97 protein-coding genes (2 of these 97 only partly in view) are annotated in these 115,343 nt (G+C 43.8%); 55 read left to right on the forward strand and 42 right to left on the reverse strand.

What is annotated here, in order from left to right:
* A protein-coding gene (locus tag AC57BQ_RS16130) for a SusC/RagA family TonB-linked outer membrane protein (RefSeq protein ID WP_496407265.1) crosses the window boundary here: on the reverse strand, positions 1-463 show its 5' end (the start). It extends 2,864 nt beyond the left edge of the window; only the first 463 of its 3,327 coding nucleotides appear in the window; it begins with the start codon at positions 461-463; the stop codon falls past the left edge of the window.
* A gap of 870 nt (positions 464-1,333) precedes the next feature.
* On the reverse strand, positions 1,334-3,646 hold the full coding sequence (gene bglX / locus AC57BQ_RS16135; protein WP_496407266.1) for a beta-glucosidase BglX: 2,313 nt from the start codon (positions 3,644-3,646) through the stop codon (positions 1,334-1,336).
* Between the two features lie 199 nt (positions 3,647-3,845).
* Between bglX and AC57BQ_RS16140 the strand changes: the two genes are divergently transcribed.
* The gene (locus AC57BQ_RS16140; RefSeq protein WP_496407267.1) at positions 3,846-4,607 is read left to right on the forward strand and encodes an NUDIX hydrolase; all 762 of its coding nucleotides are present in this window, start codon (positions 3,846-3,848) and stop codon (positions 4,605-4,607) included.
* Between the two features lie 95 nt (positions 4,608-4,702).
* Here the strand turns inward: AC57BQ_RS16140 and AC57BQ_RS16145 are convergent, their stop codons facing one another.
* Positions 4,703-4,939, reverse strand: coding sequence for a hypothetical protein (locus AC57BQ_RS16145; RefSeq protein ID WP_496407268.1), 237 nt, complete (start codon positions 4,937-4,939; stop codon positions 4,703-4,705).
* Positions 4,940-5,081: 142 nt separating this feature from the next.
* Between AC57BQ_RS16145 and AC57BQ_RS16150 the strand changes: the two genes are divergently transcribed.
* From AC57BQ_RS16150 to AC57BQ_RS16175, 6 genes are all read left to right on the forward strand, one after another.
* On the forward strand, positions 5,082-6,947 hold the full coding sequence (locus tag AC57BQ_RS16150) for a M1 family metallopeptidase (RefSeq protein ID WP_496407269.1): 1,866 nt from the start codon (positions 5,082-5,084) through the stop codon (positions 6,945-6,947).
* Positions 6,948-7,562: 615 nt separating this feature from the next.
* The gene (locus AC57BQ_RS16155) at positions 7,563-8,618 is read left to right on the forward strand and encodes a sterol desaturase family protein (RefSeq protein ID WP_496407270.1); all 1,056 of its coding nucleotides are present in this window, start codon (positions 7,563-7,565) and stop codon (positions 8,616-8,618) included.
* A gap of 53 nt (positions 8,619-8,671) precedes the next feature.
* A complete protein-coding gene (locus tag AC57BQ_RS16160; protein ID WP_496407271.1) occupies positions 8,672-9,016 on the forward strand; it encodes a winged helix-turn-helix domain-containing protein in 345 nt (114 codons plus the stop codon).
* Between the two features lie 106 nt (positions 9,017-9,122).
* On the forward strand, positions 9,123-11,126 hold the full coding sequence (locus AC57BQ_RS16165) for a TonB-dependent receptor plug domain-containing protein (RefSeq protein WP_496407272.1): 2,004 nt from the start codon (positions 9,123-9,125) through the stop codon (positions 11,124-11,126).
* Between the two features lie 127 nt (positions 11,127-11,253).
* Positions 11,254-12,393 (forward strand): cytochrome-c peroxidase, encoded by a 1,140-nt coding sequence (locus tag AC57BQ_RS16170; protein ID WP_496407273.1) that lies wholly within the window; start codon positions 11,254-11,256, stop codon positions 12,391-12,393.
* Between the two features lie 10 nt (positions 12,394-12,403).
* Positions 12,404-12,895, forward strand: a complete 492-nt coding sequence (locus AC57BQ_RS16175; protein WP_496407274.1) for a molybdopterin-dependent oxidoreductase — start codon at positions 12,404-12,406, stop codon at positions 12,893-12,895.
* A 451-nt stretch (positions 12,896-13,346) separates the two neighbouring features.
* Here AC57BQ_RS16175 and AC57BQ_RS16180 read toward each other — a convergent pair whose 3' ends face one another.
* A complete protein-coding gene (locus AC57BQ_RS16180; protein ID WP_496407275.1) occupies positions 13,347-13,994 on the reverse strand; it encodes an ankyrin repeat domain-containing protein in 648 nt (215 codons plus the stop codon).
* Positions 13,995-14,255: 261 nt separating this feature from the next.
* On the opposite strand from AC57BQ_RS16180, the gene AC57BQ_RS16185 reads away from it, so the two are divergent.
* The gene (locus AC57BQ_RS16185; protein WP_496409480.1) at positions 14,256-16,814 is read left to right on the forward strand and encodes an FtsK/SpoIIIE family DNA translocase; all 2,559 of its coding nucleotides are present in this window, start codon (positions 14,256-14,258) and stop codon (positions 16,812-16,814) included.
* 70 nt (positions 16,815-16,884) lie between these two features.
* Entirely contained in the window at positions 16,885-17,562 is a 678-nt protein-coding gene (gene lolA1 / locus AC57BQ_RS16190; RefSeq protein WP_496407276.1) for an outer membrane lipoprotein periplasmic chaperone LolA1, read from the forward strand.
* A 293-nt stretch (positions 17,563-17,855) separates the two neighbouring features.
* On the opposite strand, the gene AC57BQ_RS16195 is transcribed toward lolA1, so the two are convergent.
* From AC57BQ_RS16195 to AC57BQ_RS16210, 4 genes are all read right to left on the reverse strand, one after another.
* The gene (locus AC57BQ_RS16195; protein WP_496407277.1) at positions 17,856-18,107 is read right to left on the reverse strand and encodes a DUF1456 family protein; all 252 of its coding nucleotides are present in this window, start codon (positions 18,105-18,107) and stop codon (positions 17,856-17,858) included.
* A gap of 16 nt (positions 18,108-18,123) precedes the next feature.
* The gene (locus AC57BQ_RS16200) at positions 18,124-19,425 is read right to left on the reverse strand and encodes a DEAD/DEAH box helicase (RefSeq protein ID WP_496407278.1); all 1,302 of its coding nucleotides are present in this window, start codon (positions 19,423-19,425) and stop codon (positions 18,124-18,126) included.
* A 236-nt stretch (positions 19,426-19,661) separates the two neighbouring features.
* Entirely contained in the window at positions 19,662-19,943 is a 282-nt protein-coding gene (locus tag AC57BQ_RS16205) for a hypothetical protein (protein WP_496407279.1), read from the reverse strand.
* Between the two features lie 72 nt (positions 19,944-20,015).
* Positions 20,016-20,693: a pseudouridine synthase gene (locus tag AC57BQ_RS16210; RefSeq protein WP_496407280.1), complete on the reverse strand. Its 678-nt coding sequence runs from the start codon at positions 20,691-20,693 to the stop codon at positions 20,016-20,018.
* A 132-nt stretch (positions 20,694-20,825) separates the two neighbouring features.
* On the opposite strand from AC57BQ_RS16210, the gene AC57BQ_RS16215 reads away from it, so the two are divergent.
* Positions 20,826-21,977, forward strand: coding sequence for an acyltransferase family protein (locus tag AC57BQ_RS16215; protein WP_496407281.1), 1,152 nt, complete (start codon positions 20,826-20,828; stop codon positions 21,975-21,977).
* Positions 21,978-22,083: 106 nt separating this feature from the next.
* On the opposite strand, the gene rlmF is transcribed toward AC57BQ_RS16215, so the two are convergent.
* Together rlmF and AC57BQ_RS16225 are read right to left on the reverse strand one after the other, a co-directional pair.
* A complete protein-coding gene (rlmF, locus tag AC57BQ_RS16220; protein WP_496407282.1) occupies positions 22,084-23,049 on the reverse strand; it encodes a 23S rRNA (adenine(1618)-N(6))-methyltransferase RlmF in 966 nt (321 codons plus the stop codon).
* Positions 23,050-23,070: 21 nt separating this feature from the next.
* On the reverse strand, positions 23,071-23,541 hold the full coding sequence (locus AC57BQ_RS16225) for a pyrophosphohydrolase domain-containing protein (protein WP_496407283.1): 471 nt from the start codon (positions 23,539-23,541) through the stop codon (positions 23,071-23,073).
* A 338-nt stretch (positions 23,542-23,879) separates the two neighbouring features.
* Between AC57BQ_RS16225 and AC57BQ_RS16230 the strand changes: the two genes are divergently transcribed.
* The 3 genes from AC57BQ_RS16230 (at position 23,880) to AC57BQ_RS16240 (ending at position 27,034) form a co-directional block, all read left to right on the forward strand.
* Positions 23,880-24,287: a hypothetical protein gene (locus AC57BQ_RS16230; RefSeq protein WP_496407284.1), complete on the forward strand. Its 408-nt coding sequence runs from the start codon at positions 23,880-23,882 to the stop codon at positions 24,285-24,287.
* A gap of 375 nt (positions 24,288-24,662) precedes the next feature.
* On the forward strand, positions 24,663-25,835 hold the full coding sequence (locus AC57BQ_RS16235) for a DUF5009 domain-containing protein (protein ID WP_496407285.1): 1,173 nt from the start codon (positions 24,663-24,665) through the stop codon (positions 25,833-25,835).
* A gap of 35 nt (positions 25,836-25,870) precedes the next feature.
* Positions 25,871-27,034, forward strand: coding sequence for a glycoside hydrolase family 18 protein (locus AC57BQ_RS16240; RefSeq protein WP_496407286.1), 1,164 nt, complete (start codon positions 25,871-25,873; stop codon positions 27,032-27,034).
* 188 nt (positions 27,035-27,222) lie between these two features.
* Here AC57BQ_RS16240 and AC57BQ_RS16245 read toward each other — a convergent pair whose 3' ends face one another.
* The 3 genes from AC57BQ_RS16245 to AC57BQ_RS16255 are packed head-to-tail and all read right to left on the reverse strand — an operon-like array spanning position 27,223 to position 29,309.
* Positions 27,223-28,020 carry a ThuA domain-containing protein gene (locus AC57BQ_RS16245; RefSeq protein ID WP_496407287.1) on the reverse strand — a complete coding sequence of 266 codons (798 nt, stop codon included), beginning with the start codon at positions 28,018-28,020 and terminating at the stop codon, positions 27,223-27,225.
* Complete coding sequence (locus tag AC57BQ_RS16250) at positions 27,992-28,747, reverse strand: ThuA domain-containing protein (RefSeq protein ID WP_496407288.1); 756 nt, start codon at positions 28,745-28,747, stop codon at positions 27,992-27,994. The genes AC57BQ_RS16245 and AC57BQ_RS16250 overlap by 29 nt, the downstream gene beginning before the upstream one ends.
* 19 nt (positions 28,748-28,766) lie before the next feature.
* Positions 28,767-29,309, reverse strand: coding sequence for a DUF4468 domain-containing protein (locus AC57BQ_RS16255; RefSeq protein WP_496407289.1), 543 nt, complete (start codon positions 29,307-29,309; stop codon positions 28,767-28,769).
* A gap of 175 nt (positions 29,310-29,484) precedes the next feature.
* On the opposite strand from AC57BQ_RS16255, the gene AC57BQ_RS16260 reads away from it, so the two are divergent.
* Positions 29,485-30,255, forward strand: coding sequence for a ThuA domain-containing protein (locus AC57BQ_RS16260; RefSeq protein ID WP_496407290.1), 771 nt, complete (start codon positions 29,485-29,487; stop codon positions 30,253-30,255).
* A 732-nt stretch (positions 30,256-30,987) separates the two neighbouring features.
* Here AC57BQ_RS16260 and AC57BQ_RS16265 read toward each other — a convergent pair.
* Positions 30,988-31,752, reverse strand: coding sequence for a ThuA domain-containing protein (locus AC57BQ_RS16265; RefSeq protein WP_496407291.1), 765 nt, complete (start codon positions 31,750-31,752; stop codon positions 30,988-30,990).
* 283 nt (positions 31,753-32,035) lie between these two features.
* Between AC57BQ_RS16265 and AC57BQ_RS16270 the strand changes: the two genes are divergently transcribed.
* Positions 32,036-34,954, forward strand: coding sequence for a two-component regulator propeller domain-containing protein (locus tag AC57BQ_RS16270; protein WP_496407292.1), 2,919 nt, complete (start codon positions 32,036-32,038; stop codon positions 34,952-34,954).
* Positions 34,955-35,068: 114 nt separating this feature from the next.
* Here AC57BQ_RS16270 and AC57BQ_RS16275 read toward each other — a convergent pair whose 3' ends face one another.
* From AC57BQ_RS16275 to AC57BQ_RS16285, 3 genes are read right to left on the reverse strand one after another with little or no spacing between them, the layout of a single operon-like run.
* A complete protein-coding gene (locus AC57BQ_RS16275) occupies positions 35,069-36,193 on the reverse strand; it encodes a redoxin family protein (protein WP_496407293.1) in 1,125 nt (374 codons plus the stop codon).
* Between the two features lie 16 nt (positions 36,194-36,209).
* A complete protein-coding gene (locus AC57BQ_RS16280; RefSeq protein WP_496407294.1) occupies positions 36,210-38,039 on the reverse strand; it encodes a glycoside hydrolase family 9 protein in 1,830 nt (609 codons plus the stop codon).
* Positions 38,040-38,070: 31 nt separating this feature from the next.
* Entirely contained in the window at positions 38,071-41,046 is a 2,976-nt protein-coding gene (locus AC57BQ_RS16285) for a glycosyl hydrolase family 28-related protein (RefSeq protein WP_496407295.1), read from the reverse strand.
* A gap of 484 nt (positions 41,047-41,530) precedes the next feature.
* Between AC57BQ_RS16285 and AC57BQ_RS16290 the strand changes: the two genes are divergently transcribed.
* From AC57BQ_RS16290 to AC57BQ_RS16315, 6 genes are read left to right on the forward strand one after another with little or no spacing between them, the layout of a single operon-like run.
* Entirely contained in the window at positions 41,531-41,935 is a 405-nt protein-coding gene (locus AC57BQ_RS16290; RefSeq protein ID WP_496407296.1) for a PTS sugar transporter subunit IIA, read from the forward strand.
* Positions 41,928-42,398 (forward strand): PTS sugar transporter subunit IIB, encoded by a 471-nt coding sequence (locus tag AC57BQ_RS16295; RefSeq protein ID WP_496407297.1) that lies wholly within the window; start codon positions 41,928-41,930, stop codon positions 42,396-42,398. Before AC57BQ_RS16290 ends, AC57BQ_RS16295 begins: the two co-directional genes overlap by 8 nt.
* 1 nt (position 42,399) lies before the next feature.
* A complete protein-coding gene (locus AC57BQ_RS16300) occupies positions 42,400-43,995 on the forward strand; it encodes a PTS system mannose/fructose/sorbose family transporter subunit IID (RefSeq protein WP_496407298.1) in 1,596 nt (531 codons plus the stop codon).
* Positions 43,992-45,710 carry a phosphoenolpyruvate--protein phosphotransferase gene (gene ptsP / locus AC57BQ_RS16305; protein ID WP_496407299.1) on the forward strand — a complete coding sequence of 573 codons (1,719 nt, stop codon included), beginning with the start codon at positions 43,992-43,994 and terminating at the stop codon, positions 45,708-45,710. The genes AC57BQ_RS16300 and ptsP overlap by 4 nt, the downstream gene beginning before the upstream one ends.
* A complete protein-coding gene (locus AC57BQ_RS16310; RefSeq protein ID WP_090467278.1) occupies positions 45,707-45,973 on the forward strand; it encodes an HPr family phosphocarrier protein in 267 nt (88 codons plus the stop codon). The genes ptsP and AC57BQ_RS16310 overlap by 4 nt, the downstream gene beginning before the upstream one ends.
* Positions 45,974-45,989: 16 nt before the next feature.
* Positions 45,990-46,748 carry a 6-phosphogluconolactonase gene (locus AC57BQ_RS16315; RefSeq protein WP_496407300.1) on the forward strand — a complete coding sequence of 253 codons (759 nt, stop codon included), beginning with the start codon at positions 45,990-45,992 and terminating at the stop codon, positions 46,746-46,748.
* A gap of 95 nt (positions 46,749-46,843) precedes the next feature.
* Here the strand turns inward: AC57BQ_RS16315 and AC57BQ_RS16320 are convergent, their stop codons facing one another.
* Positions 46,844-47,776 (reverse strand): alpha/beta fold hydrolase, encoded by a 933-nt coding sequence (locus tag AC57BQ_RS16320; protein ID WP_496407301.1) that lies wholly within the window; start codon positions 47,774-47,776, stop codon positions 46,844-46,846.
* 266 nt (positions 47,777-48,042) lie between these two features.
* On the opposite strand from AC57BQ_RS16320, the gene AC57BQ_RS16325 reads away from it, so the two are divergent.
* Positions 48,043-48,684 carry an RDD family protein gene (locus tag AC57BQ_RS16325; RefSeq protein ID WP_496407302.1) on the forward strand — a complete coding sequence of 214 codons (642 nt, stop codon included), beginning with the start codon at positions 48,043-48,045 and terminating at the stop codon, positions 48,682-48,684.
* 4 nt (positions 48,685-48,688) lie between these two features.
* Here AC57BQ_RS16325 and AC57BQ_RS16330 read toward each other — a convergent pair whose 3' ends face one another.
* Positions 48,689-49,258 carry a DUF1572 family protein gene (locus AC57BQ_RS16330; protein ID WP_496407303.1) on the reverse strand — a complete coding sequence of 190 codons (570 nt, stop codon included), beginning with the start codon at positions 49,256-49,258 and terminating at the stop codon, positions 48,689-48,691.
* A 186-nt stretch (positions 49,259-49,444) separates the two neighbouring features.
* On the opposite strand from AC57BQ_RS16330, the gene AC57BQ_RS16335 reads away from it, so the two are divergent.
* The gene (locus tag AC57BQ_RS16335) at positions 49,445-52,375 is read left to right on the forward strand and encodes a PAS domain-containing protein (protein ID WP_496407304.1); all 2,931 of its coding nucleotides are present in this window, start codon (positions 49,445-49,447) and stop codon (positions 52,373-52,375) included.
* Positions 52,376-52,408: 33 nt separating this feature from the next.
* Here AC57BQ_RS16335 and AC57BQ_RS16340 read toward each other — a convergent pair whose 3' ends face one another.
* Complete coding sequence (locus AC57BQ_RS16340) at positions 52,409-53,203, reverse strand: alpha/beta fold hydrolase (RefSeq protein ID WP_496407305.1); 795 nt, start codon at positions 53,201-53,203, stop codon at positions 52,409-52,411.
* A gap of 86 nt (positions 53,204-53,289) precedes the next feature.
* On the opposite strand from AC57BQ_RS16340, the gene AC57BQ_RS16345 reads away from it, so the two are divergent.
* Positions 53,290-53,886, forward strand: coding sequence for a TetR/AcrR family transcriptional regulator (locus tag AC57BQ_RS16345; protein ID WP_496407306.1), 597 nt, complete (start codon positions 53,290-53,292; stop codon positions 53,884-53,886).
* Positions 53,887-53,892: 6 nt separating this feature from the next.
* On the opposite strand, the gene AC57BQ_RS16350 is transcribed toward AC57BQ_RS16345, so the two are convergent.
* The 3 genes from AC57BQ_RS16350 to holA form a co-directional block, all read right to left on the reverse strand.
* Positions 53,893-54,723, reverse strand: coding sequence for a sulfotransferase (locus tag AC57BQ_RS16350; RefSeq protein ID WP_496407307.1), 831 nt, complete (start codon positions 54,721-54,723; stop codon positions 53,893-53,895).
* 49 nt (positions 54,724-54,772) lie between these two features.
* Positions 54,773-55,336: an adenylyl-sulfate kinase gene (gene cysC, locus AC57BQ_RS16355; protein ID WP_496407308.1), complete on the reverse strand. Its 564-nt coding sequence runs from the start codon at positions 55,334-55,336 to the stop codon at positions 54,773-54,775.
* Between the two features lie 290 nt (positions 55,337-55,626).
* Entirely contained in the window at positions 55,627-56,649 is a 1,023-nt protein-coding gene (holA, locus tag AC57BQ_RS16360) for a DNA polymerase III subunit delta (RefSeq protein WP_496407309.1), read from the reverse strand.
* A 168-nt stretch (positions 56,650-56,817) separates the two neighbouring features.
* On the opposite strand from holA, the gene AC57BQ_RS16365 reads away from it, so the two are divergent.
* Positions 56,818-57,279: a type I restriction enzyme HsdR N-terminal domain-containing protein gene (locus AC57BQ_RS16365; protein WP_496407310.1), complete on the forward strand. Its 462-nt coding sequence runs from the start codon at positions 56,818-56,820 to the stop codon at positions 57,277-57,279.
* Here AC57BQ_RS16365 and AC57BQ_RS16370 read toward each other — a convergent pair.
* The 6 genes from AC57BQ_RS16370 to AC57BQ_RS16395 all read right to left on the reverse strand — a co-directional run bounded on the left by AC57BQ_RS16370 (position 57,244) and on the right by AC57BQ_RS16395 (position 65,555).
* A complete protein-coding gene (locus AC57BQ_RS16370; protein ID WP_496407311.1) occupies positions 57,244-59,076 on the reverse strand; it encodes an ATP-binding protein in 1,833 nt (610 codons plus the stop codon). The genes AC57BQ_RS16365 and AC57BQ_RS16370 overlap by 36 nt on opposite strands.
* 88 nt (positions 59,077-59,164) lie before the next feature.
* On the reverse strand, positions 59,165-61,825 hold the full coding sequence (locus AC57BQ_RS16375; protein ID WP_496407312.1) for a valine--tRNA ligase: 2,661 nt from the start codon (positions 61,823-61,825) through the stop codon (positions 59,165-59,167).
* A gap of 669 nt (positions 61,826-62,494) precedes the next feature.
* Positions 62,495-63,067: a cysteine hydrolase family protein gene (locus AC57BQ_RS16380; protein ID WP_496407313.1), complete on the reverse strand. Its 573-nt coding sequence runs from the start codon at positions 63,065-63,067 to the stop codon at positions 62,495-62,497.
* Between the two features lie 242 nt (positions 63,068-63,309).
* On the reverse strand, positions 63,310-63,618 hold the full coding sequence (locus tag AC57BQ_RS16385) for a hypothetical protein (protein WP_496407314.1): 309 nt from the start codon (positions 63,616-63,618) through the stop codon (positions 63,310-63,312).
* Between the two features lie 16 nt (positions 63,619-63,634).
* Positions 63,635-64,912, reverse strand: coding sequence for an MFS transporter (locus tag AC57BQ_RS16390; protein WP_496407315.1), 1,278 nt, complete (start codon positions 64,910-64,912; stop codon positions 63,635-63,637).
* A gap of 25 nt (positions 64,913-64,937) precedes the next feature.
* Positions 64,938-65,555 (reverse strand): TetR/AcrR family transcriptional regulator, encoded by a 618-nt coding sequence (locus AC57BQ_RS16395; RefSeq protein WP_496407316.1) that lies wholly within the window; start codon positions 65,553-65,555, stop codon positions 64,938-64,940.
* 304 nt (positions 65,556-65,859) lie between these two features.
* Between AC57BQ_RS16395 and AC57BQ_RS16400 the strand changes: the two genes are divergently transcribed.
* The 9 genes from AC57BQ_RS16400 to AC57BQ_RS16440 all read left to right on the forward strand — a co-directional run bounded on the left by AC57BQ_RS16400 (position 65,860) and on the right by AC57BQ_RS16440 (position 76,180).
* Complete coding sequence (locus tag AC57BQ_RS16400) at positions 65,860-66,240, forward strand: VOC family protein (RefSeq protein WP_496407317.1); 381 nt, start codon at positions 65,860-65,862, stop codon at positions 66,238-66,240.
* Between the two features lie 288 nt (positions 66,241-66,528).
* Entirely contained in the window at positions 66,529-68,601 is a 2,073-nt protein-coding gene (locus AC57BQ_RS16405) for a M13 family metallopeptidase (protein ID WP_496407318.1), read from the forward strand.
* A gap of 576 nt (positions 68,602-69,177) precedes the next feature.
* Complete coding sequence (locus AC57BQ_RS16410) at positions 69,178-69,528, forward strand: DUF2200 domain-containing protein (protein WP_496407319.1); 351 nt, start codon at positions 69,178-69,180, stop codon at positions 69,526-69,528.
* Positions 69,529-70,201: 673 nt separating this feature from the next.
* On the forward strand, positions 70,202-71,536 hold the full coding sequence (locus tag AC57BQ_RS16415) for a rhodanese-like domain-containing protein (protein WP_496407320.1): 1,335 nt from the start codon (positions 70,202-70,204) through the stop codon (positions 71,534-71,536).
* 61 nt (positions 71,537-71,597) lie between these two features.
* On the forward strand, positions 71,598-72,308 hold the full coding sequence (gene mnmC2 / locus AC57BQ_RS16420; RefSeq protein WP_496407321.1) for a tRNA (5-methylaminomethyl-2-thiouridine)(34)-methyltransferase MnmC2: 711 nt from the start codon (positions 71,598-71,600) through the stop codon (positions 72,306-72,308).
* Positions 72,309-72,550: 242 nt separating this feature from the next.
* Entirely contained in the window at positions 72,551-73,354 is an 804-nt protein-coding gene (gene mazG / locus AC57BQ_RS16425) for a nucleoside triphosphate pyrophosphohydrolase (RefSeq protein WP_090467321.1), read from the forward strand.
* A 65-nt stretch (positions 73,355-73,419) separates the two neighbouring features.
* Positions 73,420-73,887, forward strand: coding sequence for a hypothetical protein (locus tag AC57BQ_RS16430; RefSeq protein ID WP_496407322.1), 468 nt, complete (start codon positions 73,420-73,422; stop codon positions 73,885-73,887).
* Between the two features lie 240 nt (positions 73,888-74,127).
* Entirely contained in the window at positions 74,128-74,682 is a 555-nt protein-coding gene (locus AC57BQ_RS16435; protein WP_496407323.1) for an RNA polymerase sigma factor, read from the forward strand.
* Entirely contained in the window at positions 74,675-76,180 is a 1,506-nt protein-coding gene (locus AC57BQ_RS16440; RefSeq protein WP_496407324.1) for a hypothetical protein, read from the forward strand. Before AC57BQ_RS16435 ends, AC57BQ_RS16440 begins: the two co-directional genes overlap by 8 nt.
* 97 nt (positions 76,181-76,277) lie before the next feature.
* On the opposite strand, the gene AC57BQ_RS16445 is transcribed toward AC57BQ_RS16440, so the two are convergent.
* Positions 76,278-77,498 carry an ABC transporter permease gene (locus AC57BQ_RS16445; RefSeq protein WP_496407325.1) on the reverse strand — a complete coding sequence of 407 codons (1,221 nt, stop codon included), beginning with the start codon at positions 77,496-77,498 and terminating at the stop codon, positions 76,278-76,280.
* A gap of 85 nt (positions 77,499-77,583) precedes the next feature.
* On the opposite strand from AC57BQ_RS16445, the gene AC57BQ_RS16450 reads away from it, so the two are divergent.
* From AC57BQ_RS16450 to AC57BQ_RS16470, 5 genes are all read left to right on the forward strand, one after another.
* Positions 77,584-78,834 (forward strand): exo-beta-N-acetylmuramidase NamZ family protein, encoded by a 1,251-nt coding sequence (locus AC57BQ_RS16450; protein WP_496407326.1) that lies wholly within the window; start codon positions 77,584-77,586, stop codon positions 78,832-78,834.
* 158 nt (positions 78,835-78,992) lie between these two features.
* Positions 78,993-79,910 carry a methionyl-tRNA formyltransferase gene (gene fmt / locus AC57BQ_RS16455; protein WP_496407327.1) on the forward strand — a complete coding sequence of 306 codons (918 nt, stop codon included), beginning with the start codon at positions 78,993-78,995 and terminating at the stop codon, positions 79,908-79,910.
* 50 nt (positions 79,911-79,960) lie between these two features.
* Entirely contained in the window at positions 79,961-80,206 is a 246-nt protein-coding gene (locus tag AC57BQ_RS16460; RefSeq protein WP_496407328.1) for a hypothetical protein, read from the forward strand.
* A complete protein-coding gene (locus AC57BQ_RS16465) occupies positions 80,191-80,487 on the forward strand; it encodes a type II toxin-antitoxin system RelE/ParE family toxin (RefSeq protein WP_496407329.1) in 297 nt (98 codons plus the stop codon). The genes AC57BQ_RS16460 and AC57BQ_RS16465 overlap by 16 nt, the downstream gene beginning before the upstream one ends.
* Positions 80,488-80,579: 92 nt before the next feature.
* Positions 80,580-81,377 carry a DUF3050 domain-containing protein gene (locus AC57BQ_RS16470; protein ID WP_496407330.1) on the forward strand — a complete coding sequence of 266 codons (798 nt, stop codon included), beginning with the start codon at positions 80,580-80,582 and terminating at the stop codon, positions 81,375-81,377.
* A gap of 121 nt (positions 81,378-81,498) precedes the next feature.
* Here AC57BQ_RS16470 and AC57BQ_RS16475 read toward each other — a convergent pair whose 3' ends face one another.
* Together AC57BQ_RS16475 and AC57BQ_RS16480 are read right to left on the reverse strand one after the other, a co-directional pair.
* The gene (locus AC57BQ_RS16475; RefSeq protein WP_496407331.1) at positions 81,499-82,335 is read right to left on the reverse strand and encodes an aminotransferase class IV; all 837 of its coding nucleotides are present in this window, start codon (positions 82,333-82,335) and stop codon (positions 81,499-81,501) included.
* Between the two features lie 134 nt (positions 82,336-82,469).
* Positions 82,470-83,528 carry an RluA family pseudouridine synthase gene (locus AC57BQ_RS16480; RefSeq protein ID WP_496407332.1) on the reverse strand — a complete coding sequence of 353 codons (1,059 nt, stop codon included), beginning with the start codon at positions 83,526-83,528 and terminating at the stop codon, positions 82,470-82,472.
* 325 nt (positions 83,529-83,853) lie between these two features.
* Between AC57BQ_RS16480 and AC57BQ_RS16485 the strand changes: the two genes are divergently transcribed.
* Positions 83,854-84,741, forward strand: a complete 888-nt coding sequence (locus AC57BQ_RS16485) for a 1-aminocyclopropane-1-carboxylate deaminase/D-cysteine desulfhydrase (RefSeq protein ID WP_496407333.1) — start codon at positions 83,854-83,856, stop codon at positions 84,739-84,741.
* 62 nt (positions 84,742-84,803) lie between these two features.
* On the opposite strand, the gene AC57BQ_RS16490 is transcribed toward AC57BQ_RS16485, so the two are convergent.
* The 4 genes from AC57BQ_RS16490 to AC57BQ_RS16505 all read right to left on the reverse strand — a co-directional run bounded on the left by AC57BQ_RS16490 (position 84,804) and on the right by AC57BQ_RS16505 (position 91,024).
* Positions 84,804-86,195, reverse strand: a complete 1,392-nt coding sequence (locus tag AC57BQ_RS16490) for a glycosyl hydrolase family 18 protein (RefSeq protein ID WP_496407334.1) — start codon at positions 86,193-86,195, stop codon at positions 84,804-84,806.
* A gap of 81 nt (positions 86,196-86,276) precedes the next feature.
* Complete coding sequence (locus AC57BQ_RS16495; protein WP_496407335.1) at positions 86,277-87,692, reverse strand: glycosyl hydrolase family 18 protein; 1,416 nt, start codon at positions 87,690-87,692, stop codon at positions 86,277-86,279.
* 761 nt (positions 87,693-88,453) lie between these two features.
* Positions 88,454-89,782, reverse strand: a complete 1,329-nt coding sequence (locus AC57BQ_RS16500; RefSeq protein WP_496407336.1) for an SGNH/GDSL hydrolase family protein — start codon at positions 89,780-89,782, stop codon at positions 88,454-88,456.
* An 18-nt stretch (positions 89,783-89,800) separates the two neighbouring features.
* Positions 89,801-91,024, reverse strand: coding sequence for an OmpP1/FadL family transporter (locus tag AC57BQ_RS16505; RefSeq protein WP_496407337.1), 1,224 nt, complete (start codon positions 91,022-91,024; stop codon positions 89,801-89,803).
* A 245-nt stretch (positions 91,025-91,269) separates the two neighbouring features.
* On the opposite strand from AC57BQ_RS16505, the gene AC57BQ_RS16510 reads away from it, so the two are divergent.
* The 12 genes from AC57BQ_RS16510 (at position 91,270) to AC57BQ_RS16565 (ending at position 105,759) form a co-directional block, all read left to right on the forward strand.
* Positions 91,270-92,178 (forward strand): helix-turn-helix domain-containing protein, encoded by a 909-nt coding sequence (locus AC57BQ_RS16510; RefSeq protein WP_090467352.1) that lies wholly within the window; start codon positions 91,270-91,272, stop codon positions 92,176-92,178.
* A 376-nt stretch (positions 92,179-92,554) separates the two neighbouring features.
* Positions 92,555-94,351: an acyl-CoA dehydrogenase FadE gene (locus AC57BQ_RS16515; RefSeq protein ID WP_496407338.1), complete on the forward strand. Its 1,797-nt coding sequence runs from the start codon at positions 92,555-92,557 to the stop codon at positions 94,349-94,351.
* A gap of 232 nt (positions 94,352-94,583) precedes the next feature.
* Positions 94,584-95,327, forward strand: coding sequence for an electron transfer flavoprotein subunit beta/FixA family protein (locus AC57BQ_RS16520; protein ID WP_496407339.1), 744 nt, complete (start codon positions 94,584-94,586; stop codon positions 95,325-95,327).
* Between the two features lie 113 nt (positions 95,328-95,440).
* The gene (locus AC57BQ_RS16525) at positions 95,441-96,418 is read left to right on the forward strand and encodes an electron transfer flavoprotein subunit alpha/FixB family protein (RefSeq protein ID WP_496407340.1); all 978 of its coding nucleotides are present in this window, start codon (positions 95,441-95,443) and stop codon (positions 96,416-96,418) included.
* Positions 96,419-96,518: 100 nt separating this feature from the next.
* Positions 96,519-96,977 carry an acyl-CoA thioesterase gene (locus tag AC57BQ_RS16530; protein ID WP_496407341.1) on the forward strand — a complete coding sequence of 153 codons (459 nt, stop codon included), beginning with the start codon at positions 96,519-96,521 and terminating at the stop codon, positions 96,975-96,977.
* A 2-nt stretch (positions 96,978-96,979) separates the two neighbouring features.
* The gene (locus AC57BQ_RS16535; RefSeq protein ID WP_496407342.1) at positions 96,980-97,240 is read left to right on the forward strand and encodes an acyl-CoA-binding protein; all 261 of its coding nucleotides are present in this window, start codon (positions 96,980-96,982) and stop codon (positions 97,238-97,240) included.
* A gap of 393 nt (positions 97,241-97,633) precedes the next feature.
* Positions 97,634-98,086, forward strand: coding sequence for a DUF2147 domain-containing protein (locus AC57BQ_RS16540; RefSeq protein ID WP_090467729.1), 453 nt, complete (start codon positions 97,634-97,636; stop codon positions 98,084-98,086).
* 118 nt (positions 98,087-98,204) lie between these two features.
* Positions 98,205-100,583: a 3-hydroxyacyl-CoA dehydrogenase/enoyl-CoA hydratase family protein gene (locus AC57BQ_RS16545; RefSeq protein ID WP_496407343.1), complete on the forward strand. Its 2,379-nt coding sequence runs from the start codon at positions 98,205-98,207 to the stop codon at positions 100,581-100,583.
* A gap of 117 nt (positions 100,584-100,700) precedes the next feature.
* Entirely contained in the window at positions 100,701-101,876 is a 1,176-nt protein-coding gene (locus tag AC57BQ_RS16550) for an acetyl-CoA C-acyltransferase (RefSeq protein WP_496407344.1), read from the forward strand.
* A gap of 151 nt (positions 101,877-102,027) precedes the next feature.
* Positions 102,028-103,842, forward strand: coding sequence for an AMP-dependent synthetase/ligase (locus AC57BQ_RS16555; protein WP_496407345.1), 1,815 nt, complete (start codon positions 102,028-102,030; stop codon positions 103,840-103,842).
* Positions 103,843-103,940: 98 nt separating this feature from the next.
* Positions 103,941-104,711, forward strand: coding sequence for an enoyl-CoA hydratase/isomerase family protein (locus AC57BQ_RS16560; RefSeq protein ID WP_496407346.1), 771 nt, complete (start codon positions 103,941-103,943; stop codon positions 104,709-104,711).
* A 163-nt stretch (positions 104,712-104,874) separates the two neighbouring features.
* Entirely contained in the window at positions 104,875-105,759 is an 885-nt protein-coding gene (locus AC57BQ_RS16565; RefSeq protein WP_496407347.1) for an SDR family oxidoreductase, read from the forward strand.
* Between the two features lie 208 nt (positions 105,760-105,967).
* Here AC57BQ_RS16565 and AC57BQ_RS16570 read toward each other — a convergent pair whose 3' ends face one another.
* The 3 genes from AC57BQ_RS16570 to AC57BQ_RS16580 form a co-directional block, all read right to left on the reverse strand.
* Positions 105,968-106,795 (reverse strand): hypothetical protein, encoded by an 828-nt coding sequence (locus AC57BQ_RS16570; RefSeq protein WP_496407348.1) that lies wholly within the window; start codon positions 106,793-106,795, stop codon positions 105,968-105,970.
* A complete protein-coding gene (locus AC57BQ_RS16575; RefSeq protein WP_496407349.1) occupies positions 106,792-107,796 on the reverse strand; it encodes a polymorphic toxin type 23 domain-containing protein in 1,005 nt (334 codons plus the stop codon). The genes AC57BQ_RS16570 and AC57BQ_RS16575 overlap by 4 nt, the downstream gene beginning before the upstream one ends.
* A 103-nt stretch (positions 107,797-107,899) precedes the next feature.
* The gene (locus AC57BQ_RS16580) at positions 107,900-108,514 is read right to left on the reverse strand and encodes a hypothetical protein (protein WP_496407350.1); all 615 of its coding nucleotides are present in this window, start codon (positions 108,512-108,514) and stop codon (positions 107,900-107,902) included.
* A gap of 812 nt (positions 108,515-109,326) precedes the next feature.
* On the opposite strand from AC57BQ_RS16580, the gene lat reads away from it, so the two are divergent.
* Positions 109,327-110,658, forward strand: coding sequence for an L-lysine 6-transaminase (lat, locus tag AC57BQ_RS16585; protein WP_496407351.1), 1,332 nt, complete (start codon positions 109,327-109,329; stop codon positions 110,656-110,658).
* A gap of 237 nt (positions 110,659-110,895) precedes the next feature.
* A complete protein-coding gene (locus AC57BQ_RS16590) occupies positions 110,896-111,333 on the forward strand; it encodes a hypothetical protein (RefSeq protein WP_090467385.1) in 438 nt (145 codons plus the stop codon).
* A gap of 79 nt (positions 111,334-111,412) precedes the next feature.
* Here the strand turns inward: AC57BQ_RS16590 and bshB1 are convergent, their stop codons facing one another.
* From bshB1 to AC57BQ_RS16605, 3 genes are read right to left on the reverse strand one after another with little or no spacing between them, the layout of a single operon-like run.
* Positions 111,413-112,135: a bacillithiol biosynthesis deacetylase BshB1 gene (bshB1, locus tag AC57BQ_RS16595; protein WP_496407352.1), complete on the reverse strand. Its 723-nt coding sequence runs from the start codon at positions 112,133-112,135 to the stop codon at positions 111,413-111,415.
* Positions 112,136-112,149: 14 nt separating this feature from the next.
* On the reverse strand, positions 112,150-112,650 hold the full coding sequence (locus tag AC57BQ_RS16600; protein WP_496407353.1) for a glutathione peroxidase: 501 nt from the start codon (positions 112,648-112,650) through the stop codon (positions 112,150-112,152).
* Positions 112,651-112,652: 2 nt separating this feature from the next.
* Positions 112,653-113,270: a DUF4294 domain-containing protein gene (locus AC57BQ_RS16605; protein WP_496407354.1), complete on the reverse strand. Its 618-nt coding sequence runs from the start codon at positions 113,268-113,270 to the stop codon at positions 112,653-112,655.
* A 108-nt stretch (positions 113,271-113,378) separates the two neighbouring features.
* Here AC57BQ_RS16605 and AC57BQ_RS16610 point away from each other — a divergent pair, with 108 nt between their 5' ends.
* Positions 113,379-115,343, forward strand: partial view of a RelA/SpoT family protein gene (locus AC57BQ_RS16610; RefSeq protein WP_496407355.1) — the 5' portion only. 258 nt of this gene lie beyond the right edge of the window; the window shows 1,965 of its 2,223 coding nt (coding positions 1-1,965); it begins with the start codon at positions 113,379-113,381; its stop codon lies beyond the right edge, outside the window.

The following is a 115,343-nucleotide window of genomic DNA, read 5'->3' on the forward strand; positions in this document are numbered from 1 at the left end:
TTACACCTGATGCCTGTCCTTGCAACAGTGATGAAGTGTTACCCGCAGGCACCGATTTCATCGTGGTTACATTTACAATAGCCACCGAACCGGTGATGTCCTTTTTACGTTGAGAGCCGTAACCAGTAACAACAACTTCATTCAGTGAATTATTGCCCGCTTGCAATGTGATCCTGATATTGGCATCGGTACCTACTTTTACCTCGGTGGTTTGATAGCCTATGTATGAAATCACCAACGTATTGCCTGGGCTTAGGCTCAGCGTAAATTCGCCGTTAACGTCTGTTACAGAACCAGTAGTAGTACCCTTAATGCGTACTGACGCACCTACTACGGGTAATTTATCGTCGCTACCGATAACCTTACCCTTGTACTTTGTTTGTGCTGTAACTACCAATGAAGAAACCAGGCAGCATAACAGCACACCAAGGAATCTTCCTTTTAGGAGTAAACTTTTAAACATGAGATTGAGATTTAGTTGATTAATATATTTGATTTAAGATTGTAAGTCGATAACCGGAGTTTTAAGTTTGTAATTGGACCATAAAATATGCAGGGATGAATTGCTTGCCGGGTACGGAAAACTTAACAGCATAGCTTTTAAAATAGCCACACTTAAATTCTGAAGATTTGAAAAATAAAGAGTGTAAAAGTTTTATCATATGATCTTCCCGTAATAAATTATAAACTTATTCCCCGCTATCATCCGTTTTTGCTTCTCCTTTTGGGTTAAGCACATTTAAAACTAAAATGTTATAATAATATTAGATTCAGTGTAATTTCTGTTGATGCAGAAATTTATATTGGCTATTCATCTAATGTAACGAGAGTGTACTGTTTACACAAGTGAAAAATACAGATTTACAAATTAATTATTAGTAAATCATTATAGCAACAAAACATAACAATTTGTGACATCTTTATTGACAAATCATTAATAAAAAGATTATTTCTATAAAAATATAGCAATGTAAAATTCTTGCTACTAACCATACTGTACTCCAAAAAGTTGAGCGCAAACAATAATAATTAATAGAAAACAACAAAAACTATAATTTTTTCTAATACCGGGCTCGTGGCATATCACGCAATCGATTTCATTCTAAGTGTTAAAATATCATTATAGTTAGCAAATAATGTCATCATAACATTTATACCAGGATATATATAACTGTTATACAAACATTTACACATTTCATTATTCATACATAATTGTCTATATAACAATTATTACCCTTCAACATATTCTCCTCTTTTCGGTCATAAAAGTAAAAAGAGCGGAAATATTATAATATCTCCGCTCTTTCGAGTTAGTTAAAAGACTCTTACTTTGTTACTTACCCCATTGTACCGAGGCCGAGTGGGTATCACTGGAGTTTGTGCCAATCTGAATAATGAATTTGCCCGGCTCCCAATCGTACTTGAGCTGACTGTTATAAAACTTAAGCTCATCAGGGGTAATGGTAAATGATACCTCTTTTTGCTCTCCTGGTTGTAAGCTTATTTTCTTAAAATCCTTCAGTTCTTTTACCGACCGGCTAATGCTGGCTACCGGATCGCTGATATAAAGCTGAACTACTTCTTCACCCGCATACTTGCCGGTATTGGTAATGGTAACAGTTGCTGTAAGGCTCTCATTACCCTTTAGCGTGGTTTTACTAAGCTTAACATCGCTGTATCCAAAAGTGGTATAGCTTAACCCGTAACCAAACGGATAAAGCGGGTCATTTGAAATATCCAGATAGTTTGATTTAAACTTTGACGGCCCGTTGGTATATGGCCTGCCTGTGTTTTTGTGGTTATAATAAATAGGTATCTGCCCTACACTGAGTGGAAAAGTTGCAGTGATTTTCCCGGCAGGGTTGTAATCGCCAAATAACACATCGGCTACCGCATTACCTGCCTCGGTTCCAGGCGCCCAAACATCCAGTATAGCGCTGGCATGTTTATCTTCCCAGGTTAAAGTCAAGGGCCGGCCGTTAAATAACACGATGACCAATGGTTTACCCAACTTGGCCAACTCTTTCAGCATATTTTTCTGAGTTTCAGGAATGTCAATATCCGAGCGACTTGATGATTCGCCTGACATACTTTGTGATTCACCAACCACCGCTACAATCACATCTGATTTTTTAGCAGCATCAACAGCTTCTTTCAGCAATTCATCGGCCGGTTTGGGGTCAACAGTTACCATTTGCTGACCAAAAAAGTTCAGCCTTTGTATAAATAAACTATCTTCCGTAATGTTTGCACCTTTTGCGTAGTTAATAGTAACCCCATCACCTACTACGTTTTTAATGCCCTGCATTACACTGATTGATTTTTGCCAGTCGCCAGCAACTACCCAGGTACCCAGCATATCACGCTGGTTATTGGCCAACGGGCCAACCAATGCAATTGAACCTGTTTTTTTAAGTGGCAATGTCTGAGCGCTATTTTTTAACAGTACAAATGAGTGTTTGGTGATATTGCGTGCTTCTGTACGGTTTTCAGCGGTTAATACATCTTTAGCTTCGCGTGTTGCATCAATTGATTTATAAGGGTTGTTAAACAGTCCTAATTTATACTTAGCTTCCAGCACACGACGGCAGGCAAGGTCAATTTCCTGCTGGGTTACCTTACCCGCAGTCAATGACTTTTTCAGTGTAGTTAAAAAGCCTTCGCCTACCATATCCATATCCAAACCAGCTTTAAGGGCCAGTGCCGATACGGTTTGCAGATCACCCAATCCGTGCGCGGTCATTTCATTAACTGCTGTATAATCAGATACTACAAAACCTTTAAAACCCCATTGTTTACGCAATACATCGGTTAACAACCATTGGTTACCCGTGGCTGGTACGCCATCAACGGTATTAAAAGAGCTCATAAAACTACCTGCACCGGCATCAACTGCTGCCTTATATGGTGGCAGATAATCTTGGTACATTTTAATACGGCTCATATCCACGGTGTTGTATTCGCGACCAGCTTCGGCACCGCCGTATAAGGCAAAGTGTTTTACACAAGCCATCACCGCATCAGCATTTTTCATGCTATTGCCCTGGTAGCCCTGCACCATGGCTTTAGCAACCTGCGAACCATACCATGGATCTTCGCCCGAGCCTTCCGAGATACGGCCCCAGCGCGGATCACGCGCAATATCAACCATGGGCGAGTACACCCAGTTTAAGCCTTCGGCAGTGGCTTCTTTAGCCGCGATCTGAGCCGATCTTTTGATCAAACTCATATCCCAGGTAGCCGAAAGCCCCAACGGAATAGGGAAAATAGTACGGTGCCCATGAATCACATCCAATCCAAAAATAAGCGGGATATGGAGCCTTGTGCTTTTTACCGCCAGGTCCTGGATCTGTTTTACCTGATCGGCACCCCATATACCAAACACACCGCCAATAGCGCCGGTTTTTATTTTTTCTTCAACGCCCTTATTTACTACAGAACCCGTAGTTGCCGCGCCTATGGTTACCAGGTTAAGCTGCCCGATTTTTTCATCAAGGGTCATCTTACTCAGCAAACCATTAACATAAGTATTCATTTTGGCATCCTCGGTTTTGGTTTGGGCGGATGCTTTATAAAAAGGAAGCAATGCCACAAAACAAAGCGGAATAGCCTTATTGGCGATTCGGGTTGAAAAACACTTTTTCATTTTTTTAATTTAGATATAACAGAATTGGATAAACAAATATGAACAAAATAAAAGCCATGTAACTGAATAGTAATTACTTATTTTAATAAAGAGTTACAGGATTAAATTGGTTGCAATAAAACAAAAACAATGGTGTATAAAGTACACAATTGTAATTATTATAATTAAATAATCAAACTTTATTTGTACAATAGCGCAAATGTTAACTAAAGAACAACTTATTGAATACAGCGAAGACGCGCGTAAAAATTATCTCGATCACATTTCTATCGATTGCGTAGTTTTTGGCTTTCATGAGGGACAAATGAAGGTTTTGCTATTAAAACCCCAGGATGAAGAGAAATGGTTGCTACCCGGTGGCTTTGTAATGAAGTTGGAACCCATTGAAATGGCCGCCAATCGTATACTAAAAGAACGTACCGGCCTCGATAAAATATTCTTGCAGCAATTCCACATTTTTGGGGACCCTGATCGTGCAAAATTTCATCACGACCTTTATAAAGATACCGTATCTGACCAGCAAAACTGGTTTGCCAAGCGTTTTTTATCGATAGGTTACTATGCTCTGGTTGATTTTTTTGGCGTGGTGCCACAAGCCGACCAGTTTTCTGAACTTTGTACCTGGCGCGATCTGGATGACATGCCAGGCTTGCTGCTTGATCACGAACTGATATTTAAAACCGCATTGGACACCTTGCGCCTCCAGCTCAATTATCAGCCTATAGGCTATAACCTGATGCCCAGGGAATTCACCATGCCCGAACTGCAAAAACTATATGAAACCATACTGGACAAAAAGCTTGACCGGCGCAACTTTCAGCGCCGCATACTGGGTTTTGGTATCCTGAACCGGGCCGAGCAACCCCGTAAAGGCGGTGCCCACAAAGCCCCATACCTCTACTCTTTTGATCTGGAAAAATATCAAAATGCCTTAACTGAAGGCTTTAAAGGGGGTTGGTAGTTCTATATCCGAAGTCTTAAGCTCCAAATCTTAAGTCAAAAATCAACTTTGAGCATATGATTTAAAATTAAATACTCGGGACTCAGAACTTCTATCTACTCTGTTATATATTCCAGTTTTACCTGTATGTGCAAATCTTCATGCATCTTGGCAAACTGCCGGGGGTTACGTGTAAAATCCGGATCAGTATCCATATACATGTTAATAATTTTCACCTCTTCCGGGTGTTTATCCGTACCTATATTATAGGTAAGGCCATCACCACTTTCCAGCTTTTGCTTTAATTCCAGGTATTGCTTACCTGTTATCATGATCATTTTTTCTGCGGTCATTAGTTTATTTATATGGGGGTATAATGATGGTGTTTATCCGTTAAATCTAAATGTGTTAAAATCACTTATTTGTCCAGCATGCATTGCTGCCTGTTCTGTTTATTATATTTACCTTCAAATATAACTGATATAATTTCGCTTAATGCTTAACCTCAAAAAATTACTCGCCATAGCATTGTTATCCGGCAGTACCATCTCTTACGCGCAGGTTACCCTGCCCATAGCCGTAAATCTGCAAAACACCTATACCAAAGGCACGCGTACCAAAGCTGGCGCCCCTGGTAAAAACTATTGGCAAAATACTGCCGACTACCACATTAAAGTTAGCTTTAATCCAGAAAATCGAAATCTTGCCGGCACAGTGTCCATTGACTATATCAACAACAGCCCGGATACATTGCACACGGTTCTGTTTAAGCTTTACCCTAATTTATATAAAAAAGGGGCAATACGCGATATGCCTGTATCTGCTCATGACCTCACCGATGGCGTGCATATCAAATCAATCAGCGTTAATAACCAAGTACAAGACAGCACCAAACGCCGTATTGAAGGTACCAACATGATGCTGAACGTGCCTTTATCACCGGGGCAAAAGGTTCATTTTGATATCGAATACGATTATACCCTCAACAAAACATCACACATACGTACCGGACAAATTGACACAGGCGCTTTTTTTGTGGCCTATTTTTTCCCGCGGATAGCCGTTTATGACGACATTGATGGCTGGAACGAATTACCTTACCTGGGATCGCAGGAATTTTACAACGATTTTTGCCATTTCAACGCCGAGATCACCGTACCAGGGAATTACCAGGTTTGGGCCACTGGAAATCTCAAAAACCCAGAACAGGTATATAACCCCAAGTATGTAAAACTGATAAACCAGGCAGGTATTAGCGATAAGGTAACCGATATTATTACCCAAGCCGATGTACAAGCGGCCGATATCACCAGGAACAACCCTACCAATACCTGGAAATTTGAGGCCGACAGTGTCACCGACCTTGTTTTTGCCACCAGCAACCACTATATCTGGAAAGCATCAAGTTTGGTGGTTGATCCCAAAACCAATCGTCGTACCCGGGTCGATGCTGTTTTTAACCCTGCGCATAAGGACTACTTTGAAGTGGTGAACTACGCTCGTAAAACGGTAGAGACCATGAGTTACCAGTTCCCGAAATGGCCATATCCCTACCCGCATGAAACCGTATTTGACGGGCTCGACCAGATGGAATACCCCATGATGGTGAATGATAACCCGCTCGAAAACACCGCCGACGCTATTGAACTGACCGACCATGAAATATTTCACACCATGTTCCCCTTTTACATGGGTACCAACGAAACCAAGTATGGCTGGATGGACGAAGGCTGGGCCACCATTGGCGAATGGCTTATCAGTCCGGTTATTGACCATAGCATTGTGGATACTTATGGTGTTGCTCCAACAGAAAATAGCGCCGGTATTGAGCAGGATGTACCTATCATGACCCTAACCCCGCAGCTTACCGGTATTTCTAAATTTACCGACAGTTACCCTAAACCGGGCCTGGGTTATTTATACGTAAAAGATATGCTGGGCGATGAACTGTTTACCAAAGCACTCCATTATTATATCAGTCAATGGCATGGCAAACACCCTATGCCTTATGACTTTTTTAACTGTATCAATACCGGCTCGGGCATCAACCTAAACTGGTTTTGGAAAAGCTGGTTCTTTGATAACGGGCAACCTAACCTGGCTATTAGCAAGGTAAGCCATCAGTTGCAAAAATATAATGTGACTATTACAAGCATCGGCACTAAACCCGTACCCGTGAATCTCACCGTATATTATAATGATGGCAGTATACAACTGGTACATCAAAGTATTGTCTGCTGGGCCAAAGGCAACAAAACTACCAGTGTTACCTTCGTGGCTAAAAAACCGGTTAAACAATTGGTGTTAGGTACAACCTATGATCCGGATACCGATAAAAAAGACAACACTTGGAAACCCTGATCAAAAACTTTTTAAACCTTAAATTTTAACACTTTTTCGGCCAAAAAGAGTGTAAAAAGGGTCAAAAACTGCTCGAAAAACCTTCATTTTAACACTTTTTAACAAATTTTAACACGGTTTTGAGTAGTTTTTAAAACTTTAAAAAGTATTAAATTATTGATTATCAAATAACTAACTACAAAACGGTCGATTTTTGACCTTGCTTTGGTATTAACAAAACAGCCCGGTATGTCTGTAAAAAGACAACCGGGCTGTTTTATTTGATATAAATATACAAAAAATTATAGGAAGATTTGGTGACGTGGTTGCTATCCTTTTAAGGTGTTGAATGTTGGCGAAAACTCATTCCGCCAGGCTTTGCCGGACAACTCTCTTTCTCCACGCGTCATTGCGAGGTACGAAGCAATCCCGATAAGCAGAGCCATTCTGTATAGCATAGAGATTGCTTCGTACCTCGCAATGACGCGTTTTTTTTATACCATGCCTTCTCTATAATTTAGATTTTAACTTGCAGGGTAAATAAATTTTGCTGACTTTTATAAAAATTTCTATGTACATACATAATTACATATTAATTCCGTTATAGATCAATAAACCAATATAAAAATTTACCGGATGGACTTCTTAAATGCCGTATTAAAACAATTCACTGGCTTTTTTGGCTTTAATCATTTACTGCAGATCCTCAAATCGGGCGATTATGATAAATTGCTTACTTACGAAGGATTTACCGCCCTGCTGGTACCTATTATGCCCTTTTTACTGGTGATCGAAATTATCCGCGCGGCGTTTTATAAGCGTTTTAAGGTGATCAGTTATAAGCTAACTTTTTTTTCTTACGTGTTCAACGCTTTTATCGGTCGGGTAATATCTATTGCCATGGTGGGTATTTGCATAGGCCTGTTCGAAAAGTACGCCATCTTTAAACTTTCGTTCACCTGGTACTGGTTTATTTATGGTTACATTGTATGGGAATTTGGCCATTTTTTATATCATTATTTCGGGCACAAAGTAAGGCTGTTCTGGTGCCTGCACTCCACCCATCACGCGCCCGAAAGCATGAACCTTTCGGTAAGTTACGCTCACTTCTTTTTAGAAGGTCCTTATGCCGATTTTATCCGCACCACCACCTGTATCTTACTGGGTGTACCACCGGCCATGTTGTTTGTGATCATGTTTATTGACGGCTTTTGGGGAGGTATGATCCACATTGGCGAAAATTTGGTACATGATGGTCGCCTTGGTTTCCTGAATAATATCATCCTTACCCCATCGCATCACCGCGTGCATCATGCCCGCAACCCGCTTTACATGGATACTAATTTTTGCAATCTGTTGAACATTTGGGATAAGGTTTTTGGCACTTACCAGGTGGAAGACCGCAACATACCTATCGAATACGGGATCAGTCGCCCGATGATTAAGAACAGTTTTCTGGATGCTTATTTTGGTGAGATAGTGGCCCTGGCCAAGGATGTGTACCGGGCGCCGGGGATTAAAAACAAATTCCTGTACCTGGTGATGCCCCCGGGATGGAGCCATACCGGCGACCATAAAATGACCACCGTGGTAAAAAAGAAATATTTTGAAGAATTGCAGCAGCAACAGAGTAACCCTGTAAATGATGCAGACAAAGCCGGCACACAAAGCAATGAGCCTGTGCTGTCATAAAGGGCGAATAGGTTTGGCTTTTTATCAAAATAGCCTTACTTTCATGACCAGTAATGAGCAATCCTATATTTAAATTGAACGGACGGATCTGGATAGCGGCCGGGGATGAAAAAATTCTCGGTCACGGGCGTGTGGAACTCCTGGAACGTATTCAGGCTTCTGGCTCCATCAGGCAGGCGGCTTTGCAAATGAAAATGTCATACAAACAAGCCTGGGACCTGGTGAACCACATGAACGAACACTTTGGTCAACCGCTGGTGATATCGCATCGCGGCGGTAAAGGCGGCGGCAATGCAGTGGTAACGGAGCATGGCTTAAAAGTGATCGGGAAGTTTCATTTATTGCATCAAAAATTTCAGGAGTTTTTGACCGCAAACTCAACAAATCTACTCCTATAGTTACTTAAAACATTATTTAGGCAATAAAACCCTTGATTTCATTTTCAAAAATCAGCTAAAATTGCCATTTTGCGATATATTTTATATTATATAACGCAAAATATTCATGAAAAAAACCCTACCACTCTTTATCACTATTTTAATCTCCATTATTTCGTTTCATTTTACCGCAAATGCCCAGGACAGGGACACCTCCAAGCATATTTTCCAGCTGGGGCAGGTCAATATCATCGGCACAAAAGATAGTTTACGATCTGATAAGCTAAGCTCGGGCACCATTAACCGGTATAACCGCTTAACTGTATCCAGCGCCTTAAACCTGTTACCCGGCGTTACCTTGACAGCCGTGGGCCCCAGGAATGAATCGGCGGTGAGCATCCGCGGGTTTGATGTACGTTCGGTTCCTATTTACCTGGATGGTGTGCCCCTTTATGTGCCTTATGATGGTTATGTAGACCTGGCCCGGTTCAATACCTTCAATTTATCAGAAATACAGGTTGCCAAAGGATATTCATCTGTTTTGTACGGCCCCAATGCCGAAGGTGGAGCTATCAACCTCATCAGCCGTAAACCCGTAAAACCCTTTGAACTGAGCGCTATTGCCGGCTGGTTAAGCGGCGGCTACCGGTTAAATACCAATATAGGCTCCAATTTGGGTAAGGTTTATTACGAGGTTTCGGCCTCACAGTTAAAACGCAACTGGTACCCGCTGTCGCATGATTTTGTACCTACTAAAAACGAGGATGGCGGCCATCGCGATAACTCCTATAATAATGACATTGCTGTAAGTGGTAAAGTTGGCTTTACGCCTACTGCTAACCAGGAATATGCGGTTGGTTACAGCTATCAGCATGGCACCAAAGGCACTCCAGTTTATACCGGCGACGATGCGGCCAACGCGCTTTTTAAAAGTCCGCGGTTTTGGAAATGGCCAAACTGGGACACGCAGAGCCTTTACCTGATCAGCAATAACCGCATCAACAGTACCAACATAATTAAAACCCGCTGGTATTATGATCAGTTTAAAAACAACCTGCAAAGTTTTGACAATGCCACCTACAGCACCCAAACCAAACCATATGCCTTCACTAGTATTTACAATGATTACACGCTGGGCAGCAGTATCATGTTCGAAAACACGAGCTTAAAAGACAACAGCTTTAGCATAGCCGGTCATTTTAAACAGGATGTGCACCGCGAGCACAATGTAGGCGAACCCACCAGGCGCGACGCCGATAACAACTTCACCATTGGCGCCGAAGATACCTATCATTTAACATCGGCCTTAAAAGCCAACGCCGGTGTAAGCTATATGAACAGGCACAGCATTGATGCCCAGCAATACACCAACAACGTGGTGAGCCAGCTGCCTGCCAACAGCAACAGTGCCTGGAACTTACAAGGCTTGTTACAATACGATATCGACAGTACAAACGCCATCACCTTATCGGTAGCCCGCAAAACGCGTTTTGCTACTATTAAGGACAGGTACTCCTACAAATTCGGCACATTCATCCCTAACCCTGATCTGAAAGCTGAGAACGCCTTAAATTACGATCTGAGCTATCATACTCTGTTCGCAGGTAAACTTTCGGTACAGGCATCCTTATTTTACAGCAAGATCGGCAACCTGATCCAAACGGTGAACAACGTACAGGTTGACCCTAAAACGGGCACAAACCTGTCGCAGGTGCAAAATGTGGGTCGTGCCGAGTATTATGGCGCCGAGCTGGCCATTGGCTACCCTATTGCCGACCAGGTGCGGATAGATGCCAATTACACTTACCTGAAACGCAAGAACCTCTCGAGCCCATCTATTTATCTGACCGATGTACCACAAAACAAGGTATTTGGTTCGATACAATATACGCCGATCAAAAAACTGTACGTGATGGCATCGGAAGAGTATAATTCTAAAAGATACAGCACCAGCTATGGCACAGTATCGGGCGAGTTTGCCCTTACCAATGTAAAAGCGCATTTAACCCTGGTTAAAGGATTTTCGATCGAAGGCGGTGTAAACAACCTGTTTGATAAGAACTATACCCTTGTAGAAGGTTTCCCCGAAGCAGGGCGTAATTATTTTGCTAATGTGATATTTAGTTATTGATCAAGATAGGATGTCATGCTGAGCTTGTCGAAGCATGGTGGGCAGGGCCTCTACGCACGTCCTTCGACAGGCTCAGGATGACACCCCTTTTAATATCGCACAAGGTCATTATTTATTAAATTTGTACATGAACCAACCCAAACATAACCCGCTTTTAAATCGACTAAAAAAAAGCCGGGTTATGTTCCTGTTGTTGATCTTTATTATTATATCTGGCTGGTGTTATATAGATGGCGGCATCGAAACCGGCCCATACAACCTGGTTTATCCATCAAACTTTGGCAACCGTATCCAGATCCCGGCAGATAATCCCACCACCAAACAGGGCGTTTATCTGGGTCGAATGCTTTTTTACGAAACCAGGCTTTCGGCCAATAATACCATATCATGTGGCAGTTGTCATCAGCAAGATAAAGCATTTACGGATGGGCGGGCATTTAGTCCGGGTGTAGATGCTGTATTGACACCGCGTAATTCCATGTCGCTGGTCAACTTGCTTTGGGCACGTAAGTTTTTTTGGGATGGCCGGGCCAATGGTTTGGAAGAACAAGCGGTTACGCCGCTTACCAGTGTGCATGAAATGGGGCAGGCATTAACTGTTTCAGCACAAAAATTGGCACAAACTTCCAGTTATCCTGCCTTGTTTAAACTGGTTTATGGCGATGATCAGATCACCGGCGACAGGATAGTAAAGGCCATATCGCAATTTGAGCGTACGCTGATCTCGGCCAATTCGCGGTATGATCAATACTTACGTGGCGTTTACCAACCCACACCTGATGAACTGAAAGGCATGGAGCTGTTTAATACGGGGCCACAGCCAGAAAAAGGTATCCGCGGTACCAATTGTACTCATTGCCACGGTGGCCCAAAAACATATATGGAACTGTTTCATAACAACGGGTTGGACAGCCTGCCCAAAGATCCAGGAATAGAAGCGCTGACCCACTTACCTGCCGACCGCGGTCGTTTTAAAGTACCAACCCTGCGTAATATCGCTCTCACCGCACCTTATATGCATGACGGAAGATTTAAAACGCTGAATGAGGTAGTTGATCATTACAGCGAACACTTACAACAATCAGCCTCATTAAGTTCCTTTCTGCGTGGCGAATCCAACGAAGCCGAAGGTAAAAGTTTGAGGCTGCGGCCACAAGAGAAAAAACAGCTTATCGCTTTTTTGAACATGCTTACCGATTCGGCATTTATCACTAACCCAGCCTTTTCCGATCCGCATTTACTCAGCAATAAAAATAAAAAGCATTAAATTTATACCCATGAAGAAACAATTCCTGATAGCCTGTTTGGCTTTATTAAGCTTTACTGCTATCCCTTTTATATCGCAGGCGCAAACCATTAAAATAAGCGGTGAGGTTAGTACGCCTTTAACTGTTGACGCCGCATATCTGCAAAAATTCACCCAAACCACTGTAACGCGGAAAGACAGGGACGGGAAAGACCATACCTATAGCGGGGTTATCCTGTCGGAAATCCTGAAAGGCGCCGGTGTTACCCTGGGTCTCGAACTGAAGGGCGAAAACCTGACCAAATACCTGCTGGTAGAGGCCAGCGATGGTTACCAGGTGATCTTCGCGCTTGCTGAACTGGATAAAAGTTTTACGGACAGAACCATCATCCTGGCAGATAAGGTAGATGGCGCCCCACTTGCCCCCGCCGATGGCCCCTATCGCATCATTGTACAGGACGAAAAGAAACCCGCCCGTTGTATTAAACAGGTAACAGCAATGCAGGTACATTTTGTGAAGTAGCAAGTTGTCTGAATGATGTTTGTCTGAACCATGATTTTTAGGATTTAAGGATTACCTCGATTTCTTTTCCCGTCAGCAGAACAGCTTCGGGCGAAAGCTGACGGAACAATGGTGGCCTGTGTGGTTGCAGGGGCATTAGCAAACCTTACCCTAAGCGTGGGATAGCGCGAACGAAGTGGAGGTAAGGTTTAGCAGCCCGTGGTTCTGTCGGATTTGCAGGGCAAAGGCCTTGTGCGGCAAAGAAGCATTTCTGCTGACAGCCTTTTTGGTTACTTTTGTGGCGACAAAAGTGACTGGCCCTCCCGCGGCCAAGAGCGGGTAAACGCCAAGCAAGGCGACTCTGACTCTGTAAAGCTTAGAGATTATTAATATTTGTAATTGTTTTTTATCGGTATTAATGAGCTCCCTTCGGTCGGTTGTCTTCGTACCTCGCAATGACGTTCTAAAAAAATTAACCTAATATCTCCGCAATCTCATCAAAACCTTTTTCCCGGGCCAGATCTGCGGGGAGCTTGCCACCTTCCATGCGGATATTGGTCATTGCACCATGTTCCAGCAGTAGCACCAATAAATCGATATTACCATTTTGAGCGGCGGTATGCAGCGGTGTCGCGCCTGCCTGTTGCTTTACATTTACCTGGGCGCCATTTTCAACCAATACGCGGGCAATAGCTGTATAATTACCGGCACAAGCCGAGTGTATAGGATAAACCTGGAAACCATTATTAGATGGCCGGTTCACATCAGCGCCATTGCTTACCAGATAACGGGCAACCGCCTCATGACCAAAATAACAGGCCAAACCCAGCGGTGTAAAACCATCGGATGCATGATCATCAACAGTATTGGGGGCGGTTTCTACAAAATGGCTTACTACTTCTAACTTCCCGGCTGCGGCAGCTTCAAACAGCGTGATCTGGTTAACGTATCTTAATAATACATCGGTAACCTCCGGCTTTTTATAATAACACGACAACATTAAAGGTGAAACCTGGTGACTGGTTATGGTAGTAGCCAGCGCGGGGCTTTGCATCAGTAAGGCTTCCAACTTACCCAGGTCGGCGGTGGTGATGTATTGTTCCAGCTTTTCTATACTCATGACGTACATTAGCGCAAGCTGCAGTTACGCAGGCTATGCTTTTAATAAGGTTCTTTTACGAGGATCGTACCAGATGGTTTTCAATAATACTAAAAAATAAAAATACGATTAAATAATTGTTTAATCTGCTAACTTTATATGCATCAACTTATGATTTTTTTGAGGTTGATCTGTGTGTGTAAAAATTTATATGTTGTTTTTGCAAAGTTTACATAGGTGAAATTTTATGTAAGTTTGCACTTAAAGGATGTTACATCAGCGATGCCGGTAAAAGGAAATCAGTTTAAATCAAATAGTTTTAAGGACGATAATCAGCCCCGTCAAACGGGAAAAGCTGAAAAGGAACGTGTGACGAAGCGCCGGATGCCCAGCATGCCGCGATTCGATATGGAGAATGGCAAGGCAGTCAAGATAGCAGGTTTGCTATCGCTTTTGATGTCTATCTTTTTCCTCATAGCCTTCACCTCCTACCTGTTCACCTGGCAGGAAGATCAGAGTTATATATCAACCACCAACGGCGGCTGGCACAACCTGGCTACCGGCAAAACCGTACAGGAAATTGCCGATACCGGCAACCCGCAGATAGCGCAGAACTGGCTGGGTAAATTTGGGGCACTACTTAGTAACCAGTTTATTTACGAATGGTTTGGCGTGGCCTCGTTCCTGTTTGTGTTTATCTTTTTTGTAGTTGGCTACCGCCTGTTGTTCAAGGTAAGGTTGTTCTCCATGATCAAAACATTGGGTTATACCCTGTTTGGTATCGTGTTTATATCAACCACCATTGCCTATTTCCACGCTTTTATTATTGACTATCCGCATTACCTGGAGGGTGGCTTTGGCTACTGGACCAACCGCTTACTTGATGCGCAGATCGGTCCGGCGGGTACGGGTGGCTTCCTGGTATTTGCCGCGCTTACTGTACTGGTAATTGCCTATAATATTGATTTTAAACTGCCGCAGCGTAAAAACAGACCGGTAGCACCGATGACTGTTAGTGAGGTATCGCCCGAGCCGGTTGAAATGACGGACGAAGAACCATCTATCCCGCTGGAATGGCCACGGGGTAATAACCGCATCAAGGAAACGCATGTGAACTCCATTATGCCAGAGCCGATGCAGCAGCATCCTTTGACACAAACACCTGTTTATCATGAGCCTGTGGTACTTACACCTTCTTCCACGCATGAACCTGAAGAGGAAACGGAGATACCGCTTACTATTGATACCAACCGCCCAATGCCGGAGCTAAACGTTGAAAAGACCGACGATGATAAGGCCAAGGACCTGGTAAGCCAGTTTGGTATCTATGACCATAAGCTCGACCTCGCATCGTACAAAATGCCGCATCTTGATCTGTTGGAGAACCATGGATCGAACAAAATATCGGTTAATGCCGAGGAACTTGAAGCCAACAAGAACAAGATTGTTGAAACGCTGAACCATTATAATATCGAGATCGATAAGATCAAGGCTACCATAGGGCCAACGGTTACATTATACGAGATCATCCCGGCACCGGGTGTACGTATCTCCAAGATTAAGAACCTGGAGGATGATATCGCCCTGAGTTTGGCCGCTTTGGGTATCCGTATCATCGCGCCTATGCCGGGTAAGGGTACTATCGGTATCGAGGTGCCTAACCAGAACCCCGAGATGGTATCGATGCGCTCTATCCTGGCGACAGAGAAATTCCAGAATACCACCATGGATCTGCCCATCGCCCTAGGTAAAACCATCTCCAACGAGGTATTTATTGCCGATCTGGCCAAGATGCCGCACTTACTGGTGGCTGGAGCTACCGGTCAGGGTAAATCGGTTGGTATCAATGCTATATTAGTTTCGTTGCTGTACAAAAAGCACCCATCCGAACTGAAGTTTGTACTGGTGGATCCTAAAAAGGTGGAGCTCACGCTTTTCCGCAAAATTGAAAGACACTTTTTGGCTAAGCTGCCCGACGAAGGCGATGCCATTATTACCGATACCAAAAAGGTGGTGAACACGCTCAACTCGCTTTGTATCGAGATGGATCAGCGGTATGACCTGCTGAAAGACGCCCAGGTACGTAACCTGAAAGAGTATAACGCCAAATTTGTAAACCGCAAGATCAGCGATCCGGAAAAACACCGCTACCTGCCATTCATTGTACTGGTAATTGATGAGTTTGCCGATTTGATGATGACCGCCGGTAAAGAGGTAGAAATGCCGATTGCCCGTATTGCCCAACTGGCCCGTGCCGTGGGTATACACCTGGTTATCGCTACACAAAGACCGTCTGTTAATATCATTACGGGTACTATTAAAGCCAACTTCCCATCAAGGTTGGCGTTCAGGGTATTATCCAAGATCGATTCACGTACCATCCTGGATGCCGGCGGCGCTGATCAACTGATCGGCCGCGGCGATATGTTGTTCTCAACCGGTAGCGACCTGATCCGTTTGCAATGTGCCTTTGTGGATACACCTGAGGTAGAAGCCATATCCAACTTTATCGGCGAGCAGCGTGGTTACCCAACCGCCATGTTCCTGCCCGAATATGTGGGCGAAGGTGAGGCTAGCAGCGCTAAAGAATATGATCCGGATGATCGCGACCCGATGTTTGAAGAGGCAGCCCGCCTTATCGTGATGCACCAACAGGGATCAACCTCGCTCATCCAGCGTAAAATGAAACTGGGCTATAACCGTGCCGGCAGGATCATTGACCAGTTGGAGGCCGCAGGCATTGTTGGCGCCTTTGAAGGCAGCAAGGCCCGCGACGTATTATACCCTGATGAATACAGCCTGGAACGTTATCTGGAAACTCTTCAAAAACCAAAAGATTAAACCTATTCAAATTTATTTGCTCTAAACCAGTAACTATTAACCGTAATAGTTGTTGATGTAAAAAACACTGATGAAAACGATATTCCTTTATTCCATTTTAGCTATAAGCACCTGCAGCACCGCTTTTGCGCAAAAAGATACGCAAGCCAAAGCCATATTGAACCAGGTAAGTCAGAAATACAAATCGTACGACGCTATAAAAACAGATTTTAGTTTTACATTGGATAACCCACAAGCCGGTGTTAAAGAAACCCAGAGCGGTACTTTAATTTCAAGGGCCAAATCAGGCAAATACAGGGTAACGCTTTATGCTTCGGCAGGGGCCAAAGATGTGGACAAAGAGATCATTAACGATGGCAAAACTCAGTGGACCTATCTCAAAAAAGATAAAGAAGTACAGGTAGGCGACGCTCCCAAAGGCGCGGATGGTATTAACAACCCTTCACAAATTTTCACCATTTATGAGCACGGCTACAAATACCTGTATACCGGCGAACAAAAAATAGCCGGCAAAGTATATCAGGCTATTGACCTGACCCCAGAAAACGAAAAACAAAATATTTTCAAGGTTCGCCTGCTGATAGACAAGGTAAAAAAACAGATCTACAGCGCGCAACTGTTTGATAAAAACGGCAACAGGTACAACTATACCGTACGCAGCTTTACCCCTAATGCGCAAGTTGCCGATGCCACATTTGCCTGGGACGCGAAAGGCCATCCAGGCGTAGAGTTGGTTGACCTGCGATAAGATTAGGTTTTACGTAGGACGTGATACGTTTTACATTTGATATAAAACAAGAAGAGCGATGGTAAAACCATCGCTCTTCTTGTTTTAGTAAATTCTACCATGTCATTGCGAGCGATAGCGTGGCAATCTCCTTATGCTAATCAACCCTGCAAAGTTTAACACTTGTCTGAATGAGATTGCTTCGTCGTTCCTCCTCGCAATGACATGTTTTTTTATTTTGGATGACAACATCAGTATCCAACATGCACCCGTTTGTGACGAGTGTATGTTTTATGAAACGTCCAACGTAAAACCTAATTCCCTTCTACCTTAGGTGCCCTTTTATCAGGCATGGGGCCGCGTTGATGAATGATCAGTCCGTTCAGGAAATTGCGCAGGATCTGGTCGCCGCAGGGTTTAAAATTGGGATGATCATCGGCGCGAAAAATGGCGCCCAGTTCCGTTTTGGTAATACGGAAGTTAACCAGTTCCAAAACTTTTATAATATCATCGTCGGTAAATTTCATCGCTACACGTAGCTTTTTCATGATATCATTATTGCTCATGCTTTTCTCAGTTTTATTATCTTGAAATATCTATTTTAACTTTTTTGTTTTTGATCTTTTCGCCTTTCACAGCTTGCACCGCACGCTCAATACGATTGCGTTTTACTGCGGCGTATGACGCGTAATCATGTACTTCAATCAGGCCTACATCTTCCTTATCCAGTCCGCCTTTTTTGAGCAGCAGGCCCACAATATCAATCTTGTTTACCTTATCTTTTTTACCAGCGGCAATATACAATGTGGCCCATGGCGATAGTGGTGGTATTACCGGATTCTCGGGCAGTACCTCTATCTCCGGCATTTCTTTTAAATACGATGGTCTTTCATCGGGCGCCAGGATCAGGTACGATGTGCCTTTCGCATGCATACGGGCGGTACGACCGTTACGATGGGTGTATGCTTCTTCATTATGTGGTAGCTGGTAATGTACTACATGGTCAATCTCGGGGATATCCAGCCCACGTGAGGCCAAATCGGTAGTGATGAGTAGGCGGTGACTGCCGTTTCTGAATTTTAACAGCGCCCGTTCACGGTCTTCCTGCTCCATACCACCGTGAAATATGTCATGCGGCAGGCCACGGTCAAACAGCAGATCACTGATCCGCTCAACGGCGTCGCGGTGATTACAGAAAACCAGTGTGGCATTATCGCCTATTTTACAAATAAGGGCAAACAGGGCGTCCAGCTTATCCGCAGCTTCGGCTATCACAGCTTTTTGTTTGATATCAGGCACTGAAGCAGCGTTCGTGAGGTAATCCAGCGTCGTTGGCCTTATCATGCCTGTAAAAGCGGGGATTTCGTCCATTTTGGTAGCCGATGTCAGGATACGCTTTTTAATGGCCGGCATCTGTTTAATGATATAGGTCATATCTTCCTGGAAACCAAATTCCAGGGCTTTATCAAACTCGTCCAGTATCAGAGTGTGGATGGTATCGGTACTAAAACTTTCCCGGCGCAGGTGATGTGCGATACGGCCCGGCGTGCCGATCAATACCGCAGGCGGCTGCGAGAGGTTATTACGCTCAACTTTTACCGCGTGACCACCATAGCAACAATTCACCTTAAAACCGCTGCCTATGGCCTTAAAAACCTGCTCTATCTGTAAAGCCAACTCGCGCGATGGCACCATGATAAGGGCCTGCACAGTAGGTATTTTAGCATCCAGCAAACTCAACAATGGCAATAAAAAGCCCAATGTTTTACCCGAGCCGGTAGGCGACAGCAGTATCACATCGCTTTTTTTGGCGGCGCTGATAGCGGCCTCCTGCATAGGGTTTAACGCGTTTATCTTAAGATTCAGAAGGGCTTGTTTGATCATTATTTGTGCTGGAGTATGCGCAAAGATAAGCTAAATAAGCGGGGCTTTAAATTTTGTCATGCTGAACGGAGTGAAGCATCTATTGAGCGACATGCCTATTGAAGAAGATCCTTCGCTATGCTCAGGATGACAAGAAAAGAAGTAGGGGGTCATGCTGAGCCCGTCGAAGCATGATGGGTGGGCCTCTGCACTCGCCCTTCGACAAGCTCAGGGTGAAAGGTGAAAGGCCATCTTATCTAATCCATCTTCTCGTCTTTCAGTTCCTGATTGGTTTTATCTTGAATGTATTTGGCTATTTCTGCCGCTTGTTCATGGGTCAGGTCGCCAAAGCCGGTGTATTCCCATTCGCGCAGATCGTCGTCGAAAACAATATCGCCCAACCCTACTTCTCCCTCACTCAGTTTAAATACACCGGTTACGTATAAAGTCCCACCCGATATGGTTTGATTTACAGGCTTTATAGTGATATCGCGTTCGCCATCCGCTGTGTATAACTTATATTCTGCCGGTTTGATCATCTTTTTATGTATTTACGTACAAGACAATCACCAAGCGATTTTGTTTATTTTATCAACCTAAAAATGAAGCTTTTACCAGCCCATAATTTGCATTACCCGGCTAAATTCCGGCTGCAGGTCGGCATCAATTTGCACCGTTTCGCCGGTAATAGGATGGGTAAACTCCAGGCGCGAGGCGTGCAACAGCATGGTTTCCATATCCCAGGTTTCTTTAAACAGTTTGTTCTGCTTATTGCAGCCATGGGTACGGTCGCCTATAATGGGATGAAAAATATGACTAAAGTGCTTGCGTAACTGATGCATGCGCCCGGTAGCCGGCACAGCCTCCACCAGCGAATAACGTGAAGTGGGATGTTTGCCCAAGGGTACGTCCAGCTCAGCCCGTTTTAAAGTAGAGTATTGCGTAAAAGCATCCTGCAGGGTGCCGTTCTCTTTGCGCAGGGGATAATCAATATCCTCCTGGTCGGGTGTATGTCCGCGAACAATGGCCAGATATTTTTTGTGCACCTGGTTTTCCATAAATTGTTGCTGCATGGCTATTTCAGCTGGTTTGTTTAGTGCAAACAACAGTATTCCTCCCGTTTTGCGGTCGATGCGGTGAGCCGGGTTTACCTTCTGGCCTATTTGATCACGCAGTAATTGCAGGGCAAATTCCGACGCGTCCGCAGCTATGGGCGACCGGTGTACCAGCAGTCCGTGTGGTTTATTGATGGCGATAAGATGCTCATCGCGATATATGATCTCTAACATGCAGCACTATTTCAAATCGCGAAGGTACAACGCTATGTAACAATTTCATTTTATAAAGTATGGCTAACTAAAAAAAATATTTTAAATAGTTTGCTTTTTATATCTTTAGTACCAACTAAAATCTTTTTGCAAATGGTCAATACCGCAACCGCATCAGCAGGCAGTGCCCCTGCTGATGATATCAACAAAGCATCAACCCGCCTATTTTCATTAGATGCCCTGCGGGGTTTTGATATGTTTTGGATAATGGGTGGCGGAGAGATTTTTCATACCCTGGCTAAAAGCACCAAATCGCCGTTTTGGGAAACTATAGCCTTGCAATTTACCCATCCCGACTGGAACGGCTTTCACCTGTACGACCTGATATTCCCGCTGTTTTTGTTCATGGCCGGTGTATCCACCCCATTTTCAGTGGGCCGCGAACTGGAAAAAGGAAAAAGCCGTGGCCAATTAACCTTACGTGTTATCAAAAGAGCGGCTATATTGGTATTGCTGGGCCTGGTAGTCAACAACGGACTGAACATTATGCCCATATCGCAAATTCGCTTTGCCAGTGTGCTTGGCCGTATTGGTATCGCTTATATGTTTGCCAACATCATTTACCTGTACAGCAGGGAGCGCATGCAAATGGTATGGTTCTGGGTATTTATTATCGGTTATTGGCTGCTGCTTAAGTTTACTTCGGCACCAGGTTTTCCGCATGGCGATCTGACCATGCAGGGTAATTTCGCATCCTATATGGACCGTTTAATATTACCGGGAAAACTGTATTTAGGTATCCATGATCCCGAAGGTTTATTCTCGACCATACCGGCTATCAGCACCGGCTTGTTGGGCATATTAACCGGTCAGCTTCTGAAAAAAACGGGTATTCCCCAAATCCGTAAAGTAGCTATTATGGCAGTTACCGGAGTGATATTCCTGATCATAGCACAGATCTGGAACCTCGATTTTCCTATCAACAAAAACCTATGGACTAGCTCATTCGTGATGCATGTAGGCGGCATCAGCTTGTTATTGATGGCCTTGTTTTACTATATTATTGATGTGCTGGGTTATAAAAAATGGGCCTTCTTTTTCAAGGTCATCGGCATGAACTCCATCCTGATCTATATCTCCGGAAAGTTTATCAAATGGCAATACACCACCAATGGCTTTTTCGGATGGATAGGTCAGCTGGTTGGCGATCCGTATAATATTGTCGTGATGGCCGTTTGCTTTATTATGGTAAAATGGATTTTTCTTTACTACCTGTACCAGAAAAAGACGTTTTTGCGGGTGTGACCGTTGATGATTTTTTGATGACGTTGATTTCGTTGATTCTCTGAAACCTGATTTACAGGATTACCGAAATAAAAGGGAATCTGCGAAATCAACGCAATCATTTAAATCAACGGTTAAGCCACTGCTGTTGCTCTTCGAGCGTAAAGAATGTCCAGGCCATGATACGGCTAACTTTTTGTCCCTGCGACATATTGATAGTTTGTACTTCCTTGGCACCAGCCTTTTGCAGGGCATTGTACAAAACACGCAAATTTTCTTTTTTGGATACCAGCGAAGTGAACCATAAACATTGTTTGGCAAATCGGGTACTTTGCGTGGCCATCACTTTTAAAAACGCGGCTTCGCCGCCAGGATACCATAGTTCGGTATTCTGGCCGCCAAAGTTTAGTAATGGTTCCTCTTTTCCTTTCGCGGTATGTAGGCCCAGGTTATTCCATTTACGGCGCGATCCTTCGGCAGCTTCCCTGATAGAAGCATGAAATGGTGGATTGCAAATGGTCAAGTCAAAAGTCTCACCAGGTTTTATGGCAAATACAAAAATATCCGCGCGGTGCTTTTGCAGGCGCAATTCAACGGCATGCTTTAACTGATCGTTGTTGTCAATAATCTTTTGTGCCGATTCAATAGCCGCTTCGTCAATATCTACCCCTACAAAGCTCCAACCGTATTCCTGCACACCAATAATAGGATAAACACAATTGGCGCCAACACCAACATCCAGCACCCGCACCTTTTTACCTTTTCGAACAACACCTCCGTTTGATGTCGCCAAAAGATCGGCCACGTAATGGATATAATCGGCCCGGCCAGGTATAGGTGGGCACAAATAATCCTCAGGGATATCCCAGCTGGTAATTTGATAATGATGCTTTAACAATGCTTTGTTCAGCATTTTTACCGCATCAGGATTGGCAAAATTGATAGTTTGGTTATCGTATTTGTTTACCGTAACAAAAGGCCTTAAAGCGGGCGTAACCCTCATCAGCGCCTTAAAATCGTATCCCAGGCGGTGCTGGTTACGCGGGTGCATGGTTTCTTTTGCTTCGGGTTGGTTTGGGGCTGATTCTGGCAAGTTCTTTATTTTATTAATGATTTATCCTACGATGCTGCCTAAATCGGCAGGTGAATAGTTTATTGATTTCAGGGTTTTGTTATCTGCTGTACGATAAACCAAAAACAGTCCGTCAATCTCTTTATAGTGCGATTCGGTACCGGCTGTATTGCGATAATGCTCGATAGTTTGGTTAGCTTCCTCAATAGTTTTGCAGGCTTTGCTCATGTTGGAGCGATGCACTTCGTCAAACAGCTCTTTAAATTTTTGACCCAAACCAAATTCCAATACCGCGCCCGACAATACATATTGCAAATCGCAAAGGGCATCGGCTATCTCTACCAGGTTGTTATCATCAACTGCCTGTTGAAGTTCCTTGAGTTCTTCGGCCAGCAGTTCAATACGCAATTGACTCCGTTCTTTTGACGGAATAGCCGGTTCGGCGATAATAGGGTGTTTAAAAGTGGCATGAAATTCGGCTACCTGGTTTAATGAGTTTAAATCTTTGATCATGATATTAAAGCAATATAAGCGCTGCTAAGTTATCAATTAACCCAAAAGCTTTCAAAAAATGATTGTTCTTAAAATTGAAATATTGCCCGGGGTAGATTATTTATGCTATACATATTCATCAATTTAATCAAAATAGCACCCAACTACGGCATTGATAATATACAATTAATATTAAAAATTAATATTAGAGCCTTAAAAATGAACGGAATAGCTCAATTATTTCATTAACAATTACTTAACATTAACTATCTTTATTAACATAAACATAATATTAAACTCACTGTTTATTAACTTAGCTTTGTGCCGAAAATTAATTTAGAATTTCCTTGTCCAATAATATGAAAAACGATAAAAATAAAACCGCCGCAAAAGAGGCCCGCAAAACACTTAAGAAACAATTGAACGATAAACTGTTTGCCCAGATCAAAACTGTGGTAGGCGAATTTGAATCCGATCTGAAAAAGGTAAACAAGGCCATTGAAAAAGCCGCAAAAAACCTGGCTAAAACACTAGCCGCAAAAATAGGTGCAGAAAGCACTACTCCAGCCCTTAAAACAGTAAAAGAAAAAAAGGCAACAACAGCTGCCCCTGCTGCTAAAACAGCTTCTGTTACGCCAGCTCCAAAAGTAGCCGCACCAAAAGTTGCCGCAGCTAAAAAACCGGCAGCAACACCAGCACCTGCACCGGCTCCAGCAAAAACTGCAACCAAAACTACTGCTAAAAAGGTAACAACACCTAAAGCATAAGTTTTATATAGCTATATACCTGGCATAACCATGCTCAAAAATAAGCAAGACCCGAAAAGCGTCTTGCTTATTTTTTGCCTGTTTTTTTATCTGAACAAATCGCAAATCCCCAATTCACCCTTCCCCGGGAGTCCCGGATATTGACCCTTGATCTTAGACCATAAGTCACATCTCGCTGTTTTTAACTATCGTAGTGGTAAAGTAGTGCCTCATTAATATAATCTGGTCAGTTTCCCTTTTAGTTTTGCTTACAGGCAATAAAACAAATTTGCTTAACTTAAACTCGTGTATTTATCTGCCGAAAGCAAGCCTGCATTGCTGAAAACTCAGAGATGTACCATGCCTTATTCATATTTCACAGTTAAACCCGTTTAAATGCAACAGTTACCCAAGCGCCTTTTATCCATCGATGTGCTGCGAGCCATCACCATGTTACTGATGATATTTGTTAACGACGCCAGTGGTGTAAAAAATATCCCCGAATGGATAGATCATGCACCGGGTAAAGCCGACGCCATGGGCTTTGCCGATACCATATTCCCGGCCTTCCTGTTCATTGTGGGCTTGTCATTACCTTTTGCTATCAAAAACAGGCTCAATAAAGGCAATTCCTTTACCTCTATTTTAGTTTACATACTTACCCGGAGCGTAGCATTGTTGATCATGGGCTTTTATCATGTAAACCTGGAAAGTTACAGCAACACGTCCCTGCTGCCTAAAGCGCTTTGGGCTATATTGATCACCCTGGCCTTTTTTCTGATATGGCTGGATTATCCTGAGACCATGGCTAAAGCCAAACGATACACCTTTCAGGGACTGGGCATAGCTATCCTGATCGCCATGGCCATTGTATACAAAGGCAATGATGACGGCGAAATTACCGGCATGCGCCCCGAATGGTGGGGAATATTGGGTATCATTGGTTGGGCCTACCTGATATGCGCCATTGTTTACCTGCTGGCCAAAGGAAAACTGAACTTCCTTTTCCCCGTACTCCTGTTATTCGTAGCCATCAATATAGCCCGGCATACCGGTATTATCCATAAAAGACTCTTCCTCATCGGCGAAGCCTCTTCCCTGTGTTTAACCATGGGCGGCATTGTGATATCAGAGTTATACGCGCGCCTGGTTTCGTTGGGCAAAACGCAACGTATGTGGCTTATCTTTGGGCTTACAGGGGTGTTGCTTATTATACTGGGACTGGTGATACGGCCCTACACGCAAGGCATCTCCAAAATCCGCTCCACCCCTGCATGGATATTTATTTGCAGTGGTATAACCATCCTGGTATTTGAGTTAATGATATATCTGGTTGATGTAAAGGGCAAAAAAGACTGGTTCAAATGGATCTGGCCGGCAGGCACCAGCACGCTTACCTGTTACCTGATGCCTTATTTTCAGGTTTTCCTGTTGATGCTTTTCCATATCACTTATCCGGATATTTTTAATTCGGGCATTATTGGCCTGGCCCGTTCTATGGCTACCGCATTCATATTGATCGCGCTGGTTGGACTCATGGAAAAAAAGCGGATCAGGCTCAAAGTTTAATACATAATCACACCATACTTAAACCTCATCATTACATGATCAACCTAAAACTTCATAAACAGGTAGCGGCCAAAGCCATACTTTGTTTATTACCCTTTTTATTCCCCGCAATCACGCTCAAAGCGCAAAAACTAGCTAAGAAACCCAAATATGTAATTATTGGATATGTTGGCGGTTACAAGGGTGTAGCCAATATGGAAATGGTGAACCCCGAAAAGCTTACCCACATCAATTACGCTTTTGTAAACGTAAAAAACAACCGGGCCTTTTTAAGTCACGAAAGAACCGATACTATTAATTTTAGGAACCTGGTGCAGCTTAAAAAGCGTAATCCAGCCCTTAAAGTACTTATATCGATAGGCGGGTGGACCTGGAGCGGAAATTTCTCTGACGCTGTATTAACCGATACCGCCCGTGAGGCCTTTGCGGCCAGCGCGGTTGCTATCATCAAAAAGTATAACCTGGATGGTGTTGACATCGACTGGGAGTATCCTGCTATGGGTGGCAATACTGGCAACGTTTACCGCAAAGAGGACAAGGAAAACTATACCCTGATGTTTAAATCGTTACGTAAACACCTGGATACGCTGGAAAAACAAACTGATAAAAAGCTTTTGCTTACAGCAGCGGTAGGCGGCTTTAAACGTTTCCTGGAGCACACCGAAATGGATAAGGTGCAGCAATACCTCGACTATATCAACCTCATGACGTATGATTATTTCCAGGATGGCTCGGGTATAGCGGTTCATCATACCAACCTGTATGCCTCCAAACAATACCAAACCGAAAATTATGCCGATAAAGCCGTATCTGATTATATGGCTGCCGGTGTGCCTGCCAGCAAATTGGTATTAGGCGTGGCTTTTTACGGCCGCTCATCAAAAGTACTGGATATTGCCCAGAACGGGCTGGGGATGAAAAGAGGCGAGTACATGCATGTAGGTGGCTATACCCTGATCAAAGACAGCCTACTGAACCGTAATGGTTTTAAATATTACCGCGACCGCAATGCCGAGGCCCCTTATCTGTTCAATGCTACCACCAAACAATTTATATCATACGATGATGAATGGTCGATAAAAGCCAAATGCCATTACCTCATCAAACATAAACTGGCCGGGGTGATGTTTTGGGAATATGCTGATGATAAAAAGGAGTACTTGCTTAATGAAATAGATGCAAGGTTGATAACGAGGTAAAACAATCTCCAGTTCAGACACCTAAACGCGTCATTGCGAGCACAGCGTGGCAATCCCCGATTTGTAGAGTCGCTTTGTATAGTTGGGGATTGCCACGTCGTTCCTCCTCGCAATGACGTTTTTTTTTCAAACTCATCATTTAATTGATATTGCTCATCTGCACATCTAAAATCTGCACATCCGCACATCTACTTTCCTCTCCCCAACCACAGCACCGCGTTCTCAAACAGTTTGTTTTGTGTATCGGAGGTAAATATCTGGTCGCCGTGGCCCATGTTAATGTACAGCATTTTGTATTTGGTATTCGTCCACACTACCGGGATGTCACCTTCGCGGATAATATCCTTTTTACCCAGGGGATAATTGGCCGGATCAAGCGTTACCAACACCTTAATATCTTTATTTAACCGCGGACTTGGTTTCCATCCATACCACTCATTAATAGGCGACACAAAATGAGCCGGGATACCTTTGGTTACCGGATGTTTACTATCATCAATCACCAGCTTTGCCGGTAACGGGGGCCAGCTGTTATTATAAAACACAGCATTGCCCAAAAAGCTCACAAACCAGGGCCATTTGGTATACTTATCGTTATACCCCGCCACGTGAAAACCGATCCAGGCACCGCCATTATCCATATATTTTACAAAAGCGGCACGCTGTTCTTCGTTCTGCGGGAAATCGTTCAGCCAGATGATAAGCTGGTAATTTTTAAGGTTATCATCGTTTAAATTTTTCCAGTTGGTAGTAGCCTCAAAAGCAAAGCCATCTTTAGCTGCCAGATCAGTAAAATATTTAATGGCATCATTGGCAAAGTCAACATGATCCGATTCAACCGTGGTGGTATAAAGTGCCAGCATTTTGAATTTGGAACCTTGGGCAAATATTGCCGTGCAGCACATGACAGTTATCAGCAGGCAAAACAGTTTTTTAAATATCATATCGTTATTAATATTATTTACCAGCAGCCCAGAAAATGGCATTAGTCACCAATTTTACCCAGGCCGGGTTATCCAGCAGATTTGGCGAATGGCCCATGAAAATATAAACGTTACGGGCCTTTTTATGCTCGTTTGTCCAAACTACGGGGTGGTCGCCCATTTTGATATCACCCTGCGGGTCATAGGTTGATTCGTCGACACTGGCCAATACACGCACATTGGGGCGCGGACTTTTATCATAGGTATACCATTCCTCCTGTTGTATCAGAAACGATGCGGGAACACCTTTCATCACAGGATGTTTTTTATCTTCTACGTTGACCTTTCCTTTGGCAAAGGTGGCAATGTAATTTTTGTAGGTGATGCCCCCCATAAAGTTCGAGAACCATTGCCACTCATGATAGCCGTCAAACTCGCCTAAAAGTGTAGCATGATGAAAGCCTACCCAACCACCTTTACCTTCGTCAATATATTTTTGAAAGGCAGCCATGGCCTTCTCAGTCCAGGCATAAGGAACATAATCCAACTGCAAAAACAGTTGATACTGGCTCAAAAAAGCATCATCGATTTTATCGATATTTTGGATATAATCAATAGTAAAGCCCTTTTCAGCGGCCAGTTTATCCAGCCATACTTTGGCGCGTTTGGAGAACTCAATATGGTGCCCGCCATTCTCATACAGCGCCAGTACTTTAAAATGTTTGGTTTGCGCGTTGAGGTTAAAGCAGATAAATATGCCAAGGCAAATGAACAGCAGTAGTTTTTTCATATGTTTTTTTAGTAAGATTTTATTTGTCCATGATGGTTTTAAACGAGGTTAGCAGCGTGCGTGAGTTGTTATTTAGACCCGTAAACAACTTTTTATCCTCTGCCGACCAGGGGTGGCCCTGACGATAATCCCACCAGCGATATTCAATTTTGGAGTATTCATTGGTGATGCCCTTTTCTATAGGTTTTTCATAGTAATTATAGGCGCGATAGGTATACCCGGTATCGGTCACCGCGATGGATACATTGAATTTTAACCAGTAATAGTTGCCTGAGTTGCTGGTAATCACTTTAAACAAGCCTATGCCATTGATGGTTCCGCCTTGCTGATCAACAACAAGTTTGCCTTCCGATTGATCCGGGAACACCGTATTGAACCATTTACTTGCCCGCTTAAACAGTTCGGCTTTGCCGGCTATATTTTTTGAGGTGTTCTCATAATTCACTTTCCCCTTTTTCATGGGGATATCAATTTTAGTAGTATCTGCCTGTGCAAATGCTATTGATGGCAGTGTTAAACAGCATACCATAAAGCAAAGGATAACCAAAGAGATTCTTTTCATGTAAGCGGTAAATAGAGGGTAGTACGTCAGCAGCACTACAACAACCAAATATCTTAATTTGAACCTATATAAAGCCTTTATAGCTGCCCTACTTTACCACTACCTTGCTCCAATTGCTGATACCCAATAAAAAGTTTCAGCTATAATTGCCCGGCCTTCAATCAAAGGTCGTGCTATGAAAACTTTTAAAATTACTTCCATTATTGTGTTGATCATGATTAGTAACATCATGATCAGTCTTGCACAAAACAAACACCCGCGTTTCAAAGCTATTGCCATTGCCGAAGTTGGCGGAGGACATGCCCTGTTTGATGCCGCGGCCAAAATATGGCTGGATAAGCTGGCTATCGATAGTAATTTCACCATTGATTACATCACCAATACCCAACCTATAACTAAGGATTTTCTGAAACAATATCAGTTGTTTATCCAGCTGGATTACCCGCCCTATCCCTGGGGACCAGAAGCTCAGGCAGCTTTTACAGAATACCTGGAGCAGGGCAAAGGTGGTTGGATGGGTTTTCATCACCCTACCCTGCTGGGTGTGTTTGATGGTTACCCCATGTGGCAATGGTATTGCCAGTTTATGGGTGGTATTGAGTTTAAGGATACCATACACGGCGGTACAACGGCGCTGCTTACTGTTGAGGATAAAAACCACCCCATTATGGCCGGATTACCGGCATCGTTCACTACCAAAGATGAATGGTATACTTACAATAAAAGTCCGCGCCCAAATGTGCACGTACTCGCCAGTATTGACGAAAGCACCTACATACCCGATAAGCCTATCAAAATGGGGGACCACCCGGTAATATGGACCAACGAACACATCAAGGCCAAAAACATATACATAGCCATGGGTCATTTCCCAGAGCTTTTTCAGGACAGCACATTTACTACTTTAGTAAGGAACACGATATTTTGGGCGGTGAAGCTTAATTAGTGAATTAGTGATTGGAAATAACTTTTTTCTTTTTGTCAGCAAATAAGCTTCAGGCGTAACCGGGACAGAACTGCTTGATAGGTCACAAAAATGGGTTTACATGGTTTACACTTTTTATGGTTACATTTTTTTCAATTAACTGATAATCAATTAATTGCTTTTGTTTTGCCATAAAAAAACGGTTTACAGTGTAAACCATAATTTATTACTTCCCAAAAGAGCGTAATAGTTCACGAAAATTTTGTTTGAACCTTGATTTTTCACTTATCGTTTATTTTCATTGGTGTTCGAGAGGGCTGCGCCATTTTAAGGGTTAAGGGATTACCATGACTTCTTCTAATTTTCTCCCCGTCAGCAGATAAGCTTCGGATGAAAGCGGGCAGAACGATGGTGGGCGGTGCGGATGCGGGGCATAGCAAGTTTTTGCTGAAGCGTAGGGGAATGCGGGAACGAAGTAGGGCAAAATAATTGCAGCCCTGGTTCTGGCTGCTTTGCAGGGCAAAGGCCAGGAGCGTAAAGAAGCATTTCTGGTGACAAGCCTTTTGGTTACTTTGTGGCTACAAAGTAACTGGCCCTCCCGCGGCCAAGAGCGGGTATACGCCTTGTAGAGACACTCTGTATAGTTTAGAGATTATTAATGTTGTGTTTGTTTTTTATCAGTATTAATGAGCTCCCTCCGGTCGGTTGTCTTCGTACCTCGCAATGACGCGGTGATATTTGATACTGTTAAATCTATTTCGACGCAGCCCACAAGATAGCATCCCTTACCAATACCCCGTAATTCGGATCTTGCAATAACACCGGTGAGTGACCAATACCGATATACACCACCCGGTGAAAATGCTCATTCGTCCAGATGATAGGATGATCACCCATGGGTTTAACCTGTTTATAGGTCGATTCATCGGCGGTAGCCAGTACATGGACCTCGCCACGCGGGCTTTTATTGTATTCGTACCACTCGTCTTCAATTTCCATTTTGGCGGGCAGGTTCCGGGTAACCGGGTGTTTGCGGTCTTCGATTATCACAGTTCCTTTCTGGAAGGCCGGGTGCGGCGAATAGACCACATTGCCCATCATGGTTTCAAACCATTGCCAGTAGCGGGTATTGGGCGCCAGGAACCCTTTTCCGGTTAAACCGGCTGCATGGATACCAACCCAGCCTTTCCCTTGTTCTACAAATCGCTGCAGGGCATCCTGCTGGCTGTATGACATATCAAAGGGTGCCAGCTGCACCATCACAAACACAGCGTAATTTTTCAGGTTGGCATCGTTGATCTTACTAGTATCGTCGGTAATATCTATGGCAAAATGATTTTCATTGGCCAGCTTTTCCAGGAAGGGTTTAGCCACCACCATCATCTTTTCATGATCGTCTGAGCGCGACAATACCGCCAGCACCCGGAATTGTGTTGTTTGAGCTTTAGCACCGGTAAGAGAAAGAAACAGGTAAACGATAATGCCGGTGATCAACTGTTTAAGAAATTGGTGGTACATGAGCTTTAAATTGATGAAGGTGAAAGGCCTTACGAGCGTTTTCAAATGTCAGCACAAGCGCTTGTAATACCAATATGCGTTACCTCTACATTAACACTACAGAAACCCTCAAACAACTTAAATACCGCCCATAATCCATTTATATCTCCCACTACAAACAAAACATTTACCCTTTATATTAAAATGTTTTTTAAATTACCTTTTTAATCCAATTACCGTGCTTACCTGATACTGCCGGTTTTATAAAACATTTTAAAAATACCCTCCGGGGAAAGTTTTGTTGATGAAGAAAATCATTCTATTGATTATTATTTGCCGTGCTTTGGTTTTTACGGCCACAGCGCAAACCACCATTGGCATACCCGCCATCAAAAACTATACGCATACAGATTATAATGCCAGTACGGAGGTATGGGATGTAAAGCAGGACCGTAACGGCATACTCTATTTCGCCAATAACGATGGACTTTTAACTTTCGATGGCAGTTACTGGAAAATATACCCCTTACCCAACAAGGGCACCATCAAGGCTTTGGCTATTGACCCCGATGGGAGGATATTTGTTGGCGGACAGGACGAGATAGGCTACTTTTTTCCGGATGCCAACGGCATCTTGAAATATCATTCCATCAAACACCTGATGCCGCAGAAGGCAAGGCAATTTGCCGATATATGGAGCATTGTATTGTTCAAAAACGAAGTTTTCTTCCGTACCATTGAGTGTGTTTTTGAATATAATAACAACGAGATCAAGACATTTGATGCTCCTGGCGGTTGGCGACTGCTATCAAAAGCGGGCTCACAATTGTTTGCGGAGGATAAGGATGAAGGCCTGATGTTTTTTAAGGATTATCAATGGCAGCCTTGCCATACCCAATTACCAACGGCCAGTCTGCATATCACCGGGGTAATGGATTATAACCGGGATACGGTGCTGGTTACTACATTGAAGCAGGGCTTATTTTTGCTCACCGGATCAACCCTGATTAAAAAGCCTACCGCTATTGACCCCATTTTACAAAACGACCTGGTAAACTGCGCCAAAAAAATTGGCGACGACCGTTATGCCATTGGCACCAAAGCCCGGGGCCTGATCATTATTGATGGCAAAGGCAACGTAGTAGAACGATTCTCCAACAATGAAGGGCTGCAAAATAACAACGTGCTTGGGCTCTTGCTCGATCGCGACAAAAACCTATGGCTCGGCCTGGAAAGCGGCATTGATTTTATTAATTATAACACTTCTGTTAAACGTATTTATGCGAACAAGGATAATCAGCTAAAAAGCAACGCGGTAAGCGTATTCAACAACAAACTATTCATCGGCACCTCAAACGGGCTGTACAGCGTTCCGTTGGATGCCCGGCAAAAGGATATCAGCAACACTAAAGGGGCATTTACCGAGGTAGAAAACACCAAGGGCCAGGTATGGAGCCTGCGCGAAATAAATCATAACTTGTTGGTTGGGCATGAGGATGGCGCTTTGGTGGTTGATAACAACCGTGTAAAACAGATCACCAACCGGGAAGGTGCCTGGCGGTTTGTACCTATCCCCTCGTCGCCTGATATTATAGCTGGCACCTATACGGGTTTACAGCTGATCAAAAACAATGGCAATGATTTTAGGGCTGATACTAAAATGGACGCCCTGTATGAGTCGTTACCTACCCTGGCCAAAGACAATGATGATCATGTGATATGGGCATCACACTCCTATCGGGGTGTTTATAAAATCCAGCTATCCGCCGACAGGAGAAAGATCATCCGTTATACGCAATATACAGATCGGAATGGCTTGCCTTCGGTAATGAACAATCATGTGTATTTTATCCGGGGCAAAATTCTGGTAGCTACGGAGAAGGGTGTGTATGAATATAATAACGGGCTAAATAAATTTGAACAGTCGGCCTTTTACAAGCCGGCCCTGGGCGATTCCTACATAGAGCATTTAACCGCCGATTCGGCAGGCAACGTCTGGTTCATCAGCGATCAGCGGGTTGGGGTGATCGATTTTAGCAAACCCTCGGGCGGTAAGCCATACACGGTGATCTATTTTCCGGAACTTGCCGGGCAAACCGTAAAGAGTGCCGGGTATATTTATCCGTATGATAAGGAAAACATTTTCGTGGGTTCCAACAATGGCGTGTTTCATTTAAATTACCGGCAATATGTACAGTCGGAAACCAAACTGAACGTGCTATTGACCACCGTAAAAGCCATTGCCGAAAAGGACAGCCTGATATTTGGGGGTTATTTTATGAAGGATAATGATGTGGCCGGTGTTCAGGGCAAAAAGCAGATCGTTACCTTATCCAACCATTGGAACTCCTTTCATTTTGAGTACTCTTCAACCCTGTTTGCCCAAAAAAGCAATGAGGAATTTTCTTATAAGCTGGAAGGCTTTGATAGCGAGTGGTCAAAATGGTCGGTAAAAACGGAGAAGGATTATACCAATTTACCTTATGGCCGATACACCTTTTCGGTAAGGGTACGCAACAACCTGGGCAATGCCTCGGCGCCAGTAAGCTATACCTTTGTGGTAGATCCTGCCTGGTATCAAACTATCTGGGCTTATCTCTTCTATCTTTTGCTGGTGATTTGCGCCATTTATTTAGCGATGAAAGAACAACAAAAACGCTTTGACCTGCATCAACAAAAACACGAGGAAGAACAGCGCCGCCTAAGTTACCTGCACAGCCTGGAGCTTGACCGGAATGAGAAGGAGATCATCGCCCTGAAAAACAACAACCTGGAATCGGAACTGAATTATAAGAATAAGGAGCTTGCTACCATCACCATGCACTTGGTGGAGCGCGGCCGGATCCTATTAAACATTCGCGAGGAGTTGGTAGCAGCCATCAAAAAAGTGAACATGCCCGATCTAACCCACGAATTCCGGAATGTGTTTAAACTGGTAACCGATACCGAAAAAAAGGACGACGACTGGAATCACTTCGCCATTTACTTTGACCAGGTACACAACAATTTCCTTTCCATTATGAAAACCCGGTTCCCCGGATTGAGTCCTACCGATCTGAAATTATGTGCTTACCTGCGGCTTAACCTTACCTCTAAAGAAATAGCCCAGCTGATGAATATCTCGCTCAAAGGTGTCGAGATCAGCCGGTATCGCGTCCGCAAAAAACTGGGACTGGCCACTGAGGTTAATTTGTATGATTTTTTGATTGATATTACGAAGTAGTATCCTATTATTCCAAAGGCTGTCATGCTGAGCTTGTCGAAGCTTGGTGGGCAGGCCTCTACGCACGATACTTCGACAGGCTCAGTATGACAGGCCTACTTTCAAATGTTAACTTTACTTATAAATCCTCCCCATTGTAGGGTCATCCCAAATGATCTTTTTAAGCTCCTCGGGATTGATGATACCTTGTTTGCCGTAAATAACTTTACCATCCGGATCAACCAGCATGGTGTATGGCAGGGCGCCGTCCCATTTCGGGTCAACGGCTTCGATCATTTTGTATTTATCGTCGCCGGTATAAATATAGTTGGGGCCTGATGCTTGTTTGCCTTTCAAAAAGCTCAGCGCCTTGTCTTTACGCGACGGATCGTCGGCACTGATGGTTACCAGTTCCAGTCCACGGTCGCGGTACAGGTGCATGATCGTTACCAGTTCCGGAAACTCTGCCACACAAGGACCGCACCAGGTGGCCCACAGGTTAATCAATCTTAATTTATCACTTTTGTTTTTCACCAGGTTGGCAATGCCTATGGCATCGATGGTATCGAGTTTCACAGGTTCATTTGCCCAGGTTACGGCAGCCTTCTGGATCCAGTCCTGTTTTTCGGCCCATTTGATAGAACAGCCAAAGGTTTTGGTTACAGGTACGGTTACTTCTTTGCCGGCTAATACAGCATCGATCGCGTTGCGGGCATCTAAAGAACGCGGTGTTTTGGCGGGGTTCTCCATATCATCAATACGACCATTGTAACGGAGTTTACGATCCTTGTCGAATATAAAAATGTGCGGTGTAGCTACCGGGCCATATTTATTACTGGTGACCTCTGTTTCGCCATCATACAGATAAGGGAAATTAAAGTGACGGTCTTTGGCGCGCACTTTCATATCCTCAAACGAATCACCCACATCGCTATAACCCAGTTCATCCAAACGCAATGAGGCCGGATTGTTAGGATTAATGGCGACCACTTTTACACCTTTAGAGGCATAGTCGCTGGTGAGCTTAACCAGCCTGTCTTCATAAGCCTGCGATGTTGGGCAATGGTTACATATAAACACCACGGCCAGCACTTTGGCATCTTTAAATGATTTCAGGGTATAAGTTTTTCCATCGATACCGGGCAAACTAAAATCAGGTGCCTGAGCGCCTGTAGCTAAGGTGGTATGGTTTACCTGCGCAAAAGTAAACCGCGACAAGGTTAGTAAAGCAACCAGGGTTATCAAACAAAACTTTTTCATATTTTTCTTCAGCTAATTATTCATGTACGGCCACTGCCAATAAGTACCAGGCTGTATGCGGCAGCCATTGTTCGGCCCAACGCCAGTCGTAATCTTTATGGATCTGGGCGTAGGATAAATTAAAGTCGATATCATTTTCGTCATTCAGTCCGCCGGTTACGCCATTTACAATGCCGCCGGGCGCATTGGTATACTCAAACGTGCCAAAGAAACCGTAGGCCGGGTTATTATGCCCTGTGCCCTGCAGCATACTGGCATCAAAAGGGTTCAGGCCCAGGATCCAGTTCAATTGATCAACCGCGAAAGTTTCCAGCTGATCATGGTATGCCTTATCATCGGCAAACAAACCGGCAGCCAATCGAGCGGCTGTAGCCATAGAAGATAAGCGCGCATTTTCACCCTGCCACCAGGGCGAGGCATCACTGCCTTGTGGAAAAAAGAACGATGTACGCCTGTTTCCCGATGTATCCTGCACCAATTGACGGCTATAGCCAAATGGATTGTTTACCTCACGGGTAACCCTCAGCTCAAAATCAAACGAGGCTTTGATGGCTTTTTTGATGGATGCCTGCATGGCTTGATCTGCATAAGGATAGTAATAGATCAGGCTGGTCACCGGTAAACCTGCATCTGATGGATGAAAGAATGGCCTGTCGGTGCTATCGGCTTTCCAATAATTCTGATACCCTTTCCAGGCTGATAGCCGACTGATGAGGTTATTGGCCCGTTTGGTAGCTACTGTTAAATATTCTGCTTTTTTTGTGGCCTTGTATAGTTCGGTTGAAGCGCTTAGGGCGCAGTAATCATCGAGGATATTCTCGTGGCCGTCAAAGGTCATGAGCTTGTTGTTGGCTTCCAGAAATTTGAACGCGTTTTCGGCGGCCTGCAAATATTGCTCGCTGGTAAAATCACCATTTACTTTGATGGTTGATGCCATGGCTAACGCGGCGGTGGCCATACCCCCACCCGAGCGATAACTGGTTTGATAACGGTGCCAGTCCTTATTTACGGAACTATTACTAAACGGCTGATCTTTGGTTTGCTTGATGCGATAAGACGCGTCCTCTGCACGGATCACCCTATCCTTAGCCAGCTTACCCGGCCCGGGAGCCGATACTGATCGATAAAAAGAACCATTTTTGGCCTGCATCCGCACCAGGTAATCGGCACCATACGTAGCCTCATCCAAAATACGGCGGTTGATCTGCCTGAAATCGGTCGTTGTTTTTTTATCGAGGATCTCTTTGGTTTTCAGCAGGCTCCACACCACCAATGGTATCTGCTGCGGATTGAAATAATTAGAGAACGATAGGTGCGAAAAATGTTTACCGTAATCGCCGGTGGCATCATACCAGCCACCGTGAGCGTCAATAGTGTCCTGGGTTCTGCCGGCCAGCAGTAAATGATGATCGGCCTTATCAATTTCGCCGGCAGCACGCTGCCCTTTAAAATAATACACCACATCTGACAGGGTAGCCTGCTCCAACACGTTCTTCCCTATTTTAAACGGATATGAACTGATCTTCTTGCCAGATAACGCCACCTCGATGTGGTAAGTGCCATCTGTATTGAACCCGCTAAAATCAAGTGTATAAAACTCCCGGTTTTTCCACCCCTTTACGCTACCGCTATAGACAGGTTTGCCGGAAAACACCACTTTACCATCCGCATCAAGCAATTGAAATGTTGTGATGGGATAAGCCTTGTCTGTCACCACGATGGCCTTTTTGGCTTTGGTATCTTCATAACCTACCTGGTTGGTCACTACTTTAACTTGCTGTGCAAAGGTTGCAATCGGGAACAAGGCCAGTAAGAAGATCAGGAAACGGGATGTTGTTTTATTCATGGATTGGGGTATTTAAGGTTATATAAATTTATCAATTTATGGCGATGGAATACAAAGCGTCATGGTCAGTAACGTACAATGTTTTCCCATCCTTACTAAAAGCAAGAGATGTAGGGCGCTCCGGAACCTTGATCATGCCGATCTGTTTGCCGGTGTTATCATATTTGTAAATCTGCCCATCAGCTATATACACGTTACCTTTTGCATCAACTGCCGAATCAAATTCGCCACGCTCAGCAAAATATTTCAGGTCGCTCAGGTAACCTTCGGGGCTTACATTGAGTTGCACCGTACGTTTATCATATTCATCGGTAGTATAAACCGGTTTACCGGGATAGGCGGCAACCAGCGCACTTGAACGGGCCAGGTCATACACTACCGGGATAATGGTAACCCCATCGGGAGCTACCCAGCATTCGGTAGCCTTATTGACCGACACGGTGTTAAAATCATGAAAATCGCGCCAGCGATGTGCAGGGTAAAGGGCCTGGTATATGGTCTTACCGGTTGGCATGGCCTCTTTCTTCAACAATTGGATACTCTCGTCCGGATTATCCGTATTTACCGAGTACACCAAACTACCAAAGCCCGAGTTACCCCAGCCACTAAACGAAGTACCGGCAGCATCCGGCGGATTATTAAATACTTCGGGCTTACCATCAACCAAGTAATCGGGTTTGGGTACATATTTAAATACCACCAGCAGGTTATCATTTTTATCACAAGCCAATGAAAGTGGCTCCCAGGGATAGTCCGCCAGTAAACTGATTGTCTTAGTGTTGGCATCCCATTTATAAATCCGCTTCATACGGGCCTCGCTAAAATAGATGTTGCCCTTACTATCGGTACAAAGGCTATTGGCAAACTCAAAACCCGAGGCCAGTTTTTGTACATTACCCTGAGCAGGTTGTTCGCCGGCTGTTGTAGCACTATTGATGACCAGTCGCGTAAACTCCCAGGGACGCACCGTGATATTGGTGCCGATATCATACAGTGGATCGGTAGTGGTATATTTGATCTGGCTATAGTTATGTACGTTCAATAGCTCTACATTTTTATTGTTCCAACTGCGGATGGAGTACGGATAAGGCTTATTTACCCTGATCACTCTAAACATGTACAGATTGGCGAAAGTCATATCTGCACAATTCTCCAGTTCCAGCGGTTGGCATTCAGTGCTTTCCCGGCTCTCTTCTTCCAGTTGTAGGGCATATACTTTCCAGTTGGCTACTTTGTTAAAGCGCACCTCGTTACGTACGTGATGCTCTACCGATAAAGCGTAAATGCGCCCGGGAGTGCTGGTATTGGAAACATAAGCCCCGGCTGCAGCATACGTATTGGCCGACCAGATATTTTTAAACGTGCCGCCACCGCCGTCAGTTACCCAAAGGCTCCAGTATTGCGTGTCCCACATATCGCTGTCGTTACCTTTATACAGGCCGGGCCCGTTTTGTTCACCAGGTTTATTCATACCGCCGTGACCACCTAAAAATTTCACATCATTCAGATAGGAATTTTCGCCGGCCATCCACTTACAGGCAACCGCCCGCGGATTAATACGACCTGATGATAAACCTATACCGGTTACAATATTACTGCCGCCTTTACTTGTTTCGATCATCGGCACAGGTCCGCCAAAACCACCAAAAGCCTGTGTATTATCTTTTAATAAGATCTGCGTAGCTATCGAATTTAACCCGATCAACACCGTATTCGGTCTCAATTTCAAAGTTTCGGTAATACGATATTTCCCCGATGGTACATAAATAGCCGGATACCGATCAATAGCATCCTGTATGGCTTTGGTATCATCCGTTTCACCATCGCCTTTGGCGCCTAATGTTTGCAGATTAGCCCAGGTACTTATCGCCGGGAAATCCGGAATGTCTTTTTTGGCCGGTGGCGGGAAAGATTGTAGGGGTTGAATTTCCTTTATGGTTTTATACACCGGGTCGGCTGTTAGATTATCCATCTGCAAACCGTATATAAAGTTTTTCACTTTGTAGATGGCCCCTCCACCTGCCGTTGTTGTTTTGCTGCGGCGATAGCTGGCCAGTACCTTTACATCCCGGCAATCTACATTACGCAGGCTGATCTGGTTAAAGGCATTGTCCTCATTACTGATGATGATGGCCGGACCAGTCACATGATCAAACCTGCTATCCTCTATAAATAGCTTTTCATGATAATTGGGATGAATTTCGATCACCGTGGGCACATTTTTAACAGTCATACGTACAATGGTTAAGCCAGCCTCCTGGGTACTGATGGCCGCTTTACGTTGTCCCTCAAAATAGGTATCCACCATCATAAACTGCCATCCGGGCGATGGCTTGGTAGTCAGGATGCCGTAATCGCCGTTAAAAAAGCGCACGTCTTCCATCTCATTACCCACATCAAACATCCCCGCTTTGCCCATGCCCACATCAATATCGGCATGGGCTATAAAACTATGCTGGGCATAATGCGTACGCAAAGCCACAGCTACCGGGTTGCCATCCTCAATTTTAAGGTTGATGTTGGAGAGCGCACTGTAAAAGGTAGATGCTCCCGCATCAGATACCTCTTCGCCGGGCTTGGATAGATTATTGACAAACCAGAACATATATTTAGCCTTGCCTTTATCTGTACTATCAGCCACCTGGAACCCAGGTGAATTTTTGGCCAGTATAATAACCGGCCGACTTTTACCATAGCCTATCAATCGTACCGCACGTGGCACAAATATGGTTTTGCTAATGAGGTATTTCCCTTCGGGGATAAACAGTACGCCGAAGCTATTTTTATCCTTCAGATCCTTAATGGCCTGTTGCAGCGCATCGGATACATCGGTTTTGCCATCGGCTTTAACAGGGTATTTATCGGGAGTAAAGTAAACCGCTTCCTTATCCTCCAAACGCTGCTGGTAGAAAGATCGAGCAGCGCCAAATGGTGCATCCGGAGCCTGGGCAAAACCGTGTCCATAAATTAATAATATAAAAAGCGTCAATAAAAAGAACTTCTTCACAATAGGTGTTAGTTTTAGATAAGGTATCACAATTGATATTTGAGTATAACAGGATTATAAAAGCGGTGTTGACCTGCCTGAACAAAATTCGATATTAGTTTTTCCATCTGCTATTTTACCAGCACTACATCACCACTACGGATATTGGCAGCAAGATATTATATCAAATTAGTTACAAAGGATTGCTGGATGGAGCAGGCTTATTTCCCACCCCGGCAGTTCCTGATTTTTTCTGTAGTACCGGCACTATGCGTTTTTGACCCTTAAAACCCTGCTAACAGCATAATTTTCAGTTTGTAGTAGTGGTAATGTAGGGCACCAAAACTATAAAATGGCTTAACTTTATAGCATACTTGCAAAGTGTTATAACCTGGATAAGCCTATCATCATAGCGTTTATTTCGTTTCTAGTTTTTGATTTACTGACCCTACAGATCACTCTTTTCAGGAGCAATAGATCAACTGGGATTTGAATATAAGTACAGATGAGAAAATTCTTAATTGCCACGCACGGGGCCTTTGCCAAAGGGATAAAATCGTCATTGGATATGATCATTGGCGAAACCGATAACGTATTCCTGATCCAGGCTTACCTGGATGATAACATCAGTGTAGAAGATGAGCTGGCTGCTGTTTTAACCAATATTACAGCTAATGATGAACTGGTGATATTTACCGATCTGCTTGGCGGTAGTGTCAATAACATCATGATACGCGAAGCATTGAAACCAAATGTCCATATCGTATCTGGCTTTAACCTGCCTTTATTAATTGAAGTTATTATGGGCGATGCGGACACCCCGGTTACCGAGGTAATAGAAACAGCCATTATCGACGGGAAAGAGCAAATGGTATATGTAAACAAACTGATAACACAACAAAATGATTAAGCTAACCCGCATTGATGATAGGCTGGTACACGGACAGGTTGCGATGACCTGGACACCTGCCCTGGGCGCCGATTGCCTGTTGGTAGCCAATGACAAGGCTGCTACGGACGAATTTTTGAAGATGACCCTGGGCCTGGCCAAACCAGCTTCGGCCAAACTGCTCATCAAAACGTTGGCCGATGCCATCACATTTTTGAATGATCCGCGCGGGCAGAATATGAAAATATTGGTGCTGATTAATTCCGTAAAAGACGCGGCTACACTGGCTGCCGACGTAAGCGAAATAAAGAGCATTAATTTCGGCGGTATCCGTACCAAAGAAGGTGCACGTTCCATAGCCAAGGCACTGGCGGTTACTGATGACGATATCGCTGTTATCCGCGATCTGCATGCTAAAGGCATCGAACTGGAAGTAAGGCAAGTGCCAACTGATACCAAAACCCCGATAGAAACCCTGATTTAAGATGCTGGCCACCTATCTGTTATTGACACTCATCGCCGTTTTTGGGCATTTTGAGGATTTCCTGGGCACTACGCTGCTAAGTCGCCCGCTGATCCTGGGGCCACTGGTCGGTTTGGTGCTGGGCGATGTTACACAAGGTGTAATGATAGGCGCTACCCTGGAGCTGATCTTTATGGGTAATATTAAAGTCGGGGCAGCTATTCCGCCGGATATTATTACCGGCGGCGTGTTGGGAACGGCATTCGCCATCATGTCGCACAAAGGACCTGCCATCGCGCTGGCCTTGGCGGTACCTATCTCTATCCTTTCAGAAATGGTTATCAGCGGATTGTTTGTTTTTAGGGCGGTATTTAATAAAAAATTTAATCAATATGCCGAGGCTGGCGATTATAAAGGCATCCAACGCCTACATATCCTATCGGGTTTACTAAAACCCTTATTGATGGGTATCATTATTTTTGTGGCTTTGGAACTGGGTTCCACAGCCATCAAATCGTTCCTTGATCTGATCCCTGCCTGGGTACAATCAGGCTTGCAGGTGGCCGGGAACATGCTGCCCGCACTGGGTTTTGCCCTGCTTATGAACCTGATGTTCAACAAAAGGGTTGCTCCCTACTTTTTCCTGGGTTTTATGCTGGCGGCTTATTTAAAGTTACCCATTATCGCTATTGGAGGATTAGGAGTGATCATCGCGCTCATCGTAACACAGGATCCACCCAAACCGGCTGCGGCCTCTACTGATGATGATTTTGACTTTGATGATACACCCGAGGAAACAGTACCTACCGAGCCGCAACATCAACTAAGCAAGGGTACTTTAAGAAAGCTGTTTTTAAGATCGCTGGCGCTGGAAGCTAATTTCAATTTCGAGACCTGGCAAAATACCGGTTTTGCTTTTGCCATTATCCCGGTACTCAAAAAACTATACCATACTAAAGAGGCGATGACAGCCGCGCTTAAAAGGCATTTACAGCTGTTCAATACCAGTCCCTATGGTTCTACACTCATCATCGGCATCACAGCAGCAATGGAAGAGCAAAACGCCCAGGATAAGGATTTTGACGAAGACTCTATCAGCTCCGTAAAACTGGGACTCATGGGGCCGCTGGCCGGGGTGTTCGACTCCTTATTTTGGGGTACTTTTAAGGTGATTGCCGCCGGTGTTGGTACTTCTTTGGCCATTAAGGGAAACATATTAGGTCCGCTGCTTTTCTTGATCATATTTAATGTACCGCATCTGCTATTGCGCTACAACCTCACCTTTATAGGCTACAACGCAGGCACCAAATTTTTACAGAACCTGAGCAAAGGCAATGTGATGGACAAGCTAACCTCGGGCGCTGCTATATTAGGATTGATGGTAGTAGGCGCTATGCCTGCCACACTCATGAATATTAAAACACCACTGAATATTGGTTCATCCTCATCGGCAGTTGGGGTGCAGGGTATACTGGATCAAATAGTACCGGCTATGATACCGTTGGGGCTCACTTTCCTGGTATATTATTTTGTTAAAAAACAGGTTAAAACCACCTGGCTACTGCTGGGCTTATTGATATTGGGTTTTGCGGGCAGTATAATCCATTTGTTTGTATGATGATCAATGGCATAGGTGTATCTCCCGGAATAGCCATTGGCAAAGCGCATCTGTTAAAAAAACAGGAAGCGACTTTGTCGGGCGTTGCATTATCGAATGATGCGGATATAACTGCCGAAACAGAGAAATTCAATAACGCAGTATCCTTGTCCGTAACCGAAGTGGAGGCGATGATCAGCAATTACGATCAGTCGCAGGGTATAGAAGGATTGGAGATCCTGGAAACGCATATTGAACTTTTGAGTGATCCGCAGATCAGCGAGGATGTGACCGGGAAAATATCCAAAGAAAAAAAGAATGCCAATGACGCCCTGATCGAGGTGATCGCGGACGCGGTGCAGCTCTTCAAAAACATGGACGATGAATACCTGAGCGCCCGTGCCGCCGATGTGCAGGATATCGGTAATCGTTTGCTCAGAAACCTGAACGCATCAGCCCAAACTCATACGCCGCTTTACGAAACTGATACCATCATTATTGCCGAAGACCTTACACCTTCGGATACCATCAGCATGGATACTACCCACGTTATTGGTTTTGCCACACAAGTAGGCGGGCGTACATCGCACGCGGCTATTATTGCCCGGTCACGTGGTATTCCAGCCGTTGTAGGATGTGGTGCAGCATTGACGGATATTAAAGATGACGACCTGCTGATCCTCGACGGGCAAAGCGGAGCTATCATCATCAATCCGGATCAGGAGATAGTTGAACAATATCGCGTAAAAAGAGAAAGCTGGCTGAAGCAAGTAAACCTGTTGCAATCGCTAAAAGATACGCCGGCAACAACAACAGATGGGATCAATATCAAGCTATTGGCCAATATAGGCGATGCAAACGACATGGAACAAGCCATCGGTTTTGGTGCGGAGGGTTCAGGTTTGTTGCGTACCGAACTACTTTTTATGGGTCGCGATGCTTTGCCTGACGAAGACGAGCAATTTGAATTTTATAAAGCCGTAGCCCTGAAAGCCAAAGGCAAACCGGTTATTGTGCGCACGCTGGATATCGGTGGCGATAAGCAACTGCCCTATTTTAACTTCCCGGCCGAGCAAAACCCGTTCCTGGGTTACCGGGCCATCAGGATCTCTTTGGACCGTCCGGATATTTTTATCACTCAGCTAAAAGCCATATTACGGGCGAGCGCGTTTGGCCAATTAAAGATCATGTTTCCGATGATCTCTAATATACAGGAAGTAAGAGCAGCCAAATTAATATTGCAGCAGACCAAAGATGAATTAATAGTAGCAGGTCTCAACTTTGACAAAAACATATCTGTGGGCATTATGATCGAGATCCCGTCAGCAGCCATCACCGCCGATCTGTTGGCCAAAGAAGTGGATTTTTTCAGCATCGGCACTAATGATCTTTGTCAGTACACCCTGGCTGTCGACCGGATGAATGAGCAGATCAAGGATCTGTATGATCCCTATAATCCCGGCGTGCTCCGGCTTATCGCTTATGTGATTGAACAGGGTCATCAAAACAATATCGAAGTAGGTATGTGCGGCGAGCTGGCATCGGACCCGAAAGCAACCCTATTATTACTGGGCATGGGGCTTACCGAGTTTTCCATGAGCGCCACAGCTATTCCGGAGATCAAAAATATGATCATCAGCAGCAGTTTGACAGCGGCTAAACAAATACACAGGCGGGTAATGGAAATGGACAGTTCGGCATTGATCAACGCTTATTTACAGGAGGAAACCTCATGATAACAAAAGATTACATCATTACAGCCGCCGAGGGCATGCACGCCAGGCCAGCAACCAATTTGGTAAAACTGACCAAAAACTACAGCTCCCAGATCAGCTTAAAAAAAGGCGACCGCACGGTTAAATTAAGCAGTCTTCTCAATATCCTTTCACTTGGCATAAAAGGGGGCGAAACCATCTCCATTATTATTGATGGCGAAGATGAAACGAGCGCCATTATAGCTATTGACGCGTTTTTTGAAGAAGAATTAAAACACCTGTAAAGGCAAAATAATAACAATGAAGATCACGATAACCAAAAACGAAAAGGAATTTAACGAAACCGCGGCCTGGCGCATTATAGGCCAGATGCTGGAAAACCCCACGTCTGTGATAGGTCTTTCAACCGGGCAAACCACTATGGATATGCACCGTATAGTGTCTGACATTTACACGCAGTACCCGTTTGATGTTTCGCGCATTACTCTTTTTAATGTGGATGAACTCACCAACCTGCCTCGTGAATATGCAGGTAGCTGTTATACCATGATATTGAACCAGATAGCAGGTCCGCTGGGTATATCTGATGAAAATTTTATTATGCCGCCTACCTTGAGTGATAATTTTGAGGCCGAAAGTCTGCTTTTTGAAAAACGCCTGGCTGAACATGGCGGCGCCGACCTTCAAATGCTGGGTATTGGCAGCAATGGCCACATCGGCATTAATCAGCCTGGTACGCCCTTTGAAAGCGAGACATGGGTATCACCTATGGATCCTGATTTCGAAGCCCGTGTACGCCGCGAAACACAGGTACCCGAACATATTGTACTGGGTGGACTAACCCGTGGTATCAAAAATATTATGCATACCCGCAAACTGATACTCATAGCCAAGGGAGCTCATAAAGCCCAGATTATTGAACAAGCCATATTAGGCCCCGTAACTACCGACATACCTGCATCGGTAGTGCAACTGCATCCCAACTGCGAAATTTTGCTGGATGCCGATGCCGCCGCATTGATCCACGAACGCGTAAAACAACGGGGCTATAATTTTTAAAGATTTTCCCACCTTAAACCTTTATCATAAAGTCTTATAACAATTGTTGTAAGACTTTTTTGTTCATGGAAAGAAACCTGTACATAACCCCTAAATTATCCGCCCTGTTTATCAATAAATCTAAATACAGCGGCAGTAAAAGCAGCATTCCTTTCATAATAAAGCATATGTGATCCATCCAGCTTCACTACATGCTGATTAGGGAACCTGAAAGTTTTATAATGTGCTGTTCCAATGGCATAATCATGGGCACCTGTAATAACCAGTACAGGTACATTAATCCGACTGCTGACAGGGGCATAATCTTTCCAGTACTCCGGATAGCGATTTTGTTTGATACTATCTATCAAATGGGCGATAACTGCATAACCAAAATCAGAGGTACGTTTATAACCCGATTCTATGCTATCCATTTTTTCGATGGTATTTATGCTATCTGCCAATAACTTATAACCCAGATGTACCTTGTTTAACTTTTTTCTTACGATGGCATTCTGCCGCAACAATTCCTGGGTATTATCGCTGGTAATGGTAGTATCTTTATGCAGAAGATGGTACGAGTACATAATTTGCTCTCTTAATGAACTGTTATTAAAAAAATGAAGGGTTGAATTAGCTAATATTAATCCAGACACATGTTCCTGGTATTTTTGAGCGTAGTTAACCGCCAGCACCCCACCAAATGAATGACTGAGCAGGTAAATTTTATCAGCACCCAATTGTTTCCTGGTTTCTTCAATATCATCAACCAGGCGGTTCAAACTATAATCTTTCGCATTTTGCGAATGGCCCGAACCCCGCTGGTCAAGGTAAACCATGGTTAGTTTTTTTTCAAGATTGGAGCCACCCATTTTTTCAAACGACAGATAATCCTGCCCGGGGCCACCATGTATGTATATACATACCGGTCCTTTGCCTGCTACTTTAATCGCCAATTTAATACCATCAGATGTAACAATGGTTTGCTCTCCCATTTTAAGCCTTATCTGTTGCGCACAGGTTGTATAACCAGGAACTATTAAGGCCATAAATAGAATTACGCTATAAAAGGTGCTATATTTCATTTACTAACTTGGATTATGTTTTAGATTTAACGATACAGGCATTGTTACAATGCGGCAGCCACCCTTGCTACGCCCGTTAATCAAAATAAATTTTCATTCTGAATCAAAGCATTTTCATATAAGGTAATACTTTAATAATTACGTTGGGTTAAACAATCTTGCTTTTATTCATTTTTTGTTGCTCAAAACAGATATTTTCTTTATTTTTCAATACCTCAAACCTGCATATCATGATTAATGAATACTACATTTTAAGAGACAACGAAAAACACGGCCCTTACAGCCATACCGAGTTAATGGATATGGATGTAAATGCTACCGAACTCGTATTATCACCTTTAGCTACTGATTGGCAGGAAGCCGCCGAACTGCCCGAGCTTGATGAATACTTTAAATCGATTGGGATATATGTACCTACCCAACAAAACGTGGCTAATTTTGGATGGCGGTTACTGGCTTTTGTTATTGATTATGCCATTATAACCATTGGCTTAGGGCTAATAGTTGGTATATTTGTTGCTATTGGGCGGCTGACAACCAGTACCATAAGCGATGATCCTTTATCATCTACATCATCTACCGAAGGTGATCTTTTGTTCAGGCTCATTTTCCTGCTGATTTTAATTTCCTATAACTCAGCTTTCGAGGCTACTAAAATGCAGGGAAGTATCGGTAAGTTTATTTGCAGGCTGGTTGTAGTTAACGCCAATGGTGAAAGACTAAGTTTTGGCACTGCATTAGTACGTAATCTGAACAAGGTTTTATCCAGCTTTCTTTTTGGTATTGGCTTTTTGGCTATGTTATGGAGCCCCATGAAACAATGCTGGCATGACCAGCGGGCCAAAACTTATGTGGTCAGAAAACCAAAGTGACAGATCAATTTTTATCATCTCTGGACTCATCTGTAAAATGCTCCCGGTGTTTCTCTTTAGCAAACTTATCCGCATTATAAGTCTCGGAACCTCCTTTAGGAATAGAGAGCGAACTCCATTTTTCATCACAAAGCATTTTACCAATAAAAACAATTTGCCCTACATGATACGGATAATGTGCCAGCTGCCGGTTAATAGCTTCTGCAACAGTATGCCCCATATTGCGGATATAAATGATCCTGTCCAGATCATCCGCAGTTAATTGGTCAAGGGTATTTAAAAGGCACTCCCAACCGCTGTTCCAAAGATTTAAAAGTTCGTCACGGCCAGGGGTTATGGTTGCAAACTCAGTCTCGCGATTACGCCACTCCTTTTCGCCGTCTGTATTAAAAATATCCGTCCACCTGGAGAGCATGTTGCCCGACAGGTGATTAACGATCATGGCAATACTGTTCGATTCGGCATTATATTGCCAGTTTAACTGCTCGTTGGTCAATTGCGAGAATGTTTTCTCGCCCAGCATTTTATAGTAGGCAAACTGTTTTGTAACGCTTTCCAGGTAATCAGATATCATGCATAAAATTAAAGATTTTGGGTTTGTGGATCAAATTTTGTTGTCTGACAGTAAATCTGCGTGTATGTAGATAAATGCAGCAACTGCATTTAAAATTTATTTTCATTCAAAACATTTTCTTATAAGATAATATTTTAATAATTATCTTCGGTTTAGTAATCTTGCTTTTATCCATTTGTATAACCCATGCCCATTAAACACAGTTCCGCTTTACCACCAGAAATGTTAAGGGTTTTTGAGACCTTACCTCAGCCTTATCTTATTCTTTCGAAGGAACTGTATATACTTACCGCCAGTAATGCCTATTTACAGTTAACCGGCAAACTGCGGGCCGAGCTGCTCGAAAAACACCTGTTTGATGTTTTCCCTAAAAAACCGGATTGGGCGGCAGATGAAGGCGGCATAGCCTTTTCATTAGAGCAGGTATTAGAAACCAGCAAACCGCATCAGTTACCTGTAACACGCTTTGATACGCCTGATCATGAAGGCAAATTACAGGAACGTTACTGGGACACTGCGCATACACCTGTACTTGATCCTGATGGCGATATCTGTTACATTATACACCATACACAGGATGTTACCGAAAAGGTGATTGCCGAACGGAACTTAAATGCAAGCCTGGAAAAAGAAAAAGCAGCAGCAGCGAGAGCAGGGCAATTAAGCCGGCAAATGGAAAAGCTATTTGATGAGATACCTGCACAAATTGCCATTTTTACGGGCCCCGACCTTGTTTATGAATTTATAAATCCACAGTACGAGAAAGAGTTTTTTCCCGGGCGTAAAATACTCGGTAAACCATTGCTCATGGCCATGCCAGAGATTGTTGGTCTGCCTGTTTGGGAAGCTGTCCAACATGTTTATAAAACCGGCGAAACATATGCAGGCAACGAGATTTGTGTACCGCTGGCCAGCGAAATTGGCGGAAAGACGGAGGATCATTATTTTAATTTTATTTACCAGGCCATCCGCAATGAGAAGGGGAATATAACGGGTGTTTTAAGCTTCAAATACGATATAACCGAATTGGTTATGGCTAAAAAACGCCTGGAGCAAACAGGCAAGGAACTATCAGCCCTTAATGAAGGATTGGCTCATGCCAACGAAGAAATACAAGTTACCAGTGAAGAAATACAATCGGCCAATGAGGAGTTAAGTGCCACGAACGAGGAATTGTTCCGGACACAACAAAACCTGCTTAAGTTAAATAACGAACTGGAAAGCCGGGTAGAATTACGCACCCTTGAACTGTTAACCGCGCAGGCGGAGGCCACAGGGCAAACCGAGCGGCTGAAAAGATTCTTTATGCAAGCCCCTGCTGCTATTTGCGTGCTTGACGGACCCAATTTTGTATTTGAATTAGTTAATCCACCTTATCAACAGCTTTTTCCGGGACGCAAACTTACCGGGAAGCCGCTGTTAGAAGCATTGCCCGAACTTAAGGATCAGGTGATATCTGATATTTTAAAAAATGTATACAAAACCGGCAACACCTTTGAAGGTAAAGAGTTACTGGTACCTATGGCACGTGAGGCAAACGGACCGATAGAAGATCGCTACTTTACCTTTATTTATCAGGCCAGATATGACGCGACCGATAAAGTAGATGGCATTATGGTTTTTGCTTTTGAAGTTACCGAGGCCGTACTGGTGAGGCAAAAAGAAAAGGAAAATGAAGAGCGCTTCCGCTTTTTATTGAACGCTATGCCGCAGCAGGTATGGACAGCCCGCCCCAATGGTAAGCTCGACTATGTAAATGAGGTGATCTGTGAAGATTTTGGACGAAGCGCTGAGGATATCATTGGCCAGGGATGGCAGACCTTCATACACCCTGATGATCAGCAAGCTTGCCTAAAAAAATGGCTTACGGCCCTAAGAACAGGCCATGAGTACCTGGTGGAGTTTCGCTTAAAATTTCAGGACGGGCAATACCGCTGGCACCTGGCCCGGGCGGTACCCTTGATTGAAAATGGCGAGATCAAACTATGGTTGGGCACCAACACCAATATTGATATTCAAAAAAACAAGGAGCAAAAAAAGGATGAATTCCTTTCTATCGCCAGTCATGAATTAAAAACGCCGCTTACCAGTATCAAGGCCTTTAACCAGCTCATGATGCGTATTAATGACCCTCCAAAGCTAAATGATCTTATTCAAAAATCGGCCGCGCATGTACTACGGCTGGAAAAATTGATCAGTGATCTGCTGGATGTATCACGCATCAACGCCGGAAAGATGGATTATAACATGGAAACCTTCAATTTCTATGAAATGCTTAAAGATACTATTGATGGCGTACAGCACACGACAGCCTCTCACCAGATCATACTGAAAAGCGCGGAGGATATAACCTATACCGGCGATCGTTTCAGACTGGAACAAGTAGTAAATAATCTATTGACAAATGCCATCAAATACTCGCCGGAGGCAAATACGGTAATAGTTAATTGCGTATTACATGATGATAACAGCCTGATCGTATCTGTTCAGGATTTTGGTATTGGTATCGAAGAAAAAAACCTGAGCCGGTTATTTGAACGGTATTACCGTGTAGATAATACCGCGATGCGCTTTGAGGGTTTGGGCCTGGGATTATTTATTTCGGCCGAGATCTTGAGACGGCATAATGGCAGTTTTTGGATAGAGAGCACACCCGGTGCGGGCTCTACTTTCTTTTTCAGGCTGCTGACACACCAAACCCAAAAACAGGCCGCAATCATACAGGGCAACCTATACTATCATGATAGCTCCATTACCTTAAGTTATAACCGTGTTCACTCCCGCATTGATGCCGACTGGACCGGCTTTCAAAACCTGGAATCGATACAACAGAGCTGTCATCATATGTTGAATATGATGGTAAAAAACAATGTTTATAAGGTGCTTAATAATAACATTCATGTGCTGGGCAACTGGTCTGAGGCTATTGACTGGGTGGCCCAGGAATGGTTTCCGGCTATGCAGAAAGCCGGTTTAAGATATTTTGCCTGGGTTAACTCACCAAGTGTATTCAGCCAGTTATCGGCCCGTAAAAGCGTGAATACTCTCTCAGACAAAATGACCATTAGCTTTTTTACCGATGTTATAACAGCTGAGGTATGGATAAACGAACAGTAGTTTTTTCGCAATTCGCTCCAAGCTATTGTTTAGCTAAATTTTATCCAGATAATCCGTTAACAATTGATTAAACTGTTCGGGTTGCTCCATATTGGGCATATGACCGGCATTTTTTATAATGGCAAGTTCTGCCCCGCTTATACGGGTTTGCATGTACCTGGCAGTGGCTACAGGGGTAAATACGTCCTGGTCTCCAACAATGAGCAAGGTCGGAAAATCAATATTTGAAAGAATTCCGGAATGGTCTCTCCGTTCGGCCCGGCCCAACTGAACAGCTGCAGCACCAGCCGCATCTGTACTTGTCATCATCTTACTAAGATGGTCTACCACCTCTTGTTTGGTACGGAAAGTATTTTCACAAAGGTAATTACCTATATTTTCGGTAGTATACTTTTCCATCCCTTCAGTTAACAGCCTTTTTGCAAGCGCTATCCGGTTTAAGTAACTGGTAGTATCCTCGGCCCTTGCATCAGTATCGGCCAGTACCAGGCCTTTCACTAAGTGCGGGGCAAGCCTGTATATTTCCAAAGCTATCTGTCCGCCCATCGATAGTCCTACAAATACAGCTTTAGGAATATTCAGTTCATTAAGCAGATATATAATATCAAGCGCAAGCTCATCTAAAAGCACCATCGGTTCTGTAGTGACGCTTTCACCATATCCCCGCAGATCAGGGATAATGAGCCGGTTGGTTTTACTAAATACCTGCGATTGGTAATTCCACATGCTGCGATTAAAAGGCTGCCCATGTATAAATACTACAACATCGCCAATACCCTGATCTTCAAATACCAGGTCAATGCCCCGAATCCTGAGTCTGTTTGCCATGTTATTAATTACTTTATGATACCAATATCTCACAAAAATATTAATTTTAATGTTATTAATGAATTTTATGAGAAAAAAGCATCACAATGAGTAAATTATCGTTAGATAAAGGAAGAATTAGCCAAAAAATGAAAACCCGGGAGGTGCTTCTTTTAAAGGCAAATGAATTACTAAAACAGCGTACGGAGATAAGTGTTGATATGGTTGCCAGGGAAGCCGGGATCTCAAAAGCCACAGCCTACAGATACTTTTCCAGTTCGGATGCTTTAAAACGCGAAGCTTCACTGCAGCTCAAGGCAAAAACAAACGACGATCTTTTTGCGGATTTAAGTAACACCGACCTGAAAGGAAGATTGGACCGGCTAATTGACTATCATTTTAACTTATTCATCAACAATGAGATTGAATTCCGTCTCTTTTTAAGTTCCATCATTGGCGAATCAGTTATCCGCAAGGAAGCACCATCAAGAGCTGGCCGGCGGGTCCTGCTGATCAGGGAGGCGCTTAAACCATTACAAGCAACATTAACTCCGGATGTTTTTGAGCATATGGTTAACTCATTAAGTATATTTTTCGGCATCGAATCTATAACTGTTTTAAAAGATGTTTGCCGCTTAACTAATGATGAAATATTACAAACCTGGAAATGGTCGGTAAACCGTATTGTTTTTTTTAAAGATTAAGCATCATCAGGAAAACTGTATATATTCTTTTAATTCACGCTGTAATTGCCTGGCCGCTCCAATAAGCTCTTTGTCAGCAATATGCAGATCAATGTCTATATCCTTACCTATGTGGCCCTCTTTAAATACATCCTTGAATTTGAAATATTTCAATGAAAAATTCCAGTTATTTTCAAGAAACGAGAAGAGTTGGGTATCTGCTTTATTTAACAAAGAGTAATTAACCACTATAAATGAGTTACTGTTAAGCTTTTTAATACAGTTTAAAATATCCTGATTATAAGCTATCCAAACCTTTAAAAACTTTGATGCGTTATCGTCGTAAAATTTCTTAAGCATGCGTGATCTTCTGAATTTCTGCCAGGCCAATCTGGATACATATTTACGACCCATATATTTTTGATCAACATCCTTAAACTCCCGCCGGAGTAATGAACTTACCACGGATTGATAGTCGCGCAGAATGATCAAATAACAGGCATCGGGCAGCAGTTCCTGGTAAACATCTAAAAACAAACATGTCCGCGGATCTTTCCAGCCCCATTGATCGTACAATTGCTGTTTAATTTTGATGATGCTTTTCAACTTTTCTTTTTCATATATAGAAAAGTGATCAATTTGCACATCAGTTAAGCCAGAAGGTGGCAAATTATTACTCGTCAAAACCTCTTCGTGCATTTTTAAAAATTCAACATCTTCAAAATGGCCATCTTCATTTCCCCAACCCGGACCAACCAATTGTTCGCCAAGCTGTAAGCCACATTTTGTAAGCCAGTTGGAAATGAGCGAGGTACCAGAACGGTGCATTCCGGCAATGATAAGGGTTCTTTTTTGCATAGTTATATAAAAGGACGATCGTTTTAAAATGCTTAAGCAGGTGGATAGCTTAAAAATTATCTGTCATTTTATTAGAAGCTTTTTCGGTAGCGTAAAGATTATTAAGTATAAAATAAACCAGTAAAGAGGTACTTTGCTGTACAGAGTTTTCGCTGGTATTAATATAAAGATCAGCATCATACGGCACATCAAACCTGTCGTTGATACCTGTTAAGTTTAAAAGTTTATTGGGATGGCCTTCGGGTAAAAGAGCCCTTTGATAAAGGCCTTTGGTGTCGCGGTTGATCAGCTTATTAACCGGGCAGTCAATATGGACTATACTAACGTCATCATATCGGTTGGCAAGTTCGCGCCTAACATCCTCATAAGGGTTTATAGCACTGATGATGGTAACTATGCCCTGGTTGGAGAAACGGCTGGCGACAAACCCCAGCCTTCTGATATTTTCACTCCTGTCTTCTCTTGAAAATCCAAGATCTCTACAGATTTCCTGCCGATATTCATCACCATCAATGATCTCGATCTTTATTCCAAGTTCTGTTAATTCGGCAGCAACATTTTTGGCTAATGTTGTTTTGCCGGCTCCTGATAGGCCGCAAAATAAAAGTATCATACCCATTAATTAAGTTAATAAACATCATCTTGCGAAAGTCTTGCAGGACACTTTCTGAACGTGAACTTATAAAATATCTTATCCGTTAGATGATGCGTGATTGTAAAAGATTATTTACAATCAGGTACAATACTTTCGTCAGAGGTAATTTGAAAGTGCTTAAACTGCACGAAAAGTCCTTTAAAGGCTGTTTTTGATGAAACTTGGGTTAGTACGTGTAACAATGCCTAATTGATACATCTAACAAAAATGTTACGTGTTTTAACCCATCTGGCAACAATAAGCGATAGTTAATGAAGAATTTTAAACATCAGTTCTTTCATCAATTCGCCATGCGGGGCGTTTGATTCCACACCTTTACTTTTTAAATCATATTCACGCAGATAGCTGATGATCTGCATGGTTTTTGGGTAATTATAGCTCCGCCCGGCCTGCTCATAATCTTTCACAAAAAACGGATTCACCCCCAGTTCGCGGGCCAGGTTTTGTTGCGATTTATCTTTTACATAATGATAGGCCAGCACCTTGCTAAAATAATTATTCAGGTTGCCCAGTACCAGTACAATGGGATTGGCCTTTGGGTTGGCCTCAAAATAATTGATGATCTGGTTAACTTTATAGGCATCCTTTTTACTGAGGGCCGTTTGCAGTTCAAATACGTTATACTCTTTGCTGATGCCTATATTGTCCTGTATAAGTTTCAGAGTAATCTCCTGGCCTGCGGCTATATTCAGCATCAGTTTTTCGAGCTCATTGGCAATTTTTGAAAGATCATTGCCGAGGTATTCTGAAAGCATGGCCGATGCCTGCGCGTTGATCTTATAACCTTTCTCACTGATATAACCTTCTATCCAGGCAGGTATTTTACTATCATACAAGGGGGCCGATTCAAAAACGATCCCGTTTTTTTCAATGGCTTTATATGTTTTTTTCCGTTTATCAAACTTACCGTACTTGTAGCAGAAAACCAATATGGTGCTTGGCAAAGGGTTTTCGAGATAACTAAGCACCGGGTCGATGCCTTTTTTGCCGTCATCATCCTTTCCCCATTTCATATCCTGGGCTTCCTTTACCAATACTACCTGGTAATCGGCCATCATGGGGTATCGTTTGGCCGCGTTGAGCACCGTCATGATGTCGGTATCCTTACCATACACCACGGTTTGATTGAACCCTTTTTCGGCCTCCGGCAGCAGGCTGTGTTCAATATAATTGCTTATCAGGTCAATAAAATAAGGCTCCTCACCATGCAACAGATACAGGGGTTTATATTTACGGTTCTTAATATCTTTCAATAACTCTGCTGCGGACATCTCTTTTTAAGTCAAAATTTAAAAGTCAAAATTCAAAATTGACTTTCAGGTTCAAAAGTAAAATTAAAAACTGATAGCATAGATCACATCTTTTTGTTTTTATACATTCCCTGATGCAATGCCATTATATGATTTTGAATTTTTACTTTTGAATTTTGAATTTACAGAATGGATCTGCTGCAGCCGCTTAATCTTCCGCCTTACGCTTTTAAAATTACCGATCAGAACGGCCAGCTCACCTTGTTTGATGAGATCAGGAAGAGAAACATCATTATAACCCCTGAAGAATGGGTACGACAGCATTTTGTGCAATATCTTATTAAACATAAAAACTACCCCCGCGCGTTGATCAAACTGGAAGGCGGCATGAAGCTTAATGGGCTTCAAAAACGGACTGATATTGTTGTATTTAATGCCGAAGGTAAACGAATACTTATTGTAGAATGTAAGGCTCCGTCAATAACCATCGATCAAAAAACTTTTGACCAGATAGCCCGGTATAATATGGTACACCAGGTATCATTACTGGCCGTGAGTAATGGTTTACAGCACTATTATTGCCGTATTGACCACATTAATAAAAAATACCTGTTTTTAGAGGATATGCCCCTTTATCCCGGAACTGTTTAAGCCAGGGGCTATCAGCTTTTGTATCTTCTCCAATAATTCATCAGGCTTAAATGGCTTTGATACATAATCGTTCATCCCTACCCCAAATACCTTATCCTTGATATCAACCAGTGCCGAAGCTGTTAGCGCGATGATAGGTATCCTCGCTTTTTTAGGATCGGCCATTTTCCTGATCTCCTGAGCCGCATCAAACCCATTCATGACCGGCATCTGCAGATCCATCAGTATAATATCAAAATTGCCGTATTGCATAAACTCAACAGCACGTTCACCGTTTTCGGCAATAGTGGGTATTATTTTCCATTTCGACAGCAACTTCTTCATCAGCATAACATTCACCATGTTATCCTCTGCAATAAGCACCTTTAAGCTTTTCAAGCCCATTTCTTCAGCTATTTCAATGGGTTTTGCCATGTCTTCGGCTGTCAATTCTGTGGATACGGGAAGTTCCATATCAAATAAAAACTCAGACCCTTCACCAATTTTACTGATCACCTCAATGTGGGTGCCCTGCAATTCAAGCAGGCGCTTTACAATGGCTAAACCAAGACCCGTACCCTCATACTCGCGTGTGGTAGCTAATGATTCCTGGGTAAATGGTTCAAAGATATTTTTCAGGTTCCCATCTTTAATGCCTATGCCCGTATCTTTTATCGAAAACCTAACTCTAAGGTTGTTATGCCTGTTTTCCAGGCAAGCCACATTGACCCATACATTTCCTTTAGGCGTAAATTTTATAGCATTATTCACCAGGTTAAAAATCACCTGGGTGATGCGGGTGGGGTCGCCAAAAAAAACTTTATTCTTTAATGCATTGTCAATGGTGAGGGTAAACTGCAAACCTTTTTCATGGGCCTTTAACATCTGGCCGCCACAAATATTATACATCAGTTCGACCAGGTCAAAGCGAACATTTTCAAATACCAGCTTACCCGACTCAATTTTGTTAAAGTCGAGCACATCATTGACGATAGCCAGCAGGTTGTTTGCCGAAAATTTCAATATTTCAAGATTCTCTTTTTGCTCAGGTCTTGGACTGCCCATCATCAACAGGTTGCTCATCCCGATCACCGCATTTAAGGGTGTACGGATTTCATGCGACATGGTTGATAAAAACTCCGATTGGGCATGTGCCGATTTCTCGGCCTTCTCAATCGCCTTTTCCAGTTTCCGATTTAGCGCCTTTTGCTCATGAGCGCTTTCTCTCAATTGTTTAAGGTTTTTTATAAACGCATTATACAGGTGGCTGTGAATAAAAATAAGTACTATAAAATTGGCAAACAGACTGATGACAATGGTTGATTGATCTATCTTATCGGGCTTTACGCGTATTACATAATTATAATTCTGCTCAATAAACAAAAAAAGCAATATGGGGACGGTATTCAACAGGGAATAGATCAAACCCCATTTTTGCCCCAGCATATAGTAGCTAAATACAATCACGATAATAACCACCTGCACCGTAACTATATTGATGCTTTGCAACGATACGTACACGATGCTCACATTGATCAAAGTACCCACAATGAGCAACACGTGCGATATGGCAAGCCAGTTTGCCTTGTAGGTTAAGGCCTTAAACAGGATAATGATGCTCAGCATTAAAAACACACAGGTGTAGGCCAGCATCATCTGCCCCTGGAAATAAACACTGGTTAATAAGGCGGCAGAGGCAACAAATACCAAAAAGAAGCCATAATATAATAAACGTATACGTGCCTGATCAAGAACGGATTGCTCCTTTGAAATAATTTTGTAGATGGAAAAGTTAAAAAAACTCGCTTTTTGGAACATATTCGGGCGGCAAACATTTTATTGATGCTTAAGCTAACAAGGGTAGTACCGGTTAGCTTAAGCTGTTTGCAGCGAACTTTATATGCAATTAACCAGCCAAATCATCAAGTCCCTTTTGGATGATCTGTAATTTAGCTTCGGCGTCGGCTTTCTTACGCTGTTCAATATCAATAATTTCGGGTTTGGCATTGCTCATAAAGCGTTCATTATTCAGCTTTGCGTTTACCGATTTTAAAAACCCTAAAAGGTACTCCTTCTCTTTTTCCAATCGTTCACGTTCTGCCACAGGGTCAATTTCCTCTTCAAAAGGAACATAAAACTCATCTGTTGAAGCTAAAAAGCTAATAGCTCCATTTACTTTATCGGCAACTTCCGCAAACTGGCTTATATTTCCAAGTCGGGCTATAATAGCCTGGTAATCCAGATAATTTATGCCAGAGTTAGCTTTTACAAAAAGCTCAAGCGGTTCTTTATCAGCAATATGTTTTGCTTTCCGGGTATTCCGTATGGCGGCAATAACTTCTTTTACCGTTTCCACTTCTGTCAATAGCCGTGCATTAATTTCCCCAATAATTGGCAATTGCGCAACAATACAACATTCTTTTTCGGCACGTTCGCCAAACAACTCATCATGCCATAATTCCTCTGTCAGGAAGGGCATAAAAGGGTGCAAAACTTTTAATATATTTTCAAAGAACCGTATGGTTGCCGTATAGGTTGCCCGGTCAATAGGGTGCTGATAAACCGGCTTGATCATCTCCAGGTACCAGGCGCAAAAATCGTCCCATACCAGTTTGTAGGTAGCCATTAAAGCCTCAGATAGGCGGTACTGGGCAAAGTTATCTTCTATTTCGCTTAATGCCTGGTCAAAGCGGTTTCCAAACCATTCTATAGCTATGGTATTTGGATTGGCAAGGCTGTCATCAACCTCCCAGCCTTTTACCAGCTTAAAGGCGTTCCATATTTTATTGGCAAAACCACTGCCTTGTTTACAATAGCTTTCGTCGAACATTAAATCGTTACCGGCAGGTGAGCAAAGCAGCATACCAACACGTACGCCATCGGCACCATAAGTCTCGATCAGATCGAGCGGATCTGGTGAGTTACCTAATGACTTGGACATTTTTCGGCCCAGTTTATCTCTTACTATACCGGTAAGATACACATTCCGGAATGGCACCTCGCCCCTGAATTCGTGCCCGGCCATGATCATCCTGGCTACCCAGAAAAACAGGATCTCGGGTGCAGTAACCAAATCGTTGGTAGGGTAATAGTAATTGATATCGGCATTGTTCGGATCTTTAAAGCCGCCGAATACTGATATGGGCCATAGCCACGATGAAAACCAGGTATCAACAACGTCCGGATCCTGTGTAAGGTCCTGAGCTGTGAAGGCCGGATTTTTGAGTTTGGCTTCAACCAATGCTTCATCTGCAGTTTTTGCGATAACAAATTCGCCGTTTGGTAAATACCAGGCCGGGATCTGTTGCCCCCACCATAACTGGCGACTGATATTCCAATCCCTTACATTCTCCATCCAGTGGCGATAGGTATTGATAAACTTATCGGGTATCAATTTAATCTCGCCGTTCAGCACATAGTCAAGCGCAGGTTTAGCCATCTCGCCCATTTTGCAAAACCATTGCATAGACAGTTTTGGCTCAATAACCGCATCCGTACGTTCCGAAAAACCGATCTGCGATTTGTAGTCCTCTACTTTTTCCAACGCGCCTGCTTCTTCCAATAGTACCGCTATTTTTTTACGGGCCGCAAAACGGTCAACCCCAATTAATATCTGGGCTTTTTCGTTCAGCGTACCGTCGTCATTTAAAATATCAATAACGGGCAGCTTATGTTTTTGCCCCAGTTCGTAGTCATTCAAATCATGTGCCGGGGTAACTTTCAAACAGCCGGTACCAAAATCCATGGTCACGTATTCGTCCAGGATAACCGGGATAGTACGGTGGATTAAGGGAATATAAACACTTTTTCCATGTAGATGAACATACCGCTCATCGTTTGGATTAATACAAATAGCTGCGTCGGCCATGATGGTCTCAGGACGCGTAGTAGCAATAGTAAGGTATGCTGTAGGCGACGCTACATGATTAGCAGCTTTATTTACTAAATCCGAAACAACCTCATACTTAATATAATACAGCTTCTGATTTACCTCCTTACGGATAACCTCCTCGTCAGATACGGCTGTTTTACCCTGTGGATCCCAGTTTACCATGCGGATACCGCGATAGATCAGGCCTTTTTTATACAGGTGAATAAAAGTATCTATTACAGCTTCAGACAGGTCCTCATCCATGGTAAATTTGGTACGGTCCCAATCGCAGGATGCGCCTAACTTTTTAAGCTGCTCCAGGATGATGCCGCCATATTTCTCTTTCCACTCCCAGGCATAAGCCAAAAACTCGGGACGGGTCAAATCTGTTTTGCTGATGCCGCGCTCTTTAAGCATGGCCACTACCTTAGCTTCGGTAGCTATACTGGCATGGTCGGTACCGGGAACCCAGCAGGCATTTTTGCCTTTCATACGGGCGCGGCGAACCAGCACATCCTGTATGGTATTATTTAACATATGCCCCATGTGCAGAACCCCGGTAACATTGGGTGGCGGAATGACTATGGTATAAGGCTCACGCTCATCAGGCACCGATTTAAAAAAATCGTGCTTTAACCAGTAACTATACCACTTCTCTTCGGTTTCTTTGGGCAAATATGTTTTAGCAATACTCATAACGCGCAAAAATAGGGATTTGCGCGCTTAGTTCATAGCTGATAGTTCGTGGATATTTACCGATGAATTTTGACCGGCAAAATGTTAAACAAAAACTTTTTAAAGTTTTATTTTAACACTTTTTTACACTAAAACAGGGCAAAAACATATCAAAAACACTCGAAAACTGACTTAAAACCATCGATTTTAACACTTTTTAACAAATTTTAACACGGTTTTGAAAGGTTTAAAAAGTATTAAATTATTGATTATCAAATAACTAAATGCAAATCGGCTGTTTTTTGGGTCCTTTTATTGCTTAACCAAACGGCCCGGTTCTCTCTTTTGGGGAGAAAACCGGGCCGTGGTATATACAAATATACGGATTTTTTGAATGGGATAAAAGCTCTTCAGGAGACTTTGGGGGACTGAGAGGTTAACGTTAAATCTACGAGAGACACTAAAGGAACAAAATTAGCATGCACCATCGGTGCAAAAAGTCGGTAGAAAGGATACATCTAAATCATTCTGCGTGCCGTCAGGTACGCAACGGCCAGTTTCGTACCTGACGGCACGAAATTTATACTCGTTTTCTCCTCTACCGACCTTTAACCCCTCCGGGGTTGTCTCCCCCCTTAAATTACTCCATATTTTATGGGCTATTATCCGTAGGAGATCCTCAGGACACCCCTACGCGACAGGCCATTCCCCAACCGTGAGCACATCGGCCTGGCGCGGAAAAACTTTGGTGGTGAGTACGCGGTGCACTTCCTCGTCTGGGTCTGCGCAGCAATCGGCCAGTACGGTTAGGCGATAATCCTTATCTGCCGCCTCGCGCAGGGTAGATAAAACTACGCCACTGGTAGATAAACCCGTCAACACCAGGTGTTGAGCACCGTAAGCCCGCAGGATAACTTCCAGATCGCTGCCGGTAAAAGCGCTGAAACGCCTTTTGGTCACCACCACTTCATCGGCCCGGGGTTTTAAATCTTCATGAACCTGCATAAATTCGGCCATGTTAACGCTCGTTAAGCGTTCTTTACTGGCAGCGAAACTTTTATTGTTCGGGCTGATTTCCGGTCCACCCTCCCTAAAACCCACCACTACATAAATGACCGGAATTTTCTGTTCGCGTGCTTTCGCGATAGCTTTAGCAATATTGTTCAGGATAGCTGCGGGTTCGGGCAGCGCGGCCAGCATGGCTACTATACCCGCCTGCATATCCATAACTAAAAGAGCGGTGTTTGTTTTATTATTTTCCATTTTTTGTTTTTTATGATGATCAATTAATTTTCTGATTAAATAAGTTTTGCAAAAGCCGGCATGTCGGCGACCGACTCACCCCGCCTGCGCTACGCTGGGCGACCCTCTCTGCGGCTACGCCGCAAAGAGGGTAAAAAAACTTTTCCAGACCCTCTTTGCGACTTGTCGCAGAGAGGGTGGTCGAGCGAAGCAACGACCGGGTGAGTCGATTATAAAAGCGATCCATTGGCTGACAAGATTGATTATAATTTCTCCTTATGTACAAAATTCACGGCCCCAAAAATGCTCATACAGGTAAAGCCAACAAAACAGATCAGGACAGATAGGCTGTTATCAGCAGATACTTTACCAAACCGGAAAAGCAGGTAGCCTGCTACTAAATTGAACAGGGCCCATAATACGTTCACCAGCGGAGATGACAAGCCTTTCCCCGGTGGTTTGGCAAAAGGTGTAGGAAAGGGATCACCTGCGATACCTTTAATAAAATGCGGAACAAAGTTGGCCAGGAACATGCCCGCCCAGAAACCGCCGAAATAATGATACCATTGCATAGTAAATAGTTTTTGGTTAAACAATTGAATGTTTTTTTTCCTTTAATTCCTGCCGGCTGCTATTTAAAAATACAGAAAAGCAAGCCGCGATAATCAATGCTGTTAGGCCCTGGCCAAGCATGGTGAGCGGGGCACCTATTTTTTGAGAGATGGTACCCACAACCAGGCTGCCCAAAGGCAGCATGCCGAAATAAGCCATCGCCACGAAACTCATTACCCGGCCACGCATATGGGCAGCCGCTTCCAGTTGTATAATGGTAATACTGGTTGACATAGGTGTAATTGATCCCAGTCCCAATATCACCGCACACGGTAGGGCCAGGGCAAAATAACTTGTTCGGGAAAACAGGATGAGTCCCGCGCCTAATATGATAATGCTTAACAGCAGCACCATCCTTAAATTGATACCTTTTTTTGCCGAGGCCAATAAAAAACTACCGATAAGTGCGCCCAAGCCAATGCAGCCGCTGATATAGCCATAAGTGGCCGCGTTGCCTTTAAAAATAACTTTGGCAAAAACCGGCTCCATGGTATCATAAGGCAAAATCAACAGGCTTAAACAGAGCATCAGCAGGATAAGCGTGCTAATAGCAGGAGTTTGTTTCACATACTTTAAGCCTTCTGCCAATTCTGATGTTACCTTTTTCTTAACAGCAGATGGTTGAAAGTCCGGAAACTTCATCAACAGCAAAGAAACGATCACCGCTATAAAACTCAGCGCGTTAATAATAAAGCAAACGCCTGCTCCAAATTGCTGTAAAACCATACCTGATAAAGCCGGACCAATGAGCCTGGCCATATTTACCATAGCCGAATTGAGCGAGATGGCGTTCGCCAGATCGGCCTTATCATCCACCATTTCATGCACCATTGGCTGCCGGGCAGGTACATCGAAGGCATTGATAGTGCCTAATATGGCGCTCAGGGTGAGGATTTCCCAAATAACATAATGATTGGTTAAAATAAGTATCGCCAGCAATATAGCTTGTATCATGGATGCGGTTTGGGTAACCAGCAGTATTTTATACCGGGGGTACCGGTCGGCAACTACACCGCCAAACAGCGAAAGTAAAAATGCAGGGAACTGCTGCGCGAAAACAGCAAAACCGATCATGGAGGCCGAATGTGTAAGCGAATAGATAACCCAGATCACTGCCGTGCGCTGCATCCAGGTACCGATTTGAGAAACGGATTGTCCGGTAAAAAACAAGGAGTAATTACGATTGCGAAAAGCACGGAAGGTATGCCCTTCTTTTTTGTTTATTATATTTTTCTTTTGGACAATATCTGTCATTTTGTCGAAAAATGGTTAAAAAAATTTAGTTCTTCAGCCCGTACATGGCCATACGGGTAAACGTATCTACCATGGGTGCCATCTTTTCATAATTACCTTCCATCTCCAGCTCGCGTTTTAGTCCGCGCAAGCCGCTCAACAATACCAGGATGAGCATCCCCAGTTCCGAAGACGGTATTTTGCGTAGTTCACCTTTGTTCATGCCATCCGTAAGCACCTGTTCCATTAAAGCGCTTTCCTGCCGGATGATCAGCTGATGAAGCGCGATCTTAGTTTTCTGGAATTGGGATAAGGCATCAGCATCCATACCTGCGTCGAGCGTCTTAAAAAAAGCTCCTTTTTCACGAAGCACTTCCAGTTTGGTCAAAAAGAAGGCACGAAGTTTTTGTTCAGTACCAGATGCCTCACTGGCGGCCCGGGTCATCGCGGTCAGCATTTCACGAATTTCTATCATGACAACCGCATCAAAAATTTCATCCTTACTTTTATAATAGTAATAAAGTGAGCTGCGGCCTTTACCTATTGCTTTGGCTACATCATCCATGGTCACCTTAGCCAGGCCATATATCTGAAACAGGCGCTTTGCCGCCGCCAGAATCTGCTGCTGCATTAAATCTTCTTTGGTTGATATATTTGCCGACATACGGGGTGAAATTTGAATAATGCAAAAATAGATAATTTTAGACATTTAAACAAAAAATGTTTAAATGTTAATAAATAAGATCGCCACACTCAGTATTTCAATACGCGTAATGACAATATATACTAACGTGCTATGCGATCAAAAAGCCAATATAAGATTTGAAAACAGATTTGGTAATATCCAAAAATAGCTGGAAATTGCTCCAAAGGCTGTGTATAAAGAAACCCTTAAATTGATTATCACTACCCAGCTTTTTCATCCATTTGATATCCCTTTTTTTAATCATACAACACATATAATAGATATGAAAAAAGTAACAGGCATTGGCGGCGTATTTTTTAAATGCGATGATCCGCAGGGTATGAACGATTGGTACGCCAAAAACCTTGGATTGCCTAAGAGTGAATACGGAACAACGTTTGAGTGGCAGCAGGCCGATGATCCGTCGAAAAAAGGATCCACCTCCTGGTGTACATTTCCGCAGGATACCAAATATTTCAATCCCTCGGCCAAGCCATTTATGATCAATTACCGGGTGGAAAACCTGGTTGCGCTGGTAGATGAACTAAAAAAAGAAAACGTGACCATTGTTGATGAAATTGCGGAATATGATTACGGCAAATTTGTGCATGTGCTTGATCCGGAAGGGAACATTATTGAGCTTTGGGAACCTACAGATGATTAAGATCAGGAACCTGGCCAGGTAAACCACAGCTCACCTATCAAATATGGTATAGCGATGGGTTTTAAACCCATCGCTATACTTTATCACAATAATTTTACAATAGCTTCGTTTCTTAAAGGAACAACCTTAACAGCCATGAAATCAATGGACCTGCACCGCTTTTGGCTTGATATCCTGAAAAGATCAAAGCTTTCCTTTTTTATAAACTGGTTTAACCGCTAAGTATTTTTCATAAGGCGGTTTGCGCATATCTGCTGCAATTCATTAACTTTAATTTTTAAATCTAATATGAAATTAAAGTTATCTTACGTAATGCTGGCAGGCGCTTTGGTTCTGTCGGCCAACAGTTTTGCTGCCGGTGGCGGCACATCTCCCAAACCAAAACACAAACCTGCAGTCCCTAAAAAATTCATTGATCCGGCCAATATGGATCTCAGTGTAAAACCTGGCGATGATTTTTTTGACTATGCCAACGGCAACTGGATAAAACAAAACGCTATACCTGCCAAAGAAACCCGCTGGGGAAGCTTTAACATCCTGCGACAGGAAAATACCGATAAATTATTGGGCCTGCTGAATGAAGTAAGCAAAACATCAGCCACACAGCCAAAAGGCAGCTTAAGGCAACGCGTTGGCGATCTGTATGCCAGCGGTATGGATAGCCTGACTATCGAAAAACGTGGTTATGACCCTATAAAACCCGATCTGCAACGGATTGATCAAATAAACAGCCTCGACGGCGTTATCGGCGAGCTGACCTACCAGCGCGTTAACGGCGAGGGTAGTCCGCTTTTTAGATTTGGTGTTGGCCAGGACGAGAAAAACGTAAATAAATACGTGGTGGGCTTTAACCAGGGCGGTACCAGCTTGCCAGATCGCGACAACTATCTGAAAGCTGATAGTCGCACCAAAAGCATCCAGGACGCCTACAAAAAATACATTGTAGCGTTGTTCACGCTAACCGGCAGCAGCAACGAAGAAGCCGTTAAAAACGCAGGCCTTATTTTTAGTCTGGAAGCCACGCTGGCCAAAGCACAGCTGAGCCGTGTAGCCATGCGCGACCCTAACGTTACCTACAATAAATTTTCTGTTGATGGTTTCAGCAAGATCACCCCGCACTTAAACTGGAACACCTTATTGCCGCAATTAAAAGCTGGCGGACAGGACACCGTACTGGTTGGCCAGCCCGGATTTTTTAAAGTGGCCGACTCGCTATTGGCGGTTACTCCTGTTGACAGCTGGAAAGTTTACCTGAAATGGAGCATCCTTAAAGGCGCGTCATCATCATTAAGCTCTCCATTTGTAAACGCTACTTTTGATTTTAGCAAGACATTAACCGGCCAAAAAGTACAAACCCCACGTAACGAACGCATGAGCGGCCTGGTTGATGGCAGCATAGGCGAATTGTTAGGTCAGCTTTTTGTAGAGAAATACTTTACACCAGCCGCCAAACAATACATGGTTAACCTGGTGAACAACCTGAAAGGCACCCTGGGCGACCGCATTAAACGCCTGGAATGGATGAGCCCCGAAACCAAGGACCGCGCGCTTAAAAAACTGGCTGCATTTACCGTAAAAATAGGCTATCCTGATAAATGGGAAGCATATGATGGCCTGGTTATCGACCGTAACGATTATGCCGCTAACCTGAAAGCCTTATCTATATGGCGTTATAACTTTAACCTGAGCCGCCTGGGCAAACCGGTTGATAAAACCCGCTGGGGTATGACACCACCAACCGTGAACGCGTATTACAACCCAACCAATAACGAGATCGTTTTCCCAGCCGGTATTTTACAGTTCCCTTTCTTTGATTTTAAGGCTGACGACGCGATAAACTATGGCGGCATAGGCGCGGTGATAGGACACGAAATGACCCATGGTTTTGATGATCAGGGCCGCCAGTATGATGCCGATGGCACCCTGCGCGACTGGTGGACAAAAACCGATGCCGATAAATTTAAAGTGCGCGCCAACCAGGTGGTTGACCAATACAATGCCTTTACCGTGGTTGATACCCTGCACGTAAACGGCAAATTAACCCTTGGCGAAAACCTGGCCGACCTGGGCGGTTTAAACATAGCTTACGAGGCATACAAAAAAACCAAACAAGGTCAGGAAAATAAAAAGATCGATGGCTTTACTGCCGATCAGCGTTTCTTTTTATCATGGGCACAGGTATGGCGCAGCGCGCAACGCCCCGAGTCGGCAGCACAACGCATCCTGACCGATCCGCACTCACCCGAGCAATTCCGTACCAACGCGCCACTGACTAATATCGACGCCTGGTACAAAGCCTTCAACGTACAAGCCGGCGACAAAATGTACAAAAAACCGGAAGACCGGATTAAGGTTTGGTAGTTCTGAGTCTTGAGTCTTAAGTACTGAGTCTTAAGTACTGAGTCTTATTTATAAGTCAAAGCCTGGTGAAAGCCGGGCTTTGTTTGTTTTGCGCCTCACCTAACCCTCTCCAAAGGAGAGGGCTTTTAAAAAGATATCAGATAGACCCAGGTTGCAGAAACGACTCACCCCGACTGCGCTTCGCTGGTCGCCCCTCTCTTCGCCTGCGGCGGAAAGAGGGTAAGAAAAGGAACTTCTTCCCCGTCAGCAGATAAGCTTCGGGCGAAAGCGGGCAGAACATGGTGGTTTGTGTAATGGCAGGGGCATTAGCAAACCTTGCCGAAGCGGGGGATGAGCGAACGAAGTGGAGGTAAGGTTTAGCAGCCCGTGGTTCTGCCCGGTTTGCGGGGCAAGGCTGTGAGCGCAAAGAAGCCTCTCTGCTGACTTGATTTTTGGTTACTTTTCATCAAGGAAAAGTAACAGCCCTAGCGGCAATTGAGCGCTCTACGACAAGCATCTTCGTTCTGACTTACTAATCTAAAATTTTCAGTTAACCTCTATTTTGTAACTTTACAGAGCAATTAATTAACCAATACCATGGATAATACAAGAGTTTACAGAATGTCTTTTGCAAGTGTTTATCCGCACTATATCAAAAAAGCAGAGAAGAAAGGTCGCACAAAAGCAGAACTGGATGAAATTATATTCTGGCTGACAGGATATGATCAACAAGCTTTGCAACAACTCATCGACAATAAAACTGATTTTGAAACTTTTTTCGCCCGGGCACCACAAATTAACCCGAATGTTTCAAAGATCACAGGTGTGATCTGCGGGTATCGTGTGGAAGAAATCGAAGACAAATTGATGCAGCAAGTTCGTTATTTAGACAAACTGGTAGACGAATTAGCAAAAGGAAAAGCCATGGAGAAGATATTGAGGAAGTAGTGAATTTTTCTGAACCTTGATCCATCGGATTAAAGGATTACCTTGATTTATGTCTTTTGATTCTTAACTCTAAATAAGGGCGTTACCTTCGGCCCGCGCTATCCGCTCATACGCCACAAGGCATTAGGCACGGGCCGGTATCCACTGCTATCGCTAACGCGGGGGAACTAATTATTGAATTAATGATTTAGTGAATTAGTGATTTCTTCTTTCCCGTCAGCAGACAAGCTTCGGACGAAAGCGGGCAGAACAATGGTGGCCTGTGCGGCTGTAAGGGCATAGCAAGTTTTGCAGAAGTATAAGCTTGAGGGTGCGAAGCGGGGCAAATAATTGCAGCCCGTGGTTCTGTCGGCTTTGCGGGGTAAAGGCCAAGTGCGGCAAAGAAGCATTTCTGGTGACAAGCCTTTTGGTTACTTTGTGGCTACAAAGTGACTGGCCCTCCCGCAGCCAAGAGCGGGTATACGCCATACATCACGAATAAACCCCTCCCTACCCTCCCGGGGGAGGGAATCGCACCTTCCCCGCGCTTTTAAGTTTAATGATAGGGTCAACAGCCTCTAAAAACACCTGAATTACTGCATATTCCATCGTATTAATCGTATTAATATTTACAACATGCAAACATTTCAACCCTAAAACAACCCGCCGAAACCCTTATCTTTGTGCTTATAATATGATAATTCAACAGTTCTACGATAAAGGATTGGCGCATGCATCGTACGCCGTGATCCGTACAGGTAAAATGATCGTTATTGATCCGGCACGCAACCCGCAGCCCTATTATGACTTTGCCAGCCAGCACGATGCCGATATTGTGGGCGTTATTGAAACACATCCACATGCCGATTTTGTAAGCTCGCACCTGGAAATTCACCAGGCTACCAATGCCGTAATTTATTGCAGCAAGCTAACCGGTGCCACCTATCCGCACGAAACTTTTGATGATGGCGATCTGATACAGTTAAACGATATCAAGCTGAAAGCCATCAATACCCCCGGTCACTCGCCCGATTCTATTTGCATTTTGCTGGAAGATGAAAAAGGCAAGGACACGGCCATTTTCACCGGCGATACCTTATTTGTAGGTGATGTAGGCAGGCCCGACCTGCGCGAGAATGTGGGTAACATTACCGCCAAAAAAGAAGAACTGGCCAAACAAATGTACCTGAGCACCCGCCATAAGTTGATGACGCTACCTAAAAGCGTTGTGGTTTATCCGGCACACGGCCCTGGCTCGTTATGCGGCAAAAACATGAGCCCCGATCTGGAAAGCACCATTGGCCGCGAGCTGCGCGAAAACTACGCCCTGCAACTGATGGACGAAATGACCTTTGTTAAAACCCTCACCACCGATCAGCCCTTTATGCCCAAATACTTTGGCTATGATGTGGATCTGAATAAAACAGGCGCGCCGTTGTTTCAGCAAAGTGTTGATACCATAGCCAGGATCAGCGCCGAATCACCGCTTGAAAAAGAGGTATTGGTGATTGACGCTCGCCCGAAACAACAATTCAGGAACGGTCATCTTAAAGGCGCTATTAACCTGCAGGACGGTGAAAAATTTGAAACCTGGCTGGGTTCGATATTAAGTCCCGATGAAGCATTTTACCTGATCGCCGACAGTGAGGAGAGTTTGAACATCCTCATCAAAAAAGCAGCGAAAATAGGTTACGAAAAAAACATTAAAGCGGCACTGCTATCGCCGGCCAACGCTACCGAAATATCAGCAACGCTTGACCTGGATGATTTCAGGATCAACCCCAGTAACTACCATATTGTTGACGTACGCAACCGCGGCGAGGTAAATGATGGCAAGGTATTTAAAGACTCCATCACCATACCCCTGCCTGAGCTTCGCGAACGTATCAACGAAATACCGACAGATAAAGCTATTGTGATCCATTGCGCCGCAGGTTACCGCTCTGCAGCAGCAGCCAGTATAGTAGCCGCCCAAATACAACAGATACCGGTTTATGACCTGGGCGAGGTTATTGTAGAGTTTGCATAAGGGGGTTAATGGTTCATAGATCATAGCTAACACGCTTCCATGATTTTTGACACTCAAAACTATGAACCATGATCTATCAACTATGAACCATGAACTAAAAATAGTAACCACGGCCGATGGTTCTAAAACCATTTATAATGCTGAAGTGGGCGAGCATTACCACTCCCGTCATGGTGCATTGCAGGAGAGTTTACATGTATTTGTAAATGCTGGTCTGGATTATTTTTTGGCTCAAAACAATACCCGGGAAGCCAGCATACTGGAAGTTGGCTTTGGTACCGGGCTTAATTTTTTATTGAGTTCGGATTACTGCACCAGCCATCAAATAAAACTTCAATATACCGGCATCGAAGCTTATCCGCTCAGCACGGATATGATGGCTCAAACCGGCTACGAGCAATATATACCCGCCACATTATGGACCAGCTATCTGCAACATTACCCGGATGCTTTAAAAAATGAGGTAAGTATCAATGCTAATACTCAATTACAAATAGCCCATTGCAAGCTCATGGAGCTTAAAACCGACCTGCAATTTGATATCATCTACTTCGACGCTTTTGCAGCTGTGCACCAACCCGAAATGTGGGAACTCCCGGCCATAAGCCATGTAACCAGCTTTTTAAAACCCGGCGGCGTGTTTGTTACCTATGCCATTACCGGCAACCTGAAAAGAATGCTCAAAAGCCTGGGCTTTACCATAGAAAAAGTACCCGGGGCCGCCGGCAAACGCGAAATGCTGCGCGGCGTGAAAGAAGTTGTTTTGGGTTAAAAAAAGCGTCATTACGAGGAGGAACGACGTGGATAACCGACCGGAGGGGAGTTCATTAATACCTTTAAAAACAATTAACACATTAATAATCCCCGATAGACAGAGCGTCTCTGTAAGTAGGGGATTGCCACGCTGCGCTCGCAATGTCGTATTCGGCCAATTTGCTTTCTTATCTTGACTCCTGATTCTTATCTCTTGCGTCTCAAAACCCTTATCTTTGCAGCATTAAAAACAAAAAACTTATGCCGCTACAAGCACCAGCTACCGCTAATACCCCTGCTACCGGATTTGAACGCCTGCTTCATATTATGGACGATCTGAGGGCAAACTGTCCATGGGATAAAAAACAAACACTGGAAAGTCTGCGGCACCTTACTATCGAAGAAACCTATGAGCTGAGCGATGCCATTTTAAGCGCCGATATGCCCGAAATAAAAAAAGAACTGGGCGATATTATGCTTCACCTGGTTTTTTATGCCAAAATAGCTTCAGAAACTAACGACTTCACCATTACCGATGTGCTCAATAGCGTATGCGAAAAGCTGATTAACCGGCACCCGCATATTTATGGTGATGTAGAGGTTCAGAACGAAGAGGATGTTAAACGCAACTGGGAGCAGATCAAACTAAAAGAAGGCAACAAATCTGTACTCGGCGGCGTACCCGCCTCCTTACCGGCATTGGTAAAAGCATCACGCATACAGGAAAAAGCACGCGGTGTAGGTTTCGACTGGGAAGAGAAAAGCCAGGTATGGGCCAAGGTTGAAGAAGAAATGCAGGAGTTCAGGAACGAATTTAATGCCGAAGATGAAAGCACCATCGATCATGAAAAAGCCGAAGGCGAATTTGGCGACCTGTTATTCTCCCTCATCAATTATGCCCGTTTTATCAATATCAACCCCGAGAACGCGCTTGAAAAAACAAATAAAAAATTTATCAAACGCTTTCAGTACCTGGAACTTAAAGCCAAAGAGAACGGAAAACAACTACAGGACATGAGCCTGGCCGAGATGGATATATTTTGGGACGAGGCAAAAAAATTATAAAATTTTTTTTGCCTGTTGTAGCGTTTAAATGAATACTCACGTAATGTTTAAAAAAGATGAAGATTATGAAGCGAAATTTATTTTTAGTATTACCATTGTTAGCATTAATAGTATTAAGTGAAGCCTGCTCAACTAAAAGTGATCCAGTTCCTGCGCCGACACCGCCACTTGGTACTTTTAGTGGGACCGGTAAGCTCCTGGTAAAAAAATCAGGAAGTTCTGGCTATGATACCGTAAAAAAAGCATCTCCCTTATTGATTACATTGGCTACACCAAGCAATTTCAAAGTAACCGGAGATACGCTTACAGTACATGCGGGCAGCAAAGGTTTATTTCAACTTGCATACGCATCCAATGGCACATTTATTAACTTTATTGACAGCACTTATAAAGCCGGGCCGCAAACTAAAATACATTTGAATGGTGTATATCAATACGTTTATGATAATGCCTCTGGCAGCCTGATCATACAGCGTGCCAATAGCGTACAGGATTCTGTTCTACGGTACGATTTAAAAAAGACTTCAAATTAATTATTGTTTTAATTTCCAGGCTGTCGCTTTTATAGTGGCAGCTTTTTATCATTAACCATCTACCTATAAAATTAAAAGATCGGCAGTAATATAACACTGCTGATCTTTTATTTATAAGCGGTTAAAGCAAAAAAATGATCATTTAAAAAAATGTTATTTTTATTTGTATCAATATGATCCTTAGGTACGTAAAGGATTATAAATCAACAGTAATTTTATACGCGGAATTAAATACACTTAATGCATTCACCCCCTCGCATTACTGAAGAAGAGATCATCAGCCAATGCAAAACAGGCAGCTTAAAATACCAGGAAATGCTGTATAAGCTATTCTATGGCTATGCCATGGGTATAAGTCTGCGTTACAGTTTAAACAGGGATGATGCATTGGAGGCTGTAAATGATGCTTTTATAAAGGTTTTTAATGCCATACATAGTTATAACATTGATAAACCTTTTAAAGCCTGGTTACGCACTATTGTGGTTAATACCGCGATTGACCGTCGGCGCAAGGATCTTAAATTTCAGCTTAATGTTGATTTGGATAACGCTGCTCCTTTAAGCAGCAATATGGGCACAGTTGATAATTTAAATGTGCAGGATATTTTAAAACTGATGAATGAGCTGCCTGCAATTCAGCTTACCATCTTCAATTTATACGAGATAGACGGATATAATCACGACGAAATTGCAAACATGCTCGCTATTCCGGTAAGTTCATCAAGAGTTTACCTGAGCCGGGCAAAAGAAAGATTAAGAAAAATGTTAAGGAAAGAGACACAAAACCATGGATGAGCAGTTGGATAACGACTTAAGCAACCGCATCAGGGAGGTGTTTGATAATTTTGACGACACCTCATTTCCTTCGGCTGATGAAGGCTGGTTATTGCTCAGGAAAAATTTTCCTGAAACGGAAAAGAAACGTCCGGTTGCCTGGCTATGGTGGGCAAGCACGGCCGCGGCTTTATTGTTATTTTTAAGCATAGGCCTTTGGATAACCGGTAAAAAACAACAGACAAATACACTGGCTTTAAAACCGGTAAAAAAACATACAGAACAAACTATAACCACCGATAGCGCTACAATGCTGACCGCCACACCAAATCCGGTCATTAAACATAATGCTCCTGATACCGGTGCAGCCCCTTTGGCCAGTACAAAAAAGCCTACTATCCAGGCGGCAACACCTTATAAGCCCGCCGCTGTTCCTGCTGTGCCGGGTGCAACAACAACCCAGGCCCCTGTTTATGCCAAAACTAATGTAAGTCCGGCTACCCAGGTGCTTGCTAATACACAGGTAGCTCCTGCTATCAAAGCCAAACCGGCTACAGATAGCACTAAAAATATTATCGCCAAAACCAATGCGCAGCAATATGTCGCTGCTGCAAAAATTCCCAATACCACTGTTACCGAGCCTGCTAAAAAAACCAGACCGGTTGATAGTACCAAAGCTGTTATGGCTAAAACCAATACGCAGCAGCCCCCTGTTACAGCACCGGCTGCTACCACAGGCGGTTCAATTATGTTGCCAAAACAACCGGCAAAAGCCCCTAAAAACTCTATGGAGGCATTGTTTGCCAGCGAACAGGCCCAGCAACCACAAAAAAACAGACAGGAATCTGTGGAAGATAAAAAAGTACGTTTTGGTGTATATGCGGCAACCTTTTTTAACTATGCCAAGGGTAGCAGCAACCAGGTAAATGCCGGCGCAGGTGTTACATCTGATATTAAGCTAAGTAAAAACTTAAAATTATCAACAGGTTTAATGCTGGCCCAAAATACATTGAGCTATAGCGGAGGGCCGCCACCAAGTTCGAGTCTTGATGCTTTGGCCAGAACTCCCCGGGCTTTAGCCCCCTATGATAAGGAGAGCTTGTTTGCCGCGAACGCGTCTTTCCCGGTTCTTAAAAATTACAATGCCAACTTAATAGGTCTGGATATTCCGATCAATATCAAATACGAATTCAACCCGCAAAAAACCGATGCTTATGTTTCGGCGGGTTTAAGTTCAGGTACATTTATCAACGAAGCCTATACCTCCGTTTACGGTTATTCATCGGCAGGGTCTTCTACACAAACAACCGATGATGTGACCCACAAAAGTTTTAACAGCTTCTATTTTGCTAAAACGCTTAACGTTTCCTTTGGTATCGGCTACCCGGTAGGTAAGGGCAATCGTTTAATTGTTGAACCATTTTTAAAATACCCGCTTGATGGTCTGGGCTCTCAACAGATCCAGTTTGGTTCGGCAGGTTTAAATTTGAAACTAAATTTTACGACGAAGAGAAAATAGAGTAGTATCAAGTATCACGACTTTAAAAAAATCAAGAACTATAATCAACAAAATCTTGATACTTGATACTAGCTACTTGATACTAAATTAAAAATCTCTATTTAAACCTGATAGCTTTTACTGGTGATATTTTGCTAACCAGCATTGATGGGATGATGAGCACCAGCAGGCAAATAATCAGCGTGCCTAAATTCAACAGGAAAATATCAGTAAAATTAAATTCTACAGGTACAAAGGTCATATAATAAGATGCCTGGTCGAGCTTAAAAAAGTGGGTTTGCTGTTGAAAAAAGCCTAAACCCAGCCCCAGCGCGTTACCCAGCAGTAATCCTAAGCCAATAAGATAGGTCGCGTTAAATAAAAACACTTTTTGGATGTTCCAGTTGGTGGCGCCCATGGCCTTAAACATACCTATCATGGAGGTACGCTCCAGGATCATGATGAGCAATGCCGATATCATATTGATCACGGCTACTATCACCATCAGCACTAACATCACCACAGAGTTTACATCCAGCAGGTTAAGCCATTCGAATATGGCCGGATAATCCTCACCTACGGTATAGGAGCGTAATTTTACCGGCAGAATCTCATCGAGCCTATTGGCGGCATAGTCTACCCGGTCAAAATCCGATATGTGTAATTCATACTCCCCAATTTCGCCGGGTTTCCAGTTATTAAGCCGGTTGATCAATGATAAGGAACCGATCACAAAGGTTTTATCCACTTCTTCCACTCCGATACTAAATATCCCTTTTATTTTAAACTGGCGCTTACGTAACGGTTCCTGAACAAAATACATCAGCAGCTTGTCCCCTACCTTTAATTTCAGGCGATCGGCCGTAGTTTGCGATAGCATGATCTCCTTTTGCGCCTCTACCGAATCGGTAAAGTTGATCACATCGCCGGCCACCATGGTCTTTTTAAAATAGCTCCAATCGTAGTTTTTATCAACTCCTTTCAGCACTACGCCTTCTATTTCATTATTCGCTTTAATGATACCTGGCTTGGTGGCAAAGGGCATTACCCGGGTGATCAGCGGGCTTTTCATCGCCCGGCCCTCAAATTTGCTATCGGCCATGAAAGGAGAGCTTTCGTAGGAACTGTTCAGATCGAATTTCACTATCCGGATGTCACCGGCAAAGCCACGGATCTTTTCACGAATCTCGCGCTTAAAGCCTTTCACAATGGCCATCGAAAGTATCATCACCCCCAAACCCAGCATAATACCTATGATGGCAATGCGCACAATCAGTTTTGAAAAGGTGCGTTTTGACTTAAATGTTATCCGGGCTGATATAAAAGAGGCGAAACTCAATGCAGAATGATTTTTTGTACCTTCGCAAATATGCGGTTTTGCTACTAAACCTGCTACTTTAAAAATTGTTTAACCATAATATTTTATGCTAAGAACACGTATTTTTTTGCAATGTGCTTTTATTACGGTTTTATGGGCAAGTACAGCGTGCGGTAGCCCGGCAGTTTGCACCAATTGCGACTCATCAAAAATCAGTTCGGACGAAAAAATAATCCCAGGAATAATCACCGGTGCCGATCAAATTCCGCTGTATATTAACTATCTTAAGGGAAAAAATATTGGGATGGTGGTAAATCAAACTTCTGTTATTGGCAAAAATCTGAAGCCCAGTGTGGATAGTTTACTGCATGCCGGTATCATCATAAAAAAAATATTCGGACCCGAGCATGGCTTCAGGGGTAATGCCAGTAACGGCGCCAGCGTAAATGATGCTGTAGATACCAAAACCGGTTTGCCCGTGATATCCCTGTATGGTAATAAACACTATAAACCCACCTCAGAAGACCTCAAAGGTCTCGATCTCATGATATTTGATGTTCAGGATGTGGGCGTCCGTTTTTACACTTATATATCAACCCTGCATTACGTGATGGAAGCTTGTGCCGAAAACAATATTGAGCTTATGATACTGGACAGGCCCAATCCAAACGGCTACCTGATTGACGGCCCCATATTGGATACCGCCAATGTGCCCCGTGCCTTTGTAGCCATGCACCCTATCCCTATTAGCCATGGTATGACCATTGGTGAATACGCCCAAATGATTAACGGCGAGGGCTGGTTAAAAGATGGTCTGAAGTGTAAGTTAAAGATCATCAAGGTGGCCAACTACAAACATTCTTTACCATACAAGTTACCGGTAAATCCCTCGCCCAATTTAAATACCGATCAGTCCATTATCTTATACCCAAGCGTGTGCTTATTTGAGGGTACAACCTTAAGCCTGGGGCGTGGTACGTTTTTCCCTTTCCTGGAGGTAGGTCACCCTTTGTTAAAAGGAAAATACGTCTTTTCATTCACCCCGGTGAGTATCCAGGGCATGAGCGAAGATCCGCCGCAGAAGGACAAAGAGTGTTTTGGTGTGGATCTGAAAGGACAGAGCACAGAGATGATCAGGAAAAAAGGCCGTCTCGATCTGTCCTTACTGATGGAGCTATATAAAGCCTTTCCGGATAAAGCACATTTCTTTAACGCCTACTTTACCAAACTTGCCGGCACACCCGAATTAAGGAAACAGATTGAAGCAGGTAAAACCGAGGCAGAGATCCGCAAAAGCTGGGGGCCTGGCTTAAATAAGTTTAAAACTGTAAGGCGCAAATATTTATTATACGAGTAAGATAGTATCAAGTAGCTGGGGTTAGTATCAAGTAGCTAATATCAAGTATCATGACTTTTAAAAGAACGTTTCATAAAAACAAAATCTTGATACTTGATACTTGATACCCAAAATGATACTAGCTACTTGATACCAATAACGATACAAAAAGGAATAGCATGAGAATTGTATTTATGGGTACCCCCGAGTTTGCTGTTGCATCATTAGATGCACTGATTAAAGCAGGTAGCGACATTATAGGCGTGGTTACCGCTCCTGATAAACCAGCGGGTCGCGGGCAAAAGGTAAGCGAATCGGCGGTGAAACAATATGCGGTAGCCAACGGACTGAAAGTGCTGCAGCCCGAAAAGTTAAAGAACCCGGAGTTTCTGGCCGAACTGAAATCGTTGCACGCCGATCTGCAGGTGGTTGTAGCATTCCGTATGCTGCCCGAAGTAGTTTGGGCCATGCCGCCAAAGGGTACCATCAATTTACATGCTTCGCTTTTACCACAATACCGTGGCGCGGCCCCTATTAACTGGGTGCTGATCAACGGCGAAAAAGAAAGCGGTGCTACTACCTTTTTCCTGAAACATGAAATTGATACTGGCGACGTGCTGTTTACAGAAAAGGTAACCTTAAACGGCCATGAAACGGCCGGTACGCTACACGACTGGCTCATGAACAAAGGTGCCGGCTTGTTGGTTAAAACCGTAAAAGCGGTGGAAAGTGGCCGCTATCATGAACATCCGCAAACGGCCCTGCTCACCGGCGAAGAACTGAAACATGCACCCAAAATTTTCAAAGAAGATTGCCTGATCGATTGGACACAACCTGCCCAAAACATTTATAACAAAATACGCGGCCTTAGTCCTATCCCTACCGCCTACACTGAACTTAACGGTAAAGTTTTAAAGATATATGGCTCGGAACTGCAAACGGAAGTACCCGCCATACAACCCGGAGACTTCCTCACCGATAACAAAACCTACCTGAAATTTGCAGCCAAAGATGGTTTTATCAGCCTTACCGACATTCAGCTGGAGGGTAAAAAACGCATGGGTATTGAAGATTTTTTGAGAGGGATGAGGTTGTGATATGAAATGAACAAATTGCAAATCTTTAATAATATGCTTAAATTTATAGTATGAAACTTGCAGAGTTAAAATCAGAATTTCACAATCTTATAGATCAAATAGATGATCCTGAAATGCTGTCGCAATTTTATGATGTGATAACTCAATCCCTGCAACCTAAAAATTCTGTTTGGCAAGCTTTAACCCCGCAACAACAACAGGATGTTTTAACTGCTTATGAAGAAAGTGAAGATGAATCTGATCTGATTTCTTTATCGGCATTAAAATCCAAATACAAGGAATGGCCTTTGAAATAGTTCTTACAAAAAGAGCAGAAAAGGATTTCGAAACTATTCTTCAATATATACTGCTTGATTTTGGCCAAAGCGCAGCTATTCGTTTTAAAGACTTGACTTTTGAATTTCTATCTATACTTGAAAAATTTCCAGAAATAGGGATAATTCTAATTGCCGAAAAAGGTATTCGCTCGATAGTAATCCATAAACGATTAAAGGTTTTCTATAGGATAAAAGGTGCAAAAATAATCTTGCTCAGATTATTCGACACCAGGCAACATCCTGGTAGTGCAATAAATTAATTCCCCCCTATCAAACCAAAGTCAAAATAAAATAAACACTTCGCTAATAATCACCATGTTTGCTATTTTTGCGGCCACAAATTTTATTATCCATGGCCAATTACAGCGACAGAATTACACTGCTTAAATCCGAGATCCAACCTTTGCGTGAGCAATTGATACAACACGAGCTTTATAAAAATATCAACTCTGTAGAGGAGCTTACCGTTTTTATGGATCACCACGTATTTGCGGTGTGGGATTTTATGTCGCTGTTAAAATCGTTGCAACAAAAACTAACCTGTACGATTACGCCATGGATGCCTACCGGTAACTCCAACACCCGTTACCTGATCAACGAAATTGTTACCGGCGAGGAAAGTGATGTAGACGAAGCTGGTAACCGTACCAGTCATTTTGAGCTGTACCTGCGTGCCATGCAGCAGGCCGGCAGCCAGGCTGTTGCTATCAATAATCTCTTCAATGAGCTTAACTTTGGCAAACACATTGACGAGGCCCTCATCATTGCCGATATCCCGGTGGCGGCACGCAACTTTGTACAACACACTTTTGAGGTGATCGACAGTCCTAAAAATCATGTGCAGGCAGCTGTGTTTACTTTTGGTCGCGAGGATCTGATCCCGGATATGTTTGTGAGTATTGTAAAAGAGCTTAGCCAGCAATTGCCTGGCAAGGTTGATATTTTGCTATACTACCTGGAACGCCACATTGAAGTTGATGGAGATCATCATTCCCAATTAGCCTACCAAATGACCGCCGAACTTTGCGGTGACGACGATACCAAATGGCAGGAAGCTACAGAAGCCGTAAAAGAAGCCCTGCAAACTCGCATTGCCCTTTGGGATGGTATTTTGGCAGCAATTAAAGCACCGGTATCTTCCGAGTTATAAGTTTCCTCCACGTCATTGCGAGCGTAGCGTGGCAATCCCTAACTATACAGAGCGGCTCTGCACATCGGGGATTGCCACGCTACGCTCGCAATGACGCGCTGTTTTTAACGTTTGCTATGCCCTACAGCTTATTCAACTCATCCATCAGCACCTTGCTGATGCGGTTAAAATAGCGCCGTACGCCAAAGCCCATTACGGTTTGGATGCCGCGGGTTGCATTGGTTAAAAACACCTCATCGGCCTCGTACAAAATATCCGGGTTTATCTGGGCTTCGGTAACCTCAATGTTATTTTCCTGGGCCAGTTTGATCACTACCTGGCGCATCACCCCTTCCACACAGCCTTCGCTTAAAGCTGGAGTATATAAATGATTTTGGTAATGGACAAATATATTGGAGCTGCTGGCTTCGCACAGAAAACCGTTTTGGTTGAGCAAAAACACATCGTCCAGCTTGTTCTGGGTTTTATAGATGCCCGCCATCACATAAATAAGCGAATTACAGGTTTTGATGTTGGATAAGTAGTTTGAAGGCTTGGGCAGTTCGGTAAATACATCCATAATGAGCCCCTTTTCGTTCAGAAAATAACGAGGTTCTTCGGATGCGGTAAGCTCCAGGCAATAACCCATTTTATTTTGCGATGGGGTATACAAGCCTTCAGCATCGCGGTAAACAGTCAAACGCAGGCGGCCATGTTTTACCTTACTTCTTTTAGCCAGTTCTTCAGCAATATCCTTTAAAAACCAGGCATCCATTTGCGAATAGCCGTCAATTTTAAGCGCCTTCATCCCCCGCTGCAGGCGGTCGGCATGCTGGTCGGCAAATTTGAGTTGCCCCTTCATTAAGCGCATACTTTCAAACAAGCCATCACCATACTTAAAAGCGCGGTTGGCTATGGTAAGCAGCTGGCTGTTTGCCGGGATTATATCTCCATTAAAATTGATTAAAACGGGTATCATGTAGATGTGCAAATATCAAGTGTGCAAATGTGCAGATTTTTTAACGGGTTAAGCAAGTCATCATGCTACGCCACTGTAAATTCAGCACAATATGCCAATATGCAAAAACCATGCTTGTATTCATATTTATATCGCTAAAGTTCGTCGGTTGTTATATTTGTTTGATTACCAGCAGCTGTATATTTACGCCATTTTTGCAGTACACTTTCAAAATCGGGTGGCAGCGGCGATTCAAAGGCGATCTGTTTTTTTAATGTCGGATGTAAAAAGCCCAGTGTTTGCGCATGCAGGGCCTGCCTCGGCATCAGTTCAAAACAATTTTCAACAAACTGCTTGTATTTGCTGAATACGGTACCTTTCAAGATCTTATCACCGCCATAAGTAGCATCGCTGAACAGCGGGTGACCAATGTGTTTCATATGCGCCCTGATCTGGTGGGTACGACCTGTTTCCAACTGACATTCGATCAATGTAACATAGCCCATCCGTTCCAGTACTTTATAATGGGTTACCGACCATTTCCCTTTTTCAGGGTCATCGTATATCGACATCACCCGCCTATCGTTCACGCTGCGGCCAATATAGCCGGTTACGGTGCCATCCTGCTCCAGGTCGCCCCAGGCTAGTGCGATATATTTACGGGTAATGGTATGATCAAAGAATTGTTTAGCCAGCCAGTTCATGGAGCGCTCATTTTTGCTGATGAGCAGCAAACCGGAAGTATCCTTATCAATGCGGTGAACCAAACCTGGCCTGCCATCATTACCCGGCAAGGTTGGCAATTGCTGAAAATGGTAAACCAACGCGTTAACCAGTGTACCGGTATAGTTGTTATAACCCGGATGTACCACCATACCTGCGGCTTTATCAACCACCAGCACATCGTCGTCTTCATAAACAATATTGATGGGGATATTTTCCGGATAAACCTCGGTATCGCGCGGCGGATGGGGCAGTACTACCGAGATCACATCAAGCGGTTTTACCCGGTAGCTCGATTTGATGGGCTTATCATTCACCAGCACATTTTCCAGCTCAATAGCGTTCTGGATGCGGTTGCGCGAGGCATTCTCTACCCGGTGCATCAAAAATTTATCAATACGCAGCAGGGATTGCCCTTTGTCAACCACAATGCGTAAGTGCTCAAATAGATCTTGTTCTTCCTGCTCTATAAGCTCGGTATCGTCTGCCATTTGAGGGCAAAAGTAATCGTTTTTTATCGTAGTATATAGTATCAAGTAGTTAGTATCAAGTATCACGACTATTAGCGACTTTGGTATACCTTACCAGAAAATCCCGATATTTGATAATTGGTATCAAGTAGTTAGTATCAAGTATCACGACTTTTAAATATCGCATATTTAAAAGTCCACGCTTAATACCAAACAGGTGAGCGTCGACGCTTACCTAAAAATAAAGTTCAAGTGTAGACCCTTGAACTGGCTCAGACACTTGAACTGGTAAAGAAAATGTCTTGATACTTGATACTAACTACTTGATACTAAAAAGATACTAAATATGGATATCGATCTCGAAATTTTTAGCCCGGTTCAAGCCATCGGCAATCCGCTGTTTGATGAGCATGGCGTAAAAGTTTTTCTAAAACGCGACGACCTGATCCACCCCATGATATCGGGCAATAAGTGGCGTAAATTAAAATACCTGCTTAAAACCGCGCAGGGGCAAGTTAAAAATCACCTGGTAACCTTTGGCGGCGCCTACTCCAATCATTTATTGGCCACCGCGGCGGCCGCAGCACGTTTCGGGTTTAAGGCTACCGGTATAGTACGCGGCGAAGAGGTAAATAACGATACCCTGTTTTTATGCAAACTGCATGGTATGCAGTTGATATTTACCGACAGGGATAGCTATCGCGATAAAGCAGCCTTGTTTAATCAATATTTTGGAGACGATAACGACGCCTTTTTTATTGACGAAGGTGGCGCCTCGCCGGAAGCCGCCCTGGGTTGCAGCGAACTGATTGATGAACTTACCGAAACTTACGACCATATTTTTTGTGCCTGCGGTACGGGTACTACGGCTGCAGGTATTATTAATGGCTCAAGCAGGCATCAGCTTAAAACCCGGTTTAACGCGGTACCTGTTTTCAAGAACGGCTCGTTTATCCGTGAGGAGATCAATAGGTTCCTGACCACTCCTGCAGATTATGACCTCCACACCGATTATCATTTTGGTGGTTATGGCAAGGCAGACGCCCAACTGATTGGTTTTATAAAAGAATTTGTAGCTACCACCGGTATCGTGATCGAACCCGTGTATACCGGTAAAATGATGTATGCGCTTTATGATCTGATCGGCAAAGGGCATTTTGAACCCGGCAGCAGGATTCTGGCCATCCATAGCGGGGGCATCTGGGGTTTGCTGGGCATGAAAGATAAATTCTGATCACAAAAAAATGCCTGGCTCCGAAACCAGGCATTCAATTTAGAATTAATATACGAGATGGTTTAGTTACCTACTGTAAAGGCTTCCCATCCCGAGGCTGTAGCACGGTTACAGGTCATCGCCTGCGTACCGTTTTCGCTGCTGATAAATTTGCCGTTATTTCCACGCAGGGTTACTTTACCATCAGCTGCAACTATCCAGTCGAATTTTTCCCAATCGCTGGCAGTCGCACGGTTACAGGTAATGGCCTGGGTACCGTTTTCTGAGGATACGAATTTGGCTTTGCTGCGCAGGGAGATTTTACCGCCGCCAGCATCAATTACGGTAAAATGTTCAGTATCGCCTGCGGTAGCATGGGTGCAGGTCATGGCCTGCGTACCATTTTCGCCGCTCACATACATACCGTTAAAGCCTTTTAGTGATATTACGGTACCAATTGGCGGATTGCTGCCCGTTGGAGGTGTTGTACCGCCCAGCTGATCATAAATAGCCGAAAGCAATGAATTGGCACCGATGGCATCCTGAGATAATTCCCAGATCATGATACCTCCACCCTGGTTAACAGCCAGTGTTGTTTTGCTTTTAATAGTAGGGATACCGTTATAACCTATACCATTCCAGGTATCAGAGTTAGGGCTACCGCCGCCGGCAAGGATATCAGCATAGGAGGTATATGGCTCCCGGCCATAAAAAGGTACGCCTAATATGGCTTTTGCTTTTGGCAAACCCCGGCCTATCCAGTAATTTAATGAAGTTTGAGCCAATGAATAAGGCGAATGGTTTGAACCTCCACCATCATAGGCCATCAGGTTTAAAAAATCAACATAACCAAAAACGCTTGCAGGTATCGATGAACCACCGTCTGACACAACAGCAGAGGATAGCAATTTACCCTGATTATGCAAAGTGGTGCTTAACAGTTGCATTAAAGCTGCATAGTTATTTGATGAAGCTCCATTATCCGGATACTCCCAGTCAATGTCAACACCATCCAGCCCATACTGGTTTACTACACCTACAATGTTGTTGGTAAATGTTTGACGAGAGCCAGAATTGGCAGCCATCGCTTCAAATGCACTATCGTTACCATCGTTCCATCCGCCTACGGCTATAGATATCTTTACGCCATTAGCATGAGCCTTTGCTACCAGGGTCGATAGTCTTCCTCCATCTATAGAGGTAAGCCCGCCTGAGTTGGTTGGCAATACAAACGCGTAAATAAGGTGGGTAAGTTTAGTGTACTGAATTTGATTAGGATCACCGGCCCAGCTGGGTATGTAGCCTACAACCTTAAAGCCCGCAGGAATGGCCGATGTACCCATTGGCCTGTTGGGCACATCGGGCGAAGGTGTTGGAGCAGAAGGTGATAAGTTGTTGTCTTTTCGACAAGAAGAAAGTGCCAGAAGTACCGCCGCCACACAAAGCAGCAGGAACGAGTTAAACTTTGTTTTCATAAATGAATAGATTAGTGGTTAGTTAGATATAGTTAATTAATACCGGCGGTGAGTCGCCGGTATTAATTATTGGTCATTTGATTAATTACCTACGGTAAAGGCTTCCCAGCCAGAAGCGGTGGCACGAGTACAGGTCATGGCCTTGGTACCGTTTTCGCTGCTGATGAATAAACCGTTATTGCCGCGTAGGGTTACTTTACCATCGGCTGCAACTATCCAGTCGAATTTTTCCCAGTCGCTGGCTGTGGCGCGGTTACAGGTAATGGCCATAGTACCGTTTTCTGAGGATACATATTTGCCCATACTGCGTAAGGAGATTTTGCCTCCACCCGCGTCAATCACAGTGAAGTGCTCCCAGTCGCCGGCTACGGTACGGGTGCAGGTCATGGCTTGCGCGCCATTTTCACCGCTTACAAACGCGTTGTTAAAGCCTTTGAGAGATATTACAGATCCTATAGGCGGGTTGCTGCCTGTTGGAGGTGTAGTACCGCCATGCGCTACAATTACATTATGAATGGTTGAAAGCAGGGAGTTTGCTCCGGTAGCATCACCGGCCAGCTCCCATATCATCATACCGGCTATGCCACGGTCAAAAGACAAATTGGTTTTGTTGGTAATGGTTGGAATGCCGTTATAACCATAGTTTTGAAAAGTGTCTGAATTTGGACTGCCGCCTAAAGCCAATACATCATTATAGTTTTTGGTGATGTAATCACCCCTGTTGTCGCGTGCGTAAAAAGGCACACCCAAAACGGTTTTTTCAAGGGCTAAACCGCGACCACTCCAATAGTTCAGACAGTCAACTGCCGATTGATAGGTAGAATGCTGGAAGTTATTATCATCATAATCCATAATATTTAACCAGTCAACCGAAGTCATGGTGGTGCTGGTTACATAAGTAGCCCCGGTTGAAATAACAGCCGCTGTTGCTAATTTACCAATGCCGTGCATGGCATTAGCCAGCGACTGCATCATCAAAGCAAAGTTATTGGCTTCGGTGCCAGCCGATGGGAATTCCCAGTCGATATCCACACCATCCAAATTATTCTGATTTACATAGTTAACCATCGTATTAACAAATGCGGTGCGTAAGCTGGCGCTTGCCACTATGGTATGAAAAGCATCACCGCCGCCGCCACCGCCAACAGCAATAAGCGCCTTTACATTGTTATTATGCGCTAGTGTGGTCATACTGGCCAATTTGCCGGGGTTATCGATGGAAGTTAAGCCCCCGCTGGTTGTAGGCGAAATGAAGGCATAAATAATATGGGTTATTTTACTGTACTGAATGGCATTTACATCGCCCTCCCAACTGGGTAAATAGGCTACTACTTTAAATGTGGCAGCAGTTACCGCGTTAGTGCCTTGTTTGCCTTGCGAGGCATCGTTGTTGTTTACAGGCGCAAAATCGGCCCGGTTATCCTTTTTACACGATGATAAGGCAAATAATACCGAGAAGACTCCAAGGAGCAGAAAAGAGTTAAAATTTAATTTCATAAGTTAAGAGTTAGTGGTTAATATGTAGTTATGATTGGTTGTTAAGTTTTTTCAACAAAAGGCACCCGCCCAGCAGGCATTTGTAGGCGCTTATAATATCAAATGATGATATCAATAGTTATAGTAATAAGTAATTCAGGGTATGTTTTACGAAAGTAAATCTAATGTAATATTTTATTATAAATAGCTTAAAAACAGCACAATACGCTTAAACAACAAGCATTGTAGTGCTTTTGTAGGGTATCATTATGATAAGTATATTATAAATATTAATGAAAAATATTTTTCCTGATACGCTTGGCTCACAGTTTACTTTTTAGTTAAGTATGAGGTATTAGGAATGATGAATCAATAATGGTTCAGAACTAGGCGCATAGTCGACTCACCCCGACATCGCTATGCTTGTCACCCCTCTCTTCGCCTGCGGCGGAAAGAAGGGATTTCAAAAGTTCAAAATAACGTCATTGCGAGCGCAGCGTGGCAATCCCCTACTTACAGAGCGGACCTGCTTATCGGAGATTGCCACGTCGTTCCTCCTCGCAATGACGCGCAGAGGAAAGGGCGTATTAGCACCCTCTTTCCGCCGCAGGCGAAGAGAGGGTGGTCCAGCGAAGCGTAGACCGGGTGAGTCGACTCTGCTACTTGATGGGCCTTTACCTTCAGGACAGGATGAGTTTAATAAAATCCACAGCAAACAAAAAAAGCCGTTCCCTTTTCAGAGAACGGCTTACGTAAGATCAGTAATAGTTATTTGAATACTTTTACGGGAATTTCACTCCTCTATAACTGGAAACATTAGCCAGCGGGATAGAAGCGTTATATTGCTTATTAATAGCTTTAATAAATTCATTGGCCACAACGGCATAACCACGTGGAGTGAGGTGTATCCCATCCAATGAAAATATACCGCCACTGATAAAGGCAGAGCTCAGATTCACGCCGTCAACTACCAGGCCATGGGCTTTTACATCGTTCAAAAAGGCATAGGCATCAAAAATGGCCAGGCCTTTTGAGGAAGCCACAGACTTAATGGTTGCATTGTAAGCATTCACATAATCCTGGGTAAGGGCTACTTCGCCCTGATCAAGCACATATTTATTATCAATTGGCGTATAAGGGGTTAAACCATAAGGCAAGTTCCCGAGGGGAGTACTTACCGGTTGCCCGATCATACTGGTTGGAAAGGAAAGAATGATCAGGTCGGCTGCAGTAGCCACTCTCGGAGCGTAAGTAGTACCTGAAACAAGGGCGTTTACATACAAAGCCTTCGCTGCCGGGTTTACCTTTTGTACTCCGGCCAAAATAGCGCCAACCGTTACGGTAGTAAAATAAGGCACCGCGACAACATCTGGAATAGTAGCTACCGCACCTTTTTGACCACTTTTGGTCAGTTGGGTAATAGACAGGTTGTACAGTTGCGAAAATTGTGCTTTATCAGTCAGTCTAAGGTTGGGATCTGCGCCGCCGGTGATAGCATACAGCAGGGCGTCATTACTACCCAACCAGTCGGTAAAAAACGTGTAGGGCTTGGCCGTAACAAAATCCAGGTAGGTTGAATTTACATTTGTCGGAAAATCAGTAGGTAGCATTCTTTCAAAATATCCATTCAAGTTTCCCAGTTGCCCAAAAGTTATCTGCTGTAGCTTAATCAACGGTACACCATAGTTATTGATGTCGCCTTTGTATTTGGTGTATAACGTTACGGTACCAAAACCTGGCACTGTAGCTTCGCCGCGCTTACCTGTAGCAGGCTGCATTTCGGTAGTGGGCACACCATTGGTGAGGGCTGTTAGTTTTAAATAACCTGATCCATTAGCCTGATCGGTGCTGAACAAGGGTTGGGTAAATGTACCACCACCCACTTTTTGCATTTGTGCCGCGATAATGCTTGGGTATGAATTTAACTGGCCTTCCCGATATAAGCCGCCATCGGCATAACCTGCGGTAAGTGAATTACCTACTGCAATGTACCTGGTAAAATCGGCCGTTCCGCGTGAAGGCGCGGGTGTATTGATACTGGTTTTACAGGCGCCAAAGCCCAATAAACCCGCAACTAAAAATATATGTAAATATGATCTGTAAGTTTTCATTTGATTAGAATTTAGATATTACCAGTGATAAGCAAGCGATAAACCGGGGATATAAACGTTGGTTTTAAACGTACCGGATAACTGCGATTCGATATTTGTTTGCGTGCGCGCATCAAGATGTTCGTACTCAAATGAAACATCCAGATCAAGGCTTTTGGTTACTCTATAACCTAAGCCGGCTGTTAAATAATAACGATTGGCATCCGGCGCTTCCGGGGTAACATAGCCATCCCTAACCGCGGTAGTTACGTAGCCACCGCCACCGCGTACAAATATTTTATCAGTGGCTTTATATTCGGCTCCTGCCCTGTAGCTCCATCCGTTTTTATAATTACGCGGCGAATACGTATCCTGTAAGGTCGGGGTGTTTTTAGCATAATCAAACCCAAGCGTTTTGTATACATCCCATTTGGTAAAATTCACATCTACAGCAACCGTCCATTTGTCTGATGGCTTGTATCCTAAACCGATAGATGATGTGGAGGGCAAAGGAAGCGTAGTGGTAAATGTATTTGGCTGCGGAAAATTTGGTTGTATAGAGCTGGCCACTTTAAAAATAGCATCGCCATTTTTTACGGTAGTATTTACCTGTGAACGGTAATCAAGCCCGATGGTTAAACCAACATTTGTTTTTATAAAAGCACCCGCGTTCCAGCCAAATCCATGACCGCTACCTTTCAATTGCGCCTGTCCATCGTTACCCGAAGCGTCCGTCACCGGAATGGCTCTTGTCAGGTCAACCGTACCGTGGTTGTAAACAAAGCCCGCACCCAGGCTCAGGAAATCGGTTACTCTATAGCTCAGCGTTGGCTGAAAATAAATGGCTTTCAGGTTTAAGCTTTCCAGCGTATATTTTCCTGCCCAGTCATTTCCCCAGTCGGTTAAACCACCATAAGGAGTATAAACGCCTAAACCGATCTTCCAGCGGGCGTCTTTTGGCCCCCAAACACCGTAAGCCGTAAATGGCGTAGCTATCTTGCTTTTGGTACGAAACTGATCTGTGGAACCACTGGGGTTAAAGTCCGACTTAAAAAGCAGCGGACTCATGCCAGCCTGTACATAATTTTGCGGCAGCATAGCAACAGCGCCCGGGTTAAATAATACGGAGGCACCATCCTGCAGCAATCCTGTTCCGGTATGGCCCATTCCGATCTGTTTCTGTCCGTGAAGATTAACCTGGAAACCCTGGCCAAATGCAATAGCAGGCATTATTGCAAATAGCAATAGTATAAGTTTTCTCATGAGTAAAATATAATTGGTTTATAATATGCCACCTGCTTTGAGAGAGCAAGAAGACAGTATTTTTTTAAAAAATAAAATTAGGAGGGTTTGAAAGGAAAAAAAGGGCTATAATGCGGAGGTATTGGTCAAAAAGTCGGAGAAAGTTTAATTGATAGTATAAATAATACCGATACTATTAAATATTATTGCCGTTTAATTAACAGTTTTCATCAATTATTAGACAATAAAATCATATCTTTCCGTACATGAATAAGAATGCCAGATATGTGAGCAAGAAGATCGCTCAGCTTAGCCTTTCCAAATTTGCCGACCTCTATGCAGATAAACTGGTAAGCCCTGAATTTTTTATTGCCGACGAAAAGCAGTTACTCAGTTTAAGCGAATATCCCTACCGTTCCGACGGTTATATTATAGGCATCTGTACCCGTGGGCATGCCCTGGTAGAAGCCAACCTGCAGGTTTACGAAGCCAAACCCGATGCCATGTTGCTGGCCACCCCATTTCATATTTTAAGGATCTATAACAGCAGTGATGATTTCTTGTGCCGGTTCATCGTTTTCTCCAAAGCTTTTTTAACCGAAAACAATGTAAGCAGCCATTTCCTGGAGTCGTTCAGTTATTTTAAAAGCGCATCGCTCCCGGTTATCTACCCCGATCACGAGGACGCCAAAATGCTGCTGGATATTTACCTGCTCATGCAACAAAAACTGGCCCGTGAGACTCATCCCTACCGGATGGAAATCTCCAGGAGCATGTTAATTACCATGCTGTACGAGGTTGAATCTATCTACGAAAAGCAACATGTGATGATCAAAGGCAAGCAAACCCGCAAGCAGGAATTAAATGTGCTGTTCCAGGACCTGGTTTTTCATCATTATAAAGAACACCGCAACGTACAGTATTATGCCGATTCGTTATATGTATCGCCTAAACACCTTACCGAAACCATCAAGGAAGTAACCGGCCGCACAGCCGGCGAATGGATAGACGATGCCGTAGTGCTCGAAGCCAAAGTATTGCTCCGGAACCACGATATCAGCATAGCCCGCGTTGCCGAAGACATTCATTTCCCCGATCAATCATCCTTTGGCAAGTACTTTAAAAAACATACCGGGATGTCTCCGTCTGATTACAGGGTGGTTACCGGGCATTGATAGGAATTATTACCATTAAAAACAGTTTGTCATTCTGAGGAACGAAGAATCTATTCATCGACTTTACATATCGCAGAACAGATTTTTCACTACGTTCAAGAAATAGTTCTTCACTGCGTTCAGAATGACAAAAGAAAATTAGTACTCCATCCTCTTTCCGACTTTTTGACCAATACCTCCGCATTGCTGCCCTTTTTTTCGGCGGGTAAGGCTTCTAATTTTACTCCTGATTATAAAACCAACAAAAACGAGTATCGATTATAGTATTAAGTAACGAGTATCAAGTATCACGATTTTCACAAGCATCCTAAACAAATGCAGCTGTCTTGATACTTGATACTAACTACTTGATACCAACTGTAAAAACTTCATAACTATGAGTGAGACTGAATCAATAAAAGCCTTAAAAGGAGGTGAGTTCCTGATCAGGGAAACACAGGCTGATAGTGTTTTTATTCCGGAAGAGTGGAACGAAGAGCAATTGATGATCGCGGAAACCTGCACCAATTTTCTGGCTCAGAACGTAGCACCCAATTTAGCACGCATTGACGATCAGGAAGAAGGTTTGATGCCCCATTTGATGGAAGAAGCCGGTGCGCTCGGTCTGCTGAGTATCTCCATTCCCGAAGAATATGGCGGCTTTGGTAAAGATTTTAAAACATCGATGCTGGTTACCGAAAAACTGGGTGCGGGCAATTCATTTTCCGTAGCTTTTTCGGCCCATACCGGTATTGGCACCCTACCTATTTTATATTACGGTACCGATGCCCAAAAAGAAAAATATATTCCCAAACTGGCCAGCGGCGAGTGGAAGGGCGCTTATTGCCTTACCGAGCCGGGTGCAGGCTCTGATGCCAACTCGGGTAAAGCACGTGCAAAACTTTCGGCCGATGGTAAATATTACCTGCTTACCGGTCAAAAAATGTGGATCACCAATGCTGGTTTTGCCGATATTTTTACCGTGTTCGCCAAAATTGATAATGATGAGAACCTGAGCGCTTTCATCGTAGAGAAAGGTTTTGAAGGCTTATCCCTCAACACCGAAGAACACAAAATGGGTATCAAAGGCAGCTCAACCCGTCAGGTATTTTTTAATGATTGCAAAGTACCGGTTGAAAACCTGCTATCCGAAAGACAGAACGGCTTTAAAATAGCGGTTAACATCCTCAATCTCGGTCGTATTAAACTGGGTGGCGCAACCGTTGGTGCCAGTAAAGAAGTAATTACATCAGCTATCCGTTATGCCAATGAGCGTGAGCAATTTGGCAGGCCGATCTCTAAATATGGCGCTATCCGCTATAAACTGGCGCAGCAGGCTATCCGCACCTATGCTTCTGAGTCGGCTATATACCGTGCCAGTCAGAATATGGAGGAGGCTACCGAGATGTACGAAGCATCGGGTATGGACGCTATCCAGGCCAAATTAAAAGGTACCGAGCAATTCGCTATTGAAGCGGCCATTATTAAAGTACATGCTTCTGAAACACTGGATTATGTGGTTGACGAAGGCGTACAGATCTACGGTGGTATGGGCTACAGTGCCGAAGCGCCGATGGACCGTGCTTACCGCGACTCGCGAATCAACCGCATATTTGAAGGCACCAACGAAATAAACCGGATGCTTACCGTGGATATGATGCTGAAACGCGCCATGAAAGGTGAGCTCGACCTGATGGGTCCTGCCCAGAAAGTAGCCGGCGAGTTGGTTAGCGTACCCGATTTTGGCGGCTCAGATGATGACGGTTTGTTCACCCACGAGAAAAAATATATTGCCAATTTTAAGAAAGCCGTTTTGATGGTTGCCGGCGCGGCAGTACAAAAACTGATGGCCCAACTGGGTAAGGAGCAGGAAGTACTGATGTACCTGGCCGATATGCTGATTGAGCTTTACGTAAGCGAATCATTACAACTGCGTGTTGAAAAATTGGTAAGCCTAAAGGGCGAAGATGCCGTTAAAGAGCAACTGGACATTATGCGGGTTTACATCAACGATGCAGCCGGTAACATAGCCAAAGCCGGTCGCGAAGCTATTAACTCATTTGCCGATGGCGACGAACGCCGGATGATGCTGATGGGTCTTAAACGCTTCACCAAAACCGAAGATATCAATACTACCCAGGCCCGCAGAAACATAGCGGCCAAACTGATCGACGAAAATAAATATTGCTATTAACGAAAACCCCGACCTCTCCAGAGGAAAGGGAGTGCTATGCACTCGACGCTTCCCGACAAGAGGATTCAGGAGTCTCCCCCACCAGGCCGGTGGGGAGACTCGCAGGGGCTTTTTAAGAGAGACAGGAATATAAGAGTCAGGAATCAAGAAAAACTTTGAATAACTTTTGTGACCTTCTTGATTCTTGACTCTTATCTCTTGATTCCAAACCCGCATAACCTAAAATAAAAACATGAAGATATTAGTGTGTATAAGCCAGGTGCCGGATACCAGCACCAAAATTGTACTAAAAGATAACAATACAGCAATCAATAACCAGGGTGTTACCTATGTAATAAACCCTTACGACGAATGGTATGCCCTGGTGCGCGCCCTCGAACTGAAAGAAACAGGCATAGCCAGCGACATCCACCTGATAACCGTAGGCAAGGCAGATACCGAGCCCGTGATCCGCAAAGCGCTGGCATTAGGTGGCGATGAAGCTATCCGCATAGATGCCGACAGCCATGACCCTTATGAAACCGCAAATTACATAGCTGAATATGCCAAAAGCGTGGGATACGACCTGATCCTCTGCGGTAAAGAATCCATAGATTATAACAACGGAGCCGTAGGCGCCATGCTGGCCGAGCTATTGGATACCAATTACATTGGTTTTGCGACCGATATCCAGATAGATGACAATACCGCTACTGTAAAACGCGAAATAGAAGGCGGCGAAGAAACAGATACCAGTAACCTGCCTGTGGTGATCGCCTGTCAGAAAGGTGTTGCGGAAGCCCGGATACCCAATATGCGTGGTATTATGGCCGCCCGTACCCGTCCGCTTAAAGTGGTCGCGCCAGCATCAGTTGGCTCAGTGACCGAAATTTTATCTTACGAACTGCCCCCCGCGAAAGCCGGTATAAAAATGGTTAGTCCGGATAATATGGATGAGCTGGTGGAGTTGCTTCATGCGGAAGCCAAAGTCATTTAATTAATTATTAATCGCCTCACCTAAATCCTCTCCAAAGGAGAGGACTTTAAAAACAAAAATTCTTAGAACCCTCTCCTTTGGAGAGGGCAGGGTGAGGCTTAAAACCTATAAAAATGTCTGTAATCGTATTGGTAGAACATACCGAAGGAAATATAAAAAAGAAAAGTCTGGAAGCTGTGCAGTATGCTGCCGGCATCGCCCAAAAAACAGGGACAACGGTAAGCGCCGTGGTATTAGGCACTCTTGCCGGTACTGAAATGGAAAGCCTGGGTCAGTACGGCGCTCAAAAAGTGCTACATGTTGCCGATGCCCGCCTGGATGAACTGCATGCCCGGGCTTATACCAGCGCCTTGCTGGCTGCCGCCCAAAAAGAAGGCAGCAAAATCATCATCGCTTTGCATGATATCAATGGTCGGGCCGTGGCACCCCGCTTATCTGCCAAACTAAAGGCAGGTTTGGTAGCGGGCGCACTCTCCTATCCCGATCTGGATAAAGGCTTTGTGATCAAAAAAGCGGTATTCTCGGGCAAAGCATTTGCCTTTGTGAATATCACCAGCGATGTAAAAGTGATCACACTGATGCCTAACACTTTTCAGTTAAACAAAGGTGAGGGCAAAGCCACTATCGAAAAACTGGATGTAAGCTTTGGCGATAAAGATTTTGGGGTAAAGGTTAAGGAAGTTAATCTGATCAAAGGCGAGATCCCGCTGTCTGATGCCCAATTGGTGGTATCCGGTGGCCGTGGTATGAAAGGTCCAGAAAATTGGGGACTGATCGAAAACCTGGCCAAAGAATTAGGCGCGGGTACCGCTTGCTCCCGTCCCGTAGCCGACGCACACTGGCGTCCGCATCATGAGCACGTGGGCCAAACCGGTGGTACTGTAAGGCCCAACCTGTATATAGCCGTAGGCATTTCTGGTGCGATACAGCATTTGGCTGGAGTTAACGGATCAAAAACGATTGTGGTAATCAACAAAGATCCCGAAGCGCCATTTTTTAAGGCTGCCAACTACGGTGTGGTAGGCGACGCGATGGAAATTTTGCCACGCCTAACCGAAGCGGTGAAGAATTTTAAGCAAAACCATAAATAAAGCTGAAAGCGTAAAGCCGAAAGCTGAAAGCTGTCGGGAGTTTAATTTAATAGGTAAAAACGCTTTAAGCTTTGTGCTTTAAGCCTTAAGCTAAAAAAAAATGAATGTTTATTATGAAGGTCAGGTGATATGGGCGCAATTAGACGCCAATCAACATATGCGGCACTCGGCTTATGCCGATGTGGCAGCGCAAGCCAGGTTAAATTTATTGGAGAGTCTGGGATCGATGCCCACCAAACTTTTTGAACTTAAAATAGGTCCGGTACTGTTTAAGGAAGAATTGAACTACCTGCGCGAAATTACCATTAATGATTACGTCAAAGTTACCTGCGAAGTGATCAGTTCCCGGGCCGATAGTTCTCGCTGGACGTTCAGGCAGGAAGTGTATCGTGGTGACGGTGTTAAAGCCGCCGTGATCATCGTACAAGGTGCCTGGATCGATACCGTGAAACGCAAACTAACCCCATTACCTGCTGAATTAAGTGAGCTGTTCATCAAAGCGCCCAAAAGCGACGATTATGTGGAAGAACTTCCTAAATCACAAAATCAACACAAATAAAAATGGATCAAAAAGAAGTTTTTGAAAAAGCAGTAGCGGATAGTAAAACTTTGCCCGCCAAACCCGATAACGAAACGCTGCTGCGTTTATATAGTTTATACAAACAAGCCACCGAAGGCGATATCAACACGGATAACCAACCGGGTATGTTCGACTTTGTGGCTAAGGCTAAATATGATGCCTGGTTAAATTTAAAAGGGGTTACGGCCGATGTTGCCCGCCAGCAATATATTGATCTGGTAAAGGAATTGTCAGGAAAGTAAAGTGGCGTAAAAAAATCACGAAAAACACCTATCTTTAAATAAACCAATTTATAGCAACACAAATAGAAATTTCCGAAATTTTGACAAATGTTTCCGCCATTTGGCCCTTTGTTAAGCTTCGCTAAAAAGGATATTTGTTTACTGTAAATGAGAGCCGGGAATTAAGAACCAGGAATCAAGAGAAGGACATAATCAGCAAATTACTGTTTGTCTTAATTCTTGATTCTAATATCTTGATTCTTTAATAAACCAATACTAAATTATTTTTTTAACCCTGTCGCTTAATTCTGTTTGTCTCCTGCAAAAGAGATGCTGATTCGCCGTTGTATACATCGTGATTTGGCAGCTTTGAAAGACATATTTGATTATTCGACAATAGCATCAAAAAAAGCCATGTCATCACCTAAAAAGCATTTCGCCCGTTTCGTATTAATCCTGCTTACTGTAGTATCCGTGAATATTGCGGCCAAAGCCCAGACCGATAAAATTGAGGGACTGTGGTACAATGATATCAAAAGTGCCAAAATACAGATCAGCAAAGGCAGCGACGGTAAGTTTAACGGTAAAATAATATGGCTTAAGGAGCCGCTCAAAAACGGCAAACCTAAAGTAGATGACGAAAACAAGGACGAGAAGCTGCGTACCAGGCCCATCATAGGTTTACACATCCTGGAAGGCTTTGTACCCGATGGTGACAACAAATATACCGATGGCAAGATCTATGATCCTAAAAACGGAAAAACCTACTCCTGCAATATCACTTACAAAGGCAAAACATTATCAATCCGCGGCTACATCGGCGTATCGCTGTTTGGCCGCACAACAGTCTGGGAACGGGCGGAATAATTTTTTGTATCAAGTAGCTAGTATCAAGTATCACGACTAAAACAATATTTAATAGCCAGCAAGATCTTGATACTTGATACTAGCTACTTGATACTAACCTCAACTACTTGATACTATTATGAACAAACGAATTATAAAAAAAGTAGCCGTTCTGGGCTCGGGTGTAATGGGCAGCCGTATTGCTTGCCATTTCGCCAATATCGGGGTACAGGTGCTGCTATTGGATATTGTACCAAAGGATGCCCCCGCTGGCGATAAAAAAGCCCGCAATAAAATTGTTAATGACGCGCTTGATTTCGCTTTAAAATCAAACCCCTCGCCTATCTATCTTAAATCATTTGCCCGGCGCATCAGCACCGGCAACTTTGAGGACGATATGGCAAAAATAGCCGATTACGATTGGGTGATCGAAGTAGTGGTAGAGCGGCTGGATATCAAACAACAGGTATTTGAAACGGTCGAAAAACACCGCAAACCAGGTACACTCATCACCTCCAATACTTCGGGCATCCCTATTCATTTGATGACCGAAGGCCGAAGCGATGATTTCAAGAAGCATTTCTGCGGTACCCACTTCTTTAACCCGCCACGGTATTTAAAATTGCTGGAGATCATCCCGACAAAAGATACCTCGCCGGAAGTGGTCGACTTTCTGATGGAGTACGGTGAGCAATTTTTGGGTAAAACAACCGTTTTGGCTAAAGATACCCCTGCTTTTATTGGCAACCGTATCGGTGTGTTCGCCATCATGAGCATACTACATTATGTAGAAAAAACCGGCATGACGGTGGAAGAGATCGACAAGCTGACAGGGTCCGTTATCGGTCACCCGAAATCAGCTACCTTCCGTACCAATGATGTGGTGGGCTTGGATACGATGGTGCATGTGGCTAACGGCCTCAGCAAAAACGCGCCCGATGATGAGGCGAAAGAGCTATTTGCTATTCCTGAGTTTGTGAACGGCATGTTGAAGAACAATTGGCTGGGCAGCAAAACCGGGCAGGGCTTTTATAAAAAAGAAAAAGTGGATGGCGCCAATCAATTCTTCGCGCTTGACCTCAAAACGCTGGAATATAAACCATCTCAAAAAGTAAAATTCCCAGTTTTAGATATTACCAAAAATATCGATAACTTAAAGGAACGTTTAAAGGTGCTAATCGCGGCAAAAGATAAAGCCGGCGATTTTTACCGCTCTACTTTTTACCAGCTTTTTGCTTACGCCAGCAACCGCATCCCCGAAATTGCCGACGAGTTTTACAAAATAGATGCGGCCGTTACTGCCGGTTTCGGCTGGGAAATAGGCCCCTTTGAAAAATGGGATGCCTTAGGCGTTGCCGATACCGTGAAAGCGATGGAAGCCGCAGGCAGCAAACCTGCCCAATGGATATATGATATGCTGGCCTCCGGTGCCGATAGCTTTTACAAAATAGCCGATGGCAACCGCCAGTATTATGATATCGCCTCCAAAACTTATAAGGTAATTCCGGGTACCGAGAATTTTATACTGCTGAGCAATATCCGCGAAGCCAATACTATCTGGAAAAACACCGGCACTACCATTACCGATATCGGCGATGGCATCATCAACCTGGAGTTCCATACCAAAATGAACACCATTGGCGGCGATGTGATAGAAGGTATCAACAAAGCCATTACCCTGGCCGAAAAGAGTTACAAAGGCCTGGTGATCTCGAACGAAGGCGCCAATTTCAGCGCAGGCGCCAATGTGGGTATGATATTTATGATGGCCGTGGAGCAGGAGTTTGACGAACTGAATATGGTGATCAAAGCCTTCCAAACAGCCATGATGCGCATCCGTTATTCATCTATTCCGGTGGTGGCAGCACCTCATCAAATGGCGCTGGGTGGTGGTTGCGAGCTTTGCCTGCATGCCGATAAGGTTGTTGCCCATGCCGAACTGTATATGGGCCTCGTGGAATTTGGCGTTGGCCTGATCCCCGGCGGCGGCGGTACCAAGGAATTTGCCCTGCGCCTGTCGGATGAGTTACAGGATGGCGATATCGAACTCAACAATTTCCGCGACCGTTTCCTGACCATTGGCCAGGCTAAAGTATCCACCTCGGCATACGAGGCTTTTGAACATGGTTACCTGAAAAAAGGCCGCGACGTAGTGGTGGTATCACAAAACCGCCTGCTGGCCGAGGCTAAACAACATTGCCTGCAATTGGCTAACGAAGGTTATGTGCAACCCGTTCAGCGTACCGATATCCGGGTGCTGGGCAAACAGGCTTTGGGCCTGGGTTATGTGGGTGCCAATACCATGTATAGCGGTAATTATATCAGTGAGCACGACGTAAAAATTTCGCAGAAGCTGGCCTACGTACTGGCTGGCGGCGATCTGTCGCAACCATCGCTGGTAAGCGAAGAATATTTGCTGGGGCTGGAACGGGAAGCTTTTGTTTCCCTCTGCACCGAGCGTAAAACACTGGAGCGTATCCAGTCGATCATAACAGGTGGTAAAGTGTTAAGGAATTAATTTGAAAGGGAGTATCAAGCAGTTAGTATCAGGTATCACGACTCTTGAAGTTTAAAATCAAAAAGAGACTGTCTTGATACTTGATACTAACTACTTGATACTATAAAATAAAAACATATGAACGCATACATAGTGGCTGCAAGCCGCAGCGCAGTTGGAAAAGCAACCCGGGGAGGTTTTAGGTTTACCCGGCCGGATACCCTTGCAGCAGATGTGATCAAACATCTCATGGCATCGGTACCCAACGTAGATAAGGATCAGATAGAAGATGTAATTGTAGGTAACGCTACCCCCGAGGCCGAACAAGGCTTAAACGTGGGCCGACTGATATCGCTCATGGCCCTGGATACCGATAAAGTACCCGGGATGACCGTGAACCGTTATTGCGCATCGGGCCTGGAAACCATTGCCATTGCATCGGCAAAGGTACACAGCGGCATTGCCGATTGTATTATTGCCGGCGGTGTAGAAAGCATGAGCCTGCTGCCTATGGGCGGCTGGCGCGTGGTGCCCAATGCTGATATTGCCCTGGCTCACCCCGATTATTATTGGGGCATGGGTTTAACCGCCGAAGCCGTAGCCAAAGAATATAAAGTTGGTCGCGAAGAGCAGGACCAGTTTGCCTATAACTCTCATCAGAAAGCCATCAACGCCATCAAAGAAGGCAAGTTTAAAGACGAAATAGTACCGGTAAATGTGACCGAAACCTATGTTGATGAAACCGGCAAAAAGAAAAACCGCGACTTTAAAGTAGATACCGACGAAGGCCCACGTGCCGATACATCATTGGAGGCATTGGCCAAACTGAAACCCGTATTTGATGCAAGGGGTGTAGTAACCGCGGGTAACTCATCCCAAACAAGTGATGGTGCAGCCTTTGTGATGGTAGTAAGCGAGCGCTTTTTAAAAGCCAATAACTTAAAACCGATTGCCCGCCTGGTAAATTATGCTGTTGCAGGTGTGCCGCCGCGTATTATGGGTATTGGTCCGCTGGTGGCTATACCCAAAGCGTTGAAACAGGCAGGCATGAAACAGCAGGACATTGATCTGATCGAACTGAACGAAGCCTTTGCATCGCAATCACTGGCAGTTATCAAAGGTTTGGATCTGGACATCGATCGTATCAACGTTAATGGCGGTGCCATAGCCCTGGGTCACCCGTTGGGTTGTACCGGTGCCAAGCTATCTGTACAGCTTTTTAACGAGTTAAAACGCAGGGACAAAAAATACGGTATGGTTACCATGTGCGTAGGTACCGGACAAGGTGCCGCGGGCATTTTTGAATTATTATAATTTGGGTATCAAGTAGCTGGTATCAAGTATCACGATTTTGAATACTTGATACATAACGGAGGCGTCTTGATACTAACCAGTTACTAAATAAGACTCGATATACAAAACGAGTGTCTTGATACTTGATACTAACTACTTGATACTAAAAAAGATGGAAAAAGTGGCAAGATTGTTTGATTGCATGGAGATTCAGGCCCGGGAGCCCCGGATCGATCTGTTAAATGCCAAGGAGAATGGCGTATGGCGGGCATACAGTACGCAGGAAACCCACACCATGATCTACCAGTTAGCCATGGCCTTGTTAGACCTCGGCGTTTCGGGTGGTGATGGCACTACCGAGGGCCGTGATAAAATCGGCCTCATCAGCAACGGACGACCCGAATGGATCGTGACCGATCTGGCCGTACAGCAAACCGGCGCTATCCTGGTACCCCTGTATCCTAACAGTAATCCCAAAGAACTGGAGCAGATCCTGAACGAAGCTGAGGTAAAATACCTGTTTGTAAGCGGTAAAGAGCTGTATGATAAAGTAAATGCTGTATGCGCCAATATACCATCCCTAAAAGCCATTTACACCTTTGATCAGCTGGATAATTGTCCCAATTGGACTGTGTTATTTAAACCTCTACCCGAGGGCTATCGCGACAGGTTATCAGCCATCAGCAAAACCATTGGCGAAGATGATGTAACTACTATTATTTACACATCGGGCACCACCGGTCGGCCAAAAGGCGTGATGCTTACGCATAAGAACATCGTGAGTAATGTGGTATCATCCGGTGAGGTACTTAACCAGATCCCTATCGAACAGAAACGGGCTTTGAGCTTTTTACCCCTCAATCACATTTTCGAAAAAATGTGTACTTACATCTATCTCTTTTATGGTTTTTCCATCTCCTATGCCGAAAGCATGGATACCATTGGCGCCAACATGAAAGAGGCTAAGCCTTATATTTTTACCGCTGTACCACGCCTGCTGGAGAAAGTATTCGAAAAGATCATGGCAGCCGGACAGCAGCTCACCGGCATCAAAAAGAAAATCTTTTTATGGTCGATAAAAGTGGCCGAGCAGTTCGAGATCGAAAATCAAAGTCTCTGGTATAAAATTAAACTGGCCATTGCCGATAAGCTGGTGTACAGCAAATGGCGCGAAGCGGTAGGCGGTAATGTAAAAGCCATTGTTATTGGCAGCTCTGCCTGTCCCATCAAGCTCGAAAAAATATTTACCGCTGCCGGCATGACGGTGATGGAAGGTTACGGCCTCACAGAAACATCGCCCGTGATCGCGGTGAACTGTTATGTTACAGGCGGTCGTAAATTCGGCACCGTAGGCAAGCTGATCAGCGGTGTACAGGTTAAAATTGCCGAAGACGGCGAGATACTTTGTAAAGGACCAAACATTACCGTGGGCTATTATAAAAACCCCGAAATGACCGCCGAAGTGATCAAAGACGGCTGGTTCAGCACCGGCGATATTGGCGAGTTGGACAAAGATGGTTTCCTGAAAATAACCGATCGTAAAAAGGAGATTTTCAAAACATCTGGTGGTAAATACGTGGCGCCTATGCCTATTGAAAATAAGATGAAAGAAAATCATTTTATTGAGCAAATGATGGTGGTTGGTGCCGAACGAAAATTTACCGCGGCCCTCATCGTACCCTCGTATACCAATTTGAAACCCTGGTGCGAAAAAAACGATATCCCCTTTACATCGCACAATGAACTCATCAGGGATCCCCGGGTTATTGAACTTTACCAATCCATCATTGAGGGCTTTAATCCTGAGTTTAACCACGTAGAGCAGGTAAAAAAACTCACTTTATTACCCGAAGAGTGGTCGATAGACAGCGGCGAACTTACCCCTACCGGCAAAATGAAACGCAAAGTGATCACCGAGAAATATAAAACCGAAATTGATAAGATCTATTCCGGCGAAGAACATGAAAATCCTTCGTTAGTGCATTGACTTTAGTATCAAGTATCACGACTTTTAAACGTGGCATGTACAAGCAAAAACTGTCTTGATACTTGATACTAGCTACTTGATACCCAATCCTAAAAAGCATGACAACATTTCAATTAACCATAAACAACGGCCTGGCTATATTAACACTGGATCGTGGCCGGTCAAATGCTATTAACCACCAGATGGTTAAGGAGCTGATCACCGCCATACAAACGCTTGAAAATGATACGAGCGTTGGCGGACTCATCATCACCGGCAAACCAGGCTTCTTTTCATCTGGCATCGACCTGATTGAGGCTTATGAATATAACGAGGAACAAAGTCGCGGCTTGTGGACCGATTTCCTGTTGCTGCAGCGATCATTGGTGGCTTTCAGAAAACCGATGGTAGCAGCTATCAGCGGTCATAGTCCGGCAGGGGGATGTGTATTAGCCATTTGCTGCGATTATCGGGTCATGGCCGAAGGTTCCTTTATTATCGGCTTAAATGAGATTCCCGTAGGCATCATTGTGCCCGACAGCGTGGCTACTCTGTATTCTTTTTGGCTGGGACAACGCAGGGCTTATCAATACCTGATGGAAGGTAAACTCCTGAAAGTTAATGAAGCGCTGGAAGTTGGCCTGATAGATGAGATCAGCGCACCTGAAAGCCTGCTCACCACTGCCGAAAGAAAGATCAGGACCTATATGCAGCTTAATCAGGTAACCTGGAGCCAGAGCAAGCTAAACCTGCGGCATGAACTCATAACCAAGCTCAGTGCCGACCAAAGCACAGCCCTAAACCATATGCTGGCACAATGGTGGGCCCCCGAAGTACGCAAAGGCCTGCAAATGCTTATCCAGAATTTAAAATCAAAAACAACAGCTTAGGAAGTATCAAGTAGTTAGTATCAAGTATCACGATTTTTAAACATCGCATATTATAAGCGTCTGCATTTAAACTGGCACAAAAAAACCATGAACCAGCGAGGTGCTTTTGTCTTGATACTTGATACTAGCTACTTGATACCATAAACACCTAAAAACGAAACCAATGAGCAATAGCACAGCAGTAACCACAGGTATGTTAAGGGATGATGCCCTGAAAGGAAAAACCATTATTGTAACCGGTGGCGGCACGGGTTTGGGTAAAGCCATGGGTACCTACTTTTTAAAACTGGGCGCCAATTTGGTGATCACCAGTCGTAAGTTGGATGTGCTGGAAAAAACCGCTGCCGAAATGCAAACCGAAACCAGCGGCAAAGTTTTGGCCATTGCCTGCGACGTACGCAATTATGATGACGTGCAAAAAATGCTGGAGCAATCCATTGCCACTTTCGGCCGGGTTGATGCCCTGCTGAACAATGCGGCGGGCAATTTCATTTCTCCTACGGAACGCCTTTCTGCCAATGCGTTTTCGGCGGTTATTGATATTGTGTTGAAAGGTTCGGTCAATTGCTCGCTCGCCCTGGGCAAATACTGGATAGCCGAAAAAATGCCCGGCAGCATCCTCAACATTATCACCACTTATGCTTTTACCGGCTCGGCTTATGTGGTGCCATCGGCTTGTGCCAAAGGCGGCGTACTGGCCATGACTCGCTCGCTGGCTGTTGAATGGGGTAGGCACGGTATCCGTACCAATGCCATAGCCCCTGGCCCCTTCCCTACCAAAGGCGCATGGGAACGTTTACTACCCGGCGATATGGCGCAAAAGTTTGATTTCAAAAACCGCGTACCCCTGAAACGAGTAGGCGAACACCAGGAACTGGCTAACCTGGCCGCGTTCCTCGTGTCCGATTTTTCGGGCTACATCAACGGCGAAGTGATCACCATAGACGGCGGCGAATGGCTGCAAGGCGCAGGCCAGTTCAGCGGACTGGAAATGATACCTGACCAAATGTGGGACAGCATCGAACAGGCCACCCGCAAAGCGCAGTAATACGATACAAATAACGGGCACCAAATGGATCATGCCGAACTCGTTTCGGCATCTCAAAGAACAGGTTAGTCGCCATACAATCGGCAACCTGATAATGGGATGCTGAAACAAGTTCAGCATGACTTTTCTTTTTTCATCCACTCAGGGTCTCCTGAAAGGGACCCTGAGGTTGCCCGTAACCCGTATATAATTTTTGTTTAGCAGAATATCATGGTTTATACCTCACCCTGATATCCTTAAAATGCATCCAGTCATCGGGCAATGAATCGGGGGGAATATTTGTAATGTCTGGATCTTTACCGATATTAAAAAATATGTCCGTTTTACCTTTGTTGTTTGCATAATAGATGGCCCTGTATGAACCATAAAGTGTAACCCCCTTGGTAAATTTAGCATCGTCCCAGAAACCGCTAATACCGATCTGAAAATTATCCTGCCTGTAAAACTTCATGGGTAATGAAAACGTTGTATCGGGGTCTGCTGATTTAAAATGCTGTAGCTCCTGCGGCAAATTATCAGTAACCGTATTAAGTGTCAATATGCTTTTATCCCCGTTCAGGCTGTAAGTCCACGTATCGATTATAGCTGGTTTATCTTTACGTGTAAAATTAAAGGCATTAAGCTCAGGATCATATTGCCCGATATAAAAAAGATTCAAATACCACAGATTTACAAAATTAGTTTTACTAAATACCGGCTCATCATATATCCACTTATACGATCTGTCATGGGTATAAAACGGGGGGATGGTTGTTAAGTACAACACACGGCCGCTTTGTTTTGAAAATAATAAGTACTGTATTTCAATACGCTCGCGATCGGTATCAACTAGTTCTTCATAGTTTTTTCTGACAATACTATATTCGCTCTTTGGCTTTCCAATCTGCCGGGTATATAATTCATAACCCGAATCTAAGTCGATCCTTACAGGGTTATAATATTTAACATCACTATCCCAATTGGTATATGTGTAATAGCGGCATCCCATGCTTAACATCAACAGAAAAGCGATGAGTAAGAAATTTATCTTTTTCATTTTATGTTCAAATGGTCATGTGAATTGCTATAATCAACAGCGATTGAATAAGTGGCGGGGTAAGGGATATGATGATAGGAATTATAAATAACATAATGGATCAGGCTCTGAAAATCCAGGGCATAATCATTTTCCCGTTTTATAGTTACCCCAAAGCCGGTGTTGGTATTAGCTAAATGCAAACTATAGCACCCTTTGTTATAAAATTGCTGTGAAGTATCGCAGTAATTAACAAAAGACGTTCCTATTAAATTGGATAGGTTAAATGCGTTTTCTGTAAAGCCCGAGAATTTATGAAAGCCCAGTTCAATCAGGTTAATACTGGCTTTTTGCGGATCTAAATGATAGCTCAATAAACCGCCACCCGTATAATACCTGTCATAACGATCGCCTAAACCTATGTTTTTGATCCCGTACCCCCCGTCATTATAATAGCTGAACTGAAACCGCCCCTGGTGCAGGTTAACAAAGCCTACCCGCTGGCTTTTCTTACCCGGATCATTGGATATCACAAAATTGGTTCCTAATGAAACCGAGAAATGATAGGGGTTAACTAAGGCCGGATAAACAAAATCGGCAAAATAATAAAGCGGGATGCGGCTGTCCGGTAAGGTCCCGGCACGGCCTCGGGTTAAGCGGTAATCGGTACCTCCCGTGAGGGTAAGGGCATTGATCAGGTCAATAGTGGTTCTATGCCGGAGTTTACCGTAGGCAGGCGATGCCAATCCTCCATTGTATAACTGAACCTCCAGATTATAAGAGGGTGAAATAATCCGGGCTATGGCATAAGCGGCGCCCGCATCGAGGCAAAGCCGGTAAACAGGTGGTGCCCAGCGGCGTTCCTTAAATTCAAAGCCAACCGTTAATTTACCCGAAATTCCATACTGAAAAGGTGCCTGACTGTCTGATGTAGTATACTTTACTTGCGCCTCTGAAGTAATATTCACACACAAAAGAATTAACCAGCTTGCAAAGCCGGCTTTTACTGATAAGCCATTCATGATAAGGTATTAAGTTACTGAATGTAAGTATTTTACAATCACAAAACAAAGATTTAACTATAATTATTTCAATAAATACTCATTTCTTAAAAACCACTCACTTTTAAGCCCCCCCCATCTGCGGTCGATAACCCGAGCGAAACGCGTTGACAACCGACTTTGGCGTCAGCACCATAACTTTTGTCGATACCTGCAGCGGAACGCCTTGCTCATAACCAAAGGGTGTCCAATGCCAGATCATTTTATTGGCAAAAAGAAAGGGCTTATCATTGATCTGTATAAATACACCATCCGGCAGGTCATTAATAGCTGCTTCAAACGTTACTTTATGGCCATTTTTATCTATCCTTTCCTGGTGTATGATCTCGTCTATTTTTCCGATAAGTACTTTGTGATCAAATCCGTATTCGGGGTTGCCTTTGAGCCAGGCCGTTTTAAAACGACTAGCGTCGTCCCGGCGGCATTCAAAACATGGCCTGTGGCCCGCTGCAAATGCTGTAGCTTCATCCAAAAAGAACAATTCGGTATACAAATTGGGGGCCATTACCTGCCGGTGCCTGTCTTTAAATTCCAGCACACAGATCAGCCAGGCTTTTAATTTAAAGGGGCGCAATATGGTTTTGGTATCGCCATGCAGTTGACCACGGTTGCCCAGCCAGGCGCCGCGGGCACTCGTTTTAATAATATTCCCTTGCGGATCGACACGGTTTTGTAGCATACAGTACGCTTTAATCACAATTGGTGTTATTATTGATTTACACTAATTTACGATATATATTATATTGAAAGCACTATCCAGGTTACAAGCAAAATAGGTCATGCCGAACTCGTTTCGGCATCTCACAGAACAAGATAATCGCCATACCATGGGTACCTGCTGATGGGATGCTGAAACAAGTTCAGCATGACTTTCCTTTTTATATTGTGCGGACCTTCACAGACAACGGGAGACGGTCTATTTCATGATGCCGATGATTTTTCGTATATTGTATCATTCAACAGCCCGGGTATCTTTTATAAGGTACCCGGGCTGTTTGGTTAAAGGAAAATACAGACCAAAAACCGACCATTTGGTATACAGTTATTTGAAAATCAACACATTAATACTTTTTAAAGTTTCAAAAACGACTCAAAACTGTGTTAAAATTTGTTAAAAAGTGTTAAAATGAGGGTTTACCAAGCGTTTTTTACGTGTTTTTGCCCTGTTTTCGGGCTGAAAAGTGTTAAAATTTAAGGTTTAAAAAGTTTTTAGATCCAGATAATGATTAGGTCGGATTGTTTTTGGGGCCTGATATTGCTCATTTCGTCACTAATTATTTTGCCCCCTTGCTCCTGCAAACGCGCCATTTTTAGGAATTATTTGGAGGCCCGGATAATAAAATCTACCGGTCATTCCGGTATACTACTTTTGGCTTTGGTACAAAAAGTAACTTTAAACAATTTAAAGTTACTTTTTCGCCAATCGGTTCAAAAACCGCCTAATTTTTATTTTTAGGCACATTTTAGTAAATTTGTACAAACCAAATTTATATGTACAACCTACTTGTTTCTCCCGAAAATGTACAGGCTTCACTACAGAAGCATGTGCTTGCCGATGGCTTTGATCTCACGTTTGATATGGAAAAAAGTAAGGGTGTTTATATTTACGATGCTAAATATAACCGGACACTGCTTGATTTTTTCACCTGCTTCGCTTCCGTTCCTTTAGGCTACAACCATCCTAAAATGATAAACGACGAAGAGTTTAAAAAAAACCTGATGCTGGCCGCGTTAACCAATCCATCAAACTCCGATATCTATACCACGCAATACGCTCAGTTTGTTGAAACTTTTTCGCGCGTGGGTATACCTGACTACCTTCCGCATGCATTTTTCATTGCAGGGGGCTCATTAGCTATTGAGAACGCGCTTAAAGTTGCGATGGACTGGAAAGTACAGAAAAATTTTGCGAAGGGCTACACGAAGGAAAAAGGGCATAAAGTATTACATTTTGAGCAAGCCTTCCACGGTCGCTCTGGCTATACCTTAAGTTTAACCAATACCCAGCCCAACAAAACAAAATGGTTTGCCAAGTTCGACTGGCCGCGGGTATCAGTACCACAAATAAATTTCCCGTACAGCGATGCCAATCATGACGATCTGGTGCAAAGGGAGCAATTCTCCATTTCGCAGATCCGCACAGCCTTTGCCGAAAATAAGGATGATATATGCGCCATTATTATTGAGCCCATACAATCAGAAGGTGGTGATAACCATGTACGCAAAGAGTTTCTGGAAAAATTAAGGGAAATGGCCGATGAATACGAAGCCATGCTGATATATGATGAAGTACAAACAGGTGTTGGCCTTACCGGCAAATTCTGGTGTCACGAACATTTTGGCGAAAAAGCCCGTCCGGATATTTTAGCTTTTGGCAAAAAGATGCAGGTATGCGGTATACTGGCCAGCAACCGTGTTGATGAGGTAGAGAATAATGTTTTCAGGGTATCATCCCGCATCAACTCCACCTGGGGCGGCAGCCTGGTTGACATGGTAAGGTCATCAAAGATCATGGAGATCATGGAAGAAGATAACCTATGTGACAATGCCGCCAAAATGGGCGAATATTTACAGGATCAATTGGCAGATATCGCCTCCCGTAATCCAATTATCAGTAATGTGCGTGGTAAAGGTTTATTGACCGCCTTTGATTTTCCAGATAAAAATAAGCGGGATACTTTTATACAACAGGGCTTACAAAATAATATCATGTACCTGGGATGCGGTGAAAAAAGCATACGTTTCAGGCCGGCGCTGATCATTGAAAAAGAGCACATTGACCTTGGATTGGGCATGCTTGAAAAAATATCGCGTACCTTATAATAATGCAATAATATCGTTACAGGCAAATTAGTTATTCTATTCAATAAAGTCTTTTTATATTTAATATGTGGTGAACGGGGCGTTTCAAACGACGAAATGATACTTTTAGACGGTGAAAAGAGGTGATATATTAATATATACTATTTTTTAGACAAAATACGCTATATTTTTAATTATTATTTGAGTTACTTTTGTAATATCCCTATTAAAAGAGTACAGATCAATTCTTTTTACGTCATGAGCAAACACATAGAGAAACTAAAAAAACAACTCGTTGAAGTAGCGGAAGTTGTTAATTCATTCCAATCAGAATCTGTACAGGTTCGGATTATCGATCGGTTATTAGATGTAATGATTGAATCTGACAGAGTGGATACGGACGGGGCCGAACTATTCCTTAAAAAAGGACGCAGAATTCGGTCAGATGATGAAAATTTTGGCATTCCAGGCCGTAAAAAGCCAGGAGCAACTAAAATACTCAATCAGTTATTGAGTACCGACTTTTTTGATATTTCGCGTTCTATATCAGCTATCGCGACCTATTGTAAGGAGCAGTTTGATTCTGATTTCAAAACCTCTGAGCTTTCGGGCATCTTACTAAAGCTAGCTAACGAAAACAAGCTGAGAAGAGAAAGAAGCGTCGAGAATAATCGCTTCGAATACATAAAAGCCTAATATTAAACTACTTACATATTATTAATAAGCCGCGGTGTTAAATAACCTGCGGCTTATTTATTATAGGTTAATAAAGATATTATTTTAACGAAAATAAATTATCCACACCTAAAATTTTTCTGCTGGTAAAGCCTTCCGCATACTTAACTCCGATACTTTTTCCAAATTCCATAGCGCGGGCTGCAACAACGTTAATAAACTCAGGAGAAGATATATAGGTTTGTGGTTCGCCTTCCCATTCCGGGTTATGGAACTGCGACCCGAAAGCACGGATGCTCTCGATCTTTTTATCCCAAAAATCGGTTACATCAATCAAAATATCAGGCCTTATATAATTATCCTGTATAAAATGCAAAACAAGGTCAGGTCTCCAGGCATCCTGCAAGGCGCCATCCGCCGATGTTTCAATTTTTCGTAAACCCGATAAAAAAGCTGATGTTTCAACCAGTTCATTGGCACGTCCGTGATCTGGGTGCCTGTCGTGGTAAGCATTGGTTATTATAATGGAAGGCTGATATTTACGTATGGCTGATATTACCTTTAGCTGGTATTCCCTGGTGTTTTCAAAAAATCCATCGGGCAAACCCAGGTTTTCCCGTACAGCTAAGCCTAATATTTTTGCCGAAGCTGCTGCTTCCTGGTCACGGATCTCAGCTGAACCACGAGTACCTAATTCACCACGCGTAAGGTCAACCATGCCTACCTTTTTACCCAGGGCAATGTGTTTTAAAATAGTACCGGAACATCCGAGTTCGGCATCATCGGGATGAACCGATAAAACTAATATATCTAATTTAAGCATAAACAAGTGTTGAATTATAAAACGGCCTGTAAAAGGCGTTCGATCTTTTTCCTGATCTTTGAAGATGTAGGCTTGGTAAAAGGATAATAGAAATCGGTTACATGACCACTGCGATCCACCAAAAATTTATGAAAGTTCCACCGCGGAACAGACTTCAGGTTACCGTTATCTTTTTTATTAGCAAAAAACTGGTATAGCGGATGCGCGTAGGGCCCCCGTACCCTTATCTTTTCAAATACGGGATAATTGGCTCCTGCATTTTCGCAAAAGGTGGCTATAGCCTCTCCTTCTAACGGCTCTTGTCCGCCAAAATCATTTGAGGGAAAGGCCAGCACTTCAAAATCTGTGTTCTTAAACTGATCTTTAAGGTTAGCCAGGTCTTTAAGTTGAGGGGTAAAACCGCATTGAGAAGCGGTATTAACTACTAAAAGAACTTTATTTTTATAGGCCGACAGGCTAATCTCTTCACCGTTTAATGTCTGCACATCAAACTTGTAGATACTATTGTTATCCATTATTAATTGTTAGTGGAATTATATCCGGCCTGTTTCAAAATGGCCTCGATATCTTTCTGCTCTTCAGGGTCGTAGGTTTCCTTTAGGTTGTGGCCAAATATACTAGCCACTGATTGAAACATAAAGGCTTTAAAACCACCCTTAAGCTCTTTAACCATCGTATAGCTGGTAGTGCCGGTTTCGCGGTCAATCAGCTTGATCAATACCTCACCCTGACTAATTGTCAGATTTTTTATTTCCTTGTTAAACAATGTTTTTATTTCGGTTTCACAGGCGGCTACCAACTCTTTCTGTTTATGCTTATCGCCTGTAAGTGCCAGATCGCGTTGCAACTGGCGGTAACGCTGCCCCGCAAAACGTGCATAGGGCAACACTTTGAACACATTATACCTTAACCGGTTATAAGCCATACGATCGGCTTCACTGGCAAATATACGTGTATCAACAATTTTTACTTCGGGAGTAACTATCCAGGGCACCAGTTCTCCATTCAAATCGGTCATGGCCGTTTTGATGGTATCATTTTTGCCTAAAGTTACGGGTGCTGGTTTATCTGTCTGGGCTTTTAGCGCGCCCACGATGCCGAAACAAAACAAGAACAGAAAACCAATAAATTTCATAATTTTACTTAAAACAAAATTAAAGCAATTTTTTGTGGTATTTCAATATAATCTGTAATAATAATTTATAATTACAAGTTTATCAAGTAATACCATTAATATCAGCATATGAAAGAGTTAGTGATTGACCTGGAAGCGGAAAAAAATGAGATATTAAAAAGATATCGGGCTTTGCTGCGCGCCTGTAAATCGACCTTGCAAAAGGGCGATAAGCGCATGATCCGTAAAGCATTTGATATGGCGTTGGAAAGCCATAAAGACATGCGCCGTAAAAGCGGCGAACCATACATATACCACCCTATTGCCGTAGCACAAATAGCGGCCGAAGAAATAGGCCTGGGCACCACCTCCATTGTGTGTGCCTTGCTGCATGATGTGGTTGAAGATACCAACATGACGCTGGATGATATTGAAATGGAGTTTGGTAAAAAGGTAGCCAAGATCATTGACGGGCTAACCAAAATATCAGGTGTATTTGATACCAACAGCTCGTTACAAGCCGAGAATTTCCGTAAGATGCTGCTTACCCTAGCAGATGATGTGCGGGTGATTTTGATCAAACTGGCCGATCGCCTGCATAACATGCGGACTATGGAGTTTATGCCGCGCGATAAGCAGCTTAAACTATCCTCAGAAACTGTTTATTTATACGCCCCGCTGGCACACAGGCTGGGTTTGTACACCATAAAATCTGAACTGGAAGACCTCTCTATGAAATACATGGAGCGGGAAACCTACCAGTTTTTAAAAGTTAAGCTCAACGAGAAAAAGGCGGAGCGTGAAAAGTTTATCCGCGATTTTATTGAGCCGGTAAAAAGAGTATTGCTTGGCCAGGGTCTGGATGCGGATATTTTTGGTCGCCCAAAGTCCATCCATTCCATCTGGAATAAGATGAAGAAAAAATCGATACCTTTTGAAGAAGTGTATGATCTTTTTGCCATCAGGGTAATCCTGGATAGCACTCCCGAAAATGAAAAGGCCGATTGCTGGAAGGCCTACTCGATAGTTACCGATCTTTACCGCCCTAACCCTGATAGGCTGCGCGACTGGATATCATCACCCAAAGCCAATGGTTACGAATCATTACATACTACCGTAATGGGTCCCCGCGGTCAATGGGTTGAAGTACAGATCCGGACCAAACGGATGAACGAGATTGCGGAAAAAGGTTTTGCCGCGCACTGGAAGTATAAAGAATCAACCACGGATAGCGGTCTTGATCAGTGGGTGCAAAAGGTGAGGGATATGCTGAAAAACCCCGACTCCAACGCGCTCGATTTTCTGGATGATTTTAAAATGAACCTTTTCAGCGATGAAATCTTCATTTTCACTCCCAAAGGCGCCCTGATACAATTGCCTTTAAACGCTACCGCGCTCGATTTTGCCTTCGAGATACATACCGATGTGGGCGCCAGCTGTATTGGTGCCAAAGTAAATCACAAACTGGTACCACTGAGCTACAAATTGCAAAATGGCGACCAGGTGGAGATCATTACTTCGGGCAAGCAAACACCAAAGGAAGACTGGCTTAATTTTGTGGTTACCGCGAAAGCTAAAGCCAAAATAAAATCGGCATTAAAAGAAGAAAAACGGAAAATTGCCGAAGATGGCAAGGAGATACTAGAACGCAAGCTAAAATCGCTCAAGATCACCTACAATTCCGAAAACATACATAAGCTGAGTTACTTTTTTAAACTGGGATCGACCCAGGACTTGTTTTACAATATTGCCAAAGGCATTATTGACATGAAGGACCTGAAAGACTACCAGGCTTCGGAAAAGATAATTGAAAATAAACCTCAGGATAAAATTGAGCAGGAACAGGTACACAGCCTGCTGCGCAATATCAAAACCAAGGATAGCGACATATTGCTTATTGGCGAGGATATGCAAAAAATTGACTATAAACTGGCCAATTGCTGTAACCCTATCCCCGGCGATGATGTATTTGGCTTTGTAACGGTGAGCGATGGCATTAAGATCCACCGTACCAACTGCCCTAATGCCGCTAAGCTGATGGCCAATTATGGCTACCGGATTGTAAAGGCCCGCTGGACAAATCAGCAGGAATTG

This window comes from Mucilaginibacter sp. BGA-UO-ETr-C110 (assembly GCF_059567985.1).

Excerpts from the sequence above, each read along its gene's own strand:
- AC57BQ_RS16320 (WP_496407301.1), bottom strand. The coding sequence starts at position 47,776 with ATGGCCTTAATAGTTCCTGGTTATACAACCTGTGCGCAACAGATAAGG.
- AC57BQ_RS16290 (WP_496407296.1), top strand. The coding sequence starts at position 41,531 with ATGAGAAAATTCTTAATTGCCACGCACGGGGCCTTTGCCAAAGGGATA.
- AC57BQ_RS16470 (WP_496407330.1), top strand. The coding sequence starts at position 80,580 with ATGGCCAATTACAGCGACAGAATTACACTGCTTAAATCCGAGATCCAA.
- AC57BQ_RS16545 (WP_496407343.1), top strand. The coding sequence starts at position 98,205 with ATGAACAAACGAATTATAAAAAAAGTAGCCGTTCTGGGCTCGGGTGTA.
- holA (WP_496407309.1), bottom strand. The coding sequence starts at position 56,649 with ATGTCCGCAGCAGAGTTATTGAAAGATATTAAGAACCGTAAATATAAA.
- AC57BQ_RS16395 (WP_496407316.1), bottom strand. The coding sequence starts at position 65,555 with ATGTCGGCAAATATATCAACCAAAGAAGATTTAATGCAGCAGCAGATT.
- AC57BQ_RS16160 (WP_496407271.1), top strand. The coding sequence starts at position 8,672 with ATGAGCAATCCTATATTTAAATTGAACGGACGGATCTGGATAGCGGCC.
- AC57BQ_RS16575 (WP_496407349.1), bottom strand. The coding sequence starts at position 107,796 with ATGAATGGCTTATCAGTAAAAGCCGGCTTTGCAAGCTGGTTAATTCTT.
- AC57BQ_RS16530 (WP_496407341.1), top strand. The coding sequence starts at position 96,519 with ATGAATGTTTATTATGAAGGTCAGGTGATATGGGCGCAATTAGACGCC.
- AC57BQ_RS16200 (WP_496407278.1), bottom strand. The coding sequence starts at position 19,425 with ATGATCAAACAAGCCCTTCTGAATCTTAAGATAAACGCGTTAAACCCT.
- AC57BQ_RS16505 (WP_496407337.1), bottom strand. The coding sequence starts at position 91,024 with ATGAGAAAACTTATACTATTGCTATTTGCAATAATGCCTGCTATTGCA.
- AC57BQ_RS16250 (WP_496407288.1), bottom strand. The coding sequence starts at position 28,747 with ATGAAAAAACTACTGCTGTTCATTTGCCTTGGCATATTTATCTGCTTT.
- AC57BQ_RS16560 (WP_496407346.1), top strand. The coding sequence starts at position 103,941 with ATGACAACATTTCAATTAACCATAAACAACGGCCTGGCTATATTAACA.
- AC57BQ_RS16520 (WP_496407339.1), top strand. The coding sequence starts at position 94,584 with ATGAAGATATTAGTGTGTATAAGCCAGGTGCCGGATACCAGCACCAAA.
- AC57BQ_RS16335 (WP_496407304.1), top strand. The coding sequence starts at position 49,445 with ATGCCCATTAAACACAGTTCCGCTTTACCACCAGAAATGTTAAGGGTT.
- AC57BQ_RS16145 (WP_496407268.1), bottom strand. The coding sequence starts at position 4,939 with ATGACCGCAGAAAAAATGATCATGATAACAGGTAAGCAATACCTGGAA.
- AC57BQ_RS16605 (WP_496407354.1), bottom strand. The coding sequence starts at position 113,270 with ATGAAATTTATTGGTTTTCTGTTCTTGTTTTGTTTCGGCATCGTGGGC.
- AC57BQ_RS16180 (WP_496407275.1), bottom strand. The coding sequence starts at position 13,994 with ATGAGTATAGAAAAGCTGGAACAATACATCACCACCGCCGACCTGGGT.
- AC57BQ_RS16260 (WP_496407290.1), top strand. The coding sequence starts at position 29,485 with ATGAAAACTTTTAAAATTACTTCCATTATTGTGTTGATCATGATTAGT.
- AC57BQ_RS16235 (WP_496407285.1), top strand. The coding sequence starts at position 24,663 with ATGCAACAGTTACCCAAGCGCCTTTTATCCATCGATGTGCTGCGAGCC.
- AC57BQ_RS16490 (WP_496407334.1), bottom strand. The coding sequence starts at position 86,195 with ATGAAAACAAAGTTTAACTCGTTCCTGCTGCTTTGTGTGGCGGCGGTA.
- AC57BQ_RS16535 (WP_496407342.1), top strand. The coding sequence starts at position 96,980 with ATGGATCAAAAAGAAGTTTTTGAAAAAGCAGTAGCGGATAGTAAAACT.
- AC57BQ_RS16525 (WP_496407340.1), top strand. The coding sequence starts at position 95,441 with ATGTCTGTAATCGTATTGGTAGAACATACCGAAGGAAATATAAAAAAG.
- mazG (WP_090467321.1), top strand. The coding sequence starts at position 72,551 with ATGCCGCTACAAGCACCAGCTACCGCTAATACCCCTGCTACCGGATTT.
- AC57BQ_RS16195 (WP_496407277.1), bottom strand. The coding sequence starts at position 18,107 with ATGAGCAATAATGATATCATGAAAAAGCTACGTGTAGCGATGAAATTT.
- fmt (WP_496407327.1), top strand. The coding sequence starts at position 78,993 with ATGAGAATTGTATTTATGGGTACCCCCGAGTTTGCTGTTGCATCATTA.
- AC57BQ_RS16485 (WP_496407333.1), top strand. The coding sequence starts at position 83,854 with ATGGATATCGATCTCGAAATTTTTAGCCCGGTTCAAGCCATCGGCAAT.
- AC57BQ_RS16175 (WP_496407274.1), top strand. The coding sequence starts at position 12,404 with ATGAAGAAACAATTCCTGATAGCCTGTTTGGCTTTATTAAGCTTTACT.
- AC57BQ_RS16440 (WP_496407324.1), top strand. The coding sequence starts at position 74,675 with ATGGATGAGCAGTTGGATAACGACTTAAGCAACCGCATCAGGGAGGTG.
- ptsP (WP_496407299.1), top strand. The coding sequence starts at position 43,992 with ATGATGATCAATGGCATAGGTGTATCTCCCGGAATAGCCATTGGCAAA.
- AC57BQ_RS16475 (WP_496407331.1), bottom strand. The coding sequence starts at position 82,335 with ATGATACCCGTTTTAATCAATTTTAATGGAGATATAATCCCGGCAAAC.
- AC57BQ_RS16210 (WP_496407280.1), bottom strand. The coding sequence starts at position 20,693 with ATGTTAGAGATCATATATCGCGATGAGCATCTTATCGCCATCAATAAA.
- AC57BQ_RS16215 (WP_496407281.1), top strand. The coding sequence starts at position 20,826 with ATGGTCAATACCGCAACCGCATCAGCAGGCAGTGCCCCTGCTGATGAT.
- AC57BQ_RS16555 (WP_496407345.1), top strand. The coding sequence starts at position 102,028 with ATGGAAAAAGTGGCAAGATTGTTTGATTGCATGGAGATTCAGGCCCGG.
- AC57BQ_RS16345 (WP_496407306.1), top strand. The coding sequence starts at position 53,290 with ATGAGTAAATTATCGTTAGATAAAGGAAGAATTAGCCAAAAAATGAAA.
- AC57BQ_RS16410 (WP_496407319.1), top strand. The coding sequence starts at position 69,178 with ATGGATAATACAAGAGTTTACAGAATGTCTTTTGCAAGTGTTTATCCG.
- lolA1 (WP_496407276.1), top strand. The coding sequence starts at position 16,885 with ATGAAAACGATATTCCTTTATTCCATTTTAGCTATAAGCACCTGCAGC.
- lat (WP_496407351.1), top strand. The coding sequence starts at position 109,327 with ATGTACAACCTACTTGTTTCTCCCGAAAATGTACAGGCTTCACTACAG.
- AC57BQ_RS16155 (WP_496407270.1), top strand. The coding sequence starts at position 7,563 with ATGGACTTCTTAAATGCCGTATTAAAACAATTCACTGGCTTTTTTGGC.
- bshB1 (WP_496407352.1), bottom strand. The coding sequence starts at position 112,135 with ATGCTTAAATTAGATATATTAGTTTTATCGGTTCATCCCGATGATGCC.
- AC57BQ_RS16570 (WP_496407348.1), bottom strand. The coding sequence starts at position 106,795 with ATGAAAAAGATAAATTTCTTACTCATCGCTTTTCTGTTGATGTTAAGC.
- AC57BQ_RS16580 (WP_496407350.1), bottom strand. The coding sequence starts at position 108,514 with ATGCTACAAAACCGTGTCGATCCGCAAGGGAATATTATTAAAACGAGT.
- AC57BQ_RS16140 (WP_496407267.1), top strand. The coding sequence starts at position 3,846 with ATGTTAACTAAAGAACAACTTATTGAATACAGCGAAGACGCGCGTAAA.
- AC57BQ_RS16415 (WP_496407320.1), top strand. The coding sequence starts at position 70,202 with ATGATAATTCAACAGTTCTACGATAAAGGATTGGCGCATGCATCGTAC.
- AC57BQ_RS16295 (WP_496407297.1), top strand. The coding sequence starts at position 41,928 with ATGATTAAGCTAACCCGCATTGATGATAGGCTGGTACACGGACAGGTT.
- AC57BQ_RS16240 (WP_496407286.1), top strand. The coding sequence starts at position 25,871 with ATGATCAACCTAAAACTTCATAAACAGGTAGCGGCCAAAGCCATACTT.
- AC57BQ_RS16230 (WP_496407284.1), top strand. The coding sequence starts at position 23,880 with ATGAAAAACGATAAAAATAAAACCGCCGCAAAAGAGGCCCGCAAAACA.
- AC57BQ_RS16310 (WP_090467278.1), top strand. The coding sequence starts at position 45,707 with ATGATAACAAAAGATTACATCATTACAGCCGCCGAGGGCATGCACGCC.
- AC57BQ_RS16165 (WP_496407272.1), top strand. The coding sequence starts at position 9,123 with ATGAAAAAAACCCTACCACTCTTTATCACTATTTTAATCTCCATTATT.
- AC57BQ_RS16340 (WP_496407305.1), bottom strand. The coding sequence starts at position 53,203 with ATGGCAAACAGACTCAGGATTCGGGGCATTGACCTGGTATTTGAAGAT.
- AC57BQ_RS16185 (WP_496409480.1), top strand. The coding sequence starts at position 14,256 with ATGCCGGTAAAAGGAAATCAGTTTAAATCAAATAGTTTTAAGGACGAT.
- AC57BQ_RS16170 (WP_496407273.1), top strand. The coding sequence starts at position 11,254 with ATGAACCAACCCAAACATAACCCGCTTTTAAATCGACTAAAAAAAAGC.
- AC57BQ_RS16265 (WP_496407291.1), bottom strand. The coding sequence starts at position 31,752 with ATGTACCACCAATTTCTTAAACAGTTGATCACCGGCATTATCGTTTAC.
- AC57BQ_RS16300 (WP_496407298.1), top strand. The coding sequence starts at position 42,400 with ATGCTGGCCACCTATCTGTTATTGACACTCATCGCCGTTTTTGGGCAT.
- AC57BQ_RS16465 (WP_496407329.1), top strand. The coding sequence starts at position 80,191 with ATGGCCTTTGAAATAGTTCTTACAAAAAGAGCAGAAAAGGATTTCGAA.
- AC57BQ_RS16430 (WP_496407322.1), top strand. The coding sequence starts at position 73,420 with ATGAAGCGAAATTTATTTTTAGTATTACCATTGTTAGCATTAATAGTA.
- AC57BQ_RS16500 (WP_496407336.1), bottom strand. The coding sequence starts at position 89,782 with ATGAAAACTTACAGATCATATTTACATATATTTTTAGTTGCGGGTTTA.
- AC57BQ_RS16225 (WP_496407283.1), bottom strand. The coding sequence starts at position 23,541 with ATGATCAAAGATTTAAACTCATTAAACCAGGTAGCCGAATTTCATGCC.
- AC57BQ_RS16400 (WP_496407317.1), top strand. The coding sequence starts at position 65,860 with ATGAAAAAAGTAACAGGCATTGGCGGCGTATTTTTTAAATGCGATGAT.
- AC57BQ_RS16375 (WP_496407312.1), bottom strand. The coding sequence starts at position 61,825 with ATGAGTATTGCTAAAACATATTTGCCCAAAGAAACCGAAGAGAAGTGG.
- AC57BQ_RS16460 (WP_496407328.1), top strand. The coding sequence starts at position 79,961 with ATGAAACTTGCAGAGTTAAAATCAGAATTTCACAATCTTATAGATCAA.
- AC57BQ_RS16540 (WP_090467729.1), top strand. The coding sequence starts at position 97,634 with ATGTCATCACCTAAAAAGCATTTCGCCCGTTTCGTATTAATCCTGCTT.
- cysC (WP_496407308.1), bottom strand. The coding sequence starts at position 55,336 with ATGATACTTTTATTTTGCGGCCTATCAGGAGCCGGCAAAACAACATTA.
- AC57BQ_RS16365 (WP_496407310.1), top strand. The coding sequence starts at position 56,818 with ATGGATCTGCTGCAGCCGCTTAATCTTCCGCCTTACGCTTTTAAAATT.
- AC57BQ_RS16435 (WP_496407323.1), top strand. The coding sequence starts at position 74,128 with ATGCATTCACCCCCTCGCATTACTGAAGAAGAGATCATCAGCCAATGC.
- AC57BQ_RS16405 (WP_496407318.1), top strand. The coding sequence starts at position 66,529 with ATGAAATTAAAGTTATCTTACGTAATGCTGGCAGGCGCTTTGGTTCTG.
- AC57BQ_RS16270 (WP_496407292.1), top strand. The coding sequence starts at position 32,036 with ATGAAGAAAATCATTCTATTGATTATTATTTGCCGTGCTTTGGTTTTT.
- AC57BQ_RS16245 (WP_496407287.1), bottom strand. The coding sequence starts at position 28,020 with ATGCCATTTTCTGGGCTGCTGGTAAATAATATTAATAACGATATGATA.
- AC57BQ_RS16370 (WP_496407311.1), bottom strand. The coding sequence starts at position 59,076 with ATGTTCCAAAAAGCGAGTTTTTTTAACTTTTCCATCTACAAAATTATT.
- AC57BQ_RS16510 (WP_090467352.1), top strand. The coding sequence starts at position 91,270 with ATGAATAAGAATGCCAGATATGTGAGCAAGAAGATCGCTCAGCTTAGC.
- AC57BQ_RS16275 (WP_496407293.1), bottom strand. The coding sequence starts at position 36,193 with ATGAAAAAGTTTTGTTTGATAACCCTGGTTGCTTTACTAACCTTGTCG.
- AC57BQ_RS16315 (WP_496407300.1), top strand. The coding sequence starts at position 45,990 with ATGAAGATCACGATAACCAAAAACGAAAAGGAATTTAACGAAACCGCG.
- AC57BQ_RS16565 (WP_496407347.1), top strand. The coding sequence starts at position 104,875 with ATGAGCAATAGCACAGCAGTAACCACAGGTATGTTAAGGGATGATGCC.
- AC57BQ_RS16205 (WP_496407279.1), bottom strand. The coding sequence starts at position 19,943 with ATGATCAAACCGGCAGAATATAAGTTATACACAGCGGATGGCGAACGC.
- AC57BQ_RS16515 (WP_496407338.1), top strand. The coding sequence starts at position 92,555 with ATGAGTGAGACTGAATCAATAAAAGCCTTAAAAGGAGGTGAGTTCCTG.
- AC57BQ_RS16495 (WP_496407335.1), bottom strand. The coding sequence starts at position 87,692 with ATGAAATTAAATTTTAACTCTTTTCTGCTCCTTGGAGTCTTCTCGGTA.
- mnmC2 (WP_496407321.1), top strand. The coding sequence starts at position 71,598 with ATGAACCATGATCTATCAACTATGAACCATGAACTAAAAATAGTAACC.
- AC57BQ_RS16255 (WP_496407289.1), bottom strand. The coding sequence starts at position 29,309 with ATGAAAAGAATCTCTTTGGTTATCCTTTGCTTTATGGTATGCTGTTTA.
- AC57BQ_RS16600 (WP_496407353.1), bottom strand. The coding sequence starts at position 112,650 with ATGGATAACAATAGTATCTACAAGTTTGATGTGCAGACATTAAACGGT.
- AC57BQ_RS16385 (WP_496407314.1), bottom strand. The coding sequence starts at position 63,618 with ATGCAATGGTATCATTATTTCGGCGGTTTCTGGGCGGGCATGTTCCTG.
- bglX (WP_496407266.1), bottom strand. The coding sequence starts at position 3,646 with ATGAAAAAGTGTTTTTCAACCCGAATCGCCAATAAGGCTATTCCGCTT.
- AC57BQ_RS16480 (WP_496407332.1), bottom strand. The coding sequence starts at position 83,528 with ATGGCAGACGATACCGAGCTTATAGAGCAGGAAGAACAAGATCTATTT.
- AC57BQ_RS16450 (WP_496407326.1), top strand. The coding sequence starts at position 77,584 with ATGCTAAGAACACGTATTTTTTTGCAATGTGCTTTTATTACGGTTTTA.
- AC57BQ_RS16330 (WP_496407303.1), bottom strand. The coding sequence starts at position 49,258 with ATGATATCTGATTACCTGGAAAGCGTTACAAAACAGTTTGCCTACTAT.
- AC57BQ_RS16350 (WP_496407307.1), bottom strand. The coding sequence starts at position 54,723 with ATGCAAAAAAGAACCCTTATCATTGCCGGAATGCACCGTTCTGGTACC.
- AC57BQ_RS16150 (WP_496407269.1), top strand. The coding sequence starts at position 5,082 with ATGCTTAACCTCAAAAAATTACTCGCCATAGCATTGTTATCCGGCAGT.
- AC57BQ_RS16280 (WP_496407294.1), bottom strand. The coding sequence starts at position 38,039 with ATGAATAAAACAACATCCCGTTTCCTGATCTTCTTACTGGCCTTGTTC.
- AC57BQ_RS16550 (WP_496407344.1), top strand. The coding sequence starts at position 100,701 with ATGAACGCATACATAGTGGCTGCAAGCCGCAGCGCAGTTGGAAAAGCA.
- AC57BQ_RS16325 (WP_496407302.1), top strand. The coding sequence starts at position 48,043 with ATGATTAATGAATACTACATTTTAAGAGACAACGAAAAACACGGCCCT.
- AC57BQ_RS16590 (WP_090467385.1), top strand. The coding sequence starts at position 110,896 with ATGAGCAAACACATAGAGAAACTAAAAAAACAACTCGTTGAAGTAGCG.
- AC57BQ_RS16380 (WP_496407313.1), bottom strand. The coding sequence starts at position 63,067 with ATGGAAAATAATAAAACAAACACCGCTCTTTTAGTTATGGATATGCAG.
- AC57BQ_RS16390 (WP_496407315.1), bottom strand. The coding sequence starts at position 64,912 with ATGACAGATATTGTCCAAAAGAAAAATATAATAAACAAAAAAGAAGGG.